A 115,343-nucleotide genomic window follows, 5' to 3' on the forward strand; every position below is an offset into this window, starting at 1 on the left:
GACCTGGTGAAGGCCGTGCGCAAGCTGACCGGCGGCGGCGCCGACTATGCCTTCGAATGCGTCGGCAAGGGCGACATCGTGGCCCAGGCCTACGGCGTGCTGGCCAAGGGCGGCAAGGCGATGGCGGTGGGCGTGGCGGCGCCGAAGGACAGCACCACGATCCGCACCGGCAGCCTGACCTTCGACGAAAAGACCCTGACCGGCAGCTACTTCGGTTCGGCCCGGCCGCGCCAGGACTTCCCGCGCCTGCTCGCCCTGTATCGCGACAAGCGGCTCAAGCTGGACGAACTGGTCACCCGCCGCTACCGCATCGAGGAGGCCCCGCAGGCCTTCGCCGACCTGGCCGAGGGACGCAATGCGCGCGGCGTGATCGTGTTCGGCGAATAGGGCCCCGGGCGCTTCAGAGAGGCGCCATCTCCACCGCGACGCCGGACAGGACCGCGTTACCCGACAGGGGGTCGCGCAGGTTCTCGTCCAGCAGCGCGTTCAGGTTGACGCCGGGCCGTTCGGCCGCCACGCCGAGGCGGACGCCGGCCAGGTCGTGGCCCCAGCCATGCGGCAGGCTGACCACGCCGGGCATCATCTCCTCGCTCACTTCCACCTGCACGTCGATGCGCCGGTCTCCGTTGCGCAGTTGCGCCATGCCGCCGTCGACCAGGCCGAGCCGGGCCGCGTCGCCCGGGTGCACCAGCGCCGTGCAGCGGTAGGCGCCCTTGGCCAGTACCGGCAGGTTGTGCATCCAGCTGTTGTTCGAGCGCAGCTGGCGCCTGCCGATGACGACCAGGTCCGGCGCCGGCGCCGCCAGGTCGGCCGCAACCCTCGCCAGGTCGTCGATCAGCATCGGCGGGGCCAGTTCGATCTTGCCCGACGGCGTGCGCAAGGCTTCGGGAATGCGCCGGCTCATCGGTCCCAGGTCGATGCCCGACGGAGCCTGCCTGATTTTCTCGAGCGTGAGCCCGCCGGGCACCCGGCCGAAGCCGTCGCCGTAAGGGCCGGTGCGCAGGCCCAGGTCGAGCAGGCGCTGCGGACCGCGCTGCGGCGCCAGCGCCGCCATCACCTGCGCGCCTGCCGCACCGAAGCCCTTCTCCAGTTCCTGTTCCAGCAAGGCGTCGTCCAGGGCCCCGATGTTGGCCCGGGCGCCCCGCCCCTGCACGATCGCGGCGATGCGCAGCAAGCTCTCCCACTCGTCCGGCTGGCCGGGCTGGCGCGGCAGCACCGGCTCGCTATAGCGCGCGTGATTCCGGTGCGAGAACTGGGTGAAGGTGACGTCGTAATGGGCGTCTTCCAGCGGCGACGGCCCGGGCAGGATCACGTCGGCGTGGCGCGAGGTTTCGTTGAGATAGATGTCGAGGCTGACCATGAACTCCAGCCCGTCCAGCGCGGCGGCCAGGCGCGGGCCGTTGGGAGCCGAGAGCACCGGGTTGCCGGCGATCGCGATCAATGCCTTGATCTGCCCCGGGCCGGGCGTATCGATCTCCTCGGCCAGGCAGGTGATCGGCAGCTCGCCCGCTACCTCCACCGCGCCCGATACGCGCGAGCGATGGCGGCCGCTGACCACGCCGCGGCCGGCGCCCGGCTTGCCGCGCGTGTTGGCGCCGAATGCCGCGGCCTTGGGGAACATGGCGCCGCCCTCCTCGTCCAGGTGGCCGGTCAGCACATTGATCACGTCGATCAGCCACGAACACAGGGTGCCGAACTGCTGGGTGCAGGTGCCGATGCGGCCATAGATGGCGGCGCGCGGCGTGGCGGCGAGGGTACGGGCCAGGCCGCGGATGGTGGCCGCATCGATGCCGCAGCGCGCGGCCACGCGTTCGGGCGCATAGTCCTGCACCGCGGCGGCGAGCTCCTCGAAGCCGTTGCAGTGCGCGGCCAGCCGGCCCGGGCGCACCAGCCCTTCCTCGAAGAGCGCCTGCACCATGCCGAGCAGGAAGAAGACGTCGGCGCCGGGACGGATGAAATGGTGGGCATCGGCCACCTCGGCGGTCTCGCTGCGGCGCGGGTCCACGACGACCATCCTGCCGCCACGCGCGCGCAATGCCTTGGCCTTGCCGCGGAAGTCCGGCACGGTCCACAGGCTGCCGTTCGATACCATCGGGTTGGCGCCGAGGACCAGCAGGAAGTCGCAGCGTTCGATATCGGGGACGGGGACGGACAGCCAGGTGCCGAACATGAGGCCGCTTGACAGCATCTTGGGCACCTGGTCCACGCTCGATGCCGAGAACATGTTGCGGGTACCCAGCGCCTTGGCCAGGCGCGGGAAGTAGAGCATCAGGCTCATCTTGTGCGAAGTCGGATTGCCCAGGACGGTCGCCACCGCGTCGGGCCCGCCTGCCGCGATGATCGGCGGCAGGCGCCGCTCGATTTCCGCGTAGGCCTCCTCCCAGCTGGCTTCGACAAATTTGCCATCGCGCTTGATAAGGGGCACGCGCAGGCGGTCGGGGTCCTCGTGCAGGTCCTTGAGGCCGACGGCCTTGGGGCACAGGAAGCCCTTCGAGAACACATCATTCTGGTCGCCGCGAATGCGGACGACGCGCCCCTCCTCCACGTCCAGTTCAAGGCCGCAACTGGCCTCGCAGAAGGGACAGATACGGTAGGCGACTGCTGTCGGACTTGTCATGGCGACCCCTGGTGAAGGAAAAGCGAACGATCGTTCGATTGTGCTCAGGGGTGGTGCGAATGTCAAGCAGCCGCTGAAGGGAGGGTCGATGCCGCCATCCAAGTCCGTGCTGCAGCCCGTCGTATGCCCAAAGGAAATATCTCACATCACTACAAAGAATTGGCGCTCGATGGTGCGCTGCACAATAATTCAGCATCCACACCGATATCGAAAGACTGATCATGAAGAAATCGATCGCACTTCTGTGCTTCGCGCTCTGCACCGGCGCCGCTTCCGCCGCCCAGGCAGCGGACAATGGCGACGCCTTCTGCACCCAACTCTCGTCCGACATCGCTGCCCGCAGCGCCCTCTTCGCGAAGGTCGCCGGCGCTGCGCCGGCGCTGGCCGACACCACGCCGTCGACCGATGCTGCCGCGCTGCAACGCATTCACGACAAGGAAGTTGCGCTGCAAAACATTGCCAATGAAATCTGGTCGCTGCGTGCGCGTATGGCCTACCACGATTGCAGCCAGGCCAGGACCTTCGCTTACTGAGCGGTGCGCTGAGACCACAGCAGCCCTGGCGGACGCTGCGGCCCACTCCTTGAATCCGTCGATTTACAGGAGTGGTGCGGATGAGCCTGCCCCACCGGCTTCACGCTGCGTCCGTTCCCTATTTCATAGGTAGGGACCGTGGCACCCCCGCTACACTCGGCCGTTTTCGGCAAGGCAGGCGCTACCGGCCATTCCTCTTGTTCTCATCCATATCTATAATGGAGATCGGCAGTTCTGCCAGATTTTCCATTGATGTCGACGACAGCATCGCTCGCCGGGGCCGTGGCGGCATAGCCATCCTACGTTCGAAAAATCAGCATGACACTGGCTACTGACCAACTCCCCGACAGCGGCTGCCTGTCCCCGACCGCGCAACAATTCGTCTCGATCCGCGACGCGGTCATGGAGCACTGGGAACGGCAGGTGCGCGAGCGCGTGGACGGCGCACGCCAGCTGTTGCGCCCGGTGCTGACGAATACCCTCCCCGCCTTTCTCGACAATATCGCGGAGGCCCTGAGCCCGGACCATCCGCGCGAACAGGGCGCGAGCGGATCGAATTCGGCAAGCGCCCACGGCGACGAACGCGCGCGCATGACCCCGTACGGGCCCGACCAGGTGATCCACGAATACCAGATCCTGCGCGAGTCCATCGCGGTGGTGGCCAAGGGGCGCGTGGACCTGGACGAAGCCGACTGGCTGATCATCGAGCGCTCGATCGACGCGGCCATGCGCGAAGCCGTTCGCTCCTTCACGCGCATCCATGAAGACCTGCGCCACAAGGTGGCCGCCGCCCTCTCCCACGACATGCGCACGCCGCTGTCGGTGGTCGCCAACGGCGCCCACGTGCTCGGCATGACCTCCGACCTGTCGAAGGTGCGCGCCGTCGCTTCCCGGATCGGCAGCAACGCGGACCGGCTCGAGAACATGATCGCGGAACTGCTCGACGCCCTCACCTACCAGGGCGCGGCGAAGATTCCCCTGCACCTGACTCGCTTCGACATCCTCGACCTGATGCAGGAAGCAGCGGTGGAGTATGTCCAGGACGGCGACCAGGACGTCGCCATCGAACTGTCGGGCGAATCCGTCGTGGGCTACTGGTGCCGCGCCTCGATGCGGCGTGCGCTGGAAAACCTGATCAACAACGCCATCAAGTACGGCGACCGCCATACCGTCAAGGTCGTGGCGCACCAGACCCGCGGCCGCCTGATGCTCAGCGTGCACAACGAGGGCAACCCGATTCCCGCCGAGCAGCACGAGCGCATCTTCGACTACCTGCGGCGCGAAGCGGGACCGCTGTCGGCGACGGGCTGGGGTATCGGCCTGCCGTTCGTGAAAGCCGTCGGCGAAAGCCATGGCGGCAGCGTCGTCGTGGACAGCTCGCCGGAGCTCGGCACCACCTTCCTCATCGACGTGCCGGTCGACTGCCGGCCCTTCGTCGGCCAGCCGGGAGAGCAGCTGGCCGCGTCGTAAGCGGCGACGGCATATGACGCCGATCATGCCGGACCGCCGGCGCCATGTCATACATGCGTACAGCGCGCGATCATCCGCGCGCCATCCTGTCACTCCTGTGCGGAGGCAAAAATGGACTACGCAAAACTGCTGTTTGCCGTCGAGGTAAGGAAACTAGCCATCAGCATGCACCAGAGCGCCCGCGCCGAATTCATCCAGTCCGGCCCGAGAAGCTTCGACGATGTCGCAACCTATGATGCCAAACATTGCCTGACGTCTTACGTCAGCAAGGCGCTGGCCGAGATCGAACTGACGGCCTATCACATGGAACACCCGACCGCATACCGAGCGGGTCACCCACTGCTGACGGTTCCCGACAAGGGCTGACGCTTCACCCAGGCCGGCGCCGGTGGAAGGTCAGCGGGCTGTACGATACGGCCGACGGCGGCGGCATGCGCAGGATGCCGGGCTTCATGGCCCCGACGACGTGCATCTCGCAAGGCTTGCAGTCGAAGCGCAGCGTGTAGGTGTCCTCGCCCGTACTCAAGGTCATCGGCTCGGCCTTCACCTGCCCCTGCACACCCTGCACGCCCTTGGCCTGTTTCGGGCACAGGTTGAACGAGAAGCGCAGGCAGTGCTTGGTGATCATCAGCGACACCTCGCCCGCTTCCTCGTGCGCCTCGTAGGCCGCGTCGATCAGGCCCACGCCGTGCTTGTGGTAGAAGGCGCGCGCCTTTTCGTTGTAGACGTTGGCGAGATACGACAGCTGGGTCGAAGGATAAACAGCAGGCGGCTCGACCGGCGCCTTGCGCTCCGGACGTTCCCACACGGCCAGGCGCGCCGCCTCGTGCGCCGCCACGGCATCGCGCCGCAGCGCATTGATGACGCCCGCGGGCACGAACCACGGCTGCGACAACTCCAGCGCGATCCCATCGGCTTCGAACATCGTGTTGCCCAGCTTGGTCAGGCTGGTGCGCAGCGACGCATCGGCCTGTTCGGCGTTGTGAGCCGGCTGCAGCGCCAGCTGCGCGGTCGTCGTCGTTTCGATGCCGTCCTCGTCGCGCAAGGTCAGCTTGAGGCCGCCCTCACGCTCCGACAGCGTCAGGTGCAGCGCCACCTTGCGGTCGGCCGAGCGTTTCGTCAGCGCCGCTTCCCACTGGTGGTCGCGATTGCGGTGGACCTGCTTGCCGGCTTTCAGGCCGGGCAGGCTGCTCACGGGCTCGTTCGGGAACACGCGCCAACGCTGGCCCTCCTCGCTCTCGCCCAGCTTCTGCACCGTGTTGGCCCCGATCCCGACGCTCTCGCGCTTGTTCATGTAGTTCAGGCCGTCGCCGTTGGCCAGCGGCGTATCGGTCATCATCTCGAAGTGGTCTGCGCCAACCTTGGTCACGGTGCCGACCTCCACGCCCAGGTACTTCGGCGAATCGAAGGCGCCGATGTCGTCCTGGCGCCCCGTGGCGAAATAGTCGGTGTGGCCACGGTTGAAATTCTTGTCGACGTCCGGCGTGAAGAATATCTGCGTGTGCCCGCTGGCGGCCCGAACGAAACCCGCGCGGCGCTCCAGGATCTCGTCGAGCAGCAGGCGATAGTGGGCCGTGATGTTCTTCACGTAGCCCATGTCCTTGTAGCGGCCCTCGATCTTGAACGAGCGGATGCCGGCGTCGATCAACGCTTCCAGGTTGCGGCTCTGATCATTGTCCTTCATCGACAGCAGGTGCTTGTCGAAAGCGACGACGCCGCCCTTGTTATCCGTCAGCGTATAAGGCAGCCGGCAGGCCTGGGAACAGTCGCCGCGGTTGGCGCTGCGGCCCGTGTCCGCATGCGAGATATAGCACTGCCCGGAAAACGCGACGCACAGGGCGCCATGGATGAAGTATTCGAGCGGCGTGTCCACCTGCGCGCGGATCTTGCGGATCTGCTCGATCGTCAGCTCGCGCGCCAGCACCAGCTGGGAGAAACCGACGTCACCCAGGAACTTCGCTTTCTCCACCGTGCGGATGTCGCACTGCGTGCTGGCGTGCAGCTGGATCGGCGGCAGGTCGAGCTCCAGCAGCCCCATGTCCTGGACGATCAGCGCATCGACGCCCGCCTCGTACAGCTGCCAGACCTGCTTGCGCGCCAGATCGAGCTCGGCGTCGTGCATGATCGTGTTCATCGTAACGAAAATGCGGGCGCGGTAGCGGTGCGCGAACTGCACCAGGCTGGCGATCTCTTCCAGGGAGTTGCTGGCATTGTGGCGGGCACCGAAGGCCGGGCCGCCGATATAGACGGCGTCGGCGCCATGTAGGATCGCCTCGCGGCCGATCTCGGCGGTTTTGGCGGGGGACAGCAGTTCGAGCTGGTGGTCTAGTAGAGACATTGGGGTGTTCCTCGTCGACGAAGGCTTGGATTATAGCGATCCGGGCAGCGCATGTCATGGTTGCGGGGCCGTAGGGAGCGTCTTCGAATGTGAGACGTCAGCACGTAGCGCGCTTCGCTGCCGAGCTGGTTTGCACTTTGGCGAATACGCTGTCGGTTACGAGCGCGTCTTCATGCCCCAGTTACGGACCAATTACTCCGACCGGCGCACAAGCTCGCGTCGGTGACAGCGATGCAAACGAGATTGCGACTAAATCTTCGGAATGAGAATTACCGAATGCGCATCGATTGTCTAACGGAAAAAGCTACGGGCGTGGCTGTATCTAAATGTCATGCCTAACACCTTGGCGGCTCAGTAATGACAAATCTTGGGATTAAACCTTATACCCAACCTGCGGTCGGCGCTCAATCTGAATGGCTAACTTAACGTCCGAAGCTAACCCCAACCCCGGAATAATGGTAACTGCAGCCCGTGTATATTAGACCTCAATTCGGTTAATGTATCAGGGCTGCTTCGCGTGCTCACAGCTTTGCATTGACAATAATCGAGGAAGTACCGCTCGGCTCACACCCAATTTCGCCCAACAGCTTCAGTCACCGACCTTCCCACCATTTACGACGCGAAGCGGGGCCTTTAGACGGCGGTGGCTTCTTCAGGAGACGAGGTTTCCACACATCGCTAATTTTCTTAGTCTTCGTAAGTTTGGTACAGCCAATGTCAACCAGTTTTATAAAATCGCGAGCGTCTGAAAAGTAGTTTTTGAATGCTAGCCGAACCTCATCCCCGGTCTCGGCCCTGACTAATACAATGTCCCATTCTGGGTGGTTGTTCTCTAACTGAAAAAGCGCGCGTAAGGCGTCAGGCGCATCTCGATAGGCCTGTGCTTCCACAGGTTCGCCGTCTTTAAAAATAAGAATCGTGTTTTTGTTTTTCGTCTCAAAGAGATCAGATGTATTTAATCCACGAAGCATTCTCAAAAGACCAATTTCCTTATCAAGCGTTAGAAACTGCTCGACCAGATCTCGATTATCCAACTCCGGAAACGGTCCAAACATTCCTTCATGCGCGCGAGCGAGTATTTCGCTGGATAGCGCCATGGCGTGCTCAATTTTCTTATCGCCTCGCCCAAACTTGGGCTCATTCTCCGTCACATGTCCGATAACCTCATTGGCCGTGCTCCACGAATGCTGAACGCGTGTCCTGTACTGTATCTCAACATACAAACCGGTCAATCGCTTCCCAACCGCAGAATTCACGTCATACTCATAGACATCATGTATGCCACGATATCCAGTGGGTTTAGGACTCGCGATATAATTATATTTGTCGACGTCATTCCTGCGTTTATGGCGAAATCTAGCGTTATGAAAACTCTCACGAAATTCGTGAAGCTCTTCGATCGTCCTAAAGATGAGCCTGCAACCTGCCACGTCATCCATTCGACTCAAATTCATTCGTTGCTGACGTGCCAGCTTGTCGAATACTGTTCGCTTCCTTTTGTGGCGTTGAGCAACAATAATATCTCTACCACGTGCACGCTTATGCAAAATCGCCTGAAAGGTATTTAGCACTGCGCGGTGCGCCGCACGCCATTCATCTATGACCCAATAATCCTCCTCGGATGCGCTGCCCATACGAACGTTCTCTCCGGCCTTATTTACTCTAGACTTAGACCCGCCTGGGAACATGACTTCTACGTTTTCTGAACGCACCATTTCTCACTTTATAGTTTTCAGTTGAAAGAAAAAGAGTCCTGCTCGGAGCTCGACTTCATCATTACGCTGCGTCGCCCAAGAAGGACCGAGGAAGGGTCACTCTGCCCTTTAGTCCGCGTCTGAAAACCAGATCTGCCCCTGGCCCGTTCCTTGGGTCGGCCTGGCGCTGAGCTTCCCGTTGATGGACGCGATGCGTAGTCTAATTGCTGGTTTCGCGCAAAAGCAAATTGATCATTGGCGCACTAAGATAAAAAATTCTCTATGTCACTTTGAAGCTTCGTTATCTGATTTCCGTTCTTCTTTACGATAAAGCCAAAAATTTCAGAACTAGCATATATCTTGTTATCTATTAGGTGCTTGTACAATCGCTTCCCGGCAAATTTAAAATCCTTCTCCGAGGCAGGGAGTCCTCGCGCCACAGTAACTTTCCGCCGCAAAAGTGGACGCTTTCTGAATATTAGTAGGAAACTAAAAAAAGCTAAAGCAAACGGATTTTTCCTTGCAACAAAGGAATTCTTTTGCAAGTAAGCCAGAAGACGCTCATGGTCCTCTATCAAGGCCTGGAATTTTTTAATATCCCAAAACTCCCCCAAGAGACATCTAGACAACAGCTCCTTCTCGATACTTTCCACCGGAATACAAAATACATTTAGATCTCTGGCGTGGCGCTTATTGCGTTGATCACCGTCTAGCACAACGATTACGTCCTGCGCCTCCTTCGAAAAGAATTTCTCTGTTGCATTGCGTTGCATGAGACTCGTTGTGTTAGTTCCGCCACCAACGAAGATCGTCTTAAACTGAAAAAATGACGGTTTGCAGAACTTGAGGATAAAGAAATCCAGAAACTCTTTTAAAACCGTGTCTTCTGTAAGGATATATTTATCCCAACCAGTGAAGCCAAACAACGTGCTTTTGATGTAAGCGTACGACCTGGGCTCAATGGTTGTGGCACCGCTACCGACTGTGGCCATGTAATACAGCTCATCGGAACTGAGCATCCTCATCATAGCTAACGAATGCGTAGTGAAAACGAAAGTTGTTTTGTACTTATAATGAAACTTCCGCAACCACTCAACCAATCTGACCTGAGCTGCCGCGTCAAGGGATATATCGATTTCGTCGATGAATATCGCCGAATAACCGGCTGTTATCCGGCGGTACAAATTTATGAGAAAGTATTCGCCCGAGCTGAAATAATCTTCGCGCAAATAGTAGCTGTCGGGGAATGCTATTACGTAATATGGAACGCTTTTTACGTTCACTTGCACGAGATCGTTGAACTTCTGAGTTTCATAAACATTCGACAGGAATTCAATTAACTCAACAGGTCGACTGAAGCGCTGCATAACAATTTGGCTTCGTATTGCCGTATCCATTTCGCGAATCTGCTCAAAGAAATTGAATCGATCGCCATGTGGAATCGGCAGTTCTACCGAGATAGCGCGGCGTAATCTGTACGGCACTACATCCCTCGATTCTAATTTCCTTTTTTCGCTATCATATTTGAATACTACATTTGTTCCGTCGACACGGTAACTAATACTGCTGCCCTCGCGAAAGATTCGGCTTGCACTAGTCTTTACAAATGTGTCCGCACTGATTAAGTTCTTGATCACCTTTACTAAGGTTGTTTTGCCAGAACCGTTTCGTCCAGCAATACAAACAATCGGTCGATCAGAAAGGTCAACGCTGTATGCAAGATTTCGTATTTGCTGCACATTGTTGATAGATATCTCTAGCTTCATTTTCTCTTGGCGAAGCCTTTATGGATTAGCGAATCAATGGTTGTAGTTCCAAATTTTTTCCTGAGCTTATCAGTGTAATCCTTATCAATGGAATCAACATAGTTCAAGTGCCCACTTAGAAAATCTTCGTAGTCATCCTCACTAAGATTAGGCTTCTTTTTTTCCATGAGCGAACGGAATCGAGCACGATCAGTAGAATAATAGTGAAGCATAACTTCGAGATCTGTTTTCCTTCTTGTGTCTGGACTGATTTTTCCGTTTGGCAATATCATCATTCCTAACAGAGAAATGCGGCCACCAACTTTGAAAAAACGTGTTTTCGCTCGATTAATGTCGAGCCTTGGGGAAACCAGCTCACGCAAATTCCGCGCAATCACATCGACGATATTGAATATCTCGTCGGGGCTTTGTGCCGATACGATGATGTCGTCAGAATATCTTGAGTAAACGAGTTCATGCTCATCGCAATATTTTTCGAGAGCGTTATCGAAATCAAATAGAACGCAATTACTCAATGGCGCCGATGCCGGGAAACCGATTGGCAACGAGTCATCAATACAAATCATTTCGATAATCCGATCAATATATTTTTCTATATCGGAAATCGGCGAATACTTTGCACCTTCGCATATTATGCGACGCGTCAACGACTGGTCTATTGAGCCGAAGAACGACACTATATCGGTCTGAAAAAAATGTCGACCTCTTTGATGTTTCTCGACGGCGTTTAGTGGGCCAACGCCTTTTCGGTACGAAAAAACAACGCGCTCATTAACTGGTAAGAATTCGATTAAAAAAAGATTCAGAAATCGATGAAATTCCTTAAACTTGTCTTTAGGTTTTAAAATTCTACGTTTCCCGTTTCCGCCTTCTGAAATCACTTCGTAGTTCTGGGCCAACGGACTTGTCAGAAACTCATCAAATACAAGCTTCCCATGGTACATCGCATCGAATAATTCCTGGAGCGGCTTTTTTGTCATTTTGCAATTTTTTTCAAGAGGAGTGAGAAGCGAGGTCATAACAACTATGTTGCATCTCCAACCGATGTATTGTAATATGGTTGCATGTCAGTGACTAGGAGCATCTCCGGTCGAAAAGCTGACCTCTACCCCGTCTGATTCTACCTTTTCGGTTGCGTGGCTTGACACTAGCCAAGCCACGCAATAGTAGATCTCATTTAGGCATCCCCTCTTCTTGCTCTCCCCTACCGGTTCGATCACATCCCGATAATCATGCTTCGGCTGGGCAGCTTGGTCTTAGTCAGCTTGCCGACTTCGATCTGGGACACTTTGACAAACTCACCGCCGATGTTGTTGAGTCTCTGCTTCGAGTCACTCGCGGTGGGCACGACACGGTGAAATTGCTTTTTCATATCAATGTATAAAACATTGATGCAAGTGCTCGTTGAGCCCCGGTTGCCAAGATCAATCAGGCTCTTCGTTTAACTTACCCCAGGACCGTGCCCCAACGTCAGTCCTAACCTCTCGCCTGACTCGCTCACCCATCTCGGCGATCAGCTACTTATGGCGGAAATATACAAACTCTCCGGACACCGTTATTCTTACCCCATAGCAAGGATTTCTGAGAACTTGAGCGCGAATGGCTTTCGTATGAAGTGATATTGGGGTACTCGAATTAGGCGCTCTTGCTGCCGGCGTACGCACTCCGTGCCCACCCTGCTGGCTACGAGTACGTCAGCCCTGCTAGCGGACGCGTGCCCAATGCCAGCCACGTAGTCAGCCAGTAGCAGTAAAGGGTCTTGCTGCTCGGTCATTAGTCGCACGTCCACAAAGTTGCGCCTAATGCCCAGCGATTCGGTCAGCAGTTGTTGTCCGTTCATGCGTTCCCAAATACTCTTGAAGACGGCAACATTGTCGACCCCATCGATCTCGTCATCGAGAACTAGAATTTCAGCCGTGGAGAGACCCCGCTGCCGAGCCGCAGAGCGCACCACGTTTCCGCTTTTGATTGCCATTGCGCACGCTAAGGTCGTCGACCTACCGAACATAAGGCACTTGATTTGGTACGGCGCTTTAATGAAGCTGATCTTACCGCGCGTCTCCGCCCGCATGTGAAATGCCTCCGCCCAAAAAGTGTCCCACGCAGGAGCAGTTTTCTCGACTGAATAGACACCCACACCAAGAGCTTCCCGAAGCACAACGTCTACAACGAGGCGCACGTCTTCGTCCGTAGCGTTTCGCCACTTCGGCAGTTCCTTAGGCACCTGTTTCCGAATATGGTCGAGCGCCCCTCCTGGTAAACAAATGGCAGCTGCGGTGATCCGATCAGCTTCTCGCGCGTCTTGGCTGATTCTGCCGGCAATGTCAACGAACGTGGTAAGTTTCATGCCCTGCCCTCTCTTAGGTTGAGTGTGCTGGCAAAAGAACGAAAGATGTGCTCAATAATTTAACCCGCATACGTATGATGTCCAACTATGTCACTTTGAACAAGTCAATTTCGCAAGTGCAAAAGTATACGTCTAGGCATAGAATATCGGTTTCGCTTTGCGAGGCTTCCTAAAGAACATCGATGACGTTCGATTCTACGGTTTTAGTGTTTTTGCTTGGCATTCCTGTTGCATTGATTTCGGCCGCATATCTTCGACCAGAGACCTATGACGACCTTATGGAACCGGTGCTTAAATTGGTAAGCAGACTCTGTTACGTGGTCGGTTTACGGTCGGCATGACCTCATTATTTTTACGCGAAGCGATCACATTCTGCATAGCAGAGGACAAAATTGCCCAGGCGGGAAACGTATTCAGCAATTATCAAACCGGAGGATGGCTGACCTTCGGGCTTGGAGCCAGTTTGGCGGGATTGGATATTGCACTGACGGTAGTAGCCGCAAAGAGCAGAGCGCACGGCAACGGAAGTTGAGCCGACCGAGATATCGCAGGAGATTCTCGTCTTGACGCGGCGTCACTACCAAGGCCTCCCGCGTTAGAAAGCGCAAAAGCCCCTGAAATCAGGGGCTTTCGATCGATCTAATGCTTGAGCTTGCTAGCTACTGCCGGGCTTATAAGCTATTCCCACTCAATCGTCGCCGGCGGCTTCCCCGAAATATCATAAACAACGCGATTAATCCCGCGCACCTCGTTGATGATCCGGTTCGACACTTTGCCCAGCAGCGAGTGCGGCAAATGCGCCCACTGCGCCGTCATGAAGTCCAGCGTCTGCACGGCGCGCAGTGCAACCACGTACTCGTAGGTACGTCCGTCGCCCATCACGCCCACCGATTTCACCGGCAGGAACACGGCGAAGGCCTGGCTGGTCGCTTCGTACCAGTTCACCGGCGCCTTGCCAGCGTCGATGCCGGCCACCGGCGGGAGTTCGAACGGGGTGTTGCGCAGTTCTTCGATGAAGATGGCGTCGGCTTCGCGCAGCAGGTCGGCGAATTCCTTCTTCACTTCACCCAGAATGCGCACGCCCAGTCCCGGGCCCGGGAACGGGTGGCGGTAGACCATGTTGTGCGGCAGGCCCAGCGCGACGCCGAGCTTGCGCACTTCGTCCTTGAACAGTTCGCGCAGCGGTTCCAGCAGTTTCAGGTTCAGGGTTTCCGGCAGGCCGCCCACGTTGTGGTGGCTCTTGATGGTTTGTCCCTTCTTGCCCTTCCCTGCCGATTCGATCACGTCCGGGTAGATCGTGCCTTGGGCCAGCCACTTCGCATTGGTCAGCTTGCCTGCTTCCACCTGGAAGACTTCGACGAATTCGCGCCCGATGATCTTGCGCTTCTGCTCCGGATCGTTCACGCCGGACAGGTGGCCGAGGAACTGCTGTTCGGCGTCGATGCGGATGACCTTGACGCCCAGGTTCTTCGAGAACATGTCCATCACCATCTTGCCCTCGTCCTTGCGCAGCAGGCCGTGGTCGACGAAGACGCAGGTCAGCTGGTCGCCGATGGCGCGGTGGATCAGGGCTGCGGCGACGCTGGAGTCGACGCCGCCCGAGAGACCCAGGATGACCTCGTCGGTGCCGACTTGCGCGCGGATCTTCTCGACGGCTTCGCCGATGTAGTCGGGCATGTTCCAGTCGGATTTGCAGCCGCAAATCTCGTGCACGAAGCGGCCGATGATGGCTTCGCCTTGCGTGGTGTGGGTGACTTCCGGGTGGAACTGCAGCGCGTAGAAGCGGCGCTCTTCGTCGGCCATGGCGGCGATCGGGCAGCTGTCGGTGGAGCCCATCAGCTTGAAGCCTTCCGGCATGTCCAGCACCTTGTCGCCGTGGCTCATCCAGACTTTCAGCATGCCGTGGCCTTCGCTTGTCACGAAGTCGTTGATACCGTTCAGCAGTTTGGTGTGGCCACGGGCGCGCACTTCGGCGTAGCCGAATTCGCGGACCTTGCCGTTTTCGACCTTGCCGCCGAGCTGGGCGGCCATGGTTTGCATGCCGTAGCAGATGCCGAGCACCGGCACGCCGAGTTCGAAGACGGCTTGCGGGGCGCGCGGGGAGTCGCCTTCCAGCGTGCTGTTGTGGCTGCCGGAGAGGATGACGCCGGAGGCGCCGTAGTTGCGGACGAATGCTTCGTCGACGTCGTAGGGGAAGACTTCGGAGAAGACGCCGGCGTCGCGGACGCGGCGGGCGATCAGTTGGGTGACCTGGGAGCCGAAGTCGAGGATGAGGATTTTGGAGTGCATTGAGGCAGTCAAAAAGTAGTAATTCTGTGGTCGCGGAAGGGTGATACGTCGCGGGCATTCATGTGGTGATACCGCGTGGACCGAGTCCGGTAAACACGTCATTGATGCCATTGGCATCAATGACCCCATACGATTCGTGGCCGATCATCATCAGCCACAAAAAGCATATGTAAAAAAGCGGCCCGCGAAGGGCCGCTTTTTGCTTATTCCGAACGGTAGTTCGGCGCTTCCTTGGTGATCTGGACGTCGTGGACGTGCGATTCGCGCATGCCCGCCGAGGTGATCTCGACGAATTCCGCCTTTTCGCGCAGTTCGTCGATCGTCGCGCAGCCGCAGTAGCCCATCGACTGGCGTACGCCGCCGACCAGCTGGTAGATGATCGCGAGGACGCTGCCCTTATAAGCAACGCGGCCTTCGATACCTTCCGGCACGAACTTCTCGGCTTTCGCCTGCGCGTCCTGGAAGTAGCGGTCGGCCGAGCCTTCGGCCATCGCGCCCAGGGAACCCATGCCGCGGTAGGATTTATAACTGCGGCCCTGGTAGAGGATGACTTCGCCCGGCGCTTCTTCGGTGCCGGCGAACATCGAGCCCATCATGACGGTCGAGGCGCCTGCTGCGAGCGCCTTGGAGATGTCGCCCGAGAAGCGGATGCCGCCGTCGGCGATGCAGGGGACGCCCGTGCCCGCCAAGGCTTCGGCCACGTTCGAGATCGCGGTGATCTGCGGCACGCCGACGCCGGCGACGATACGGGTGGTGCAGATCGAGCCAGGACCGATGCCGACCTTGACAGCATCCGCACCGGCCTCGACCAGCGCCTTGGCGGCGGCTGCCGTGGCGATGTTGCCGCCGATGACTTCCACTTGCGGGTAGGTGTCCTTGATCCATTTCACGCGGTCAAGGATGCCTTGCGAGTGGCCGTGGGCGGTGTCGACCACCAGCACGTCGACGCCGGCATTGACCAGCAGCTCGACGCGTTCCTTGTCCTTCTCGCCCACGCCGACGGCGGCGCCGACCAGCAGCTTGCCCTGCGCGTCTTTCGATGCGAACGGGTGCTCGTGCGATTTGAGGATGTCTTTCACAGTGATCAGGCCGCGCAGCTCGAAGGCGCTGTTGACGACCAGCACGCGCTCGAGGCGGTGCTTGTTCATCAGGCGCTTGGCTTCCTCGGTGTCCGCTTCCTCGTTGACGTAGACGAGTTTTTCGCGCGGGGTCATCTTGGTGCGGGTTTCGGCGTCGAGGTCTTCTTCGAAACGCAGGTCGCGGTTGGTGATAATGCCGACCACCTGGTTGCCTTCGACGACAGGGAAGCCGCTGAAGCCGTGCTGGTGCTGCAGGGCGATGACGTCGCGGATCTTCATGTTCGGCGGGACCGTGATCGGGTCGCGCAGCACGCCGGCTTCGAAACGTTTCACACGCGCCACTTCGCGCGCCTGGTCCGCAGGCTTCAGGTTCTTGTGGACGATGCCGATGCCGCCCTCCTGCGCCATCGCGATGGCCAGGCGGGCTTCGGTCACGGTGTCCATCGCGGCGGAAAGCAGCGGGATGTTGAGCGTGATGTTGCGAGTCAGCTTGGTGCGAAGGGAGGTGTCGGCCGGAAGAACATTGGAGTAGGCCGGGACGAGCAGCACATCATCGAACGTGAGTGCTTTTTGGAGTAGACGCATAGCATTTTCCTATAGGCGCAAAAGCGAATTATACAGAAAGCAGCGAAAGGCGACGCACGTTGGCTAAAAAAGACCATTTGGGCGGGTTTCATTGACAGGCCGGACGAATCGTGAGGAAATCTCAGATCGTACCCACAGGAAACTTTTTGAATATGCTTCGCTCCCGTTCATCCCGCCTTGCCGCCCTGCTCCTGTTCTGCTGCGCGGGCGCCGCGCAGGCCCAGTTCGTCTGGATCGGGCCGAACGGCACGCGCCAGTATTCCGATCAGCCGCCGCCTCCTGGTACGCCGGCTTCCAAGATCCTGAAAGCCCCGGGACGTGCGGCGCCCGCGCAGGAGTCGCCTGAAGCGACGCCGGCGGACAAGCCGAAGACGCCGACCCTGGCCGAGCGCGAGGCCGACTACCGCAAGCGCGCCAAGGAACGCGGCGAAGGCGAAGCGAAGTCGCAGGCCGAAGCGCAACGCGCCGCCGCACGTGCCGAGCAGTGCGAAGGGCTGCGCAAGAACCAGCGCGTTTATCAGTCGGGTATCCGGGTCACCGAAGTGGATGCAAAGGGAGAGAAACGCTACCTGAGCGATGCCGAGCGCGCTGCTGCGGCCGAACGCACCGCGCGTCAGCTACAGGACTGCCGTTAGTAGGGTGGGCACTCCGTAGTGAAGCCGCCGTTGAGGCCATTGGCCTCAACGGCCCCACGCGGTCGTGCCTTTGCACACCACACCGTTGAATATTGCGTTTCGATGTGCATCGGGTGTACCGCGTGGGCACGGAGTGCCCACCCTACCGCCACTCGCGGCGCTCGGGCACCGGCACCAGGCGCGGCGGCATGGGCGCGCTGACCACCCGGTTGCGCCCGTCCGCCTTGGCCACGTAGAGCGCTGCGTCGGCGCGCGCCATCAGCTCGGCCAGGGTCTCGCCGGGCGCCAGCGTGGCCACGCCGATGCTCACCGTATAGCCGACCGGCAGGGTCGAGGGCGCCAGGTGCAGCGAGCGGTCGAGCGCCGTACGCAGGCGCGCGGCGACGTCCATTGCCGTCTGGTGATTGGCGTCGGGCAGCAGTACGGCGAATTCTTCTCCCCCGAGCCGGGCGCAATAGTCGATCTTGCGGATCACTTCCTGCGCGTGGATCACGATGTCGCGCAGCACGCGGTCTCCCGTGGCGTGGCCATGGGTGTCGTTGACGCGCTTGAAATGGTCGGCGTCGAATACCAGCAGCGACAGGCTGCTGCCGATGCGCGCCGCCCGCGCGTGCTCGTGCTCGGCGAAATTGAAGAAGGCGCGGCGCGACCAGGCGCCGGTCAGGTGGTCGTGGTCGGCGGCATAGGCCGTCTCGCGGATTACGCGCGCGTTCGCCATCATCACCGCGCCCAGGGTCAGGGCCGGCAGCGCCAGCGTGCCGATGGCGAAGAAGGCCAGGTTGTAGGGAGCCGGCTCGAGGAAGCGCAGCGTCTCGCCGACCTGCAGGGCGTAGAAGATGCCGCGGCAGGCGTGCACGGTGCCGAGCACGAAGGCGGCGCGCCGGGTGAACAGGTAGGGATAGCGCAGGCGCGGCTCGGGCGAAGCGGGGATGGTGCGGCCGATCGCCACGTACACGCTGAAGTGGTATATCGACACCGCCACCGTGCGCATCGGCAGCGAGTCGACGCCGTGGTGGAAGAAGACGAGGCAGGCCATGGCCGCCGCGCCGCCCAGCAGCAGCGGCCGCGTCGGCACCCGCTGGCCGAGGTGGCGCCGGAAACCGGCCAGCATCAGCGCGACCGAGGCGATGAACAGCAGGTTCGCGCCTTCGATCGAGAGCACATCCGGCAGCACGCCGCGCGAGGCGAACAGCAGCAGCGCCAGCACGGCCATCGCGTTGCCCTGCCCCCACTCGCGCACGCCTTCGACGCCGCTGCCCTTCAGCGAGGACAGGACGAACAGCATCACGACGGACAAGGCGGTGGTTACCAGCAATAGACTCAGGGCACTCAGCATCGGCGGCGACAATCAGGATGAACGGCAGCGCGGACGCCGGCTCCCTCCGATGACGCGCACGGTCCGGACGCTTGCGTTTCGTTCGATGCGAAATGCCGGATTTGATGGGTTCAGAGGCTCGGCTGGGATAGTAGCAAACAAAAACGGGCTTGCGCCCGCTTTTTTGCTGTATTGCAACAATTATGTGAGTTGCATAGACATTTTTCCCGGCTTAGGCGGGTTCAGGCGGCCGGCCTGGCTGCCACCGCCTCTTTTTTCGCCGCGCGCTTGCGGCGCGAATCCTTCGGGTCGGCAATCAGCGGACGGTAGATTTCGATGCGGTCGTTGGCACGCAGGACCGTCTCCAGCGTCTTCTTCTTGGCAAAAATCCCGACCGGCTGGGTCACCAGGTTGATTTCCGGAAAGGCGGCCAGCACCCCGCTGGCCTCGATCGCCTGTCCGATGGTCGTGCCCGGCGCCACCTGCAGCGGCTGCAGGAATTCCTGCTGCGGCCTGGCGTAGCAGATCACGACCGGGAACAGATCATCCATAGATCGCCTCGGCGCGCTTGGAGAAGGAATCGACCATGGTGTTGGCGATCATGCCGAACACGGGACCGACCAGCTGCTCGAGGATGATGCTGGAGAACTCGTAGTGCATGTCGAAATCGATCTTGCAGGCATCCTCACGCAGGGACTTGAACGTCCAGGTCGCTTCCAGCACCTTGAAAGGGCCGTCGACGAGGTGCATCTTCATCTGCGTCGGCCGCATGTTGTGGTTCGAGGTGGTAAAGCTCTGCTTGACGCCGTGGAAATTGACGCCGAGGGTGGCGACCAGCTTGTCCTCCGTGCGTTCGAGGACTTTCACGCCGCTGCACCAGGGCAGGAACTTCGGATAATCTTCCACTTTCGCCACCAGATCGAACATCTGTTCAGCGCTGTAGCCCAAGAAAACTGATTTGTGCACTACTGCCATTGGTCAACCGTTTGTTATGATGTTGGATAAGTTGCATTTTGCGCCAAGAGGGTTAAAAACCCGGGCGCGGCAGCGCTAGTTTAACCGACCCGCGGATTTTCGCTATTTCATGAGCATCGCTGACAATAAAAAAGCATTTTTCGACTACTTCATCGAGGACCGTTACGAGGCGGGCCTGGTGCTCGAGGGCTGGGAAGTCAAGGCCATCCGCGAAGGACGCGTCAACATCAAGGAAGCCTACGTGGTCGTGCGCGGGGACGAGCTGTTCCTGTTCGGCTGCCACGTCAGCGCCCTGACGACGGCCTCCTCCTTCAGCCACCCCGAGGCGCTGCGTACCCGCAAGCTGCTGCTGCACCGCGCCGAGATCGACAAGCTGCGCGGCAAGGTGGAGCGCTCGGGCTATACGCTGGTGCCGCTCAATCTGCACTACAAGGGGGGCCGTGTGAAATGCGAAGTCGGCCTTGCCAAGGGCAAGAAGCAGCACGACAAGCGGGCGACCGAGAAGGATCGGGATGCCAAGCGCGAGGTGGCGTCGGCGATGAAGACGCACCGGCGATAATCGCACGTACGTAAACGCGTGGAGTCGGGACTCCACCCTACGATTCATTGCTATTCGTAGGGTGGAGTCCCGACTCCACGCGGTACACCGTCCAAGCAGCTACCTGCTTCAAGCCAGCTTACTGGCCCTCCACGCCCCAAAACTCAGCACCAAGCCCACTCCCACCCCGCACGCCAGTTTGAAAGCGCTATCGAACAGGATCGGCGCCACCAGCCCCGACACCAGCGCAAACGACATCATCTGGATAAACCCCAGCATCGACGAGGCCAGCCCGCGGTTATCGGGAAACAGCCCGAGCGCCGTCATCTGCACCGCCGGCATCGCGACGGCCAGACCGAAGGTATAGACGGCCAGCGGCAGCACCGCCCACGGAATCTCCGCCTTGAAGAAGGCGTTGTAGCCGATGTTCAGCACGCAGGCTGCCAGCATGGTGCCGAAACCGATCCACTTCAGGCGCCCCGCCGGCATGTGCGCGGCACGCTTGCCGCCCCAGGCCGACCCAAGCACCATGCCGCCGATCAGCGGAATGAACATCCAGGCAAAGGCCGTCTCCGGCAGGCCCAGGATCACCATCACGAAGTTCGCGGCGGACCCGATGTACAGCGACAGACCGCCGAAGGCGAGACCGACCGACAGCGACAGCAGCAGGAACTGCGGATGACGCAGCACCTTCATGTAATTGGCGGCGATCGTCCCCGGATGGAAAGGCTGGCGCTTCTCGACCGGCAGGCTCTCCGGCAGCAGGCGCAGGGTCATCACGATCAGCAGCAGGCCGAAGCCGGCCAGGAACCAGAAGGTCGAGCGCCAGCCGAAGTGCACGTGCAGCCAGCCGCCGACGATCGGCGCGATGGCCGGCGCCAGGCCGAACACCATCATGATGTTCGACATCATCTTCTGGGCCTCGTGGCCCTTCAGGCGGTCCTGCACGATGGCCTGGCCGATCACGGAACCGGCGCCGGCCGACAGGCCCTGCAGCGCGCGGCAGGCCAGCAGGAAGCCGAAGCTCGGCGCAAAGGCCGCGCCCACCGAGCCGATCGTGTACAGCACGAGCGCGACCAGGATCACGCGGCGGCGGCCGAAGGAATCGGACAGCGTGCCGTAGAACAGCATCATGAAGGCAAAGCAGAACAGGAAGACCGACAGGGTCTGCTGGACGGCCACGTTGCCGACGCCGAAGTCGCGGCCGATGGCCGGCATCGAAGGCAGATAGGTGTCGATGGCAAGGGCCCCGGCCATGCCGAGGCAGGCCAGGACGACGGTAAGAACTCTGTACATCGGGGACTTTCAGTGAAGCGGGAGAGGCGGGATTGTACAGAGATTTGCGTCAGGGCATCGGCGCCCCCTCTTCCCGGCCGGCGCCCCTCATTCCGCCTCGATCTGCCTTCGGCCGAATCGAGACAGTTTCGTGATGCTGCACTGCCGCAGCTTGTGAACACGGGGCGCCGCCCTAGACTGAATTGTCCAAGGCTTTTTCACTTTTTCATGGAGAAACCATCATGCGCCCCATGGCTTTGCTGCTTCCGGCCACGCTGCTCCTGCCCCTCTCGAGCGCGCAGGCCCAGACCACACCCTACCCGCCGGCCGACACGGCGGCTATCTCCACCGTCCAGGTGACGGCTCCGGCCAAGATCATGCGCATCCGGCCCGAACAGGCTGAGAAGATCGGCGGCAGCTATGAGATGTCGAACGGCTGGTACCTGAAGGTGCGCACCACGTCGCGCTACATCGACGCGACCATCGATGAGCAGCGGCCGATCCGCCTGGTCGCGGTCGCGCCCTACCGCTTCGCCTCGGGTGACGGCAACGTCCGCATGGACTTCAACCGCGGCGAATATGGCGACGATATGCTGATGAGTTATCTGCCCGCCCCGGGCCTGGCCTGGGTCGTCGTCGGCTCGGCGCCGATCGCGCAGCGCTGAGTAAAGCCCGCGTGGAGTCCTGACTCCACGCGTAACAGCTCAGTCGCGCAGCGACATCCCGAAGCGGTGGAAGCGCGGCGCCCAGTTGGTGAGCGTGTCGGCCGACACCAGCACGCGTTCGGCGCGGCCGATCAGGAGATTGCGCGGCACGAAGCCGATGTAGCGCGAGTCGTGGCTGTTGTCGCGGTTATCGCCCAACATCATGTACTGGCCGGGCGGCACCGTCACGGGGCCAAAGTTGCGGGCTTGCGTGTCGATCTTCGGGATGAACTGGACGCGGCGCTGGCGTCCGTCAAGGTGCTCGCTGATGCGCAGCGCCGGCACCTCGACCTGGCCGATCGGCTCCATCACCTGCTGCACGGCGTCGTACTGTGCCTGTTTGCCGTTGATGATCAACATCTCGTTGCGCAACTCGACCACGTCGCCCGGCAGCGCCACCAGGCGCTTGATCAGGCGCGTGCCGTCCGTGGGCGAACTGAAGGTGACGACGTCGCCGCGCTGCGGCTCGCCGGTGTGGGTGACGATGGTGTCGGTCAGCGGCATCTTGAGGTCAAAGGCGAGGCGGTTCACGAAGACGACGTCGCCCTCGAGCAGGTTGGGCCGCATCGACGACGAGGGAATCGGGTTCCAGTCCGCGACCGCCGTTCGGAACACGCCGAACAGCAGCAGGAAAGCGATCAGGCCTTTGTTGTCGCGGATGAGTTTTTTCACTGGCGTCTCCCGATGGGTGGTGGTTGGTATGGCCACCGTTATACGGGCGAATCCTTTGGAAAGACTTAAGCTTCAGTCAACACGAACATGACTTCAGCGCGGCTTAAGCTTCCAGCCGCGCAGGCTGTGCCAGAGCCCCAGCAGCACGGGAATGCCGAGCGCGAAAGCGGACACGATGTCCCAGATCCCGTCGCCCAGCAGCGCGCTGACCAGGCCGACGGTGGTGAGCACGCCCAGCAGGATCGGCATGCCCCAGAGTTTCATGAATGCTGCGTTCATCGTCCTTCTCCACTGCGCGCCAGTGCCGGCGCGGCCTGCTTGATTTCCGGAGTCTGCTGCGCCACAGCCTGCGCGTGCCGCTTTACGGCGCGTCCACGCTGGACCCACAGATACAGGCCGCTGCCCAGCACCACGATGGTGGCGACGTCGAGCAGCGCCCACAGGAGCTTCATCCAGCCGCCTCCGTAGTCGCCGAAGTGCAGCGGCTGCGAGATCAGCAGCGCCGTCAGGTACCAGGGCAGCTCGCGCTGGTCGGTGATCGCCCCGGTCTGGGCGTCGATCAGCACCGGCTTGTACAGGCGCGAACTGAAGGCCTCGTTGCCGCGCATGTAGACGCCGTAGTGATGCGGACTGGCGAAGGGCGTGCCGGGGAAGGCGACGAAGCCAACCTGCATGCCGGGCGAGACCCGTTCGGCCAATTTGACCGCCGCGTCCATCGAGGCCAGCGTCGCGGGCGGCGGCGCGCCTTTGTAGGGCGCGAGCATGTCGGCGATCTCGGTCGCCTGCCAGTATTTCAGCAAGACGTCGGCCCAGGTGTTGACCATGCCGGTCGCGCCGACCACCAGCGCCCACACCAGCGTGACGATGCCGAGCAGGTTGTGCAGATCGAGCCACTTCAGGCGCTCTGTGCGGCCGTGGCGCACCGTGCCGAAATCGAGCTTGCGCATGAAGGGCGCGTACAGCACCACGCCGCTGACGATCGCAACCAACAGCAGCAGCCCCATGAAACCGAGGAAGAGCTTGCCCGGCAGGCCCGCGAACAGGTCCACGTGCAGGCGGAACATGGTCGACATGAAGGCGCCGCCCTCGAAGGCCGGTTCGACGATGACTTTCGCCGTGCGCGCATCGACCGCGATCGGCTTGTAGTGTTCGTCGTTCGGCGTGTCGCCCAGGGTCACGTTCCAGATCGCCGGCTCGTCGATCTCCTGCGAGATGTACATCGTCAGCTTGTTCGGATACAGGGCGCGGGCGGCGCCGATCACCTCGTCGATGTTCGCGCGCGGCGGATTCGCAGCCAACTCCGACGACAAGGCCGGCGCCTCGACGTCGTTGCCCAGCAAATGGCCGATCTCGTGGTGATAGATCAGCGGCAGGCCGGTCAGGCACAGCAGCAGCATGAAGACGGTGCAGACCAGGCTGCTCCATTTGTGGATCCAGGACCAGCGGCGTAGGGAATGCGATGACATGGGGATGTTTGTGATGTTGAGTCCAGATAATAATGGTTCTCATTTACAGCCGCAAGCCATGCGTGCATAATAATGATAATTATTCTCATTTCAAAAAGAACAAGGCTTATGACTCAGTTTCGTTTGACTCCTCTCGCCCTCGGCGCCCTCCTCCTGTCCGCCGGTCATGCTTCCGCCCAGACCACCCAGCCAGAGACCACCGACCAGCCCATCCAGACCGTCGTCGTCACCGCCTCTGCCGACGCCTCGGCGCAAGGCCTTCCGAAAGACTACGCCGGCGGCCAGGTCGCGCGCGGCGGCCGCATCGGCCTGCTGGGCAACGTCGACATGATGGACACGCCTTTCAACACCACCAACTACACGCAAGCCCTGATCCAGGACCAGCAGGCGCGCAGCGTCGCCGACGTGGTGCAGAACGATCCGTCGGTGCGCGTCGCGCGCGGCTTCGGCAATTACCAGGAGCTGTATGTGATCCGCGGCTTTGCCGTGAATTCCGACGACCTGGCCTACAACGGCCTGTACGGCCTGCTGCCGCGCCAGTTCGTCGCCTCTGAACTGCTGGAGCGCGTGGAAGTCTTCCGCGGCGCGAACAGTTTTGTGAACGGCGCGGCGCCGGGCGGCGGCGGCATCGGCGGCATGATCAACCTGGTGCCGAAACGTGCGCCGAACAAGCCGCTGAACCAGGTGAGCGTCGGCGTCGAGAGCGGCGGCCAGCTGTACGGCGCCTTCGACCTGGCGCGCCGCTTCGGTCCCGAGGACCGCGTCGGCCTGCGCATCAACGGCGTGCGCCGCGACGGCGAGACCGCCATCGACCGCGAAGAGCGCGAACTGAGCGTATTCTCGGTCGGCGCCGACTACCGCGGCCGCGGCTTCCGCGTGTCGGCCGATGCCGGCTACCAGAACCACCGGCTGGACAATGCACGCCCGAGCGTGACGGTGGCCGCCGGCCTGCCGATCGTCGAGGCGCCGGACTCCGACAGCAACTGGGCCCAGCCCTGGACCGTGTCGAAAGAGCGCGACGTCTTCGGCACCCTGCGCGCGGAAGCGGACCTGCCCGGCGGCGCCGTCGCCTGGGCGGCGCTGGGCGCTCGCCGCGGCAACGAGTCGAACGTCCTGTCGTCGGCCACCGTCACCGGCATCGACGGCAGCGCGACCATGACCCGCTTCGACAACGTCCGCGTCGACCGCGTGCGTACCGGCGAAATCGGCGCGCGCGGAGAACTCCGCACCGGCGCCGTCAAGCACGGCCTGTCGGCCACGGCCTCGGGCTTCTACATGGAGCAGCTCAATGCCTACGCGATGAGCGACTTCAGCGGCTTTGCCACCAACATCTACCGCCCGGTCGACTCCGCGGCGCCGTCGAACGCCTTCTTCACCGGCGGCGACCTCAATAACCCGGGGCGCGTCCAGCGCAGCATCCTCTCGAGCGCCGCGATCGCCGACACGATGTCCTTCGCCGGCGACAAGGTCCTGCTCACGGTGGGCCTGCGCCACCAGCGCATTCGCGACGCCGCCTATGCCTACGGCACCGGCGCCGCCTCGCCCGAATACGATTCGACCGCCAACACCCCGGTCGCTGGCCTGGTCTACAAGCCCGTTGCCGGCGTGTCGCTGTACGCGAACTATATCGAAGCGCTGCAACGCGGCACGGTCGCCAGCAGCGGCGGCTTCGGCCCGCCGCTCGCCAACGAAGGCGCCGTGTTCGCGCCTTACGTCTCGCGCCAGAAGGAAGTGGGCGTGAAGGTCGATGCCGGCAAGTTCGGCGCCAGCGCGGCCCTGTTCACCACCGGCCAGCCGCAAGCCTATGTCGCCAATAACACCTTCGGCCTGTTCGGCGAACAGCGCAACCGCGGCCTGGAGCTGTCGGTGTTCGGCACCCCGGCGCGCGGCCTGCGCCTGCTGGGCGGCGCCACCCTGCTGGACAGCGAACAGCGCCGCACCCTGGACGGCGCCTTCGACGGCTTCGAGGCGATCGGCGTGCCGGAGATGCAGTTCAACCTCGGCGCCGACTGGGACGTCCCGGGCGTACCAGGCCTGTCGCTGAACGCGCGCACCCTGCACACCTCGACCCAGTTCGCCGACGCGGCCAACCTGCAGAAGGTGCCGTCCTGGACGCGCCTGGACCTCGGCGCCACCTGGAGCACGCGCTTCATCGACCGCAACCTGACGCTGCGCGCGCGCGTCGACAACGTCCTCGACAAGAACTACTGGGCGTCGGCGGGCGGCTATCCGGGCTTCGGCTACCTGGTGGCGGGCGCGCCGCGCACGGTCAGCGTCACTGGAACGATCGACTTCTGATCGACGGGCTTTTCCGCTTGCTGACGTAGGGGTGGTCCAGGCCAATGACCTGGACCACGGATTCACCGGGCGCCCCGTGCCCACCGAAATGATGAGCTAACGCGAGGCCGATCTTGGTGGGCACGGGGCGCCCACCCTACGCACTGCACACCACCGAATCGCATACAGACGGGCTATGCGGCCTGTGAGACGGCGTGGGCACGGAGTGCCCGGTAAAACCGTGGGCGAGACTATTAGTCTCGCCCACCCCTACGCAAGGACCACGCGCAGTACGGCGCCGGCCATGGTGGCCAGCAACATCAGCACGAAGAAGCCGGCATAGCGCAGCAGCGCCCGGGCGCGCTGTCCGCGCGGGCGGGTGCGCAGCAGGTAGATGGGCAGCACGAACGGCGTCAGCGTAACGACGCCCGTGCTCATCCAGCGCGAAGGCAGGAAGAGGCGCGCTTCGCTGTCGAGCCGGTACCAGTAGAAGGGCAGGAAGCTCGACAGGAAGCCGGAAAGCAGGATCCACCACAGCGGCGACACGGCGGCCGCCGGCTCGACCGGCTCCACCAGTCCGGTCACCAGCATCAGCGCCAGCAAGGCAATCAAGACGGTTTTGGGGCGCATCGTATTCGTTCCTGTCCACGCCACCTAGTGCGGCTTGACGTCGTCCTTCAGCGCCGCCAGCGCGATCTTCTCGACCACGCCCGGCGCCAGCAGCTTGAGGAAGCGTCCCAGCTTGCCCTTCGCCGTCATCACCACTTCGCGCTTGCGCCCGTTCATGCCCTCGATGATCAGGCGCGCGCATTCTTCGACGCTCATCGCGCCCTCTTCCTTCAGGCCGCTCACGCCCGCCGCCTCGCCTTGCGCATTGAAGCCGCGGTAGCGGATCTTCGTGTCGACCACGCCCGGATAGGCCGTCGTCACGCTGACGCCCGCGCCTTTCAACTCGGCCCGCAGCGCTTCGAAGAAACCGGTCATCGCGAACTTGGTGGCGCTGTAGGCGGTGCGTCCCGGCACGCCGACCAGGCCCGCCAGCGAAGACACGGCGACGATGCTGCCGCGCGTGCTCTTCAAATGCGGCAGCGCGGCCTGGGTGCACCAGACGCTGCCCCACAGGTTCACGCGCATCAGTTCCTCGTACCAGCCGAGGTCCTCGACTTCCTCGAACAGCGCGTGCGCCGAGCGGCCCGCGTTGTTGACGAGGACATCGATGCGGCCGAAGCGCTCCACCGCGCCGATCACGAGCCGGCGGCACTGGATCTGCACGCCGACGTCGGTCGGCACCGTCATCGTTTGCGCGCCAAGCGCGGCGCATTCGGCGGCAACCGCGTCCAGCTGGGCCGCGTTGCGCGCCGCCAGCACCAGCGCAATGCCTGCGCCCTCTTTGGTCGCCAGCTGGCGCGCCATCTCGGCGCCGATGCCGTCGGAGGCGCCGGTAATGATGACGACACGGGTCATTTCTGGGTCTTCACGATCTGCAGCGCGCTGGCGATCAAGCCGCTCATCTCGCCCAGGTTCGCCGGCACGATGATCGAGTTGTTCGTCTTGGCGAGGTTGCCGAAGGCGTCCACGTAATGCTCGGCCACGCGCAGGTTCATCGCGTCTTCGCCGCCCGGCTCGCGGATCGCGGCGCCGACCTGGCGCAGCGCCGAGGCGCTGGCTTCGGCCAGGGCGACGATGGCGCTGGCTTCGCCCTGGGCGCGGTTGATCGCGGCCTGGCGTTCGCCTTCGGAGCGTGCAATGGCCGCCTCGCGTTCGCCGCTGGCGATGTTGATCTGTTCCTGGCGCCGGCCTTCGGACGCCGCGATCAGGGCGCGCTTTTCGCGTTCGGCCGTGATCTGGCGCTGCATCGAATGCAGGATCTCGGCCGGCGGGGTCAGGTCCTTGATCTCGTAGCGCAGCACCTTCACGCCCCAGTTCGCGGCCGATTCGTCGATCGCGTTGACGATGGTGGTGTTGATGTGGTCGCGCTCCTCGAAGGTTTTATCGAGCTCCATCTTGCCGATCACCGAGCGCAGCGTCGTTTGCGCCAGCTGGGTGATGGCCTGGATGTAGTTCGAGGAACCGTAGGACGCACGCATGGCGTCGGTCACCTGGAAGTACAGGATGCCGTCGACCTGCAGCTGCGTGTTGTCCTTGGTGATGCAGACCTGGGGCGGCACATCGAGCGGGATCTCCTTCAGGCTGTGCTTGTAGGCGATGCGGTCGATGAAGGGAATTACGATGTTCAGGCCCGGCGCCAGCGTCGCGTGGTACTTGCCGAGGCGCTCGACCACCCAGGCGTGCTGCTGCGGTACGACGTTGATCGTCTTGAAGACGAACACGATGGCGATGATGAAGATGACCAGCGCAACGGTGCCAAACGAAAATTCCATGAGCATCCCTTATAGATGAGTACTAGTTATTAGTTGTTCTTATGAATTCGAGACGATCAGGCGGTTGCCCTGCACCTCGACGATGCGGTACTCACCCGCTTCCGCCAGCGCGCCGGGCCCCAGCTCCACGTCCCACAGCGCGCCGCGGTACATCACGCGCGCGCGGCCGTTCTGCCAGCTCGGGACGCTGACGCGCCCGCCGATGTCGAGGTTCACGTTCTGGTCGCGGCTGGCGCTGATCTTCGCCGGGCGGCCGAAGCGGCTGCGGTGCAGGATGCTGGTGGCGACCAGGCCGGTGGCGGCCGCGATCAGGGTCTGGATCGGCCCCGACAGTCCCAGCAGCGCGGCGATGCCGCCGCAGGCCAGGCCGATGGCGATCATCAGCAGGTAAAAGGTACCGGTAAAAAGTTCGGCGATCACCAGGATCCCCGCGCCCACCAGCCAGTTCATCCAGTCGGACATGGCCCTCTCCTCAACCGCTCTTGCGCGGCGTGAAGATCGGCGAGGCCGGCGCCTTGGCCTCGGGTGCTTTGCACGAACGCTCGCAGCGCTTGAAGGTGGTGTCGCAGGCGGCCATGCGCCCGGCCCGCCGGTTGCTCAGGGCCGTGCGCTCGGCGGCTTGCGCGGCGACCGGCGTCGGCGCCCCGGTCCGCGCGGCGGTACGCGCCATCGGGTTCTTGTCCGCTGTCGTGATCAGGTCTTCGCGGTCTTCCATGGCAAGCTGCTGGGCGTCGGCCTTGCAGGCGCGCAGCTCGCTGTCGCAGACGGAGTGGCAGAAGCTGGGGTCGGCGGCGAGAGCGGCGGCGGATGCCAGCCAGCCAGCGAGGGCAAGCGTCAGGGATGCAAGGCGCATGAAAGTCTCCAGTCGATATGAATAACCCCTGCCGCCGCAAGGTGACGAGGGTTTCCAAAAGTCTAACTTGTTCTGACAACGAGTCAAGTCATTTGTTGCCATTAGGCTATTAGCTCCAGAGGCCAACGCGCAGGCGCGTCGAAAATACTTACAAAGGCACGGCCGGAACTTCAGTCCGAGCCACCTAAGGCTTTGAAAATTATGGTTATTTTCCCCTGAAGTACTGCGGGTACGGAATTTGCATTATCCGGATGCCATGACGGCATCGGCAAAAATAAGGAGATGATCTTGCAAAATCACAAAGAAAATACGGGCTCAGTTCGATCGAAACAGGGGCACGCGACCTTGAATCGCTTTCCCCTGGTCGGCCTGGCGATGATCCTCGCTTGTGCAGCGATTGGATACGGCATCCTCTACCTTTGTTTTTCTCTCGCAAGCTCGTAACCGCGACCAAAATACTCGAATAATTCGTTGCCATTCTTAACTCAATATTGCGCTCGGCAATATGAAGGTCTTTCACTTTCGATGCATTTTTATAATCATTTTCGACATCGCAATTGAGCGCCAGTACAATCAGAATTGCTCTACCATGAGTCGCTGAAGATACGACGTTTAGCTGACTCATTCCGGTCGAACACGATCCGCGAAGGGACACTACACATCGTCCCTATGTTTGCCGTGCGCACATCGTTTCCGCGATGAGCAGCGCGGCGTCAACTCAGCGCTTCGGTGAACTACAGTTCGACTGAAAGACCAACCATGTTAATGAATGAGCTATCGAGGGCCCTTGACACTGTCAATGACGCCTCTGCAGTACCCCTGTCTCCGAGCGCACATGCTTACGTTCGAAAAAACGATCTCTTGACCAGGACTGTGTACAGGGCACAACTGATCCGCCGCTTCGCCGGCGCAAGCGCAGCGCGCACTTTCCTGACATGCATGGGCGTCGGGGCCGCCTTGACCGAACGTGTTGTCTCCGCATCCTTTTCCGACCTGAGACGTTAAACGCTCTCCGAACAAAAGAAAAACCCCGCGCCCATCAGGGCGGCGGGGTTTTTTGCCGACCAGCCTGCCGCGGCAGGCTGTCCTGTCTTACTTGGCTGCCAGCTTCTGCCAGGTATCGATCACCGAGTCGGGATTGAGCGACATCGACTCGATGCCCTGCTCCACCAGCCACTCCGCGAAATCCGGATTGTCCGAAGGACCCTGGCCGCAGATGCCGATGTACTTGCCCTGCGCGCGGCAAGCCTTGATGGCCAGCGACAGCATGGCTTTCACGGCCGGGTCGCGCTCGTCGAAGTCCTTGGCCAGCAGCTCCATGCCGGAATCGCGGTCCAGGCCCAGGGTCAGCTGGGTCAGGTCGTTCGAGCCGATCGAGAAGCCGTCGAAGTGCTGCAGGAACTGCTCGGCCAGGATCGCGTTCGACGGCACTTCGCACATCATGATGACGCGCAGGCCGTTCTCGCCGCGCTTCAGGCCATATTTCGCCAGCAGCTCGATCACCTTCTCGGCCTGGCCGAGCGTACGCACGAACGGGATCATCAGCTCGACGTTGGTCAGGCCCATCTCTTCGCGCACGCGTTTCATGGCCAGGCACTCCATCTCGAAACTTTCAGCGAAGTCCTCGGCCAGGTAGCGCGCGGCGCCGCGGAAGCCCAGCATCGGGTTTTCCTCGTCCGGCTCGTAACGCGAACCGCCGATCAGCTTCTTGTACTCGTTCGACTTGAAGTCGGACAGGCGCACGATGACCGGCTTCGGCCAGAACGCGGCAGCAATCGTCGCCACGCCTTCGGCCAGCTTGTCCACGTAGAAGGCTTTAGGGGAAGCATGGCCGCGGGCGACCGATTCGACCGCCTTCTTCAGGTCGGCGTCGATGTTCGGGTACTCGAGGATGGCCTTCGGGTGCACGCCGATGTTGTTGTTGATGATGAATTCCAGACGCGCCAGACCCACGCCGCCGTTCGGCACCGACTGGAAGTCGAAGGCCAGCTGCGGGTTGCCGACGTTGAGCATGATCTTGGTCGGGATCGGCGGCAGCTCACCGCGCGAGACTTCGGTCACTTCCGTTTCCAGCAGGCCGTCGTAGATCTTGCCTTCGTCGCCTTCGGCGCAGGAAACGGTGACAAAAGTGCCGTCCTTCAGCGTCTCGGTCGCATCGCCGCAGCCGACGACGGCCGGCACGCCCAGTTCACGCGCAATGATCGCCGCGTGGCAGGTGCGGCCGCCGCGGTTGGTGACGATTGCCGAAGCACGCTTCATGACCGGCTCCCAGTTCGGGTCGGTCATGTCGGCCACCAGCACGTCGCCCGGCTGGACGCGTTCCATTTCCGACGGGTCAGTAATCACGCGCACGGGACCGGCGCCGATCTTCTGGCCGATCGCGCGGCCGTGGGTCAGCACGGTGCCGGTGCCCTTCAGGCTGAAGCGCTGCTGGGCGTCGGTCGCCTTCTGCTGCGATTTCACAGTCTCGGGACGCGCCTGCAGGATGAAGAGCTTGCCGTCGCGGCCATCCTTGCCCCACTCGATGTCCATCGGACGGCCATAGTGGTTCTCGATGATGACGGCATACTTGGCCAGCTCGACCACTTCGGCGTCGGTCAGCGAGTAGCGGTTGCGCATCTCGATCGGCACGTCGACGGTCTTCACCGAACGGCCGGCCTTGGCTTCGTTCGTGAACTCCATCTTGATCAGTTTCGAGCCGATGTTGCGGCGGATGACGGGCGACTTGCCCTGCTCGAGCATCGGCTTGTGGACGTAGAACTCGTCCGGATTGACCGCGCCCTGCACCACCGTTTCGCCCAGGCCGTAGCTGGAGGTGATGAAGACCACGTCCTTGAAGCCCGATTCGGTATCGATCGTGAACATGACGCCGGCGGCGCCCACGTCCGAGCGCACCATGCGCTGCACGCCAGCCGACAGCGCGACTTCGGCGTGGGTGAAGCCCTTGTGCACGCGATAAGAAATGGCGCGGTCGTTGTAGAGCGAAGCGAAGACGTGCTTCATCGCTTCCAGGATGTTGTCGATGCCGACCACGTTCAGGAAGGTCTCCTGCTGGCCTGCGAAGGATGCGTCCGGCAAGTCTTCGGCGGTGGCCGAGGAGCGCACGGCGAAGGACATCTCGGCGGTGGAGTCGGCCACCAGGCGCTCGTAGTAGCTGCGGATTTCCTGTTCCAGGCGCGGCTGGAACGGGGTCTCGACGATCCACTGGCGGATCTCGGCGCCGGCCGCGGCCAGCGAACGCACGTCGTCGATGTCCAGGCCTTCGAGGCGCGTCGCGATGCGCGCGGCCAGCGATGGGCCGCCGTCGACGGAATGCTCGAGGAAGTCGCGGAAGGCTTGCGCCGTGGTGGCGAAGCCGGTCGGCACGCGCACGCCGGCGCCGGCCAGCTGGCTGATCATTTCGCCGAGCGAGGCATTCTTGCCGCCGACCGATTCGACATCGGTCATGCGCAGGTTTTCGAACGCGGCAACGTACACGCCGCTGCCCTGCTCGGGTTCTTTCAATGCTGCATTAGACAGGTTAGTCATGGTAAAGCACCTTACTTGATGATGGAAACCTTTGGGCGCGGCTGCCGGCGTGTTCTTGTTATTCTTGGAGCGGTGCAGCACAATGCAAAAATCCGTTGCCGAGCATTCTACCCCGTGCGGCCCCGATTCACATCGCACAACACTGCAAACCCGACAGCATTTATTAAAAAAATACCATGACGCTCGACGCCCGCCCTCCGCTTCCCGCCCCGACCCGCACCGTTTTCTTCGTTTCCGACGGCACCGGCATCACCGCCGAAACCTTCGGCCACGCGGTGCTGAGCCAGTTCGAGATGCGTTTCCGCCAGATCCGGATTCCCTTCATCGACACCATCGAGAAAGCCAAGGACGCTGCACGCCGCATCAACGAGGTCTATGCCGCCGACAACCAGCGCCCGATCGTGTTCTCGACCCTGGTCAAGCACGACCTGTCCGGCGTGATCCGCGCCTCGAACGGCATGCACATGGACTTGTTCCAGACCTTCGTTGCCCCGCTGGAAATGGAACTGGGCGTGAAATCGACGCACACCATCGGCCGCATCCACAACGTGGTCGACTCCGAGGAATACAAGAACCGCATCGAGGCCATCAATTTCTCGCTGGCGCACGACGACGGGCAATCGCACAAGAACCTGGCCGAGGCCGATGTGATCCTGGTCGGCGTCTCGCGCTCGGGCAAGACGCCTACTTCGCTCTATCTCGCCATGCAGTACGGCATCAAGGCGGCCAACTATCCGCTGATCCCGGACGATTTTGAACGCGGCAAGCTGCCGTCCTCGCTGCCGCCGTTCAAGCATAAGCTGTTCGGGCTGACCATCACGCCGGAGCGCCTGACGGAGATCCGCAACGAGCGCCGCGCCGGCAGTAAATACGCGTCGATTGAGAACTGCCGCTACGAGGTCAACGAGGCGGAGATGATGATGAAGCGCGAAGGGATTCGCTGGCTGTCGTCGACGACCAAGTCGATCGAGGAGATTGCGACGACGATCCTGCAGGAAATCAAACCCGACCGGCGCGAGTATTGAGCGGAGCCTTGCATGCCTGAATTCTCGTGGGAGCCCCTCGATTTTCTGGAGGCGCTGGAGGTCGTGCCGATCGAAAAAGAATATGGCATTTCGTTTCGATATCTCTTCGCGCGGGAAGCGTATTCGCTGGACCTGACGATCCATCCGATGGCGGGCGATGTGGCGCTCCTGATCACCTGTGCCGGCATGACGGAACCTCTGGTCCGCCTGGATTTGCTGGACTGTCCGGGGGCACGCGTGATCCAGGATAAGCGCGGCACTGCGATCGAGTTCTCCGCTGCGAAACTGCTGGAACGACGCTACGACCATGCCGACGCCCCGCCCTACGGCTTTCGCTTGCAGCTCAAGCCGTTTGTCCAGTTAACGACCTTCAACTACCCGCGCTAGCCTCGGCATCTCGCGCAGAACTGTAGGGTGGACTCCTGAGTCCACGCGTTTCGTACCTACGCGCACCACCAGCACAGGGTGCACTCATGCGTATCCGTGCCTGTCGAAGGTGACGGTGCTCGAACCTTGTCAACGCGTGGACTCGGGAGTCCACCCTACGAACCGCGCCATGCCGGCGCCCGGGCCGTCTCACCCGGCCGAACGTTCCCGCACCGTCCCCAGCACCTGGCCCAGCCTGTCCGTATCCATCGGCTTCACGAAGTGATGCTCGAACCCGCTCGACTTCGACAGGATGCGGTCGTGCGCCTGGCCATAGCCCGTCAGCGCGATGAACAGCGCCGAGGAGGTGACCGGGTCGGCGCGCAGGCGGCGCGCGAGTTCGTAGCCGTCCATCTCGGGCAGGCCGATGTCGAGGATGAAGACCTCGGGTGGGTCGCGGTGGGCGTTCGCGAGCGCCGGCACCGGATGCGCTTCGACCCGCACCTGGTGCCCTTGCGCTTCGAGCAGTACGGCGAGCGACTCGGCGGCGTCGACGTTGTCGTCGACGATCATGATGCGTAGCGAGGAAGGACCCGTCAGCATGCCTTCGCGCGCCGTGTCTTCGATGTGCTGCTTGAGGCGCTGGGTGATGGCCGGCAGGCGGATGGTGAAGGTGCTGCCCTTGCCGGGACCGGCGCTGTCGGCGGTGACGGTGCCGCCATGCAGGGCGACCATGGTCTTGACCAGGGCCAGGCCGATGCCCAGGCCGCCCTGGGCGCGGTCGGGCGTGCGTTCGGCCTGGGTGAACAGTTCGAAGACATGCGGCAGCAGCACGGTGTCGATGCCGATGCCGTTGTCGATGACTTCGATGTCGGCCCAGCTGTCCTGCGCGTGCACGGCCAGCGTGATCTCGCCGCCCTGGGGCGTGTACTTGGCCGCGTTGTTGAGCAGGTTGGCGATCACCTGCACCAGGCGCGTGCGGTCGCCCAGCACGGTGGCCTGGGTGGCGTCGGTGCGCACGGTCAGCGCGTGGCGGCGCGCCTCGATCAGGGGCCGCGCCTGCTCGACGGCGCTGGACACCGCGCCCTTGATGTCGACCAGTTCCTTTTCCAGTTCCACCAGGCCGCGCGTGACGCGCGAGACGTCCAGCAGATCGTCCACCAGCGCCGTCATGTGCCTGACCTGGCGGCTGATCACTTCGCTCGCCTTTTTCGTGCGCGCGTCCGCCACCGTGGTCAGGCGCAGCATCTCGGCGGCGGTGCTGATCGGCGCCAGCGGGTTGCGCAGTTCGTGCGCCAGCATGGCGAGGAATTCGTCCTTCTTGCGGTTCGCTTCGCGCAGCTCGAACTCGGCCTGGTAGCGGTCGGTCACGTCGACCGTCACGCCGCGCATGCGCGCCGGCTGTCCATCGGCATCGAACTGCACCTTGCCGCGGCTGTCGAGCCAGACCTGGCGGGCGTTGTCGGGACGGATGAAGCGCACGATTTCCTTGTAGGCGCCGGCGCCTGCAATGGCGCTGCGATGCGCATCCGCGATCTTCTGGCGGTCGTCGGGGTGGATGTGCGCGCCCACGGCGCCCATCTGCACGGGAGCGAAGCCGAAGACGTCCGACACGTTCTCCGAGTACGCCAGCTGGCCGCTGGCGAGGTCCCAGTCCCAGACCACCATCTTGGCCGCATCCATGCCGTCGCGCAGCCGCTCCTCGCTTTCGCGCTTGGCCATCTGGGCCTCGACCGATTCGGTCACGTCGTAGCCTTGCGCGAAGATGCCGATCGTCGTGCCGTACTGGTCCTTGTACGGCTGGTACATCAGATCGATATAACGCTGTACCAGCGGCCCGCCGCGGTCGTATTGGACGGAAAGCGGCATCGCGTGGGTGATCCAGGGCTCGCCCGTGCGGTAGACGCGGTCGAGATATTCCTCGAAGCCCTGGCCCGCCACCTCGGGCAGCGCATCCCACACCGCCTTGCCGACCAGTTCGCGGTGCCCGACCAGCTGGTAATAGGCCTCGTTGACCATCTCGAACACGTGCTTCGGTCCCATCAGCACGGCGACGAAACCCGGCGCCTGGTTGAACAGGCTGCGCAGGTGTTCGCGCTCGTTGTTCAGGATGCGCGAGAGCGCCTCGTGCATCTGGGCGCGGTTGAAGTTCTCGGTATTGTCGACGCTCGGCGGCGCCAGCTGCAGGCTCGCGACCTCGGACTGCTGGTCGTAGCGATACAGCTCGGTGACGTCGACCGGATTCTGGAACAGCAGGAAGGGCTTGCCCTCCGCGTCCAGCACCGGCGTATGGACGGTGCTCCAGTAGCGCTCCTCGTACTGCTTCCCTTCCGGCGTTTCGACCTCGACCGCGTAGCGCACGAAGGCCGTCGTATCCGGCTGTCCCTTGGCCAGCGCGCGCAGCATCGAGGCCTTGACCTCGGTGATGTTGGTCGCCTCGACGTTGCCTTCCTCCGCCGGGAAGGCCTCGAACACGTTGCGTCCGACGATCTCCGCTTCCGTGCGCTGCACCGAGCGCAGGTAAGCGCCGCTGGCGCCGACGATGGTGAGGTCGGGCGTCATCACGAGATAGGGGTAAGGCGTGACGCGAAACAGCGCCTGGTAATCCGAAAGGGTCATCATGCGCGCGATTGTCGCACGGATGGAACCGAAGGACTATCGGCCAGCCGTGCGGCCGCCTGCCGCGCGCCGCGCCAGGTCCGCCTCGACCGCTTTCAGCAGGGTCGCGCCGGTCCAGGCGACGTCGCGCACCTCGATCTGCGGCTTGTAGATCTCGCCGTTGGCGCGCTTGCGGTTGACGTACACCTTGTTCGGGACGATCACGGCGGCGCGGCCCGACTCCAGTTCGGCGACGCGCACGTCCATGTAGGTCGAGTCGGCCGAACTCGGCGCGCCGACCAGCACCGTGTTAGGGAAACGGGTGAAGACATCGAGCGCGTCGAGACAGGCGCTGGCGCAGTTACCGGGCACGATTACGTACACGGGGCGGGTGAAGGCGGGGCCGTCCGGCGTGGCGGCGGCATCGGGCGCCGGGTCTTCCGGCTCGACGTAGAACGGCTTGCCGGCCGCGAGCGCGTCGCGCATCCCCTGGGCGTAGACGGCGATGCGCGCGGCGACTTCAGTGCTGCCCTCGCGCGCCAGGCGCTCGGCCAGGCTGGCGACGTAGCTGGTGTTGTCCGGCGACGCGCGCCACCAGACCTCGACACCGGCATCGTAGGCGGCGCTTTCCTTCCTCACGCGTTCCTTGCCCCACAGGGCTTCGGCGAAGCCCTGGCTCCAGCTCGAGGAGCCGCCCTGGTTCTTGCGCAGGTCGACGACGACGGCGTCGAGGCTCAGCCAGCGTGCGCGCTGCGCTTCCAGTTCGGCGGTCATGGCACGGTAGGCGGCGCGCTCGGCTTCGTTCGGATGGAAGGTCGGCATCGAGACCCAGAACAGGTTCTTGCGCGGCTCGCTTACACCGACCGGACCGGCGTCGCCGCCGTTGCTGTCGTCCAGCCAGCGCTCGCCCTCGGCGTCGATTGCGCGCCAGGCCAGCACATGTTCCTGCACGCGGCCTTTGGACTCGAACCGGCAGCGCCGCGGCAGGGCGATGAAGGGATTGCCATCGTCGAGGAAGACGCGGCGCGCGCGCGACCACCACTGCCCCGCCTCGTCGACCCGGCCCTGGAAGCTGAACACGTTGTCGCGAATGAGCTGCCCGGCCGCCTTGCCGTCGCAGGAGCGCAGCCTGCTGCCGACGGCCGGCTGACCCGGCTGGGCGCTGTGCACGTAGAGGCCATCGCCGCGCCAGACGGTGACGAAGCCGGGCCAGCGCAGCTGCGCAGCCTTCGCGTCCCCCAGCCGCGCGAACATGCCGGCGTGGCCGTCCTTGATGCGCACGTTGAAGCCTTCCACCGCGGCCGTGTAGCTGCGGGCATCGGTCACCTGGCCGGCCAGCGCCAGGCCGTGGCGGCGCGCCGCTTCCAGGTTGGCCGCGAAGCCAGGATTGCGCGCGTCCAGCACGCCCGGATGGTTCTCGCGCGTGATCCTGACGGCCGCCTCGATGTCGGCATGGGCCGCATCGCGCCAGGCCGCCGGCGTCGCGGGCAAGGCCGCGGGCGCGGCAGCGGAGAGCCCGCAGGCCAGGGCGGCCAGCGCGGCGGCGCCGAACTGCAGGGAGAAACGCTTGCGCAAAGCATGGAACATCGGGCTTACCTCGTCATCGATCGGTGTTGGAAAGGGCTTGTGCATGGGCCCGGCGCTGCGCCAGGTCCCGTTCGACCGTCTCGAGCAGCGTCTCGCTCGACCAGACCAGGTCGCGCACTTCGATCGCCGCCGGATAGAACTGGCCGTTGGCGCGGCCGCGGTTCACGTACATCTTGTTCGGGACCATCACCCGCGCCAGCTTCGATGCGAGCGGGTGGCGCCGCACTTCCATGTAGGTCGAGTCGGCGGAACTGGGCGCGCCGATCAGGGTCGTGTTCGGGAAGCGGGTGAAGGCGTCGAGGGCGTCGAGGCAGGAACTGGCGCAGTCGCCCGGCACGACCACGTACACGGGCCTGGTGAACGGCGGCGTGGCATCGGGCGCCGCGGCTACGGATGCGCTTGCGTCCTTCTTCTGCACGTAGTAGGGCTCGCCCCGCGCCAGCGCGGCGCGCATGCCCGCTGCCTGCTCGCGGGCCCAGGCGGCCTGCCCCGGCTGCCCCTGCCGGGCGAGCACCTGCACGATCAAATCGACATAGTCGGTGTTGGCAGGCGAAGCGCGCCACCAGACCTCGGAGCGTGCGGAAAAATCGGCCAGCGCACGGTCGACGCGCTCGCGGCCCCACAGGGCACGCGCGAAATCGTGGCTCCAGGCCGAGTTGCCGCCGCCGTTCTTGCGCAGGTCGATCACGACCGCGTCCAGCGCCAGCCAGCGCGCGCGGTTTTCCGCGGCATCGCGGGTCATGGCACGGTAGGCACTGCGTTCGGCCTCGTTCGGGTGGAAGGTCGGCATCGCCACCCAGACCAGCTTCGGACGCGGCTCACTCATGCCGACCGGGTGCACGTCGAGGCTCTCGCTCTCCTGGCGCCAGCGCCGCGCCTCGGCATCGAACGGGCGCCAGGCCAGGGTGTGCTCGAAGGCCTTGCCCTGCCCCTCGAAACGGCAGCGCTGCGGCAATGCTACAAAAGGATTATGGGTATCGACGAACAGGCGCGGCGCTTCGGTCCACCACTGCCCCGCCTCCTCGACCCGGCCGCCGAACGCGAACACGTTCTCGCGGATCAGCTGTTCGCCCGGCCTGCCGTCGCAGCCGAGCAGCTTGCTGCCGACCGGCGGTTCGCCGGGACGGGAAGCGTACACGTACAGCGCATCGCCGCGCCAGGCGCTCACGAAACCGGGCCAGCGCGGCGGCGGCAGCGCCGCCTCGTCGATCATCACCCGCATCCCCGCATGACCGTCGCCGATACGCGCATTGAAGGCCTCGACGGCGGCAACATAGCCGGCCGCATCCTCTACCCGCGCGGCCAGCGCCAGTCCGTGGCGCCGTGCGTCCTCGATCCGCGCCAGGAAGGACGGGTTGGTGGGATCGTGCGCGCCCGGATGGTTCTCACGCGTGACCTGCACGGCCGCTTCGATGTCGCCCCGGGCAGCGGCACGCCAGGAGTCGGGCGTGGCCGGCAGGGTCGGGCCGGCGGCAAAGGCGGCGCCGGCAGCCAGGCCGGCCAGGCAGGACACGAAGCGCGGGAAGCTGGGCACGGATACTCAGTGACGAATATTGAAAGATTGCAAGAATACCATCCGGCGCCGCCCTGTAAAGTCATCAATTGTCACCGGCGCGTTCCGTCCGCGCCGCGGCGCCTCATGTAAAATCCTGCGGTGGCATTCAACGTGGGCAGCGGGTATGGGTTGGTTCGGTAAATCGAAAGGCGGGGCGGACGCCCCCAAGGCGGCAGCGGCCGTGCCGGCGCCGGTGCAGGACGCGCCCGATCCCGCCACCGCGCGCGAGCTCGACCTCGCCTGGTACCGCTGGCTGGCGGCCGCGCCGCCGCCGCGCGCGCCGGCCCTCATCGAAGGCCGCATCCTCGAGGAACTGGCCGGCCTGGCGCAGGCGCCCGTGGCCGGCGCGGCCCTGGTGCCGCGCGTGCCGGACATCATTCCGCAACTGATGCGCACCCTGCAGGCCGAGGATATGAACGCGGCCGAGCTCTCGCGCCAGCTGAGCCAGGACACCCTGCTGGTGGCCGAGGTCTACCGCGAGGCGAACCGGCCGGCCTACCTGCCGCGCTACCACTCCGGCCCGCCCATCAACAGCATCCAGTCCGCGATCATGCTGCTCGGCCAGAACGGCATGCGCATGCTGCTGGCGCGCGTGGCCTTCCGTCCCATCGTCAGCATGCAGAGCGGCGTGCTGGCGCGCCGCGTCGCGCCGGTGGTCTGGCGCCAGTCCGAAAAGGCCGCGCTGGCCGCCAGCCTGCTCGCGCCGGGCCTGCGCGCGAACGCCTTCGACGCCTATCTCGCCGGGCTGATGGAAAACGTCGGGCTGGTGGTGGCCTTCCGCCTGCTCGACCAGATCTGCGGCGACCAGGCGCTGCCCTGGTCGGAAGAATTCGTGGACGGACTGTTCCGGCATGCGCGCGCGCTGTCGGCGCGGATTGCGGCGCTGTGGGAGTTTCCGGAGGCGGTGGCCGCAGCGATCGGGGCCGCCGGCAGCCCGGATTCGGCGTCGCTGGCGCAGGCGCTGGCGCTCGGCGACCGTCTGGCCAAGCTGCGCATGCTGGTCGATGGTGCGCAGTTTGCACCGGACGATCCCTTTGTCACCGATGGCTTGAGCGAACAGGCGCTAACAGTGTTCGACAAATTACAGGACGAAGAATAACGTAGGGTGGGCACTCCGTGCCCACGCGGTGCAAGGTATGCATGTCGAAACGCAAGTTCAGTCGGCGCGGCACGCATAAGTACGACCGCGTGGGCTCGGAGAGCCCACCCTACGTTATGCCGCCGCCAAAGATCGTAACCGCTCCGGGTGGCTATACACGACGTGTCTCCCACCGCGCACAAAGCCGGCCAGCGTCAGCCCGGCCCCTTCCGCCATCTCCACTGCCAGCGCCGTCGGCGCCGAGATCGCCGCCAACAGCCCGATGCCGGCGCGCGCCGCCTTCTGCACCATCTCGAAACTGGCGCGGCTGGTGACCACCGCGAAGCCCGCATTCACGTCCGTTCCCGAACGTGCCAGCGCGCCGACCAGCTTGTCGAGCGCGTTGTGGCGGCCGACGTCTTCGCGCACGCACGCCAGGCTGCCGTCGCGCCCGGCCCAGCCGGCGGCATGCACGGCGCCGGTGGCCTGGTGCAAGGTCTGGCGCGCGGCCAGCTCGCCCATCGCCCGGTGCAGCGCGGCGGCCTCGAATGGCAACTGCGACGGCCGCGCCAGGCACGGGTCGGGCGTACACGCGTCCTGATCGAAGTACTCGAGGCTGTCCACGCCGCACAGGCCGCAGCCGGTCTTGCCCAGGCGCGCCATGCGCGTGCCCTTCAGGCGCGCCATCGCGCCGGAGGCGATGCGCAGCTCGACGGCGATGCCGCGCTCCGTGTACTCGACCTCGATGTCGTAGACGTCGCGCGCGCTGCGCACGATGCGTTCGCCCAGGGTAAAGCCGAGCGCGAAGTCTTCCAGGTCGAGCGGCGAAGCCAGCATCACCGCGTGGTTGACGCCGTTGTAGCTGAAGGCGACCGGCACTTCCTCGGCCACCAGTTCGCTGTCCTCTTCCACACCCGCCGGCGTGCAGCGGCTGGCCGGCAGGCGCCGCGTGGCCTCGGGCGCTTCGAGGAAGGGTTCGACGGCGTTCATTGCGCGCCCCCGCTCAGTTGCCCACTTCGCTCGATCCGCACGTCGATCGCCTTCGCGGCCGGCACCTTGCTGTCCTTGGCGTGGTGCCAGAGCGGGATCAGCGGATTACATTCGGGGTAGTAGCCGGCGATGGTCCCCGGCGGAATATCGTAGGGCACCAGCACCAGGCCCTCGACCCGGCGCACGACGCCGTCCTCGGCCGCGCAGCTGAGGGTCACGGCATCGCCCGGCGCCAACGCGCGCGTGGCCATGTCGGCGCGGTGCATGAACAGCACCATGCGGCTGCCGTACACGCCCCTGAAGCGGTCGTCGCGGCTGTAGATGGTGGTGTTGAACTGGCCGTCGCTGCGCACCGTGAACAGGCGCAGCGTGTTTTCCCGCGGCTGCAGGTCGGGGTCGCCGGCGAGCGCCTCGGGCACGCCGAACTGCGCCTTGCCGCTCTCGGTCTTCCAGACCCGGTGCGCGGCGCCGACGGGTTTACGGAAACCGCCCGGGGTCCACATGCGCGCATTGAAGTCGTGGAAGATGTCCGGGTAGGTCTCGGCGATCGCTTCGCGGATGCGGCCGTAGTCGGCCACCCAGGCATCCCAGTCCAGCTTCGGATTCGGGTCCAGCGTCGCCTTGGCGATGCCGGCGACGATGGCCGGTTCGGACAGCAGCGTGTGGGCAGCCGGCTCCGCCATCCCGCGCGAACCGTGGATGCAGGCCGTGCTGTCCTCGACCGTGACGGACTGCTCTCCGCCCGCCTGGCGGTCCACTTCGATCCGCCCCAGGCAAGGCAGGACGTAGGATGCCTTGCCGTGGACGATGTGGTTGCGGTTCAGTTTCGTCGCGATCTGCACGGTGAGCGGGATCTCGCGCCAGGCCGCTTCCATCAGCACGGTCTCGGGCACGGCGCGCAGGAAGTTCCCGCCAAGCCCGACAAAGGCCGGCACCTTGCGCGCCAGGATCGCCTCGCAGGCCTCGACCGTGTTCATGCCCTTTTCCCGCGGCGGCTCGAAGCCGTACTGCTCCTTCAGTTTATCCAGCGGCGCCAGCTCGGGCTTTTCGGTGATGCCGACCGTGCGCTGGCCCTGCACGTTCGAGTGCCCGCGCACCGGGCAGACGCCGGCCCCGGGCTTGCCGATGTTCCCGCGCAGGAGCAGCAGGTTGACGATCATTTCCACGTTCTGCACGCCGTTGCGGTGCTGGGTCAGGCCCATGCCGTACACGCCCAGCACGGCGCCGGCGCGCGCATACACCGCGCCCGCGCTTTCCAGCGCCGCCCGCGTGAGGCCCGACTCGCGCTCGATCGCGCTCCATTCGCAGGCGCGCACGGAAGCTTCGAATTCGGCGAAGCCGTGGGTGTGCTCCATGATGAAGACGGTATCGAGCACGCGCGGTTCTCCGGCCGCGACGGCCGCGTCGTCGAGCGCGAAGACCGTCTTGCACAGGCCCATGATGGCCGCCGTGTCGCCGCCCGGTTTCACCTGCAGGTAGTCGGTGCTGATGACGGTTTCGTGCCTGGTCAGCATCTCGACCGGGGACTGGGGGTTGGTGAAGCTGACCAGCCCGCGCTCGCGCAGCGGATTGAAGGTGACGATGGGGACGCCGCGGCGGCGCGCCTCCTGCAGCTGGTGCAGCATGCGCGGGCTGTTCACGCCGACGTTCTGGCCGAAGAAGAAGATGCAGTCGGTCTGCGCGAAGTCGTCCAGCACCACGGTACCGACGCCGTCGCCGATGCTCTTCTGCAGTCCCACCGAGGTGCTCTCGTGGCACATGTTCGAGCTGTCGGGCAGGTTGTTGTTGCCGTACATGCGCGCCAGCAGGCTGTACATGTAGGAGGTCTCGAGCGAAGCCCGGCCCGAGCTGTAGAACACGACCTGCTCGCGCTCCATGGCGCGCAGCGCCGCGCCGATCTCGGCGAAGGCCGTGTCCCAGCCGACCGGCCGGTATTTGTCGCTGGCCGCGTCCCAGCGCAGCGGCACGGTCAGCCGCCCCAGGTCTTCCAGCTCGTGGTCGCCCCAGGCTTCCAGCTCGGTCACGGTATGACGCTCGAAGAACGCGGGCTCGAGACGCTTGCTGGTGGTTTCCCATGCCGTGGCCTTGGCACCGCTTTCGCAGAATTCGAAGGGATGCGGGTTGGCCGGCTTGGCCCAGGCGCAGCTGACGCAGGCGTAGCCGTCGGGCTTGTTCTGCCTGGCCAGCAGCGGAGCGTCCTTCAGCGCCGTGCGCTGGTCGAACAGGATATGCGCCACCTCGCCCACCGAGCCCCAGCCGCCGGCCGGCATGTTCGCCGGCTTGACGCGCAGATTGTCCGAGTCCTTGCTCATATTGCCCCCTTGCTGGTCAATGCTGCACCGTAGCCCGGGCACCGCCCGGGTTCTGTGCGCTTGCGCACCCTTGCCGCGCATCGGGCGTACGCTACGGGACGGAGCCGGGTCAGGCTATACTGCCGCCATGCGCATACAGCTGTTTTCCGACCTCCACCTCGAACGCTATCCGGCCTTCCAGCCCGCGCTGGCGCCCGATGCCGACGTCATCGTCCTCGCCGGCGACATCGGTTCCTACCAGGGCGGCTCGCGCCTGACGAGCACCGACTTCGGCCTGGAGCGATTCTCCCCTGCCCTCGGGATGACCGGCGCCCGGGTGCTCTACGTGCCGGGCAACCACGAATACGACGGCCTCGACTTCGACGAGACGCACGCGCGCCTGCGCGCCACCTGCGAACGTCTCGGCATTACCTGGCTGGACCGCGAGACGGTGCTCATCGGCCATGTGCGTTTTGTGGGCAGCACCCTGTGGGCCGACTTCGACGCCCTCGCCGGCGGACACGAATTGACGCGGCAGCTGCAGCTGCGCGAGAAGGCCTTCCGCGCCGCGAATTTTTATCTCAACAAGAACACCACCCTGCGCGGCGGCGAACCGGTGCTGGCCGAGGGCTGGCGCGCCATGGCGCTCGACTGCCAGGCCTGGCTGCGGTCGGCATTGGCCGCACCCTTCGACGGCGTCACGGTCGCCGTCACCCACTTCGCGCCCAGCCTGAAAAGCGCCGACCCGCGCTACGGCGTCACGCCCGGCACCGCGGGCTTCTGCAATGCGCTCGACGCGCTGCTGCCGCTGGCCGACGTGTGGATGCACGGGCACCTGCACTGCATGAACGATTACGTGGTCTCGGGCGTGGAAGGTGGCCGATCCTGGTCCTGCCGCGTGGTGGCGAACCCGCTGGGTTACCTCAGCAAGGGCGAGCAGGAGAGCTTCCGGCCGGAGCTGGTGATCGAGCTCTGACCCCTCAAGGCGTGACGGCGGCGCGCTCCTCGCGGCTCAGGACGCGCGGGGTCCGCACCGGCGCGCCTGCGGCGTCGAAGAAGGGATTCTCGCGCCAGCCGCCGCCGATGCGCGCCCCGACCAGCATGGCGCCAAGCCTGGGCACTGCGCGCAGCACGGCGAAAGGCGTCGCCTTCACGGGCGCCCGCGCCGACTCGGTATTCGCCGTCATGCGCCCGCTGCCCAGCTGGCGGTCCAGCTCTTCGGGCGTCGCGGCCAGGCAGGTGCGCACCAGGCCGAGATAGGAGGCTTTCGGCGTGCGCGGCGTGTTCCCGACCGGCGTATTGCAGCAGGACGCATACCAGCGGTAGATCCCCTTCGGGCTGAGCGACATGCAGGCCAGGTGCTCGAGTCCTTTGGTGAAGCGCAGGCCGGACGGCAGCATCGCCTCGACCTCGGTGCCGCCGGCGCTGTCGAGGACATCGCCTTCCGCTTTCAGGAAGCGCGCAAAGGCCTGGCAATCCTTGCAATAGCAAACGGCGCGCGCTTTCACGCGCGATGCATCGACCTCTCCTTCCAGCTTGCCGCAGCGGCAGCGCAACTGAATCGTCATCGTTCCTCCGTTCCTTGTTTGAGATGCTGCTTGGAGCCGGTCTGCGGCGGCGCGCCGATCCACTCGCGGATGGCTGCTACCGCGCTCGCATTTTCCTCCAGTGTCAGCAGCACCGGCACATGACGCATGCCGGCACGCCGCAGGAAGAGGATAATTCCCCGAAAATCGTCCCCTTCATCCGAGGCCTCGGCCCGCTCGATCTCGCTCCATCCATAATGTGCAATCCTGCCGGCCGGGTCGTCGCCCTCGATATGATGGACTCCTGCGCTGTCGAGCCAGCAGCAGCGGAAACAGACGCGAACCGGAGCAGCACGCAGCAAGTATGCATACATGCAGATCCCGGCGCCGGCGCCGGCCGCGCCGACAGGCAAGGCAGCGGCGCTGCGCCAGCACAGCATCGCCAGTACGCCGCCAACCACAAGAACGAGCGCCCAGAAATACAGGCCATCTATCCGCCTGGAGGACGCTGCTTCCCTTTCGAACGCAAGCTCGGCCGGCATCGTCGGGCGCCGGTCAGAAGAAGTGGCGCCAATCCTCGAGCCAGCCCGGGAAGGCCGTGGCTTCCATCGGATTGGCGATGTGATAGCCCTGCGCATAGGTGCAGCCCAGCCCTTGCAGGAAATCCCAGTCCTGGCGCGTCTCCACGCCCACCGCGACCGACATCCGGTCCAGGCTGTGCGCGAGGCTGAGGCAGGAGCGCAGCACGGTGCCGAGCGGGCGCCGTTTCGAGGCGCCGTCGACGAAGCTGCGGTCGATCTTCAGCTCGGTGAAGGGAATGCGCGCCAGCAGCTGCAGGTTGGAGCGGCCGGTGCCGTAATCGTCGATGGCGAGGCCGAAACCCATCATGCGCAGGCGTACCAGGCGTTCGATGAAGTTCGGGTCGGTGTTCAGCACCGAGGATTCCGGCATTTCGAAGGTGATGTAGTCCGGCAGGACCGCGTGGCGGCCGAGCACGGCGCCGATCTGGCGCAGGAAGGCCGGGTGCGCGATGGTCTCGGGCGCCAGGTTGATCGAGATCGAGATTGGCGTGCCCTGGTCGTGGAACCAGCGGCAGCGTTCGACCGACAGCTCTATCATGCTCCAGTCGAGGAAGTCGATGCGGTTGTTCTGCTCGAGCGCGTCGATGAAGGCCGAGGGGCCGAGCAGGCCGTGCTCGGGATGGCGCCAGCGGGCGAAGGTTTCGAGGCCCTTCACCTGGCCGGTGGCGAGCTCGATCTTCGGCTGGAAGAAGGGTTCGAACTGGCGTTTCTGCAGGCCGGTGCCGATCTCGGCGAAGGAGAAGCGCGGCGTGCTGTCGGCTTCCGGGTGCGCGGGCGGCGGCGCGTAGTTGTCGAGCAGGGGTTTGAGTTTGGCGGCGGTGACCGGCTTGGAGATGGAGCCGAGCAGATCGATGCCGTAGACCTGGGCCAGGGTCTCGACCGAGAACAGCAGATTGGCCGGCTGGGCGCCGGTGACGATCAGGCTGATGCCCGAATCCAGGCTGGCCAGGTTGCGGATCAGTTCCAGCCCGTCCATGCCAGGCAGCGCCAGGTCGACGATGGCCACGTGCACGCGGGGCGTGAAGCCGGCCTGGAAGGTGCGCAGCGCCATGTGCCCGTCGGGCACCTCGGTGACGCGGCTGGCGCCGAGGCGGCCCAGCATCTCGACCAGCCCGGCGCGCTGGGCGCTGTCGCCTTCGGCTACCAGAAAATGCAAATGCGCGATGTCCATCTCTGCTGCTCCACGGGTTCGTTAGCCGGAGCTTACCTTACCGCCCCCACCGCCGTCTATTATCCCCGCTGGCGCAGCTGTTCGAAGAAGCAGACCGCGGCGGCGGCGGCCACGTTCAGCGACTCGACCTGGCCGGCGTGCGGGATCACCACCTGGTGCGTGGCGCGCGACATCAGCTCGTCCGCCACGCCCTGCCCTTCGTGGCCGAGCAGCCAGGCGACCGGGCCGCGCAGGTCGACCTCGTACAGCTTTTGCTCGGCATAGCCGCTCATCGCCAGCACCGGGATGCTTGACGCGTCGATCAGCGCCGCGAGGTCGGCGTTCTCGAAGATCTCGAGCACGAAATGGGCGCCCATGGCCGCGCGCAGCACCTTGGGCGACCAGCAGAAGGCGGTGCCGGGGCTGCAGAACACTTGCGTGATGCCGGCCGCGCCGGCGCTGCGCAGGATCGAGCCGACGTTGCCCGGATCCTGCACGCCGTCGAGCAGGACGGCGGACACCGTCAGGCTCGAAGGCTGGGCGGCGCCCGGGGTCTCGACCAGGAACAGCAGGTTGACGCCGTGCTCGACCTGGCTCAGGGCGCCGAACAGCGCGTCCGGCACGCTTGTGACGTGGGCGCGCAGGCCTTCGCAGCGGGCCACGATCTCCGCCACTTCGGGATTGTGCAGGGCTTCTTCCGAGACCACGCAGTGCGCAGGGGCGCCGCGCAGGTCCAGCCAGGACTGGCACAGGTGGACGCCGTCGAGCAGCGTGCGGCCGGCCTTGCGCCGCGCCTGCGAGCTCGATGCCAGCTTGACGAGGTCCTTGTAGAAGGGATTGTCGCGCGAACTGATTGTCTTCATGCGCAGGCCACCGCGTCGATGGCCTGCGCGAACAGCTCGACCTGCAGCAGGCTGCGCACCGGCGCGAAGGAGCGGCGGTGCACCGGCGACGGGCCGTGCAGGCGCAGGCGCTCCAAATGCAGCGCGGTCGAGTAGCCCTTGTGCTGGTCGAAGCAGTATTCGGGATACAGCGCGTGCAGGCGCACCAGCTCGGCGTCGCGCGCGGTCTTGGCCAGGATCGAGGCGGCCGAGATCGCGTGGCACTTGTCGTCGCCCTCGATCACGGCGTGGGCGCGGATCTCCATCGGCGGGCAGCGGTTGCCGTCGATCAGGGCGATGGTCGGCACCGTTTGCAGCGCTTCCACGGCGCGGCGCATGGCCAGCATGGTAGCGTGCAGGATGTTCAACGTGTCGATTTCCTCGCAGCTGGCCTGACAAATGGCCCAGGCCAGCGCGTTCTCGCGGATCTGCGGCGCCAGCTCGTCGCGGCGCGCTTCGGTCAGCTTCTTCGAGTCGCGCAGGCCGTCGATCGGACGCTTCGGGTCGAGGATGACGGCGGCGGCGAATACCGGGCCGGCCAGCGGGCCGCGGCCGGCCTCGTCGACGCCGCAGACGATGTCGAGGTCGGTGAAGGGGCGCAGGCGGGGCGGCAGGCCGGGGTAGAAGTTGACGCGTTTTTTGCTCATGGTGCTTGTTTGTTTGATTCGATGGTTCCGAGAAACGCGTTTCGATTGGGACGCGTTGTACCGCGTGGGCATGGAATGCCCACCCTACGTAGGGTGGGCACTCCGTGCCCACGCGGTTACGGGCGGATGATCCGCAGCACGGCCTCGGCACTCAGCGCGCCGCTGTCGCGCAGGAGGCTATGATGCATCTCCGTGAAGCGCGCCGCAAGCCGCTCGCGTCCCGGCGCGTCATTCAGTTGCTTCCACACCGCATCGGCCATCGCCTCGGGCGTGGCGGCGTGCTGCAGCAGTTCCGGCACCAGGAATTCGCGCGCCAGGATGTTCGGCAGGCCGATCCAGGGCTGGTAACCCATGTGGCGCATGATTTCCCAGGACGCGCGCATGACTTTATAGGCGATCACCATCGGCTTCTTGAACAGCGCCACTTCCAGCGTCGCCGTGCCCGAGGCCACCAGCACCGCGTCGGCGGCGGCGATCGCCGTGTGCGAGTTGTCGACCAGCCGCACGTGAATGTCCTGCAAACCCGCTTTGGCGATGATGTCGTTAAAGTAAACGCGCTGCTTCTCGCCCGCCATCGGCACCACAAACTGGAGGCCGGGATCGCGTTTTGCAAGCAGCCCGGCCGCGCGCACGAAGGGCTCGGCCAGGTATTTCAGTTCGCCCATGCGGCTGCCGGGCATCACGGTCACCACGCGCGCATCGGGCGCGAGGCCGAGCGATGCGCGGGCGGCGGCCACGTCGGGCACCAGCGGAATCGTCTCCGCCAGCGGATGGCCGATATAGGTCACCGGCACGCCGGCATCCTGGTAGATTTTTTCCTCAAAAGGGAAGATCACCAGCATGTGCGACACCGCGCGCTGGATCTTCTTGATGCGCCCGCCCCGCCAGGCCCAGATCTGCGGCCCCACGAAGTGCACGGTCGGGATGCCGGCGGCGCGCAGCTGCTCTTCCAGGCCGAGGTTGAAGCCCGGGTAGTCGGCGCCGATGAAGGCGGCCGGCCGCTCCTGCAATAAGCGATCCCGCAGGCGGTTCTGGATGCCCTTGATCTCGCGGTAGCGCGGGATGACCTCGAACAGGCCGCGCACGGTGAGCGTTTCCATAGGCACGTCGGAGACGAGGCCCTGCTCGATCATGCGCGGGCCGCCGATGCCGTGGAAGCGCGCGTTGGGGAGATGGGGCCGCAGCCCGGCCAGCAGGCGGGCGGCGAGCATGTCGCCGGACACCTCGCCGGCGACGAGTGCGAGGTTCACTTCAGCGGACGATGCCACGGGTGGCGATGCCGAGGAAGTCGCGCATCGCGCGGATGCCGTCGGCCGCTTCGGGCAGCCTTGCCTCGTCCTCGGCCAGCGCGGCCTTGGCCTCTTCCAGCGTCAGGTTTTCGCGGTAGATGTGCTTGTAGGCGGCGCGGATGCCGTCGATCTGCGGGCGGGTGAAACCGCGGCGCTTGAGGCCCTCGATGTTCACGCCGCGCGCGCCGGCCGGATTGCCCGACACGAGCACGAAGGGCGGCACGTCCTGGGTCAGACTCGTGTACATGCCGATGAAGGCATGGGCGCCGATCTTGCAGAACTGGTGCACGCCGGCGTAGCCGGACAGGATGGCGTGGTCGCCCACGTGGACGTGGCCGGCCAGCTGCGCATTGTTCGAGAAGATCGTGTGGCTGCCGACCTGGCAGTCGTGCGCCAGGTGAACGTAGGCCGAGATCCAGTTGTCGTCGCCCAGGCGGGTGACGCCCTCGTCCTGGGTGGTGCCCAGGTTGAAGGTGACGAATTCGCGGATGGTGTTGCCGTTGCCGATTTCGAGGCGGGTCGGCTCGCCCTTCCACTTCTTGTCCTGCGGCGCGGCGCCGATGGACCCGAACTGGAAGAATTTGTTGTCCTTGCCGATCGTCGTATGGCCTTCGATGACCACGTGCGGACCCACCACCGTGCCGGCGTCGATGCGCACGTTGGGGCCGATGATCGAATACGGGCCGACCTCGACCGAGCTGTCCAGCTCGGCCTTCGGATCGACGATCGCGCTAGGATGAATCTTGCTCATTTACTGCCCCGTGCTGTTTTCGTTTGCGCGGATGGTGCACATCAGTTCACCTTCCACGGCGACCTTGCCGTCCACGCTGGCGGTCGCCTTGTATTTCCAGATACCGCGCGCCACGCGCAGGATCTCGACGTCCATCACCAGCTGGTCGCCGGGACCGACCGGACGCTTGAAGCGCGCGTTGTCGATGCCGACGAAATAGACGACCGAATTCTCGTCCGGCTTCACGTCCATCGTCATGAACGAGAGGATCGCGGCGGTCTGCGCCATCGCCTCGATCATCAGCACGCCCGGCATCACCGGCTGGTGCGGGAAGTGGCCGTTGAAGAATTCTTCGTTGACGGTCACGTTCTTGATCGCAGTGATGCGCTTGCCGACCTCGACGTCGAGCACGCGGTCGACCAGCAGCAGCGGATAGCGGTGCGGCAGGTATTCCTTGATCTCGTTGATGCCGAGGGTACGCTTGGCTTGGGTATCAGTCATGTTGTTCACTAATCGTTTTAATTGTTTTCTCGAGTGCGCGGATCTTGTCGCGCATCGAATTCAGGTTGCGCACGATGGCCGCCGATTTCTCCCATTCGGCGTTCTTCGCCAGCGGATAGAAGCCCGTGTACTGGCCCGGTTCGAGCACCGAGCGCGAGACCATCGAGCCCGACGAGATGTGGACGTTGTCGGCGATCTCGAGGTGGCCCAGCACCATGGCCGCGCCGCCGAAGGTGCAGCGGCTGCCGATCTTGGCGCTGCCGGCGACGCCGACGCAGCCGGCCATGGCGGTGTGCTTGCCGATGTGGCAGTTGTGGCCGATCTGGATCTGGTTGTCCAGCTTGACGCCGTCCTCGATCACGGTGTCGGCCAGGGCGCCGCGGTCGATCGAGGTGTTCGAGCCGATGTCGACGTCGTCGCCGATCACCACGCGCCCGGTTTGCGGAATCTTGATGTACGCGCCGGCTTCCATGGCGAAGCCGAAGCCGTCGCCGCCGATCACCGCGCCCGAGTGGACGATGCCGCGCGCGCCGATGACGCACTTGCGATGGAAGGTGACGTTGGCGAAGAAGTGCGTGCCCTCCCCGACGACGGCGTCCTTGCCGATGAAGCAGCCGTGATCGATGACCGCGCCGGCTTTCACCACTGCGCCGGCTTCGATGGTGACATGCGGGCCGATATGCGCCGTCGGGTCGATCTCGGCCGACGGCTCAACCACCGCGCTCGGATGGATGCCCGGCAGCGGCGCCGCTTCTTCCAGCGACACGAAGTACTGCGCGGCGCGGGCGAAATAGGCGTAGGGATTGGTGGTGACGATGCGCGCGCCCGTGTAGGTGGCGGCGACCGAGGGGTCGTCCAGCGGCGACAGGATCAGCGCCGCGGCCTCGCTTTGCGCCGCCAGGGCGCGCAGCTTGCTGTTGCTGAGGAAGCTGATCTGGGTGGGACCTGCGCTGTCGAGCGGCGCGATCGAGGCGACCACCAGGTCGGGGTCGCCCGTCAGCTGGCCGCCGAAACGCTCGACCAGGTCGCCGAGGCGCACGCCCGGCCGGGTTTGTTGACGTTGTTCCAAAATTACTTGTCCAGCAGTTTCAGGATGCGGTCGGTGATGTCGATGCGCGGGCTCGACCACGCCGCTTCCTGCAGCACGGCGTCGAGCTTTTCCTGCTCGGCGATCTGTTCGATCAGTTTATAGGCCTTGGTGGCGATGGCGGCGCGCTCTTCGCTCTTCCTCTGCATGAGGTCTTCGGTGAACTCGCGGTTCATGCGCTGCACGTCCTTCTCCATGTCGAACAGTTCGCGCGCACGGCGGGTGCGCTCGATGTCGGTCAGGCGCGGCGCGTCGGCGTCGAACTTCTCGCTCATCTGCCGGAACTTGGCCATCAGCTCTTCGTTCGTCTTCTGGCGCTTCGAAAACTCGGCTTGGATCTTGGCGTCGGCCGCCTTGGCCATTTTCGATTCGGTCATCAGGCGCTCGGTCGTCACGAAGCCGATCCGGCTCGGCGCCGTCTGCGCCGTCGCCAGCGGAGCGGCGCACAGGGCTGCCAGCATCAGGACGGTGGGCAGCGTGGCTATCGGATTTTTCAACATAATTCTCCGCGATGAAAGGGTAAGTGCCGATGAAGGCGCGGTCAGAAGCCCGTGCCCATCTGGAACTGGAAGCGCTCGAGCTGGTCGCCCGGTTTCGCGTTCAAAGGCTTAGCATAACTCAAGCGCAGCGGGCCGACCGGCGAAATCCAGGACAGGCCGATACCGGCCGAGTAGCGCAGCTCGCCCAGGAAGATCTTCGACTTCTCCTGGTAGACCTGGCCGCCGTCGGCGAAGGTGAACCAGCGCAGGGTGCGGTCCTTGGTGTTGCCCGGGAACGGGAACTGCAGTTCGACGTTGCCGATGATGCGCTTGGAGCCGCCGATGGCGTCGCCGTAGACCGGATCGACCACGCCCAGGGTCGAGCTCTCGTAGCCGCGCACCGAACCGATGCCGCCCGCATAGAAGTTCTTGAATACCGGGTAGGAGCTGCCGCCGATGCCCTTGCCGTAATCGAGTTCGCCGCGCAGGGCCAGCGTCATCCAGGTGGTCAGCGGACGGTACCACTGGTGTTCGTAGATGACGCGGAAGTACTTGGCGTCGCCGATCGCGTCGACTTCGAGGTTGGCGCGCTGGTAGCGGCCGATGCTCGGGGTCAGCGCGCTGTCGCGGCTGTCGCGGCCCCAGGCCACGGTCAGCGGGATCGAGATGCTCTTGCCGGTACCGATGCCGTTTTCCGGGCCGCCGTTCTGGGCCACGAAGTTGCGGTACAGGGCCGGGCTGGTGGCGTCGGTTTCGAGCGAGGTGCGCTCGAGGCCCGCGCCGAAGTAGACGGTGTCGGTTTCCGAGAACGGCACGCCGAAGGTCAGGTTGCCGCCGGTCTGGCGCACCGTGTAGGAGCCGATGTTCGACAGCGGCGGACGGGTCGTGCGCAGGTAGAGCTGGAAGGCGCGCGAGATGCCGTCGTCGGTGAAGTACGGATTGCTGTTCGAGAACGCGATCGTGCGGCTGTACTTCGAAGTGTTCAGATCGATGCCGACGGTCTGGCCCGAGCCGGCGAAGTTCGCCTGCTGGATCGAGGCCGTGAAGGTGAACTTCTCGGCCTGCGAGAACGAGCCGCCGACGGTGAAGTTACCGGTCGGGCGCTCTTCGACCGACAGGTTGATGTCGACCTGGTCGCTGGTGCCCGGCGACTCCGGCGTATCGACCTTCACTTCCTTGAAGTAGCCGAGGCGGTCGACGCGGTCGCGCGAGAGCTTGACCTTGTCGGCGTCGTACCACGAGCTTTCGAACTGGCGGAATTCGCGGCGGATGACTTCGTCGCGGGTGACCGTATTGCCCGAGATGTTAATGTGGCGCACGTAGGCGCGCTTGCCCGGATCGACGACGAAGGTGAAGGCGACTTCACGCTTCTCGCGATCGAGCTGCGGGTCGGCGTTGACGTTGGCGAACGCGTAGCCGAACTGGCCGAGGCGCGCGGCGATGCGCTTGTTCGACGCTTCCTGCAGCGCGCCCGAATAGGTTTTACCGGGCTGCAGCAGGATCAGCTGGCGCAGTTCTTCCTCGCGCCCGAAGGTCTCGCCTTCCAGCTTCACGCTCGAGACGGTGTACTTCTCGCCTTCGGTGACGTTGATGGTCAGGTAGATCTGCTTCTTGTCCGGCGTGATCGCCACCACCGTCGATTCGACCTGGGCTTCGAGGTAGCCGCGGTCCAGGTAGAAGGACTTGACCGCTTCGAGGTCGCCGGTCAGCTTGGTCTTCGAATACTGGTCGGCCTTCGAATACCAGGAGAACCAGCCGGAGGTCTCCAGCTGCAGCACTTCGCGCAGCTGCTTGTCGCTGAAGGTCTTGTTGCCGACGATGTTGATGCCCTTGATGCGCGCGATCTCGCCTTCGTCGACGTTGAACATGACGTTCACGCGGTTGCGTTCGATCGGGGTGATCGTGGTCGTGATCTTCACGCCGTACAGGCCGTGCGACAGGTACTGGCGCTTGAGTTCCTGCTCGGCGCGGTCGACCGCGGCCTTGTCGTAGATCTTCGCTTCGCCGACGTTGATGTCCCTCAGTGCCTTGACCAGCATGTCCTTCTCGAATTCCTTGGTGCCGGTGAAGTCGACCGTGTTGATCGCCGGGCGTTCCTCGACCAGCACCACCAGCACGCCGTTTTCTTCCTCGAGGCGGATGTCCTTGAAGAAGCCGGTGGCGTACAGGGCCTTGATCGCGGCGATGCTCTTGGCGTCGTCGAAGGTCTCGCCCACGCGTACCGGCAGATAGCTGAACACGGTGCCGGCTTCGGTGCGCTGGATGCCTTCGATGCGGATGTCCTTGACGACGAACGGATTGACGGCAAGCGCTTGGCCGGCGCACAGCGCCAGCACGGCCGCGCCGATCAGGCTGCGGCGAATGAACGGCAGGGCAAAACGATCTGGTTGTGATTTCATTGGCTAATTAGTCATTGGACAACGTACGTACATATTCTTGTTTGCCGGCGGCGAGCGCCTGACAAAACCTCCATGGCAGCGTTGCACCGTCTCGCCGTACAGTCGTACTGTCTTCGACGGTGCGCCTTGCCCTGAAGGTTTTGTCAGACGCTCTGCGCGCTGCGCGCTAATACTGCTAGAGCCGCTGCGACAGGTCATTGAAGATGGCGAGCGCCATCAGCATGAACAGCAGGGCCACCCCTGCGCGCTGCGCGAATCCCTGGATTCGCTCGGACAGGGGACGCCCGGTCAAAACTTCCAGCGAATAATACAACAAATGCCCCCCATCCAGTACTGGGATTGGTAACAGATTCATTACACCCAGGCTCACGCTGACCACCGCGATGAAGCCCAAAAAGGTCGCCAGGCCCATGCGTGCGGTCTGTCCGGCGTAGTCGGCGATCGCGATCGGACCCGTGATGTTCTTCAGCGAAGCCTGGCCCGTGACGATCTTGCCGATCATGCGGAAGGTCAGCGCCGTCATCTCCCAGGTGCGCTGCGCACCCTTGGCGATCGCTTCCAACGGGCCCGACTGCACGGTGACGCGCTCGATCGCCGGCGCCAGCTGCACGCTCGCCAGGCCCTGCCCTTTCGCGTCCTTCTGCGGCGTGAGCGGCAGCGTGATGACCTGGCCGGCCCGGCGCACCTGCAGCTGCAGCGTGCGTCCGGGCGCGGCGCGCACGGCCTGCACGAAGTCGGCGGCATGCAGGAAGGCCTTGCCGTCCGCGCCCAGCACCACGTCGCCAGCAAGCAAGCCCGCACGCGCGCCGGCGCCGCCTTCGGCCGCCTGTTCCACCTGCGCCATGCCGATCCAGACGTCCAGGCCGAGCGCGGACATCGGATCGCTGTCGGGCCCCGGCTCCTTGAAGGACGTGGCCGGAATCGTGGCCGCGTACTGGCCGCCGTCGCGCCCGCGCATGGTGAGATGGGCGTCCTGCCTGTCCACCGCCGCATGGGTGATCTGCCAGCGCAGGTCGGACCAGCTCGTCACCGCTTCCCCATTCACGGCCACAACGCTGTCGCCGCCGCGCACGCCCGCCACATAGGCCGGGGTATTCTGCGCCATCGGACGCAGCTTGGTGGCCGGCTCTTCGATGCCGTGCATGAACAGGGCCGCGAACAGGACGATCGCCAGCAGGAAGTTGGCGGTCGGGCCGGCGGCGACGATGGCGATGCGCTTCCAGACGTTCTGGCGTACGAAGTCGCGCGCCTGCTCCGCTTCGTCCTTCGGCGTCGTGTTCGGGTCGCGGCTGTCCAGCATCTGGACGTAGCCGCCCAGCGGCAGCGCGGAAAGAGCCCACTCGGTCTGGTCGGGGCCGAAGCGGCGCGACCAGACAACCTTGCCCATGCCGACCGAGAAGCGCAGCACCTTCACGCCGCAGGCGCGCGCGACCCAGTAGTGGCCGAGTTCGTGGAAGACGATGAGCGGCCCCAGCGCCAGGATGAAGGCGACCGCGGTGTAGAGGAAGCTCATGGTTTTACCTTGAGATAGAACTGACGATACTGGAAGCGGCCTCGCGGGCACGCGCATCTTGCGCCATCACGGCCTCGATGTCATGCGCGGCGCCGTGCTCGTTTTCGTCCATCACGCGCCGCACGACGCGGTCGATGTCGCGGAAACCGATGCGCTCATTGAGAAAGGCTTCGACCGCGATCTCGTTGGCCGCGTTCAGCAGGGCCGGCGCGGTACCGCCTGCACGCAGGGCGTCGAAAGCCAATGCGAGACAGGGGAAGCGTTCGAAGTCGGGTTTATAAAACTGCAGCGCGCTCATTTGCGTCAGGTCGAGCTGGGCGACGCCCGAAGCGATGCGCTCCGGGTAGGCCAGCGCGTGCGCGATCGGGGTGCGCATGTCGGGGTTGCCGAGCTGGGCCAGCACGGAACCGTCCACATACGAGACCATCGAGTGGATCACGCTTTGCGGATGGATCACGACCTCGATCAGCTCGGCCGGCGCGCCGAACAGCCAGTGCGCCTCGATCACTTCCAGGCCCTTGTTCATCATGGTCGCCGAATCGACCGAGATCTTGCGGCCCATCGACCAGTTCGGGTGCTTGCAGGCCTCCGCCGGGGTGACGCGCTCGAGGGTCTCGACGGTGCGGTGCAGGAAGGGGCCGCCCGATGCGGTCAGCAGGATCTTCGCCACGCCCGACTCGCTAGGGGTGCGCGCGTAGTCGCCAGGCAGCGACTGGAAAATCGCGTTGTGCTCGCTGTCGATGGGCAGCAGGGTCGCCTTGTGCTCGCGCACGGCGTCCATGAACAGCTGGCCCGACATGACCAGGGCTTCCTTGTTCGCCAGCAGGATTTTTTTACCCGCGCGGGCCGCGGCCAGCGCGGGCGCCAGGCCGGCGGCGCCGACGATGGCGGCCATCACGGTGTCGGTGTCCGGGCTCGATGCGATCTCGCACAGGGCCGCTTCGCCGTGGGCGACGTCGATGTCCAGGCCGTCCAGCAGGCGCGCCAGTTCGGCGGCGGCTTCAGGCGTGCCGACGACGGCGCGCTGCGGGCGGAACTGGCGGCACTGTGCGGCCAGTTCCTCGACGCGGCTATGCGCGCTGAGGGCATAGACCTGGTACTGCTCGGGATGACGCGCGAGCACGTCGAGGGTCGAGACGCCGATCGAGCCGGTGGCGCCCAGGATGGTGATGCGTTGCATTGTAAAACTCCTTACAGCCAGGCGCCGATCAAAGCCGCCAGCGGCAGTACCGGAACCAGGGCGTCGATCCGGTCGAGCACCCCGCCGTGGCCGGGCAGCAGGTTGCTGCTGTCCTTCATGCCGGCGCGGCGCTTGAGCTGGGATTCGAAGAGGTCGCCGACGATGCTGGCGGCGACGATCAGGATCAGGATGGCGTACGTGGCGGCCCAGCCGAGGCTGGCCTGCACGCGGACCGGGAAGGTGTTCGCCAACGCGTCGCCGGCGAAGACGATTACCAGCGTCGCGATCACCAGCACGGCGATGCCGCCGCCGATCGCGCCTTCCCAGGATTTACCGGGCGAGATCGACGGCGCCAGTTTGCGCTTGCCGAAGGCCTTGCCGGAAAAGTAGGCGAAGATGTCGGCGGCCCAGACGATGGCCATGACCGACAGCAGGTAGAGCGGCGAATACGAAAACAGCGTCACGATCGCCGCGAAGCAGCCGACGAGGGCCACGGCATAGGTCAGGCTCAGGAGCGTATTGGCGGTGCTGTCGAGGGCCGGCAGGCCGACTTTCAGCGAAGGCGCGAAACGCAGCGCCCACAGCAGGATGCTGATCGCGAACCAGAAGGTCTGCGAAGCGCCATTGCCGCTGAAGAAGAAGGTCCAGGCGAAGGCGGCGGTCCAGAACAGGGCCACCACGACCGCCTTGCCCGACTTGGGGTTGAACAGGCGGAAGGTTTCCCAGATCGCGGCGCCGAAGAAGGCGGTTGCCACCACCGCGAAGGCCGTGAAGTTGTTGGAATACAGGACCGGCAGCAGGACTGCCAGCAGCACGAGCGCGGTGAGGATCCGGGTCTTGAGCATCAGTTGTTATTTGTCTTGTTGGCCACTTGTTCGCCGGTGCGGCCGAAACGGCGCTCGCGGCTCTGGTAGGACGCGATCGCCGCGTCCAGCGACTCGACCGAGAAATCCGGCCAATAAGTGTCGGTGAAGTACAGCTCCGAATAGGCCAGCTGCCAGAGCAGGAAGTTCGAGATGCGCTCTTCCCCGCCGGTGCGGATGAACAGGTCGGGTTCCGGCGCATAGGCCATCGCCAGGTGCGGCGCCAGCATGTCTTCCGTGAATTCGGTCACGCCGGGGTTGGCGGCGACCATCTTGCTTGTCGCCTGCATGATGTCCCAGCGGCCGCCGTAGTTGGCGCAAACGGTGACGGTCAGGCGGGTATTGTTGGCCGTGCGGCGCTCGGCGTTCGCGATCATCTCGCGCAGCTTGGCGTCGAAGCGCGACAGGTCGCCCACGACTTTCAGCCGGATGTTATTCGCGTGCATCTTCGAGACTTCGCGCTCGAGCGCGGTGACGAACAGGCGCATCAGCAGCGAAACTTCTTCTTCCGGGCGGCGCCAGTTTTCCGAGGAAAACGCGAACAGGGTCAGGTATTCGACCCCGCGCAGCACGCAGGCCTCAACCACGCCGCGCACCGCCTCCACGCCCTTGACGTGCCCGGCCACGCGCGGCAGCAGGCGCTTGGTCGCCCAGCGGCCATTGCCGTCCATGATGACGGCGATATGGCGCGGGACGGTCGGCACATCGGGAACTACGGTCGTCGAACTCTTAAAGATCATAAATCCATTGCCATCATGGCGAATACGGGGAAAACGGTGAAAAGCGGGGCCCAGCGGATTGTGGACCGCGGGCGCCCGCTTGCTGCTTTCAATTACTTATTGTTACCAATTGAGCCAAGAAGACCCGCCATCTTACACGGTCAGGATCTCTTTTTCCTTTTCCACGACCAGCTTGTCGATGTCGGCGACGAACTTGTCGGTCAGCTTCTGGACCTCGTCCGATGCGCGGCGCTCGTCGTCTTCCGAGGCGGTCTTGTCCTTGACCATTTTCTTCAGCTGTTCGTTGGCGTCGCGGCGGATGTTGCGCACGGCGATCTTCGCATCTTCGGCTTCCGACTTGACCAGTTTCACCATTTCCTTGCGGCGCTCTTCGGTCAGCGGCGGGGTCGGCACGCGGATCATTTCGCCGAAGGACGATGGGTTCAGGCCCAGGTCGGCATCGCGGATCGCCTTTTCGACGGTAGTCAGCATCTTCTTTTCGAAGGGCTGCACGCCGATGGTCCGGGCGTCGATCAGGGTGACGTTGGCGACGCCCGTCAGGGGCGTCGGCGAGCCGTAGTATTCGACCATCACGTGGTCGAGGATGCCGGTGTGGGCGCGGCCGGTACGGACCTTGGCCAGGTCGGCCTTCAGGGTCTCGATCGACTTGTTCATGCGCTCTTGCGCATTTTTCTTCACGTCAGCTAAGGACATGCTGCTCTCCTGTTATTTACGATTTACTAGATTTAAACGTGCACCAGGGTACCTTCGTCTTCGCCCATGATGACGCGCTTGAGCGCGCCGGGCTTGACGATCGAGAACACCTTGATCGGGAGTTTCTGGTCACGGCAGAGGGCGAACGCGGTGGCGTCCATCACCTGCAGCTGCTTCGAGATCGCCTCGTCGAAGGAGATCGACTCGTAGCGGGTGGCGCTGGCGTCCTTGGCCGGGTCGGCGGTGTAGACGCCGTCGACCTTGGTTGCCTTGAGGACGATCTGGGCGCCCACTTCGGCGCCGCGCAGGGCGGCCGCGGTGTCGGTGGTGAAGAAGGGATTGCCGGTGCCGGCGGCGAAGACGACGACCTTGCCCTCTTCCAGGTACTGCAGCGCTTTCGGGCGCACGTAGGGCTCGACCACCTGGTCGATGCCGATCGCCGACATCACGCGCGCGGTGATGCCCTTGTGGCGCATGGCGTCGGCCAGTGCCAGCGCGTTCATGACGGTGGCCAGCATGCCCATGTAGTCGGCGGTGGCGCGGTCCATGCCCTGCGCACCCGGCGCGACGCCCCGGAAGATGTTGCCGCCGCCAATCACGACCGCCAGCTCGACACCCAGCTCCGCCACTTCCGCGACGTCGGCGACCATGCGGTCGATGGTGGCGCGATTGATGCCGAACTGATCGTCGCCCATCAGCGCTTCGCCAGACAGTTTGAGGAGGACTCGTTGGTAGGCTGGTTTTGTCATGATGAAGCGCTCTCCTAAAAATGTATGGTTCGAATTCGGGTCTGGCTGCAGGCTGGGCCTGGAGCCTCATCTGCAAATGTACAGATGGCGGCGAAATCGTGTCGCCGTCGTACGGCGCGCACGCCGTACGAACCCGTCGCGTATAAAACGACGGGTTAAAAAAACGGGCCTTGCGGCCCGCTTTCACATTACTGCTTGTTGGCAGCCATCTGGGCTGCGACTTCTGCTGCGAAGTCGTCGACCTTCTTCTCGATGCCCTCGCCCACGACGTACATCGTGAACGACTTCACCGTGGTGTTGGTCGCCTTCAGCATCTGCTCGATCGACTGCTTGTCGTTCTTCACGAACGCCTGGTTCAGCAGCGACACTTCTTTCAGGTACTTCTGGACCGAACCTTCGAGGCGCTTGGCCAGGATTTCCGGCGACTGGGCCGGCTTGCCTTCGGCAGCTGCCTTGTCGGCATCTTCCTGGGCCTTCAGCTGGGCGACCGAACGCTCTTTCTCGATCAGTTCAGCAGGCACTTGCTCCGACGACAGGGCGACCGGCTTCATCGCGGCGATGTGCATCGCGACGTCCTTGCCGACTTGCTCGTCCGCGCCTTCGTATTCGACCATGACGCCAATACGGGTGCCGTGCAGGTAGGAAGCCAGCTTGCCGGTGGTGTCGAAACGCTGGAAGCGGCGCACGGTCATATTCTCACCGATTTTGCCGATCAGCGCCGAACGCAGCGCGTCGAAGGTCTGGCCGCCGGCGTCCAGTTGCGACAGGGCAGCGACGTCGGCCGGGTTCTGCTCGGCGACCAGCTTGGCTGCCAGGTTGGCCATGGCCAGGAACTCGTCGTTCTTGGCGACGAAGTCGGTTTCGCTGTTGATTTCGACCAGCGCGCCGACGTTGCCGGCGATGTAGGTCGCGACGACGCCTTCGGCGGTCACGCGCGACGATGCCTTCGATGCCTTGCCGCCCAGCTTGACGCGCAGGATCTCTTCGGCACGGCCCATGTCGCCTTCGGCTTCGGTCAGGGCCTTCTTGCATTCCATCATAGGCGCATCGGTCTTCGCGCGCAGTTCACCCACCATCGCTGCAGTAATCGCTGCCATGTTTTTCTCCCAAAATGTGTTCAGTGTCGCGTACGTCCAAATAAAACGTCCGCACGATAATTTCTTGCTAATTCGGTGTTTAAAAAAAGGGGTGCGCAGCCACGGCCCAGCACCCCTTCTTTCAGCGGACCGCAGCCCGCCTTTTCAATTACGCCTGCTCGGAGACTTCGACGAAGTCGTCGCCGCCGGCCTTGACCATCTCAACGACTTCGTTGGTGGCGTTGGCGCGGCCTTCCAGGATCGCATCGGCGACGCCGCGTGCGTACAGGGTGATGGCCTTCGACGAGTCGTCGTTGCCAGGGATCACGTGGGTGACGCCTTCTGGCGAGTGGTTGGTATCGACCACGCCGATGACCGGGATGCCCAGCTTGCCGGCTTCGGTGATGGCGCCCTTGTGGTAGCCGACGTCGACGACGAAGATCGCGTCAGGCACGCCGCCCAGTTCCTTGATACCGCCGATCGACTTCTTCAGCTTTTCCATTTCGCGCGAGAACATCAGCGCTTCTTTCTTCGACAGCTTCTCGACCGAACCGTCTTCCACTTGCGCTTCCATGTCCTTCAGGCGCTTGATCGAGGTCTTGATGGTCTTGAAGTTGGTCAGCATGCCGCCCAGCCAGCGCTGGTCGACGTAAGGAACACCAGCGCGCTGGGCTTCAGCGGCGATGATGTCGCGCGCCTGGCGCTTGGTGCCGACCATCAGGATGGTGCCGCGGTTGGCCGAGATCTGCTTGATGGTCTTCATCGCATCCTGGTACATCGCCATGGTCTTTTCCAGGTTGATGATGTGGATCTTGTTGCGATGACCGAAGATGAACGGTGCCATCTTTGGGTTCCAGAAACGGGTCTGGTGGCCGAAGTGAATACCGGCTTCCAGCATTTCGCGCATAGTAACGGACATGTAATTCTCCAGGGTTAAGTCTTGAATAACGGCCAGTTACCCGCAGTTTTCCTGGCAGGCACCCTTGTCGGCCGCATTCGCGATTTCGTTAAGATAAATAGATTACTTTGACAACATTGCTGGACCTCAGCCCAAGCAACCCGAGATTCTAGCGGGATTCGGCTCGTTTTTCAAGCGTAACAATGCATGCGGGGCGGGTGACGGGCCCAAGGCTCGGCGGGAGCCGTGGCGATCCCTTATAATGACGGCATCATGGCCTGGGCCGCGAATGTCGGACCAGCCCTCACCGAACAGATATCAATCACATATGTCCATTTCCATCAAAACTCCGGAAGAAATCGAAGGCATGCGCCTGGCCGGCCGCCTCGGCGCCGAAGTGCTCGACTACATCACGCCTTTCGTGAAACCGGGTGTCACCACCGGCGAGCTCGACCGCCTGTGTCACGAATACATGACCAACGTGCAAGGTACCGTGCCGGCGCCGCTGAACTACGCGCCGCCGGGCTACCCGCCCTTCCCGAAAGCCGTCTGCACCTCGGTCAACGACGTGATCTGCCACGGGATTCCGGGCGACAAGGTCCTGAAGAGCGGCGACGCCGTCAACATCGACGTCACCGTGATCACCAAGGATGGTTTTCATGGCGACAACAGCCGCATGTTCCTGGTCGGCGAAGCCTCGATCCTGGCGCGCCGCCTGTCGGAAGTGACCTATGAATGCATGTGGCTGGGCATCTCGAAAGTCAAACCGGGCGCCCACCTGGGCGACATCGGCCATGCGATCCAGCAGCATGCCGAAAAGAACGGCTACAGCGTGGTGCGCGAGTTCTGTGGCCACGGCATCGGCAAGGTCTTCCACGAAGAGCCGCAGGTGCTCCACTACGGCAAGCCGGGCACCCTGGAAAAGCTGGAAGCGGGCATGATCTTCACGATCGAGCCGATGATCAACGCCGGCCGCCGCGACATCAAGGAAATGCCGGATGGCTGGACCATCAAGACCAAGGACCGCAGCCTGTCGGCGCAGTGGGAACACATGATCCTCGTGACCGAGACCGGCTACGAGATCCTGACGCAGTCGGCCGGCACCCCGCCCCCGCCGGCCATCGTGGCTGCCAAAGACGCCGTCCCGGCGTAAGCGATCATGAGCGCCGCGCAGCTCGAACAGGCCCGCCCCGAACTCAAGGGCCGCCTGAAATCCGAACGGCAAGCCCTGTTCCACGCCTTCGGCCAGGACGGCAAGCCGGAAAAGCTGCTGCGCGGCCTGCGCCAGAGCGTCGACGCCATCCTCACCGAAGCCTGGCAGGCCGCGCGCCTGCCCGCCAATACGGCCCTGGTCGGCGTCGGCGGCTACGGGCGCGGCGAACTCTTCCCCTATTCCGACGTCGACCTGCTGATCCTGCTCGGCGCCCCGCCCGACGCCATCACCCAGGCCAAGCTCGAAGGCCTGGTGCAGCTGCTGTGGGACCTGGGCCTGGAGATCGGGCACAGCATCCGCACCGTGGACGAGTGCATGCAGGAATCAAGCGCCGACATTACGGTGCAGACTTCGCTGCTGGAAGCGCGCCTGGTGACCGGAGACGCCGGCCTGTTCGCGCAGCTGGAAGAGCGCTACCGCGAAGCCCTCGACCCGCAAGCCTTCTTCCAGGCCAAGACGGCGGAGATGCGCCTGCGCCACGCGAAGTACGAATACACCGCCTTTGCGCTGGAACCGAACTGCAAGGAGAGCCCCGGCGCCCTGCGCGACCTGCAGGTGATCCTGTGGGTGGCCAAGGCCGCAGGGCTCGCCAACTCCTGGGGCCAGCTCGCCACGCGCGAACTGATCACCCAGGACGAGGCGCGCCAGCTGATGGAAAAGGAACGCGCCTTCAAGGACATCCGCATCCGCCTGCACCTGCATACCAAGCGGCGCGAAGACCGCCTGCTGTTCGACGTGCAGACGGCGATCGCGGAATCCTTCGGCCTGACGGGCGATGCGCCCGGCCCCGGCGCGCGCCGGGCATCCGAATACCTGATGCAGCGCTACTACTGGGCCGCCAAGACGGTCACCCAGCTCAATACCATCCTGCTGCAGAACATCGAGGCGCGCCTGTTCCCGCAGCCGACGGTGCCGAAGCCGATCAACGCCTGCTTCAACGACGTCAACGGTTTCATCGACATCGTGCGCGACGATACCTTCGAGACGACGCCATCCTCCATCCTGTCGATTTTCGTGACCATGACCGAGCGTCCCGAGATCAAGGGGATGACGGCGCGCACCACGCGCGCGCTCTGGCACGCACGCAACCTGATCGACGAGGACTTCCGCGCCGATCCGCACAACCGCGCCAACTTCCTGCGCGTATTAAAAGCGCCGCAAGGCCTGGTGCACGCACTGCGCCGCATGAACGACTTCGGCGTGCTGGGCCGCTACCTGCCGGACTTCCGCAACATCGTCGGCCAGATGCAGCACGACCTGTTCCACGTGTACACCGTGGACCAGCACATCATGATGGTGGTGCGTAACCTGCGCCGCTTCACGATGTCCGAACACGCCCACGAATACCCCTTCTGCAGCCAGCTGGTCGCCAATTTCCGCGACCGCTGGCTGCTGTACGTGGCCGCGCTGTTCCACGACATCGCGAAAGGCCGCGGAGGCGACCACTCGGAACTGGGCAAGCATGACGCCGAGGCCTTCTGCCGCGACCACGGGCTCTCCGAGCTTGATACCGAGCTGGTAGTCTTCCTGGTCGAACAGCACCTGACCATGTCGCAGGTGGCGCAGAAGCAGGACCTGTCGGACCCGGACGTGATTCAGGCCTTTGCCGCCGTGGTAAAGGACGAGCGCCACCTGACGGCCCTCTACCTGCTGACCGTGGCCGACATCCGCGGCACCAGCCCCAAGGTGTGGAACGCCTGGAAGGCCAAGCTGCTGGAGGACTTATACCGCATCACCCTGCGCGTGCTCGGCGGCGAGCCGCATTCGGCCGATCGCGAACTGAGGATGCGCCAGCAGGAAGCGCTGGCGACCCTGCGCCTGTTCGGCCTGCCCGCGAACGCGCACGAAGCGCTGTGGGACCAGCTCGACGTGGTCTATTTCCTGCGCCACGATGCCTCCGACATCGCCTGGCAGACGCGCTGCCTGCACGACAAGATCAAGAGCACGAAACCCGTGGTCAAGGCGCGCCTGGCGCCGGCCGGCGCCGGGCTGCAGGTGGCCGTATTCGTGAAGGACCAGCCGGATTTGTTCGCGCGCATCTGCAGCTATTTCGACCGCAAGAACTTCAGCATCCTCGACGCCAAGATCCACACCACGCGCGACGGCTATGCGCTCGACAGCTTCCTCATCACCGAAGAAAACTTCGCGAAGAACTACCGCGACATCATCAGCCTGATCGAGCACGAGCTGTGCGAACTCCTGACCTCGAACGCGCCGCTGCCGCCGCCCACGCGCGGGCGCCTTTCTCGCCTGTCGCGCCACTTCCCGGTGGCGCCGAGCGTGGAACTGCGCCCCGACGAGCGCGGCCAGCACTACCTGCTGTCGATCGCCGCCAACGACCGCACCGGCCTGCTGTACGCGGTCGCCAATGTGCTGACCCGCTACCGCATCAACCTGCACACGGCGAAGATCATGACCCTGGGCGAGCGCGTCGAGGACGTGTTCCTCGTCGACGGCCCCAACCTGAACAACCCGCGCGTGCTGGTGCAGCTCGAAACCGAGCTGCTCGACGCACTGGCGATCTGAAACACACTGTCTCACTTATTAAAAGCAAAACCAATGACCGAACCGCTCCGCCTCTCCAAACGAATGTCCGAACTGGGCCTGTGCTCGCGCCGCGAAGCCGATGAATGGATCGCGCGCGGCTGGGTGCGGGTGGACGGCAAGGTCGTCTCGGAGCTGGGCAGCAAGGTACTCCCAAGCCAGCGCATCACCGTCGAGCGCCAGGCCGCGGCCGAGCAATCGAAGCGCGTCACGGTCCTGATCAACAAGCCGGTCGGCTACGTGTCGGGCCAGGCCGAGGACGGCTACACGCCGGCGGTTGCCCTGATCAAGCCGGAAAACCGCTGGGCGGACGACCCGTCGGGCGAACAGTTCCACCCGACCCAGCTGCGTTCGCTGGTGCCGGCCGGGCGCCTCGACATCGACTCGGTGGGCCTCTTGGTGCTGACCCAGGACGGCCGCATCGCCAAGCAGCTGATCGGCCAGGACACCAGCATCGACAAGGAATACCTGGTGCGCGTGGAATACACCAAGCCGGGCAAGCTGCCCGACAGCGACCTGAAAAAGCTCAACCACGGCCTGTGGATGGACGGCAAACCGCTGCTGCCGGCCAAAGTGCGCTGGCAGAACGAGGACCAGCTCAGCTTCACCCTGAAAGAGGGCAAGAAGCGGCAAATCCGCCGCATGTGCGACATGGTCGGCCTGAAGGTCGTCGGCCTGAAGCGCGTGCGTATCGGGCGCGTCAAGCTGGGCGATTTGCCGGTTGGGCAGTGGCGCTACCTGCAGCCGGACGAGCAGTTCTGACAGGGTGGCCGCACTCGCCCGCGCATGAGCATTCTGTTAAGCTTGTCGGATTGCTCATCAAGGAAGCCATCATGACCATATCCCGCCGTACCGCGCTCGGCGCACTTACCGCACTCGCCACTGCCGCGCCCGCCGGAGCGGCCGAATCCGGTCCGCCGGCAGCCGCAGGCGGCATGTACGGCGTGATCGGCAAGATGCGCGTCCAGCCGGGCCAGCGCGACGCATTGATCGCGATCCTCGCCGAGGGAACCAAGGAGATGCCCGGCTGCCTTGCCTACATGATCGCAAAGGACAAGGCGGACCCGGATGCGCTCTGGATCACGGAAACCTGGGACAGCGCCGCCAGCCACAAGGCCTCGCTGGCGCTCCCGTCGGTACGCGAGGCGATCACAAAAGGACGGCCGCTGATCGCCGGCTTCGAACGCTTCGAAACGGAGCCGGTGGCAGGCGTGAAAACGCGCTAAAACAAGTTCGCATGATGTCTTTACAACAGAGGGAAGTTGCCTTGCAGTATTAGTCGTTCCCTTCTGGTATAGTCTCGATCTTCGCGCGTCCGCGCCCGTATCCCGTTTTTCACCATCATGCGCATGTTTCGCCCAGCCGGCCTCGCCCTGCTCCTGGCCGTCCTGGCCGCCGTGGCCATTCCTGCGGTTGCTGCTACCGAGGCTCCGACCTACAATTTCTCGCCGGTCAACCAGTACAACCTGCAGGTTTCGGCCAGCTTCTGGAACCCGATCGTGCGCTACGTCTCGCAAAAAAGCGGCGTGCGCCTGAACCTGAAACTCGGCCGCACCTCGGCCGACACCACCAGCTACGTGCTCGCACGCGAAGTCGATTTCGCCTTCACCAACCATATGTTCAGCCCCGAGCGCATGAAGATGGGCTGGACCGTGTTCGGCCGGCGCGACGCGGCGCCGGTCCAGGCGCAGATCGTCGTGCCCGCCGATTCGCCCGTGCACAGCCTGGCCGAGCTGGCCGGCAGCACCGTCGTCTTTCCCGGCCCCGAAGCCCTGATCGCTTACAAGGTGCCGTATGCCCAACTGCTGCGCGACAAGGTGGCCGTCACGACCGTCTTCGCCGGTAATATGGACGCCGCCTTCACCCAGCTCTTCAGCGGACGCGCCAGGGCGGCCGGCGCCAATTCGCAGCTGGTGGAAAATTATGCCGGCCGCGAAAACAAGGCCTTCCGCGTGCTGTGGAGCTCGGCCCCCTTCAACGACCTGGCGCTGATGGCCTCCAGACGCGTGCCCCCAGGCCACCTGCGCGCCGTCGCCCAGGCCTTCCTCGGTATGGACAAGGACCCGGAGGGCCGCCGCATCCTGCAGGCCGCCGCGGAACTGGTGCACGCGCCGGAACCGGTGCGCTTCATCGCGGCGACCGACGCCGACTACGCGGCCTACCGCCAGTTCTACCAGACCGCGCCGGCGGCCTTGCGCTGATGCCGGCGCCGATATTGCGGCTCCTGCTGCGCCTCCTCCACCGGCTGCTCCCGCGTTCGCTCGTCGGCCGCGTGTTCGCCCTGTTCGCCATGAGCATGCTGGTGTTCGTCGGTGTCGGCATGGGGATGTTCTACCGCCACCAGTACCTGCAGCACATCGAGGAGACCCAGGACAGCGCCGCGACGCTGGTCGAGCTGGCGGCCCAGGCGGTCGAGGACAGCGCCCTGATCGGCGACTACGACACGGTCAAGCGCACCCTGGCGACGATGATGGAACAGTCGCCCTTCGCCAGCGCCGCCTTCATCGACGTCAACGGCGGCGCCATCCGCGTCGAGGCCGCGCACGACGCCAGCCTGGCGCCGGCGCCCGGCTGGCTGCTCGACCACGTCGGCGGCGAACTGTACGACGTCAACCGCGTGGTCGCCGCCGGCGGCAAGGACTACGGCGTGCTGCGCCTGCACTTCGACGAACGCAAGCTGGCTTCGCAATTGTGGCTGCTGCTGGTGCAGTCGACCAGCCTGGCGGCCCTGGTGCTTGCGATCAGCCTGCTGCTTGCGCGGGCCCTGCTGGCGCGCTGGCTGAAGAACCTCGACAGCCTGCGCTTCCACGGCATCGATGCCGCCATCCATCCCGACGCCCCGCTCGAGATCCAGGCCGCGATCAAGGCCATGAACCGCAGCGCCGCCAGCATGCGCGACGAATACGGCCAGCGCATCGCCGACCTGATGAATTCCCTGGTCCAGCACAAGAGCGCGCTCGACCAGGCGGCCATCGTCAGCGAAGTCGATCGCGACGGCATCGTCACCGCGGTCAACGACCAGTTCGTGCGTCAGTCGGGTTACGCGCGCGAGGAACTGGTCGGCCGGCCGCTGGCCCAGGCCGGCGGCAGCTGGGCGCCCTCGAACACGGTCTGGCGCGGCGAAGTCGCGGTGCCGGGCCGCGACGGCGAGCGCCAGTGGTACCGCACCATCGTCCCCATCCTCGATGCCGAGAACAGCATCGACAAGTACATCTGCATCGATTTCGACATCAGCGAGCGCAAGGAATTCGAGGACGCCATCGTGCGCAACGCGATGCGCCAGGGCCTGCTCGCGCGCCTGGGCCGCAAGGCGTTGGAAGCCGGCCCGCTGGTCGAGCTGTTCGAGATGGCGGCGCGCCTGGCCTGCGACGGTTTGCATGCGCGCCATGCGGCGCTGTTCGCGTTCGACGCCGATTCAGGCACCGCCTGCCTGCAGGCCTCGCGCGGCTTCCCGGCCGACACCCGCGCCGTCCCCTTCCCCTGCGGCGCAGGCCCCGAGGCCAGCGACGCCCTGGCGCGCTGGACCACCGGCCTGCTCGGCTTCGACGATGCCGGCAGCAGCATCGACGCGGTCGTGGTCTGCGCCGGCCGTCCCTTCGGCGCGCTGGCCGTGTACGGGCCCGAGACGCGCACCTTCCAGGAAGACGAAGAGGCCTTCCTCAACGGCCTCGGGAACATCCTGGCCACCGCCGTGGAGCGCGAAGAATCGCGCAAGCGCCTGACCTGGCTGGCCCAGTTCGATACCCTCACCGGCCTGCCGAACCGGCACCGCCTCGGCGTCTGCCTGGAAGCGGCGATCATCGGCGCTGCCGCCAGCCGGCGCCGCGCCGGCGTGATGTTCATCGACCTCGACCGCTTCAAGAGCGTCAACGACATGCTGGGACATGGCGCCGGCGACGAGCTGCTGGTGCAGGCCGGCGCCCGCCTGCAGGACTGCGTACGCGCCGGCGACGTGGTGGCGCGCCTGGGCGGCGACGAATTCGCGGTCGTGCTGCCGCAGCTCGGAGGGGGCAGCGTCGCCGAGGACATCGCGCGCCGCATCGTCGAGGCGCTGGCCCAGCCTTTCGTGCTGCAGGGCCAGCAGCTGTTCGTCTCGGCCAGCGTCGGCATCGCGGCGTATCCGGAGGACGGCATCGACGCCGCTACCCTGCTGAAAAGCGCCGACACGGCGATGTACAGCGCCAAGCAGAACGGCCGCAACAACTACCAGTTCTATCTCGCCGAAATGAACGCCGACGCCGCGCTGCGCCTGCAGACCGAACACCAGCTGCACCTGGCCCTCGAGCGCGGCGAGTTCGAGCTGCACTACCAGCCCAAGCTCCGGCTCGCGGCCGGCGCGCAGATGGGCAAAATCAGCGGCTTCGAGGCCCTGCTGCGCTGGCGCCATCCGGAGCGCGGCCTGGTCGCGCCTTTCGAATTCATCTCCATCCTCGAGGAAACGGGCCTGATCCTGCCGGTCGGCGAATGGGTGATCGCCGAAGTCTGCCGCCAGATCGGCGTGTGGTCCGCGCAGTACGGCAGCGTGCCGCCGGTGGCGATCAACCTGTCGGCGCGCCAGCTCGGGCACGCCGGCCTGCCGCAGGCGGTGCGCGCGATCGTCGATGCAGCCGGCGTCGACCCGGGCCTGCTCGAATTCGAACTGACCGAATCGATGCTGATGGAAGATCCGGAAGCCGCGGTGCGCATCCTCGGCGACCTCAAGTCCCAGGGCATGCGCCTGTCGGTCGACGATTTCGGCACCGGCTATTCGAGCCTGGCCTACCTGAAGCGCTTCCCGCTGGATGCGCTGAAGATCGACCGCACTTTTGTCCGCGACCTGCCGGGCGACAGCGACGATGCGGCGATTACCAAGGCGGTGATCAGCCTGGCGCACAGCCTGAACCTGAAGGTGGTGGCGGAAGGCGTGGAGACGGTCGCGCACGTGGATGCGTTGCGCGCGTATGGATGCGACGAGATCCAGGGGTATTACATCGGGAAGCCGTCGCCGGCGGCGGAGTGTTCCGCCCTACTCCAACCGGAATCGTTGGCTGCGGCATAACGTACGGCGGGCATGCCCGCCATGCGCACCTTTGACGCGATCCGGAACGCACGGGCTCCATTCCCGTGAATATTGCCTATTCCCCCGCCCTCGCGTAGCATGCAACGGCTTGCTCCTGGTCACGAGCTGGGAACGACAGTCAATATATCCAAGGAGAAAACTTGAAAACGGAAATCCTCCCGTACAGCCAGACCCGCTCGTTCGTGACCGTCTGGATGATCGAGCTGTGGGAACGCTTCGGCTACTACGGCATGCAGGCGCTGATCGTCTACTTCATGGTCCAGCGCATGGGCTTCGAAGACAGCCGCGCCAACCTGGTCTGGGGCGCCGCGGCGGCCCTGATCTACGTCGCACCGGCCATCGGCGGCTGGATCGGCGACAAGGTGCTCGGCACCAAGCGCTGCATGGTGCTGGGCGCCATGATCCTCTCGCTCGGCTACGCCCTGATGGCGGTGCCGACGACCAATACCTGGTTCCTGTTCTCGGCGCTGGGCGTGATCGTGGTCGGCAACGGCCTGTTCAAGCCGAACACCGCCAACCTGGTGCGCAAGATCTACGAAGGCGACGATTCGAAAATCGACAGCGCCTTCACCATGTACTACATGGCCGTCAACGTCGGCTCGACCTTCTCGATGCTGGCCACGCCGGCGATCAAGGATTACTTCAACGCGGCCCACGGCAGCGAAATCGGCTGGCACGTCGCCTACGGCGTCTGCAGCGTCGGCCTGATCATCGGCATCTTTACCCTCCTGATGATGCGCGCCACCATCCGCCACGTCGGCTCCCTCCCCGACGAGCGTCCCCTCGACATGGGCAAGCTGGCCATGGTGCTGGGCGGCGGCGTGGTCGCCGTCGGCGTCTCCGCCGTGATCCTGCAGTACCAGAGCATCGCCCGCGTGTTCGTGTACCTGGCCGGCGTCGTCGTGCTGGGCATCTTCGTGCACCTGATCCGCAAGAGCGAGCAGAGCGAGCGCGCCGGCCTGATCGCGGCCCTGGTGCTGACGCTGCAGACCGTGTTCTTCTTCATCTTCTACCAGCAGATGTCGACCTCGCTGTCGCTGTTCGCCCTGCGTAACGTCGACCTCGAATTCAACGTGCTGGGCGCCCACCTGTGGACCTGGTCGCCGGCCCAGTTCCAGGCCCTGAACGCGATCTGGATCATGGTCCTGAGCCCGGTCCTGGCCCTGGTCTACACCCGCGCCGGCCGCACCGGCAAGGACCTGTCGATCGCCGGCAAGTTCGCGCTCGGCTTCACGGTGGTGGCCGCCGGCTTCTTCACCTACGGCTTCGCCGGCCAGTTCGCCGTGAACGGCCTGACCTCGTCCTGGATCATGATCGCCGGCTATGGCCTGTATTCGCTGGGCGAACTGCTGGTGTCGGGCCTGGGCCTGGCCATGGTGGCGCGCTACGTGCCGGCGCGCATGGGCGGCTTCATGATGGGCGCCTATTTCGTCGCGACCGGCATCTCGCAATACCTGGGCGGCGTGGTGGCGAACCTGGCCAGCGTCCCGCAGGGCATGACCGATCCGCTGCAGACCCTGCCGATCTATACGAGCCTGTTCAACAAGCTGGGCATCGCCGCCGTGATCTGCACCCTGATCGCGCTGGCCGTGCTGCCGATGATGCGGCGCCTGACGGCGACGCACAACGCGCACCAGTAAGCGCATCACGAAGGGCCGGCGCAACGCCGGCCCTTTTTATTTGGGACTACCGATGACGATACTGACGACCGACCGCCTGCGCCTGGAGCCGATCGACGACCAGCACTTCGACGGCTTGCAGGCCATGAACCGCCTGCCGGAAGTGATGCGCTTCATTACCGGCACGCCCGAGACGCCGGAACAGACCGGCCGCATGATCGAACTGGTGAAAGGCCGCTGGGCGCAGTATGGCTTTTCGTGGTGGGCCTTCATCGAACGCGACTCGGGCCGGTTGATCGGCGCCGGCTGCATCCAGTACCTGGGCCGCGCCCCGGCCAATCCGCACGAAATCGGCTGGCGCCTGGTGCCCGACAAGTGGGGACAGGCGCTGGCGCTGGAGGCGGCACAGGCGATGGCCGGCTGGGCGTTCGAGACCTTGCGGGCGTCGCTGCTAGTCGCGGTCTGCCTGCCCGAGAATGCGAATTCGGCGCGCGTGATGCAGAAACTCGGGATGCGCTACCGCGGCGAGGAGACCTGGTACGAACGGCCGCACGCCGCCTGGGAGATCACGCGCGCGGCGTGGCTGGCGCGGCTCCCGGCAGCGGCCCAGGGCTAGCTGCGCAGCGAATCGCGCAGCGCCTTGCGGTTCATCTTGCCTACCGCGGTCTTCGGCAGGCTGCCCGCGAACAGGATGCGCCGCGGCTTCTTGTAGGAGGCGAGCGCCGCGCCGACGTGGGCAATCAGCTCCGCCTCGCTCGGCTGGTGCCCCGCCCGCAGCACCACCACCGCCGTCACGGATTCGACCCACTTCTCGTCCGGCATCCCGACCACGGCGCATTCGCGCACCGCCGGGTGGCTCAATAGCGCGTTTTCCACTTCGCTCGGATAGACGTTGTAGCCGCCGCTGATGATCATGTCCGAGGTCCGGTCCTTCAGGCGCAGGAAACCCCGTTCGTCGAACACGCCGATGTCGCGCGTGCGTACCCAGCCGCCCTCGATGAAGGTGCCGGCGTTCAGTTCCGGCGCATTGTAGTAGCCGCCGATCGCCGAGGGCGCGCGCACCGTGATCTCGCCGGGCTCTCCGGGCGCGACGTCGCGGCCCTCCTCGTCCAGCAGCCGGATCTCGACCTCGCTCGCGGGCTGGCCGCAGCTGTCGAGCAGCGCGTCGACGTGGTCCTCGGGCCGCAGCACCGTCAGGCACAGCGGCACTTCGGTCTGGCCGTAGTACTGCCAGAAGCGTTCGCGGCCCCAGGCCGCCATGGCGCGCTCGATCACGGCGCGCGGCATCGGCGAAGCGCCGTAGATGACGTACTTCAGCGAGGCGACGTCGAGAGCGGCGGCGTCCGGATGCTCGAACAGCATCTGCAGCATGGTCGGCACCAGGTTGATGGCGGTGGCGCGGTGCTGCCCGATCGCGCGCAGGAAAGCACCCGGCTCGAAGCCGGGCAGGATCACGGTGCGTCCGCCGCGCAGCCAGAAGGGCAGCACGAACACGCCGCTGGCGTGGATCAGCGAGGCCGCGTGCAGCATCACGTCGTCGGGGGTCGCATTCAGCAGGTTGTTCAGCACGTTGCGGCAGATCGCCGCGAAGGTCGACTGGGTGTGTTGGGCCGCCTTCAGCGTGCCGGTGGTGCCCGAGGTGTACAGGGTCAGCACGACGTCGTCCGGATCGATCGCGATGCGCGGCGGCTCGCTCGGGAAGGCGTCGAGGTGCCCCAGGAAATCGGGGGAATCCGCGCCGCTCGCGCCGATGCCGAAGCAGCGCAGGCCCGGCACCGCCTTGGCCAGGGCCGTGGCCTGTTCGCCCAGGCCCGGACCGAAGACCAGACAGCTGCAATCGGCTTCCTGCAGCATGCGCGTGTGCTCGGCCAGCGACAACCGGGTATTCAAGGGCACGCGGTTCATGCCCGCCTTCACGCAGGCGAAATCGACCGGCACGCTGTACAACCCGTTATTCAGCAGCAGGCCGATGCGGCTGCGCTGCGGCGTCAGCCCGAGCAGGGCGTGGGCCAGGCGGCTGCTGACGGCGTCGACCTCGGCAAACGTCATGCTCTCGTCGCCGAAGACGATCGCGGTCCGCGGCCCGTGCTGCAGCGCGCCGCGCCGGATCAGTTCGCGGTAGCTCGGGCCTTGGGCCCGGCCGGTCTGCTTCGCTTTCACTTGCATCGCTGTCTCCTCTCTATGTGGATGTCGACCCCGTCAGGCCGGGTAACTACCGTGGCGCCCCGCGCCCGCCACGAATTCGCCGGCGCCGGCCAGCCCTTCGGCAAACACGACCGGCGTGCCGCGCACGCCTTCCTGGCGCAGGGCCTCGGCAAGCGGCAAGTCCCACTGCGCATAGGCCGAGCTGCGGTCGGCCAGCATGCAGGTCTGCGGGAAGGCGGCAATGGCATGCGCCAGTTCGCAGGCGCGGTCGAGCGCCTTGCCGGGCGCGGCGAGATAGTTCACCAGGCCCATGGCGAGCGCCTCGGAGGCGCCCACCGGGCGGCCGGTGAGGATCATGTCGAGCGCGCGCCCCATGCCGACCACGCGCGGCAGGCGCACCGTGCCGCCGTCGATCAGGGGCACGCCCCAGCGCCGGCAGAACACGCCGAACACCGCCTCTTCTTCCGCCACGCGCAGGTCGGCCAGCAGCGCCAGTTCGAGGCCGCCGGCGACGGCGTAGCCGCTCACCGCCGCGATCAGGGGCTTGGACAGCGCCATGCGCGTCGGCCCCATCGGACCGCCGCCCCCGCCGCAGGGATCGAGTTCGTTGCGCAGGGCCGGATTGCCGACCGCGGCGAGATCGGCGCCGGCGCAGAAGTTGCCGCCCGCGCCGGACAGCACCGCCACGCGCAGCGCCGGGTCGCGCTCGAAGCGCTCGAAGGCGGCGCGCAGTGCGACCGCGGTGGGGCCGTCGACGGCGTTGCGGCAGTCGGGTCGGTTGATCGTGATCGCGCAGACCGCGCCATCGGTCGTGAACAGGATGTCTTTCATTGCTTTCCCATCGGTAATGGAGAGATACTATGAATTGTTTCTTTATTACGCAACTATGGACACCACCTGTAATATCGCGCACCGCCCCTTGCGGGCGCCGGAGCTGATCCTCGACCTCCTGATCGCCAACGGGACCGCCCTGTCCTCGCAGGTGCTGTGCCGCGCCGGCGCCGTCATGGACCTGAGCGAAACGGCCGTGCGGGTGGCCCTGAACCGCCTGTGCGAACAGGGCAAGCTGCGCCAGCCGGCGCGCGGGGTGTATGCGGTCAGCCCGGCATCGCGGCCGCTGTTCGGCGACGTCGACGCCTGGCGCCGCAAGGGCGCCGGCATGGTGGCGTGGAACGGCGACTGGGTGGCCGTGCACGACAGCCTGGTGCAGCGCTCGGACAAGACCGCGTGGCGCCATCACTGCCTGGCCCTGGCCCTGCGCGGCTTCGCCCAGTTCGAACCAAGTTTGCACCTGAGGCCCGACAACCTGGAAGGCGGCATCGAGGCGCTACGCGCGAACCTGCCGGGCCTGGGCCTGGCGCCGCAGGCGACGCTGTTTCGCCTGACCGGCCTGGACGCGACGCGCCAGGCGCAGGCCCGGGGATTATGGAATGTGGATGCGCTCGAACGGCAGTATGCGGCCCTGGCCGGCGCGCTCGAGGCCCACACGGCGCGGATGCGCGACAAGGGAGTGGTCGATGCCTTGCGCGAATCGCTGCTGCTGGGACGCGAAGCGATAGGCCTGCTGGTGCGCGACCCGCTGCTGCCGCCCGAGCTGATGGCCCTCGACGCGCGCCAGATCCTGATGGCGGCGGCTGCGCGCTACCAGGACGCGGCGCGCAGCCTGTGGCGCAACTGGATACAGGAAATCGGCGGTTCGGGACCGACGCCCGCTGCGAATCCGGAGATCCACTGACGTAGGGGTGGGCGAGGCCAATGGCCTCGACCACGGTTTCATCGGGCGCCCCGTGCCCACCAAAACGATGAGCAAACGGAGCACGTAATGGTGGGCACGGAGCGCCCACCCTACGCGCCTGGATACTGGAAATCGGCGGCTAGTGCCGGCCGCGAGCGTGGATCAGGCGCGCGCCGCCACCAGCGCCAGCAAGGCGTCCGGGCTGACCGGCTTGACCAGGTAGTGGTCGAAGCCGGCCGCCGCGGCGCGCGCGCGGTCTTCGAGCTGGCCATAGCCGGACAGGCCGATCGCCACCGGACGCGCGCCGCCGCTCGATGCGCGCAGGCGGCTCATGACTTCCAGCCCGTCCATGCCGGGCAGGCCGATGTCGCAGACGACCACGTCGTAGTCCTGGCCGAGCAGCGCGTCCAGGCCCGCCTGGCCGTCCTGCGCCATCGCCACCTCGTGCCCTTCCATGTCGAGGAAGGCTTTGAGCATCTCGCAGGCGTCGGGATTGTCTTCGATGATCAGCACCCGGCAGCGGCGGCCGGACAGGCTTGCCGCCGGCGGCTGCGCGGGCGCCGCGGCCGGCAAGGCGCAGCTCGGGAGGCGCAGCGTGAAGCGGCTGCCCTGCCCGACGCCCGGGCTGTCGGCCGTGATCGTGCCGCCGTGCATGCTGACCAGGTTGCGCACCACGTTCAGGCCCACGCCCAGGCCCCCTTCCGAGCGCGCCAGCGAGCGTGGGCCCTGGGTGAACAGGTCGAAGATATGCGGCAGCACCTCGGGCGCGATGCCGGTGCCGTTGTCGGCGACGACGGCGACGATGTCCTCGCCTTCCTGCCGCACGCTTAGTGCGATGCGGCCGCCGTCGCCCGTGTACTTGGAGGCGTTGCCGATCAGGTTGGTGAACACCTGGGTCAGGCGCACCCGGTCGCCGCGGGTGGCAAGTTGTTCCGGCGGGAGCTCGAGTTCGAAGTGCTGGCTGCGCTCGGCGATGCGCGGCAACACGGTTTCCAGCGCCTGGTCGATCGTCTCGGACAGCGACAGCGGCTCCAGGTGCAGGGTGATCTTGCCGCTGCTGATGCGGGCGGCGTCGAGCAGGTCGTCGAGCAGGGCCGCCATGTGGTCGACCTGGCGCCGGATGACTTTAGTGAAATTGAGCAGCTGCGGGGAGGCGTCGGCCGAGCGCTCCAGCAGCATCGAGGACATGCTGATCGGTACCAGCGGGTTGCGCAGTTCGTGCGCCAGCATGGCGAGGAATTCGTTCTGGCGCCGGTTGGCCGCTTCGGCGTCGTCGCGCAGGCCCTGGGCGCTGATCGCGGCCAGCACCAGGTGTTCGTTGGCTTCGCGCAGGCGGGCCACGCTTTTCTCGAGTTCCTCCTTGCCGACCACGGCGGCGCGCAGGCGTGCCACTTCCTGTTCCAGGCTGCCGATGTGGCGATGGAGGGCGCCGGTATAGGCGTCGGACGGGACGGTATCGTCCATGGGATCAAGGGAACGCTGCATCGAACCGGATTCGTCTTCGTTGAACATTCCCTGTGCTCCTCATGTCGATCCAGGCTTGCGCACGCAGCCGCCGGCCAGCACGCCGGCCACCTCGGTGGCATCGCTGTCGACCTCGAGCCCGGCGTCGGTGATCCGGTAGGCGCGCAGGTCGGTACTGTGCTCGCAGCCGCGTACCTTCACGACCGACATGAATTTCTGCAGCCTGCCGTCGACCTCGGCGTAGCGTAGCGCCACGACCGCATCGGTCAGGTAGGAGATGTTCGCTTCGCTGAAATGCAGGCCGGTGAAATCGTCGTCCAGGCCGATCGTGACCAGGGCCGTGACGCCGTGCTTGGCCACCACCGTCAGCAGGCGGAACACGGCCTGGCGCAGGTCGGCATGGAATTCCGGCGCCATGTAGAGCGCGAACTCGGACAGCGAATCGATCACCAGGCGGCGCGCGCCGGTGCGCTGCAAGGTGGCCTGGATCTCGTCGATCAGTTCGTCCACGGTCAGATCGAGCAGGCGGCTCTCGACCACGGTAACGTCGCCGCCCTGGACCAGTTCCGCCAGCTCGGCATTGCGCAGGCGCGGCGTGCCCTTCTCGAAGAACACGGCCACGCCCTTCTCGCCCTGGCGCACGCCTTCCTGCAGGAAGCGGGTGCCGATGATGGTTTTACCGGAGCCGGTCGGGCCCGACACCAGCATCGTGTGGCCCTGGGGCACGCCGCCGAGCAGCATGGCGTCGAGCCCCGGCACGCCGGTCGGGATGCGGTCCGGGTCGCGGTTGATCGGCGCACCCGGCTGGCGGTCGGCGGCCAGCGGCGGCAGGATGCGCGGGTAGGCGCGCAGGCCGTCGTCGGTGATGCGGAAGTTGTGCGAGCCGGCCAGGTGGGCGCGGCCGCGCATCTTGACCACGCGCATCTTGCGCACCACGGTGCTGTGCTCGTGGGCCTGGGTCAGCGACAGCATGCCGTCGGCCACCGTCATGATCGGATTCGCTTCCGGATCGTTGTTCATGTACTCGCCGATCAGGAAGGTGGTCGCCTGCCAGCTCGTCATGCGCGTGCCCAGTTCCTGGATGAAGTACTGCAGGTCGGCCACGCCCTCGTTGCCCGGCTTGGCGGTCTGGACCACGGAGCGGAAGGAATCGACGAATACCAGCGAGGGCGAAAAGGCCTCGACCTCGGCCATGATACGGTCGAGCACGCCGCTGAAGTCGCCGGTGCGCAGGGTCTCGCCGAGGTTCACGTAGCGGATCGCCGGCCCTACCTTCTTGACGTCGAAGAAGGAGAACTGCTGCTGGTAGCGCAGCATCTTGAGGGGCGGTTCGCCCAGCACGGTGAAGAACAGCGCGCGCCGCTCGGGCGTGGCCAGGGCGAACATGATCTGGTGCGCCAGCGTCGTCTTGCCGCTGCCCGGCGGACCGGCCACGAGGTTGAACGAAAACTCGGGAAGGCCGCCGCCGAGAAGCGTGTCCAGTCCTGGCACACCGGTTTGCAAGAGCCCCAAGGCTACTTTATCGCTCATTTACTTCTGCTCCTGTCCATGCTTCTGCCCGTTTGCGCTTTCTTGTGCGACGTGTATTAGCTGTTGCGTTAGCGCTTCACCGATCAAGTTACCCAGCAGCGTGGTGAAAGTGCCGAGCAGGACGCCATTCGCTTGCGCGGCGTGCCCGGGTCCGATCTCGTTCAGGGTTCTTGTCAGGGACATCAGCAGGTCGGCCACGGGCCGGGCGCTGTCGCAGCTGCCCAGGCGCTCGAAGCGCACGGCCGACAAGCGCAGAGCGCGCCCGAACAGGGCGCAAAATCCGCTTTCGCCGATCAGCGGGGTGAGCTGTTCGCTCAGGAGCAGCCAGGGCTCCACGAGGGCCGCGGTGCCGTTGCTGGTGGTCTGGCCGGCATCGCCGGGCGACCTTGGCCGCTGGCCTTCGTTGTGGTCCATGCTCGCTGTTCAGCTGTCGGTTGTTATCTGTTGCATTCGCCGTCTGGCCGGCTGAACCTGGATTATAAAGGTAATACAGGCAATTTCTATTTTTTCACATGCAGAAGGGGCAAATTCCTACGTCGGCGCCCGCTTTCCGAGAAGTTTTCTGGCGACCGTATTCCTCGTGCGACATAATGCCAATCAGAAAAACGAACACGAGGATGGGAGATGAGGAAACAGACCGTGGCCGCTGCGCTGTGCGCCGCCAGCATCCTGATGGGCGCACCGGCGCAGGCGGCCCCTGCCCGCGCCGCCGTGGCGCCGGGCGCAGCCGGCGCCGACGCGCGTTTCGCGGCGATCCACCGCGCCGAGTGGCAGTGGCGCATCAAGCAGGGCCTGGCCCACGACGAGGCCAGCCGCGACCAGGTCGAGGGCGATTATCCCCGCGTGGACGCCGCCTCGCAGGCAGCGCGCCTGGCGTACTGGCAGGACGTGCTGCGCCGGCTCGGCGGCATCGACGCCGCCGCCCTCTCCGCGTCCGAGAAAATCAACTACCAGGTGTACCGCGCGCAGATCGCCGCGTTCGTCGAGGAACTGCGTTTTCGCGAGTACGAGCAGCCGGTGAATGCCGACAGCGCCTTCTGGACCGACGTCACCTACGGCGCGCGCCAGCCGATCGCCACCGCTGCCGGCTACCGCCGCTACCTGGCGCGCCTGGCCCACCTGCCGCGCTACTTCGACGAGCAGCTGGCCAATATGCGCGCCGGTCTGGCGCGCGGCTTCACGCCGCCGCGCGTGACCCTGGCCGGGCGCGACGCGGCGCTGGCCTCGGTGGCGGAAAGCGCGCCCGAAGCCACTGTCTTCTACCAGCCCTTCAAGGACATGCCGGCCGCGATTCCCGCCGCCGACCAGGCGCTGCTGCGCGCCCAGGCCGTGGCCGCGATCCGCGAGCACGTGCAGCCCGCCTATGCGCGGGTACTCGCCTTCATGCGTGCCGATTACATGCCGCGCGCACGCGAAGCGCTGGCCGCAACGGGCCTGCCGGACGGGCAGGCCTATTACCAGTCGAAGATCCTCGAGTTCACCACGACGAACATGAGCGCCGACGCCATCCACCGCATCGGCCTGGCCGAGATGGCGAAGATCCGCGCCGAGATGATGGAGACCATCCGCCAGTCGGGCTTCAAGGGCGACCTGCCCGCCTTCCTGGCCTTCCTGCGCTCCGACCCGCAGTTCTACGCGAAGACGCCCGACGAACTGCTGATGCGCGCGGCCTGGATCGCCAAGAAGTTCGACGCCAAGGCCGGCCAGTACTTCGGCTACCTGCCGCGCCAGCGCTTCGCGATCCGCCCGGTCCCGCTAGATCAGGCGCCCTACTACACGGCCGGGCGCGGCGGCCCCGGCGTCTACCTGGTCAACACCTGGAACCTGCCGGCGCGCGCGCTCTACAGCCTGCCCGCGCTAACCCTGCACGAATCGGCGCCGGGCCACGCCTTCCAGATGCCGGTAGCGCTGGAACAGAAAGGCGTGCCGCCCTTCCGCCGGGCCTACATTTCCGCCTTCGGCGAAGGCTGGGCGCTGTACACCGAACGCCTCGGCACCGAGATGGGCATCTACGAGACGCCCTACGAAGTCTTCGGCATGCTCAGCTACCAGGCCTGGCGCGCCTCGCGCCTGGTGGTCGACACCGGCATCCACGCCAAGGGCTGGACGCGCGAGCAGGCACAGGCCTACCTGCGCGAAAACACGGCGCTGTCGGAGCACGAGGTGACGACGGAAGTGGACCGCTACATTTCGTGGCCGGGACAGGCGCTGTCGTACTACCTGGGGCAGATGGCGATCATGGAGGCGCGGGCGAAGGCGGAGAAGGCGCTGGGGCCGAAGTTCGATATTCGGGCGTTCCACGATACCGTGCTGCAGCTGGGATCGGTGCCGCTGCCCGTGCTGGCGGCGCGGATTGACCGGTTCATTGCAGAAGGTGGAAAGAGTCCATATCCGAAGGACTAGCTTTCGTAGGGTGGGCACTCCGTGCCCACGCGGATACAAAATGAGAGTAGCGGCAAAGGGCACAGCACTCGAAACGCTTGCCGATCGGGGATCTGCATCCGCGGCCACGATGCCAGCGCCGTACCGCGTGGGCACTCCGTGCCCTGCCCGGTCGGGCAGGGCGCTCCGCGGGCGGGCAGCATGCTGCCCGAATTCCCCGCTACGCCCCACCCTACGGTACGGCGGACGTTCCGGATCAGTTCTCGCGCAGCCAGGCGCTCGCCGCTTCGACATCGTCGTAGAAGACCCGGTCTTCGCCTTCGAAAAACGCGATGCGCGCCAGGTAGGCGATGCGCGTATCCGGCACCACGATCGCGCGGCGCAGCATCAGGCCGCCGAGTTCGTCGTCGAGCGCCTGCTGCATCAGCGCCATCTCGGCCGCAGGCGGGATCATGCCGCGCGCGTCGTACAGCACGCGGCGCAGGCCCGTCTCATGCGCCAGTTCCAGCACACGCAGCTGGCAGTCGCGCAGCATCGTTTCGTTCATCTCGCCTTGGGTCTCGACCAGCAGCAAGTCGCCACTGACGCGCACGTCGAGCATCTGTTCCTGCATCGCCATCAATCGTCCGCCGCCGGATCGAGCCCCGGGAACATCACCTCCGTAAAGCCGAAGCGCGTAAAGTCGCGGATCCGCATCGGATACAGGATCCCCAGCAGATGGTCGACCTCGTGCTGCACCACACGCGCATGGAAGCCTTCGGCCTCGCGCCGGATCGGCTTGCCGTACTGGTCGACGCCTTCGTAGCGCAGGCGGGTATAACGCGGCACGCTGCCGCGCAGGCCGGGGACCGAGAGGCAGCCTTCGAAGCCCTCTTCCATCTCGTCCGAGAGCGGCGTGAGGACGGGATTCAGGAGTACCGTCTCCGGCACTTCCGGCGCGTCCGGGTAGCGCAGGTTGTTCTTGAAGCCGAAGATCACCAGCTGCAAATTGACGCCGATCTGCGGCGCGGCGAGACCCGCGCCGTTGGCGGCGTGCATGGTGTCGAACATGTCGGCCACCAGGGCTTCCAGCTCCGGCGTGCCGAATGCGGTGACGGGTTCGGCCACGCGCAGCAGGCGCGGGTCGCCCATCCTGAGGATCTCACGTACTGCCATGTCCGTTCTCCTTTGCCAGCCCGGCCAGGAAGGCCTGGAAGCCGGCGGCCGTTTCCGGGTGCTTGAGCCCCATCGCCGTCATCGCCTGCAGGTAGCCCAGCTTCGAACCGCAATCATAGCGCTGTCCGGCGTAGCGGTAGGCGAGCACGCGTTCAGCGCGCATCAGCGAGGCGATGCCGTCGGTGAGCTGGATCTCGCCGCCGGCGCCAAGACCAAGGTGTTCCAGGTGGTCGAAGATCGCGCCCGACAGGACGTAGCGCCCGACCACCGCCAGGGTCGAGGGCGCCTCTTCCGGCAGCGGCTTCTCGACGATGTTCGAGACCAGCTCGAGATTGCTGCGGTAGGTGTCGGCCTTGACGATGCCGTACTGGCGCGTGTTCTCGCGCGGGACATCCTGCACCGCCAGCACGCTGCACTTTTCGTACTCGTAGACCTCGGTCATCTGCGCCAGCACCGGCTTGGTGCCGTGGTCGGTGTCCATGAAGTCGTCGGCCAGCAGCACGGCGAAGGGTTCGTTGCCGACCACCGGACGCGCGCACAATACCGCGTGGCCCAGGCCCAGCGGCGCCGACTGGCGGATGTAGATGCAGTTGACGTTCTTCGGGATCACGCCGCGCACCAGTTCGAGCAGGGCCTGCTTGTTGGCCGCCTCCAGCTCGGCCTCGAGTTCGTAGGCCTTGTCGAAGTGGTCCTCGATGGCGCGCTTGTTGCGGCCGGTGATGAAGACCATCTCGGTGATGCCGGCGGCGACCGCCTCCTCCACCGCGTACTGGATCAGCGGCTTGTCGACGATCGGCAGCATCTCCTTGGGTTGCGCCTTGGTGGCCGGAAGGAAGCGGCTGCCCAGGCCTGCGACAGGAAAGACGGCCTTGCGGATCTTGTTCATCGTTTGTTCTCTAGTTTGTTATTGTGCCTGCGCCAGCAGCGCCAGCAGGCCGGCCTCGTCGAGCACGGTCACGCCGAGCGACTCGGCCTTGGCCAGCTTGCTGCCCGCGTCCGCGCCGGCCACCACGTAGGAAGTCTTCTTCGATACCGAGCCCGACACCTTGCCGCCGGCGGCCTCGATCAGCGCGCCCGCCGCATCGCGCGACATGGTCGGCAGCGTCCCGGTCAGCACGAAAGTCTGGCCGGCCAGGCCGCCCTGCACTTCCTCGCTTTGCTCCGGCAGCTGCACCAGCAACTCGGCGCGCAGGCTCGAAAGGGCCTGCAGCGTCTCGCGCCTGCCCGGCTCGGCCATCCAGGTTTCGAGTGCCGCGACGTTCGCTTCCGGCAGGCCGAACACGCTGAACACGCGCAGGTGCGCCAGGTCCTCGAGCGTACGCCCGGCCAGCAGCTGGCGCGCGCGCGGCTCGGTCAGTTTCGGGATGCCCAGCGCGGCCAGCAGTTCCACTTCGCCGAGGCGCTCGCGCAGCGCGGCCTTGGGCGCATGCTCGCCGCTTGGCGCCACGCCGGCGTCGAGCAGCGCGTCGAGCGCGGCCTGGTTCTTCGGCTCGGCAAAGAAGTCGGCGATCGATTCGGCGACCGTACCGCCGATGTCGGGCAATACACGCAGCAGCGCGGCGGGTGCGCGCCGCACCAGCGCCAGCGATCCGAGCCAGTCGGCCAGGGTCTTCGCGGTCGACTCGCCGACGTGGCGGATGCCGAGCGCGAACAGCAGGCGTTCCAGCGGCGGATTCTTGCTGGCTGCGATCGCGTTCAGGAGATTGTCGGCCCACTTGGTCGGCACTTTCCCTTGTTTGACCGTCTCCGGCACCGTGCCTTCGCGCTCGTCGGCGAGGCGCTTCATCTTGAGCAGGTCATCCAGCGTCAGCTTGTAGAGGTCGGCCACGCCGTGAATCAGGCTGCACTCGACCAGGCTGTCGATGTAGCGGTCGCCCAGACCCTCGATGTCCATCATGCGCCGGCCCGCGAAGTGGCGGATCGCTTCCTTGCGCTGGGCGGCGCAGCTGAGGCCGCCCGAGCAGCGCGCGACCGACTCGCCCTCTTCTCGCACCACGTGCGAGCCGCATACCGGACAGGTCGTCGGCAGCGTGTAGACCATCGGTTCCGGCTGCGGACGGCGCTCCAGCACCACAGCCAGCACTTCGGGAATGACGTCGCCGGCGCGGCGCACGACGACCGTGTCGCCCACGCGCACGTCTTTCCTGCGCACTTCGTCCTCGTTGTGCAGGGTCGCATTGGTGACGGTCACGCCGCCCACCGACACCGGCACCAGGCGCGCCACCGGCGTGATGGCGCCGGTACGGCCGACCTGGACGTCGATCGCGGAGACCACCGTCAGCGCTTCCTCGGCCGGGAATTTATGGGCCAGCGCAAAACGCGGCGCGCGCGAGACGAAGCCGAGCTGGCGCTGGTCGGCGAGGCGGTCGACCTTGTAGACGACGCCGTCGATCTCGTAGGGCAGATTCGGACGCTTTTCGCCGATGCTGCGGTAGTAATCGAGCAGGCCGTCGCGGCCTTTCACGACCGCGCGTTCCTTCGACACCGGCAAGCCGAGCCGATCGAACCAGTCGAGCACCGCCGAATGCGATTCCGGCATCTCGGCGCCTTCCAGCAGGCCGATGCCGTAGGCGAAGAAGCGGAGTCTACGCTGGGCCGTGATGCGGGCGTCGAGCTGGCGCAGGCTGCCGGCAGCCGCATTCCTCGGATTGGCGAATTCCTTCTGGCCGGCGTCGCGCTGGCGCTGATTCAGTTTTGCGAAGTCGTCCTTGAACATCAGGACTTCGCCGCGCACTTCGAGGATGTCGGGGATGTCTCCCCCGTTCGGCCCCCCGTGCAGGCGCAGCGGGATCACACGCACCGTGCGGATGTTGGCGGTGACGTCCTCGCCCGTGTAGCCGTCGCCGCGCGTCGCGGCCTGTACGAACACGCCCTTCTCGTAGCGCAGGCTCATGGCCAGGCCGTCGAATTTCAGTTCGGCGGCATAGGCGACGCCGCCGGCCTTGGCGTGCAGGTCGAGGCCTTCGCGCACGCGGCGGTCGAAGTTGTCGACGTCCTCGTCCTGGAAGCCGTTGTTCAGCGAGAGCATCGGCACCGCGTGGGTGACCTGCTTGAACTCCGGGATCGGCGCCGCGCCCACGCGCGAGGTCGGCGTGTCGGGCGAGACGGCTTCCGGGTGCTCGGCTTCCAGCGCCTGCAGTTCGCGGAACATGCGGTCGTACTCGGCGTCCGGAATCGTCGGCGCGTCGAGCACGTGGTAGTTATAAATATGGCGGTTCAGTTCCTCGACCAGCGCTTTCATGCGCGCCAGGTAGTCTTCCTGTTCGCTCAGGTTCGTACTCACTGCGACCTCAGCTGAACAGGCGCAGCGCGCGGGTCGAGCCGGCCGGGATGTCGGCCGCTTCCATCTCGGTATAGAAGTCCTTCACCTGGCCGGCGATTTCTTCGAGAGTCGAGTCCAGCAGCGGCTGCTCGAAGTCGTCGACCATCGTTGCATCCAGGCGCAGCATCAGGTCCTTGGCGCATTTGACCATCGCGCCGAAGCCGTCGCGGCTCGGCGCCACGCAAGGCACGTCGAGCAGCAGGGTCAGGCGGTCGGTGGAATCGGCGCCCATGTTGACGTTGGTCGAGAGCGTGAACAGCACGCCGTTCGCGCCGTCGGGCATGGCGAAGCGGCCGTCCGGACGCACGTCGAAGCCGGCGTTTTCCAGCGCCCCGATCAGGGTCGACATCGCCCACGGCGCGCCGTTCGACTTCAGGTTCACGCCCAGCTGGGCGTCGTGGCCCGCCACGAACTTGTGCAGGGTGCGCGCTTCGCTCATCACCTCGATCATGTCCGGCACTTCCGGCTCGGCGCCGATCTCGTCGGCCACGGCGCGCAGGCGCGTCACCAGTTCCGAGTATTCCAGCTCGTTCAAGGCAGTCGTACGCGTCGCCATCTGCACGCCCGCCTGCAGCTTGGTGTAGACGCCGCCATGCACGATCGGTTCCCAGTCGCCGTTGACGGCCAGGCCGATGTAGTGGATCGGCTTGTTGCCGACGCGGCGCAGCTTTTGCAGGGCCGGCAGGATCTTGTCGCCGCGCGCCGCGCCTTCCAGCGCCAGCGGGACCATGCAGTCGATCAGCGGGTCGACCAGGTTCTCGGCTACTTCGGCGGGTGGCGTCTCGGCGCTCATGCCGGGCAGCGGCGCGGCGGGCGCCAGCGTGGCGGCGGCCTCGCTGGAGCCGGTGTCGCCGGAGACGCCGCTGGAGGCGCCGGTGCCGAAGCCCGGCTCGACCGGTCCCATCGATGGCGTGGAACCGATGTCGAGCACCGGTTCGCTGCGCTCGCTCGGGGTGCCGTCGGGACGCATCAGGACATCGTCATGGTCGGATGCGAAGGCGCGCTCGACGGTTTTACGCGCCTTGTGCTCCTGCCACTTGTTGTAGGTGATGACGCCGACGACGAATACGCCGCCCGCCGCGATCAGGCTCATTTGGAAGTCTGTCATGCTGCTTGTGCCTCTTGTGCGAAGTGGGCGGCGGACTCCATGTCCACCGCCACGATGCGCGATACGCCCTGCTCCTGCATCGTCACACCGATCAGTTGATTGGCCATCTCCATCGCAATCTTGTTGTGCGAGATGAAGAGGAATTGGGTATGGTCCGACATGCGCTTCACCATGCGGCAGAAGCGCTCGGTATTGGCGTCGTCCAGCGGCGCGTCGACCTCGTCCAGCAGGCAGAACGGCGCCGGGTTCAGGCGGAACATCGAGAACACGAGGGCCGTCGCGGTGAGCGCCTTTTCGCCGCCCGACAGCAGGTGGATGGTCGCGTTCTTCTTGCCCGGCGGCTGGGCCATGACCTGCACGCCGGCATCTAAAATCTCGTCGCCCGTCATCACCAGCCTGGCTTGCCCGCCGCCGAACAGGATCGGGAACAGTTCCGAGAAGTGCGTGTTGACGCGCTCGAAGGTGTCCTGCAACAGGTCGCGCGTTTCCTTGTCGATACGGCGGATCGCGTCTTCCAGCGTGGCGATGGCCTCGTTCAAATCCGCGTTCTGCGAATCGAGGAAGCGCTTCCTTTCGGTGGCGGTCGCCAGTTCCTCGACCGCGGCCAGGTTGACCGCGCCCAGCGCGGAGATCGCGTTGGTCAGGCGCGTCACCTCGCCCTGCAGGTACTGCGGTTTCAGGTCCGGATCGAGCTTGGTGGCCAGCGCAGCCTCGTCGGCGCCGGTGGCGCTGAGGGCCTCGGCGAACTGCTCCTGGTTCAGGCGCGCGGCCTGTTCCTTCAGCTGCATCTCGGTGATGCGGTCGCGCTGCGGCTGCAGGTTGCGCTCGGAGCCCATGCGCGATTCCTCGGCATGGCGCAGCTGCTGGGCTACCTGGTCGAGTTCATGGCGCGCATCGGACAAGGCTTTTTCCTGGCTCGTGCGGCGATCCAGCAGTTCCTGCAGGCCTTCGTGGGCGGTACCGCTTTCCAGCGCCGCGAGTTCGGCCTGGCCATCCGCCAGCGACTCGGCCACCTGCTGCGCCTGTTGCGTGGCGGTGGCGATGCTGCGCCGCAGTTCCTCGATACGGGCACGCGCCGTCTTTTCGGCGAACAGGGCTTCCTGGGCGCCGCGTTCGAGCTCGCGCAGCTTGTCGCGCGCCTCGGCCAGCGCCGCTTCGCGCTGCAGGAACAGGGTCTGGCCATCTTCGAAGCTGCCCTGCAGTTCGGCCAGTTCCATGTCGAGCTGTTCGAACTGCTGCTCGGCCTCCTGCTGCACCATGCGCTGCTCTTCTTCCTGGGCGGCGATCTCCGCGAGATCCACGTCGATCTGGCTGCTGCGCTGGTTGAAGCGCGATTCGACTTCGTTCTGGCGCACGACCTCGATCTGCAGCGCGTGCGTTTCGCGCTGCAGGGTGGCGATGCGGGCGCGCGCGTCCTGCAGGCGGCGCGTCAGTTCCGTCACGGCGGCATCGGCACGCACGGCGCGCGTGCGCGCATCGTCCGTCAGCAGGGCCTGGGCGCGCAGCTGCGTCGTCGTGTGGTCGATGTCGTGCTGGCGCTGCAGCATGCCGTCCTGCTCGGCGTCGGCCGCGTAGAAGCGCACGCTGGTGCCGGTCACGACGTGGCCCTGGCGGGTGACGAAGGAGCCGCCCTGCGGCAGGCGCGCGCGTTCCGCGAAGGCCTCGGTCACTGTTTCGGCGATGAACACCAGGTGCAGCCAGTCGTTCAGGACGCCGCGCACGCCGGGGTCGTTCAGTTTCAGGAGCGTGGCGAAGGATTTGAGGCCGACGACGTCGGGCGCCGGCGGGGCGCTCGGCGCCGGTGCGTACAGGGCCAGACGCGCGGGCGGCGCATCGCCGGCAAAGGCCTTGGCCCACTCGATGTTCGAGAGTTCGAGGGCGCCGGCGCGTTCGCGCAGCACGGCTTCCAGGGCGGTTTCCCAGCCTTCCTCGATCTGCACCTTTTGCCACAGGCGCGGCAGCGCATCGAGCTCGTGCTTTTTCAGCCAGGGCGCGACCTTGCCCTGGGTCTGCACCCGCTCCTGCATCTGCTTCAGCGCGGACAGGCGCGCTTCCAGCTGGGCGTTCTTCGCGGCCTCCGACTGCGCCGCGGCCTGGGCTTCGCGGCGCTCGGTCTCCGCAGCGTCCTGGCCGGCCGCGGCTTCTTCCTGCATGAAGGTCTGTTCTTCCAGCGCCTGCTGCTTTTCTTCGAGCTGCATGCGCAGGTTGGCGAGGTGCGCGCTGTCGGGCGGCGCCAGCGATTTTTTCTCGGCCTGCAGGCGTTCGCGCCGCGTGGCGAGGCCGCTCAGGATATTGCCGGCATTGCGGCCGTGGGCGGCGGACAGCTCGATGCGCTGGCGCACTTCGCCGATGCGGGCGCGCGCTTCGTCGCCGCGGCGCTGGGCTTCGCGCCAGGCTGCATCGAGTTCCGGCAAGCGCTCGTTCTGCGCTTCGACCGCGATCTGGGCGCCTTCGGCGCGCGCGGCCAGTTCCTCGACTTTATAGGTCGCTTCCTCGATCTGCTCTTCGTATTCCTGGGCCTGCGCCAGCCACTGGTCGCGCTGGGCGGCCAGGGTGCCGAGCTGGTTCTGCAGGCGCGTGCGCGACTCGATCACGAACTTGATCTGCGCCTCTAAACTGCCGATCTCGGAGTTGGTCTGGTACAGCGCGCCCTGCGCCGTGTGCAGGCGGTCGCCTACCGAAAAATGGTGCTGGCGCAGGTGCTCCAGTTCGAGTTCGACGTTGCGCAGCTTGGCCGTCTGCTCTTCCAGGCTGTTCTGCGCTTCCTCCATCTCCTTGAAGTAGCGCGCCTGTTCGGCCTTGGCTTCGTTCTTGCGCAGCAGCCAGAGCAGCTTCTGCTTTTCTTCCTGGTCGGCCTGCAGCTGGTGGAAACGGTTCGCCACCGCGGCCTGCGCTTCGAGCTTTTCCAGGTTGGCGTTCAGCTCGCGCAGGATGTCTTCCACGCGCAGCAGGTTTTCGCGGGTGTCCGACAGACGATTCTCGGTCTCGCGGCGGCGTTCCTTGTATTTCGAAACGCCCGCCGCTTCTTCGAGGAAGACGCGCAGTTCTTCGGGGCGCGATTCGATGATGCGCGCGATCATGCCCTGGCCGATGATGGCGTAGGCGCGCGGACCCAGGCCGGTGCCGAGGAAGATGTCCTGGATGTCGCGCCGGCGTACCGGCTGGCCGTTGATGTAATAGGTCGAGGTGCCGTCGCGCGTGAGGGTGCGCTTGACCGCGATCTCGCCGTACTGGCCCCACTGGCCTGCGGCCTTGCCGAGGCTGTTGTCGAACACGAGTTCGACCGAGGCGCGGCCGGAAGGCTTGCGGTGGGTCGAGCCGTTGAAGATCACGTCCTGCATCGACTCGCCGCGCAGCTCGGACGCTTTCGATTCGCCCAGCACCCAGCGCACGGCGTCGATGATGTTCGACTTGCCGCAGCCATTCGGACCGACCACGCCGACCAGCTGCCCGGGGACCTGGAAATTGGTGGGATCGACGAAGGACTTAAATCCCGACAATTTAATGGAGGATAGTCGCACCTTGGTTCGGCTATGAGGGAATCGATAAAGCACGCATCATACCATCTGTTGCTTGCTTTTCGGCCAAGTTTAAGGCCGGCGCGCCCGGGCACGCGGGCCATTTACGGCAAGCGGCCGGGCAAGCGCGCGCGGCGGGCCCGGCCCGGCGACGGCCTCGGAGCGAACTTCCGGTGTCGACAATATTTACAGTGCAGGACACAGCATGACAGTTTTGGAAAACTTGCAAAATTTAAATCATTGATTTCATGTGGAAATTTTCCCATTGGAAACTCCAGGCACGAAGTTTGCTATGCCCGATAGCACAACAACCTCCTGAAAGAGTCCACATGAAAAAACTTGCCCTTGCAGCTAGCCTTGCCTTCGCCTTCTGCGCCAGCGCCCAGGCCGGCGTCCTGACCACCACCTTCGCCAACAACAACGGCCAGAACGGCAACATGTTCGACGTCGTCACCAAGGGCAATGCCTTGACCGTCACGGGCTTCGACCTGAACCTGAGCTCCGGCCACCACACCCTCGCACTCTACAAGCTGGACGGCAGCTGGACCGGCGCCGCGACGGACGCCGGCGCCTGGACCCTGGTCGACACCGCCAGCCTCACCGGCAATGGCGCGGGCAACGCGACCTTCTTCGACGTCGCCGACTTCGGCCTGAATGCCGGCGCCACGACCGGCCTGTACATCACAATCACGACCGGCGGCACCATGAATTACACGGACGGCTCGGGCATCGGCAACGTGTATGCACAGGATAACTACCTGCAGATCCTGGAAGGCGCCGGCAAGGCCTACCCGTTCAGCAGCACCTACGCGCCGCGCATCTGGAACGGCAGCATTTATTACCAGGTCGCCGCCAGCGATGTGCCGGAACCGGCCTCGCTGGCCCTGTTCGGCCTCGGCATGGCAGGCCTGGGCATGCTGCGTCGTCGCAAGCAGGCTTGATGCTCAGGAAATGAAGAAGCCGGCGCCGCGAGCGCCGGTTTTTTTTGGGAGGAAGCTCAGGCGCGCAGCGGCGCCGGATCGTTGACGGCGTCCTGCAAGGCTTCGGTCAGCACGCGCCCCACCACACCCTCGAGCGCGACGACCCGGACCGCGCCACTGCGCAGGCCCTCGAGCAGCTTTTCGGCCGCCAGCGAAAACGCCTCCTGGCGCAGGCCACCCGAGAAAATGAAGAGCGTACGCAAGGGGCTGACCCAGGCCAATTTGAGCTTGCGGACGCTGCCATCGGGCTGCCTGAACTCCAGGCGCGCGCCGCGCTCCAAAGTATCGACGAGGCTGGCGGCGTCGTCCGGCTCGCTTGCCTCCTCCTCGGCAGCGGCCTGTTCCTGCGCGATGCGGCGCAGCGCGTCCTGCTGGGCGGCCTCGACCGCCAGTTCGAGCTGGCGCTCCGGCGACAGTTCCAACGGCGCGCGCACGATCGAGAGGTGGCATTTCGCCAGCTCGGCAAAGAAGTCCAGGCGCTCGGCGTCGCGCCACTTGATGGCGTCGAGCCATTTGTTGAGGGCGGTGAGCAGGCTCGGCAGCTTGGCGAGCAAGGCCTTGCGCTGTTCCTGCGTGGCTTTCGGCTTCACGGTCCAGACCAGTTCGTCCATCGTCTGGGTGGCGTTGTCGATCGCGCCCGGCCGCTCCTCCTCGATCAGGTAGGCGAAGGTCAGCACGTCGACCCAGCGCTGCTCGAGGAAGCTCGAGACCACGCCGACCAGTTCGCCGTCGAGCACGCGTACCCGCACGGCCTGGCGCGCCGACCGCGCGGCCACTGTCTGCCTTTCGATTTTTGTCGCGCGCGCGATCGGCGCGGCGATGGCCTCCTCGGCCGCGCGCTCTTCGACCGCCAGCTGGGCTTCCAGTTCCGCCACCGCTTCGGCGAACACGGCCGGCTGGGCGTCGCCTTCGCGCCCGATGCGCTCGACCCCGCGCTGCATGGCCTGCAGCACCGGATCGTCGACGCCCTTGCGCCCCTCCCAGCCCATGTTCGACAGCAGGTCGATCATGCGCCGCGCCGGGTGCGCTTCCTCGAAGAAGAAGTTCTGGTCGAGCAGCGCCGCTTTCAGCACCGGCACCTGCAGGAAGCGGATCAGCTCGCGCGTCTCGGTCGGAATGCTATCGTCCAGCAGCACGGTCTCGAAAATGCGCGACAGCAGGTCGAGGGTGTGTTCCTCGCCGCGCGGCAGCGCGCCCTGGGGCAGGCTTTGCTTGAAGCGCGGCAGGTAAAACACGTTGTGCGCGTTATGTGAACCTGCGATGGCGGCCTGGCCGGGCTGGGCGGCAGCTTGCGCCGGCAGCGGCAGTCCTGCCAGCAGTTCGAGCAGCGCGCCGGGCTGGCCGAAGGAGGCCGGCGACGGCATCACGCCGGGCTGGCCGAACGCGGTCGCGGATGGCATGGCGCCGGGTGCGCCCTCGCCTGCCGGCGCGAAGCCGGAAGCGGCGCTGGCAGTGCCGGACTGGTTTGGTGCGAAACCGGCGGCCGGACGGACACTTCCCGGCATTCCGGGAGCCTGACTTGCCGCGGCGGCCGCCGGTCCATCCTGGGAGAACCCGGCTGCCGAACTCGGCCGCCAGCCATTCCCCTGCGGCATGTTCGGCAGGTCCGGCACCAGGGGCGCGCCCTCGCCGTCGGCGCCGAGCAGGCTGCGCAGCTGCTGCGCCAGCGCCGCATCCATGCCCGGTCGGCGGCCTCGGCCCGTGTCGCTGGTCTTGCTGATATGAAAACGTTCGCGCGCCTGCTTGCTGCGCGCGCGCAGGGCCGCGTCCGCCGCTTCCAGCAGCGGCGCCAGGTCGAGGAAGAGCTCGGGGCGCAGCAGCGGCAACAGCAGCGGATGGTCGTCGGCCTCGGGCGCGAAGGCGCGCCAGGCGTCGTGGATGGCGGATACGAAGACTTCGGGGCGGAAGGGATTCTGGCCGGGACGCAGCAGCGCGCGCCCGAGCAGCATGCCGATCCGCACGCATAGGCTGGCCAGCACCTCGGAATGGGCGATCTCGAAGGGCCGGCACAGGGTGCCGAAGGCGATCCGGTTGTCGATTTCTTCCAGCGGCACTAGGCTCAGCGAGACGGCATCGGCCCGGCTTTTAGCGCCCGGCACCAGTTCGTCGACGGCTTCGCGCAGTGCGCGCTCGATCGCTTCGCCGGCCAGGTGCACGAAGGCGTAGCTGTTGTTTTTAAGAAGCGTGCCGGCCTTGGCGCGGCGGTAAGCGGCCTGCGGATCGAGGCCGCCCGTCGTCATGTCGCCCAGCGCCGCCGCCAGGCGGTTGACCATGGCGCCCAACTGCTCGTTGGCAGCCGCGCTCGCATCGCGCACGAGCTCGGCCAGCACCTCGCGCGGGAGCGCGGGCGGCTTGGCTGGAGCGTGATCGTTGGCGGCGTGGCCCATGGTCTGGTTCTTCCTGTGGCGCAGCGGCGCCGACACCGTATTGTTGCACATTATTGCCGCATGGCAATAGTAGGGCGCAAAATTATTCGCCTCGCGCCGGCGCACGCGCCCCCTCTCCCCGTTCACGGCAGCCCGGCCGGACTCTTTAGCTTGCGATGACGCAAATGCCAGGCTTTTTGTTTCCCTAACATAACAAAGTCCCCTCCACTCCATCCCCTCCGAGGAAGCTTCCATGAAACAGATTCGTCAGCTCGACACCCGGTTCAAGATCGTTGGCGCCTTCGCGCTGCTGTTCCTGCTGGGTTCCGTTTGTGTGCTGTGGCTGATGGCGCAACTGGGCCAGGCCGCCGAGCCGCTGCGCGGGGGCATCCTGCTGTGCCTCGCCGGCGGCCTGGCCGCGACCGGCCTGCTGGCCGCCTGGATCGTGCGCGAGGCGCAGCGGCCGCTGCGCGACGCCCTGGCGCTGGCCCAGCGCATGCTCGATGGCGACCTGCGCGTGCGTACCTCGAACAGCGCGGCCGGCGACGCCGGCCGGCTGATGGCGGCGTTGAGCACGATGGCCGCCAAGCTGACGGCCATGATCGGCGACGTGCGCACGGGCGCGGCCGGCATCGCGACCGGGACCACGGAAATCGCCAGCGGCAACATGGACCTCTCGAAGCGCACCGAGCAGCAGGCAGCCTCGCTCGAGGAAACGGCCTCGTCGATGGAAGAACTGACCGCCACCGTGCGCCAGAACGCCGATTCCGCGCACACGGCCAGCAAGCTGGCGCTGTGCGCCTCCGAGGTGGCCGTGAAAGGCGGCGCCGTGGTCAGCGACGTGGTCGGCACCATGGCCTCGATCAACGATTCCTCGAAGCGCATCGCCGAAATCATCGGCGTGATCGACGGCATCGCCTTCCAGACCAACATCCTGGCCCTGAACGCGGCGGTCGAAGCGGCGCGCGCTGGCGAACAGGGGCGCGGCTTCGCGGTGGTGGCCTCGGAAGTGCGCAGCCTGGCCCAGCGCTCGGCCGCTGCCGCCAAGGAAATCAAGGCCCTGATCGACGATTCGGTGGCCAAGGTCGACGCCGGCACCCAGTTGGTGGACAAGGCCGGCCGCACGATGGACGAAGTCGTCAGCAGCGTCAAGCGCGTGACCGACATCATCGGCGAGATCGCCGCCGCCAGCGCCGAGCAGACCGCCGGCATCGAACAGGTGAACGGCGCGATCACGGCGATGGACCAGGCGACGCAGCAGAACGCCGCCCTGGTCGAGCAGTCGGCCGCGGCCGCCGCCGCCGTACGCGAACAGGCTGCCAGCCTGGGTCGCGCCACCGGCGGCTTCGTGCTCGCCGGCGACGTTCCGGCAGCAGCTCCCGAGGCGCCCGCCGCCGTGCGCCAGCTGCCGGCCGCAAAGCTTGCCACGAAGCCGGCGCCGCGCAAGAGCGCGAAACCGGAGCCGGCCGCCGCGAAAACGGTCACGCCGATCCGGCGTCCGGCCAGCAAACCCAGTATGGATTGGGAGGAGTTTTAATTCGGCGCGCCTAAATAGATAACGAAAAACATTGACGTATTCAGGGCATCGTTTATTTTCAATATGTAGGAACCCATCCTACACAGGCTCAGGCGGTCATCCGATACCGGTTCAACAGTATGGCTCGCATGATTGCATCACCGAAAAAACTGCTGAACAAAAATCAGTAGTCCGGAGAGCAGGCATATTTCTCACACATTGAAAGGAAATAAACATGGCCTCGAATCAGAGAAAAGGTAAGCAGGGCGGCACCCCCGAGCAGCACGCCGAAGCCGGCCGTCAAAGCCACAAGAACGACGGCAACAAACAGTCCGGCTCGGGATCGGGTTCGCGCTCGAGCTCCGGTTCGGGCTCGCGTTCGGGCGCCCAGCGCTCGGCCCAGGAAGACAATCTCGAGCTGGGCCGCCAGGGCAACAAGCAGTCGGGCTCGGGCTCCGGCTCGCGTTCCGGCTCCGGTTCGGGCACCCGCGGCGGCACCCCGGAGCAGCACGCCGCAGCCGGCCGCCAAAGCCACAAGAACGACAAGCGCTGATGCACTTCATACCGTCGCCGAGGCGGCGGTCAAATAAAAGCCTGGACGCGAATGTGCAGCCAGGCTTTTTTATTATCTATTGCATCGCAGATTATTGCTGAATTAACTCGACAATATAATCGGGTGCGATATTGATGAATTAACCCGGCCATATCGTTCGATCCGATGCCGGTTAAATCCATGCAAATACTATTTGCATCCAGCGCTTAATCGGCTCATTTAATTTGCACCGATTTTTAGCGCGCAAATAAACAGGCCGGCACCGCGCTCTGCCGGTCGAATCCGGAAAAGACAGATGCCGGCCCCGGCCGGACTGGCGCGCTCAGATGTTGCGCAGGATCGCACCCTTCGGCGGCGCGAAGTCGACGACGTCGTTGATCATGCCGGCCGTCTTGGCGTCGCGCGAATTCAGGTGCAGGTCGGAATACTGGTGGATCGCCCACTGCTCCGGCGTCAGCTCGACATGCTTGCGCAGGATCGATTCGGTGCGGGCGTCGTCCGCGCGCAGGCCCTCGACGATGATGTTCAGCGCGTCCGGGCGCGAACCCGGGGAGGCCGTCGCATGCGACTTGTGCACCATGAAGCGCGCTGTTTCGCTGGCGTAACGGCGCGTGCCCGACAGGTACATGATGACGGCGATCGAGGCCACCGCCCCGCCGTTGTACATGACGAACTCGATCGGCGACTTCGACATGAAGTTGTACAGGCACAAGCCATCGCTGACATAGCCGCCGTTCGACTGCACCAGCACGTGGGCCGTCTCGATGCCGTCCTCGGTCATGTGGCCGACCGCTTCGAATACCCGGTGCACCATGTCGCTGTTGACGTCGCCCGACAGCGTGAACCAGGCCTCCTTGCTTTGTTTCGCTTGATCTTCGCTCATAGTCTTGTTTTGCCCCGCAAAGTGTAGGTTCCAGTGTAACAAATCGAGAAAAAAGCCCGCGCGCACGCCCTCCAACGGTGCGCGCGTGCCCACCCTGGCTGGACAGTCGATGCAGGCTGCTTATTCGCCCTGCCAAGATTGACAGGGAACCAAGGAAGACATATTCTCCACAGTCTTGACCGGGAGAGCGCAGCACAGGCTGCCGCCGAAGGGGCATCACCCAAAAACTCTCAGGCAAAAGGACCGGTCAGGGGTCGACGCGCGGCGCGCGAAGGCCACACTCTGGAGAGCGGCCAAGGTTGGCCCACCGAAGGGGCAGGCGGCGGTGTTGATACACCCGTCCGCTATCTCTCAGGTACCAAGGACAGAGGGGCGCGCAGCACACGTTCGGTCCGCCGGCGTGGCAGCTCCCCTATACACTGCCCTGAGGATTCCATGACGCTCAAAGCGACCCCGCTCAATTCCGCACACCGCGCACTCGGCGCCAAGATGGTCGATTTCGGCGGCTGGGACATGCCCGTCAACTACGGCTCGCAAATCGAAGAGCACCACTCCGTGCGCAGCGACGCCGGCATGTTCGACGTCTCGCACATGTGCGTGGTCGACCTCGAAGGCGCGAACGTGCGTGCTTTCCTGCGCGGCCTGCTGGCCAACAACGTCGACAAGCTGCAGGTACCGGGCAAGGCGCTCTACTCGGCCATGCTCAATCCTGAAGGCGGCGTGATCGACGACCTGATCGTCTACTTCTTCCGCGAAGACTGGTTCCGCCTTGTCGTCAACGCCGGCACCGCCGAGAAGGACGTGGCCTGGATGCGCCAGCAGAACGACGCCACGGGCAGCGGCCTGACCATCACTCCGCGCCGCGACGGCGACAATGCGATCGCCCTCGTCGCAGTGCAGGGCCCGAACGCGCGCGCGAAAGTCTGGGAAGTGCTGCCGACCGCGAAAGCCGCGTCACAGGACATGAAACCCTTCAACGTCGTGATCGTCCCCGACACCGCCTTCGGCGAAGCGATGGTCGCGCGTACCGGCTACACCGGCGAAGACGGCTTCGAGATCGGCGTCCCGGCCACTCAGGTCGAAGCACTGTGGAACGCCCTGGTCGCCGCCGGCGTCAAGCCTGCGGGCCTGGGCGCACGCGACACGCTGCGCCTGGAAGCGGGCATGAACCTCTACGGCCAGGACATGGACGACAACGTGAACCCGCTCGACGCCGGCCTGGCCTGGACCATCGACCTGGTCTCCGAGCGCGACTTCATCGGTAAAGCTGCCCTGCAAGCGAAGGGCCAGAACGCCCAGTTCCTGGGCCTGATCCTGCGCGAGAAAGGCGGCATCCTGCGCGCCCACCAGAAAGTGATCGCGGCCTCCGGCGCGACGGGCGAGATCACCAGCGGCACCTTCAGCCCATCGATGCAGCAGGCGATCGCCCTGGCGCGCGTGCCGATGGACGTTGCCGTCGGCGACACCGTGCACGTCGAGATCCGCGACAAGAAACTGGCCGCCACCGTCGTCAAGCTGCCCTTCGTCCGCAACGGCAAAGTTCTCGCTTCCTAAGATTTATAATACCGCCACCTATAACCTGGAGCTTCATACATGAACATCCCAACCGACCTGAAATACACCGAGTCCCACGAGTGGGTCCGCCGCGAAGCGGACGGCACCCTGACCGTCGGCATCACCGACTTCGCACAGGACGCACTGGGCGACATCGTGTTCGTCGAACTGCCGCAGGTCGGCAAGACCTTCACGGCCGGCGACGACGCCGCCGTGGTGGAATCGGTCAAGGCGGCCAGCGACATCTACGCTCCAGTGAGCGGCACCGTCACCGAAGTCAATCAGGCGACCGCCGACGCGCCGGACTCGATCAATACCGACGCGTTCGCGGCCTGGCTGTTCAAGCTCCAGCCAAGCGACGCCGGCGCCTACGACGGCCTGATGGACGCCGACGCCTACGGCAAGTCGACCGGTAACTGATCCTGAAGTAAACGCTGGCGGCGCGCAGCTTGCGCCGCTGGCCGCAGTCCCCATATTCCCTCTTTAGTCCGGCCGGCACCGCCCGCCACCGTCTCCTCTTTTTGGCCACCACCATGACCCGCACCAGCCTCACCCAACTCGAAGCCCGCGATTCCTTCATTCCGCGCCACATCGGCCCTTCGACCTCCGAAGAAACCGCGATGCTGGCGACCCTCGGCTACGAATCGCGCGCCGCGCTGATCGACGCGGTTGTTCCCGCCAACATCCGCCGCAAGGACAAGCTCGACCTGGGCCAGTTCTTCGAACCGCTGCCCGAGCAGGCCGCCCTCGCCAAGCTGAAAGCGATCGCCTCCAAGAACAAGGTCATGAAGTCGGTGATCGGCCAGGGCTACTACGGCACCCACACGCCGCCCGTCATCCTGCGCAACATCTTCGAGAACCCGGCCTGGTACACCGCCTACACGCCGTACCAGCCGGAGATCTCGCAGGGCCGCCTGGAGGCGATCCTGAACTTCCAGCAGATGATCACTGATCTCACCGGCATGGGCATCGCCAACTCGTCGATGCTGGACGAAGGCACCGCAGCCGCTGAAGCGATGACGCTGATCCAGCGCGTCGGCAAGTCGGCCTCGAAAGTGTTCTATGTAGCCGACGACGTGCTGCCGCAGACGCTGGAAGTGATCCGCACGCGCGCCGAGCCGATCGGCGTCGAAGTCCGTACCATCGCAGCAAGCGACATCGACACGCTCGACGAGACCTGCTTCGGCGTGCTGCTGCAGTACCCGGGCGTGAACGGCGAAGTGCGCGACTACCGCGCAGCTTGCGAGAAGCTGCACGCGGCCGGCGCCATGATCATCGCCGCCGCCGACCTGCTGGCCCTGACCGTGCTGACGCCGCCAGGCGAATGGGGCGCGGACGTGGTCGTCGGTAACAGCCAGCGCTTCGGCGTTCCGCTCGGTTTCGGCGGCCCGCACGCCGGCTACCTGGCCACCCGCGACGAATTCAAGCGCTCGATGGCCGGCCGCCTGGTCGGCGTCACCGTCGACGCGCAAGGCCAGTCGGCCCTGCGCCTGGCGCTGCAGACCCGCGAGCAGCACATCCGCCGCGAAAAGGCGACCTCGAATATTTGCACCGCCCAGGTGCTGCTGGCCGTGATGGCCGGCATGTACGCGGTCTACCACGGCCCGCAAGGCCTGACCCGCATCGCCCGCCGCGTGCACCGCATGACCGGCATCCTGGCCGCCGGCCTGCAGCAGATGGGCCTGGAACTGGCGAACACGACCTGGTTCGACACGCTGACGGTCAAGACCGAGCGCGCCGCCGAACTGCACGCCGCCGCCAACGAGGCAGGCGTCAACCTGCGCCGCGTCGACGAGCAGCACGTCGGCCTGTCGCTGGACGAGACCACGACCCGCGAAGACATCGCCCTGCTGTTCTCGATCTTCTCCAACGGCGGCACGACCCCTGACGTCGAAACCCTGGACAAGGATGCCGTCGAGGCCTTCCCGCAAGCCCTGGCCCGTACCAGCGCCTTCCTGACCCACCCGACCTTCAACCGCTACCACGCCGAGCACGAGATGCTGCGCTACCTGCGCGGTCTGGCCGACAAGGACCTGGCGCTCGACCGCACCATGATCCCGCTCGGTTCGTGCACGATGAAGCTGAACGCGACCTCGGAAATGATCCCGGTCACCTGGCCCGAGTTCTCGAACATCCACCCGTTCGCACCTGACGAGCAGACCGTCGGCTACCGCGAAATGATCGCCCAGCTGGAAGACATGCTGTGCGCCGTCACCGGCTACGCCGCCATCTCGCTGCAGCCGAATGCCGGCTCGCAGGGCGAATACGCGGGCCTGCTGGTGATCCAGAAGTACCACCAGTCGCGCGGCGAAGGCCACCGCAACATCTGCCTGATCCCGTCCTCGGCGCACGGCACCAATCCGGCATCGGCCAACATGGTCGGCATGCAGGTGGTCGTCACCGCCTGTGACGAGAACGGCAACGTGGACCTCGCCGACCTGAAGAAGAAGGCCGAGCAGCACAGCGCGAACCTCGCCTGCGTGATGGTGACCTACCCGTCCACGCACGGCGTGTTCGAAGAAGGCATCCAGGAACTGTGCGAGATCGTCCATGCGCACGGCGGCCAGGTCTACATCGACGGCGCCAACATGAACGCGCTGGTCGGCGTGGCGGCGCCGGGCGCTTTCGGCGGCGACGTCAGCCACCTGAACCTGCATAAAACCTTCTGCATCCCGCACGGCGGCGGCGGTCCCGGCGTCGGCCCGATCGGCGTCGGCGCCCACCTGGCCCCGTTCCTGCCGAACCAGCGTTCGACCGGTTACGTGCGCAGCGAAGACGGCATCGGCGCGGTCAGCGCGGCGGCCTACGGCTCGGCCTCGATCCTGCCGATCTCGTGGATGTACATCGCCATGATGGGCGCGGAAGGCCTGACGAATGCGACCGAGACCGCGATCCTGAACGCGAACTACATCGCGCGCCGCCTGGCTCCGCACTACCCGGTGCTGTACACGGGCCACGACGGCCTGGTCGCGCACGAGTGCATCATCGACCTGCGTCCGCTGCAGGACAAGACCGGCATCAGCAACGAAGACGTGGCCAAGCGCCTGATGGACTTCGGCTTCCACGCCCCGACCATGAGCTTCCCGGTGCCGGGCACGCTGATGATCGAGCCGACCGAGTCGGAATCGAAGGTCGAGATCGACCGCTTCATCGAGGCGATGATCACGATCCACGCCGAGATCGTCAAGGTCGAGCGCGGCGAGTACGACAAGATGGACAACCCATTGAAGGGTGCGCCGCACACCGCGGAAGTGGTGACGGCCGACGACTGGCAGCACACCTACTCGCGCGAAGTGGCGGCCTTCCCGGTGGCCTCGCTGCGCAAGAAGAAGTACTGGCCGCCGGTTGGCCGTGCGGACAACGTGTATGGCGACCGGAATCTGTTCTGCGGTTGTGCGCCGATCAGCGATTACGAGTAATCCTTTATCGGTAAAGTGAACGGCGGCGCAGAGAGCGATCTCTGCGCCGCCGTTGTCGTTTTGGGCTTGCTGTGCGGCTGCGGAACCGCTGCACCGCGTGGAGTCGGGACTCCACCCTACGATTCATTGCTATTCGTAGGGTGGAGCGGGCGGCGAACCGCTCCCGACTCCACGCGTTTCGAACCTCAATCCCTCCGCGACGCCAAGCGCAAATGCGGCCGCGACGCTTTTCTACGCTCCACCTTCGGCGCAATGCTGGCATCGCGCCGCCCATCCTTCAACACCTCGCGCATGTCCATCTCGGCCACGCTCGACGGCTGCGCCGGCTCGGGCGCCAGCATGGCCTCGTCGAGGCGGAAGGTCGCCACCGCTTTCGAGAGCGTCAATGCCTGCATCTGCAGCGTGCGCGCCGCTTCCGCCGCTTCTTCCACAAGCGAGGAATTGCGCTGCGTGACCTGGTCCATCTGCACGATCGCCTCGTTCACTTCCGACAGCCCGCTGGCCTGCTCGAGGCTGGCCGTGCTGATCTGGTTGATGATGTCGCCCACCTGCTGCACCGAGACGGCAATGGTCGCCATGCTGGTGCCGGCCTGCGCGGCAAAGGCCGTGCCGCCCTCGATCTCGGCCACCGACTGGTTGATCAATTCGCGGATCTCGCGCGCCGCCGCGCCCGTGCGCAGGGCCAGCGAGCGCACCTCGCCGGCCACCAGCGCGAACTCGCGCCCGGCGTCGCCACCGCGCGCCGCCTCCAATGCCGCGTTCAGCGCCAGCGTGCCGGTCTCCACCGCGATCGCGTCGATCTGCTGGGTGATCTCGCCCACGCGGCAGGCGCTGCCCTTGACCGATTCCATCGTCGTCACCAGGCGCTCGGCGACGGTGCCGCCCTGCTCCGCCACGCTCGATGCCGAGGCGGCCAGCAGGTTCGCCGCCTGCGCGCTGTCGGCGGTCAGGTTGACGGTGGCCGCCAGTTCCTGCATCGAGGACGCCGTGTGCTCGAGCGAGCTGGCGCGGAACACGGCGCGCGTGGTGAGGTTCAGGTTGCCCAGCGCAAGGTCGCGCGAAGCCGAGCCGATCGAGCGCGCCGATTCCAGGATGGTGCGCAGCGTGCCGTTCAGGTTGCGGATGCTGGCGTTCAGGGCGCGCGAGGTTTCCGCGATCTCGTCGTTGCCGTAGACCCGGTCCTTGACCGTCAGGTCGCCGCTGGCCAGGTCGACGGCGGCGGCGCCGATGCCGCGGATCTCGGCCAGCAGGGTGCGCCGCACGGCCACCGTGATCCCGAGCGAGACCGCGATCGCCAGCAGGATCACGCAGGGCATCAGCCAGGCCATGGCGCGGAATTCGGCTTCGGCGCTGCTGGACGCCGCCTCCGACAGCGACTGCTCCAGCTGCGCCAGCGCATTCAGGCGCTGGGCGACGTCGGCAAAAGCGGTGTCCGCCTTGCTCATCGCATTCGCGCTGATCGACTGGTCGTCGCGCGCGATCTCGATCACGTCGCGCACCGCCTGGACATAGCGCGCATAGGCCGACGCGGCGCCATCGACCAGGCCGCGCTCCTCGCCGCCCGCCGGCGTCATCCGCGCCAGGCGCTCCAGCCCGGAGGTGGCCAGCGCGTGCTGGCGGTGGATGTCGCGGATCAGGGGTTCGATCCGGCTTTTCGGGAAGCTGCCGCCGATCCAGCTCTGCAGCTGGTAGATCTCGGCGTGGCCGCGCTGGGCCGTGAACACCAGTTCGCTGGCGGCGCGCATGTGCACGGCGCGCCGGCCGACGATGTCTTCCAGCGAGGCGTTCTGGCGCACCATCGCATACCAGGCGCCGCAGGACAGCATCACCAGCAGCACCAGCACGGTGACGGGGGCGAGCAGGAGCTTGGGACCGATCTTCAGGCGGGCCAGCATCTCAGCGCCCCTTCAGGAAGAAAGTGGATGTGGCAGGAGCGTGGTGGAGCGTGTGCATGATGGCCTCGCAAGTCGACAATGCGCGATATTTCTTTAACGCATTCGACCAATCTAAGCCATCGGCCCGGCTACGCATTTGAGCGGTGTCAACACCATCCCGAAGGTGGACAATTCGAGACGGCTCGGACACACTAGCGCCATGATGATCGCCGTCCACCTGGCCCGGCACCGGCGCCTGGTAGCGCTCGGCGGGCTTTCCCTGCTGCTGCACCTGCTTGCCCTTGCCCTGATCGATGCCCTCGTCGCGCCGCCGCCCGCGCGCATCGGTGCGCCGATCGCGCTGCGCCTGGTCAACGATGCCGCGCCGTCAGGGAAAACGGCAGCCGCACCGACGGCCCCGCCACCGGATGCGCCGGCTTCGGCGCCTGCCCCGCCCTCAACGGAGACACGCGCGGAACTGCCCGCCATGCAGCCACTGCTGCCTGCCTCCGAGACGCCGCCCGGCACCCCTGCGCCCTCCTCCAGCGCCGCACCCGGCCTCGCCCCGCTCCAGATGCCCGGCCGCTACCGCGTGCACCTGCCCCCGTCTTCGCGCGTGGCCTATGCGGTCACGCGCACAGCCCCCGGACGGCCTGCGGCTGAAGGCGAGCCGGCGGAACTGGTGTGGGAGCGCAGCGGCGGCGCCTACCGCCTGCGCCTGGACGGCGTGCTCGGCGAGCTGGCCAGCGCAGGCGGCGAGGACGACGCCGGTCTCGCCCCGAACGAGGCGAGCGAAGCCGGCCCCGCCGGCGGCGCGCAGATCACCCGTTTCAACCGCGCCGAGGGCCGCATCGAACAAGGCCTCAACGCCAGCGAAGCGCTGACCCAGGGCAGCCAGGACCGCGCCTCGGTGCTGCTGCAGCTGTCCGGCATCGGCCTGGCCGACCCCGACCAGGTGCAGGACACGGTCGACATCGTGGTGGCCGGCAGCGGCGGCGCGCGCATCGCGCGCTGGCAGGTGGTCGGCAAGGAGGAGCTGAGGACGCCCGTCGGCCAGCTGGCCAGCGTGCATCTGCTGCGGCTGGCGCCGGCCGGCGAAGCGCGCGTCGAAGTATGGCTCGCGCCCGATAAAAGCTGGCTGCCGGTCCAGCTGCGCGTGACCCAGCCCGACGGCACGGTCGCCAATCAACTCGTCAGGGCGATCGAGACGGCCGCAAGCCAATAAAAAAGGCCGGCAATCAGCCGGCCCCTTTGCGATAAAACCGGCTTACGCCAGCTTCGCCGCGTGCTCGCGCGTCGCGTGGAAGGTCAGCTTCGGCCAGCGTTCCTGGGTCAGGCGCAGATTGACGCCGGAGGTGGCCAGGTAAGCCAGGTTGCCGGCCGCGTCGTAGGCGACGTTGTGGCCGAGCTGGGTCTCGAAGTCGGACAAGGCCTTCTTGTCGTCGCTCGACACCCAGCGCGCGCTGCTGATGCTCGACGATTCGAACACCGCATCGACGCCGTACTCGTTCAGCAGGCGGCTAGCCACCACCTCGAACTGCAGCACGCCGACCGCGCCCAGGATCAGGTCCGAACCCAGCACCGGCTTGAACACCTGCACCGCGCCCTCCTCGCCCAGCTGCTGCAAGCCCTTGTGCAGCTGCTTCATCTTCAGCGGATTGCGGATGCGCACCGTGCGGAACAGGTCCGGCGCGAAGTACGGGATGCCGGTGAAGGTCAGCATCTCGCCTTCCGAGAAGCTGTCGCCGATCTGCATGTTGCCGTGGTTCGGCAGGCCGATGATGTCGCCCGCGTAGGCTTCTTCCACCTGCTCGCGCGAGGAGGCCATGAAGGTCACCACCGACGACAGTTTCACCTCACGGCCCAGGCGCAGGTGCCTGACTTTCATGCCCTTGTCGAAGCGTCCCGAGCACACGCGCAGGAAAGCGATGCGGTCGCGGTGGGCCGGGTCCATGTTGGCCTGGATCTTGAACACGAAGCCCGTGAACTTCGGCTCTTCCGGCTTCACGGAACGCACGGTGGCGTCGCGCTCGCGCGGGCCCGGGGCCCAGTCGACCAGCGCCGAGAGGATCTCGCGCACGCCGAAGTTGTTGATCGCCGAGCCGAAGAAGACCGGGGTCTGGATGCCGGCCAGGAAGCGCTCGAGGTCGAAGGGGTGGCTGGCGCCGTGCACCAGCTCCACTTCCATCTTGAGCTGCTCGATCTCGAGCGGGAACATCTCGGCCAGCTTCGGGTTGTCGATGCCCTTGATGATCTCGAAGGCGCCGTCGGCTTTCTCTTCGCCGGCCTTGAACAGCATGATGGTGTCGTTCAGCAGGTGGTAGACGCCGCGGAAGTTCTTGCCCATGCCGATCGGCCAGGTCACCGGCGCGCATTCGATCTTCAGCACCGATTCGAGTTCGTCCAGCAGTTCCAGCGGGTCGCGCGTTTCGCGGTCCAGCTTGTTCATGAAGGTGACGATCGGCGTATTGCGCATGCGGCAGACGTCGAGCAGCTTGATCGTCTGCGCCTCGACGCCCTTGGCCGCGTCGATCACCATCAGGGCCGAGTCGACGGCGGTCAGCACGCGGTAGGTGTCTTCCGAGAAGTCCTGGTGGCCCGGCGTGTCGAGCAGGTTGATGACGTGGTCGCGGAACTCGAACTGCATCACCGAGGAGGCGACCGAAATGCCGCGCTGCTTCTCGATGTCCATCCAGTCGGAGGTGGCATGGCGGCCGCTCTTGCGGCCCTTGACGGTACCGGCGAGCTGGATCGCGCCCGAGAACAGCAGCAGCTTCTCGGTCAGCGTGGTTTTACCCGCGTCGGGGTGGGAAATGATGCCGAAGGTGCGGCGGCGCGCCACTTCGCGAGCGATGGCCGCAGGCGCGCGGCTCACTGCAGGAGCGCCTGCGTCGGCCGTGTCGTCTGTTGCGAGGATGTCAGGATCGTTGGACATAGTCGAGCCCCAGTGGCCCAGATGAAGAAAACCCTCGATTTTACCGATTCCCGGGCCGGCCGTGTGAATTGAATGCGGCCCGGCGGGAGCATCCCTGCTCCGGCCGGGCCGCGCGGCGGTGGATCGCGATCGCTTACTCGCGCACGCGGCGCCAGCCCGCGCGCATCGCGGCCGGCGACTCGGCAGTGGGCACGCTTCCGTACTGCTTCTTGCCGGTGGCATCGACGAAGATCGCACCGCCATTGCCGTTCGAGGTGGTAATCACGGTCGCACCGACCACCACCGCCGAGTTGGACAGGGTCATGCCGGCAGCCATTGCAGTCGTGCTGTCGCCGGTGCTGCTGTCGACCGTGACCGAGATCAGCGGTTCGCCGGTGCAGACGTTGAGCTGGTAGATGTTACTGGTGCCGCCCACCTTGCAGCTCGACGAGGAACTCGGCAGGTTGGTCACCATGTTCAGCGTGCCGAAGAAGAGCTGGGGATCGAGGTTGACGCGCTCGCCGCCGTTCTGGTTGAAGTCGAGGTACCAGCCCTGCTGCGTGTTCAGGTCGATCTTCACGCCGTTGATCGAATAGGCCGTGCTGGTGCCCGCGATCTTCGCCAGGCTCTGGCGCGCCATCGTGGACGAGCGCCACTGGGCGGCGCTGATCGCCGTGCCCGAATCCTTGAGCACGTAGGCGCTCTGGACGTCGACGTTGCCGATGTCGGTCAGGTCGAGCAGGCGGCCGGTGCCGAAGGCGACGACGCGGTGCACGGTGTTGGTTTCGGTGCCGTCGGCGGCCACGCCGCTCTGGCGGCACATCGTCACTTCCGGACGGGTCGTGATCGGCTGCTTGACGCCGGCGTCGCCCATCTTCAGCACCTTGGCGGCGCTCTTGTCGGTGAAGTCGAAGCGCCACATCTGGCCGAGGTTGTCGCCGCCGTAGACATAGGTCACCAGCGGGTCGGTCTGCGGGTTCTCGGAAATGGCCGAGATGCGCGCCAGACCCGAAGGCGTCGTGGCGTCGCCCGAACCGGTGCCGACCTTCGCGAGCACGCGTCCGGTGGCGATGTCGACCACATAGATATATCCCTTGCCGTTGCCGCCATTGACGCCGTCGGTGCCGGGGATGTTGTTATAACCCGAGGACAGGAAGGCCACCCAGTGGGTGACGTCGGCGCTGTCCTTCCAGGTGCCGATCTGCGCGGCGCCGAAGCTCAGGCCGATGTCGGCGTCGTAGTTGATGCCGCTGCAGACGGCCGGGTCGGCGCACAGTTCCCACAGCGCCTGCGGGTCGTTCGGGTCGGTGATGTCCAGCGCGAAGTAGCCGCGCCCGCCGGCATTCAGGCCGCTGACCAGCACCGAACGCCATTTGTCGCCGATCTTCACGTCCGCGACTTCAGGCGAGCCGTCGACCGTGTACTGGTGGCTGGTCGAATACGTGGTGCTGGCCTGGGCATACAGCTTCTTCATCGTGATGCGCGGCGCGTAGGCCCACAGTTCCTCGCCGGTCGTGGCGTCGAAGGCGTGCAGCATGCCGTCGTTGGCGCCCACGAACACGGCCGCCTGGCGGTCCTGGTTCTCTTCCTGGAAATCGAAGTAGCTGCTGTCGGTATAGGCCTTGCGCGACTCGCGCTGGTAGGCCGGCTTGGACGAGGCGATATCGCCCAGCACGATCGGCAGCGGCGCCGTCAGGCCCGCCGGGATGTTCGACGTCTTGGTATAGGCACGCAGCACGCTGTCGTTGGCATACTGCTGCTGGCCGCGCAGCCAGTTGACGATGGTGGCGCCGTCGTCGACGGTCTTGCGCTCGGCCGTGCTCAGGGTCGGGCACTGCGCCAGCAGGCTGCACTTGTTGCGGAACCAGTCCTGCTCGGCCGCTGTCATGTCGCTGAAGACGAAATTCTTCAGGCCGCCGTTCTCGACGTCGAGCATCAGGATGCGGCGCGTGTCGCTGGACGCGCTCACCTTGCGTCCGACGATGTCGGACGAATTCCAGGTCACGCCGGGCAGGACCGCGCCGCTGAGGATGTCGATCTTCTGGTCCTGCAGCTCGCCATACCAGCGCACCGTGGTGAAGGTGGCGGCAAAGATGTCGTTGTCGGACTGCGATACGTTCGGGGTCGAGGTCGCGGCCGCGGCGGCGGCGCCGATCTTGACTTCGATGTTGGACAGGGCCGAGCGCAGGCCGTCGATCACCTGCAGCGGATCGGAGGCGCTGAAGTACTTGCCGTGGCCGTTGATGGCCGCGTGCCACAGGTCGTCGACGCGCGACTGGTAGGCGGCGCTGCCGGATTCCTCGCCGGTGATCGGGTTCGGCCAGACGTAGGCGCCGCCGCCGTTCCACGGGCATCCGGTCGCGACGCCCGTGATCAGCTTGTGGAAGTCGCCGCCCGGGATCGGCGCGGTATCGTATTTCGGCTCGTAGTTCATGATGCCGTCCACGCCCAGGCCGAGCGCGTAGGTGTTCATGTGCAGGCGCGTGTTCTCGCCGGCGGCTGCCGCCACCAGGCCGTCGCGTTCGTTCCAGTTCTCGAGCGAACTGCGCAGCGAGGCCAGCTTGTCGTTCGAGCCGCCGTTGTACCAGTAGAGGGCGACGTCGGCCAGCGAGTTCAGGGATTGCGCGCTCGGATCGACGCAGCCCTTGGCGCGCGAGCAGAAGCGCGACGCGCTCTCGACGTTGTCGTTGTTGACGACGTCGGCGGCGGCGGCGCCGTTCCAGTAGCCGTCGGTGGTGACGAAGGTGAAGTTCTGCTGGCAGGGGAACTGGATCACCTCGTTGCCGGCGCTGTAGTTGTAGGGCGAACGGTTGGCGTACATCTTGCCGATCGCGTGCAGGGCCTGGCGGATCGGGGTCGAGCCGCTGGTCGACATGCCGTACAGGGAGCTGTACCAGCTGCTGCGGGCCGAGCCCTCGAAGGGCTTGGGCGCCTTCATCGCGCCCTCGGCGGCCGCGACCGACAGCGACACGATGCCGACGTTGTAGTTGTTGCCGATCGGCTGGAAGGCCTGGCCGACCGCCGTCTTCATCATCTGGTTGCGGGTCTTGTAGTAGGCGTACCAGTTGGCGAAGTTGGTCATCTCCTCGTCGTAGGTGCAGGTCGAGCCGGCGCAGTCGCTGCGCGCCGGCACCTTCGGATAGCTGGTGCGGGTCGAGACGATGTCGGTGCGGACGAACACCGAGGCGCCCAGCGGCGTGACGTCGGTCGGCACGCCGTCGGCGGCGGCCGCGCTGGCGCCGAAGCTCAGGTAGGTGGTCTTGCTGGCGGTGTTGTTCGAGAGCGAACCGAGGGCGATGTTGTCCCCTTCCGCGTCGAGCGCGGTGGTGACCAGGCAGACGGTGTTGCTGCCCGCCGCTTCGCACAGGGGCGTGGTGTTGCTGGTGCCGCCGATGTAGGCCTTGATGCTGCCGTTGGTGCCGATCTTGTTCTTGATCGCGGTCGCCACGGCGCTGGCGTTGACGCCGCGCGAGAAGCTCAGGCTGCTGGAAAAGAGCTGGGTGCCGCCCAGGGTCAGGCCGCCCAGTACCTGGGTCTTGTTCGGATTGGTGCTGCCGCCGATGCTCAGCAGCGCGGTGACCGAGCTGCCAGAGGCGACGATCAGGTCGCGCCCGGCGCGGCTGCCGTCGTTGGCCAGGGTGCAGGGACCGACCGCCTTGCTGGTGGTATTGGCCGGGCAGTTGATCGGCACCACCGCCACCACGCTGTTGCTCTCGAGGGTGATGCCGAAGCTCGAGCAGGCCGGCACGCCGGTCACGCTCGGCGTTTTCACGCAGGCGGTGTACTGGGCGGCGAGTCCGGTCCTGGCGATGATCGATGCGGCCAGGCTGTTCGCCAGCGCCGCCTGCCTGGCCGCCGTGCCGGTGCCGTTGCTGGCGGTGACGGCCGTGTTGGTCAGCACGAAGGTGCCGTTCGGCTCGACCACCGAGACGCTGTCGATCTTCATCGAGGTGCTCGTGCTCGATGCGCCGATGCTGATGGTGCCGAACCAGTCGGGATTGCGGTTCGGGTCGGAGAAGCGCGGATACTTGAAGTTGCCGACGTACTTGGCCTGGCAGTTGGTGAGCGCGCGGCTGTCGCACCAGCGCACGCGCGCAGGTATCGGGTAGCCGGCCGGCGCCGGGGCGTTGACGGCGGTGACGCGGCAGTTGGTCAGCGTGCTGTCGGTGCAGTATTCGGCGACGTTGATGGTGTAGTAGTAGGGGTTCGCGGTGAAGCTCTGCGCCGTATAGCGCACGTCGTTCGGATAGGCGTAGCCGCTGGTGTTGGCGCTGCAGTTGCCGCTGCCGTCGCACCAGCGCAGGTCCGGAAAGCCCGTGGCCAGGTTGGTCTTGTCGACGTTATTGCCGAGCAGGTCGGTGTTGTTGATGTTGAAGCCGTCGGTCGTGACCGAGGTCCAGGTGCTCGTGTTCGCGCGCGTCATCGAGTCGAAGGACAGGCCGGCGCTGGTCACCGGCGGCAGGTAGCGCACCTTCGGGTTGTAGTACTGCTTGTTGAAGTCGGCGCTGGCGAACGGCGGGTCGCCGATGCGGCAGGCCTTGGTACCGCCGCTCATCGTCGCGCGCGAACGGCAGGTGCTGGTGTCGTCGACGTAGTCGGGCGTGAAGGTGCTCGTCATCGAGCCCGAGTTATCGTACAGGAGCATCAGGTTCGGCTTGACCGTGCCGGTACCGGTGATGTTCAGCAGCGGCAGCTGGGCGATGGCGGTCGGCGCGGCCTGCGCGCCAGGGGCCAGCAGCGCAAACACGAGCAGCGAGAAGAAGCGGTTCATAAGGCGATCCATGCGTAATTCCATTCTATCGGCCGCCAGGGCCCTGGGTTCGGTGCGCGGCGCGGTCAGCCGCCGATCAGCACCATCATCTGGTTGACCACGTTGCCGCCGCGCGCGCCATCCATGCGCGCCGTGACCTGGTAGTGAACGCGCGGGACCCCGTTGTAGTTCGGGGTCGTGACCACCATGCTCGACCCCGGCGCCAGCGTGGCGCCCGTGGCGAACGGGTTGGCGCTGGTCTGGACGCACACGTTGTCGTCGTTGTACGCGCGCTGCTGCAGGCACATGCGGTGGATCACGTACTGGATGCGCTGGCCGCCCACGGTCACGACCGCGGAGCCGTTCCAGAAATCGGGATTGCGCACGCCTTCGGCCGGGACATAGGTGGCGACGTAGCCGGCGCCCGGCTGGTTCGTGTTCAGGCGCGACCGACTGGCGGGCGAGGACGAGGTCGCGGCCAGCCACTTGAAGGCCTCGTTCAGGCCGTGGTCGACCGCATGGCTCTGGGCCGCGTCGTAGGCCAGGTTCGAGGCCGTGAGCGTGGTCGTGTTGCTCGACTTGAGCAGGTAGATGCTGGAGATGAGCATCACCAGCAGGATCACCAGCATCACCGGCAAGGCGATGCCGGCCTGGCGCGTGGAAGGCTTGGTCATGGCAGGCTTCATCATGGATTCCAACCCGCGTTGCGCAGCGGGACGACGGTTTCGAATACGCGGTAGCTGTAGCAGCGCCAGTCCACGGTCTCCCCCGCCACCGCCACGTCGACCGTCATCGGGACCGGGGTCACGCCTTCCGGCTCCTTGCTGGCGAAGACGACCGGCTTGTTGACGGTCGTGCTGCAGGCGGCGCCGTTGACAGGACGTTCGCGCGTCTTGCTGCGCGCGACGACGGCGATGCGCAGCGCCGACACGTGTTCGTAATCGCCCGCGTCGCCGGTCTCGCCCTCGCCGTCGGCGTTGATCATCTGGGTCGACCAGCGCATGATGCCCAGGCCCTTGCGGTTCTCGAACGCCGAGCCGGTGCGGGTATCGAAGCCGTACTGCGCCTTGATCGAGACGATGTTGTCGGCCACCGTGGCCGGGGTCGCGCTTGAGCCGGCCATGTCGGTCGAGCGCAGGCGCAGGAAGCCGTTGGCGACCGACCAGGTGTGCAGCGACAGGGTCTTGGCCGGCCCGAGGTTGAAGATGCGTGTCTTGCCGCCCTTGAAATTGAGGCCCAGTTCGCCCGAGTTGAAGCGGAAGCTGGTGCCGCCGACCGTGACCGAGGCCGCGGCGCCCGGCTGCGCCGAGAGCTGGGCCAGCGCGCAGTCGCCGCCGCGCTTTTCCGGGGCCACGACGACGACGTCGCCCATGGCGAAGCCGTAGGACGGCAGCCGGTCGACGTTCAGGCGGGTGCCGCCGAAGTAATCGGTCACCAGGCGCAGCGTGCCGGTACCGGTCGGCGAGCTGCCGGCATACAGGCTGATGACGTCGGGCGCGCTGCCGTTCGATTCGATGACGGCCGGCGCCAGCGGGTGCACGGTGGCGGCGCCGCGCGTCGCGCCGGCCAGCTCGTAGCCCTCCCTGTCGCTGAAGCGGGTATTGCAGCCGATGATGATCGGGTCATTCAGGCCGAAGCCGGCCTGCTGGGCGTCGTTACTGATCGAGAACATCGCCAGCATCCCGTTCTGCATCGAGTCCGAGCTGCCCAGCGCCGACTGCTTGCTCTGTTCGGAACCGGTGATCAGGCGCGTGGCGAAGACCAGCGCCAGCAGGCCGATGGCCACGCTGACCAGCAGTTCGACCACCGAAAAGCCCCGCGAGCGGTTGCTGGACAATCGCATGGCCGCTCCTAGATGTAGCCGCGCACGGTGTGCGTGTTGGCCGGCTCGCCGGTCTTGCGCTGCCAGCTGATCGCGACCGTCACGGCGG

At 65.2% G+C, this 115,343-nt stretch carries 93 protein-coding genes and 2 riboswitches (2 of these 95 only partly in view); of the genes, 29 read left to right on the forward strand and 64 right to left on the reverse strand.

Going from position 1 to position 115,343, the window contains the following annotated elements; all coding sequences use genetic code 11:
• Window positions 1-387: the 3' end of a zinc-binding dehydrogenase gene (locus tag ACFPQ5_RS11470; RefSeq protein WP_379755197.1), read on the forward strand. It extends 735 nt beyond the left edge of the window; only the last 387 of its 1,122 coding nucleotides appear in the window; the start codon falls outside the window, past its left edge; its stop codon occupies window positions 385-387.
• Window positions 388-400: 13 nt separating this feature from the next.
• Here ACFPQ5_RS11470 and ACFPQ5_RS11475 read toward each other — a convergent pair whose 3' ends face one another.
• On the reverse strand, window positions 401-2,617 hold the full coding sequence (locus tag ACFPQ5_RS11475; protein ID WP_379755200.1) for a molybdopterin-dependent oxidoreductase: 2,217 nt from the start codon (window positions 2,615-2,617) through the stop codon (window positions 401-403).
• 221 nt (window positions 2,618-2,838) lie between these two features.
• Between ACFPQ5_RS11475 and ACFPQ5_RS11480 the strand changes: the two genes are divergently transcribed.
• From ACFPQ5_RS11480 to ACFPQ5_RS11490, 3 genes are all read left to right on the forward strand, one after another.
• On the forward strand, window positions 2,839-3,150 hold the full coding sequence (locus tag ACFPQ5_RS11480) for a hypothetical protein (protein ID WP_379755203.1): 312 nt from the start codon (window positions 2,839-2,841) through the stop codon (window positions 3,148-3,150).
• 318 nt (window positions 3,151-3,468) lie between these two features.
• The gene (locus ACFPQ5_RS11485) at window positions 3,469-4,620 is read left to right on the forward strand and encodes a sensor histidine kinase (protein WP_379755206.1); all 1,152 of its coding nucleotides are present in this window, start codon (window positions 3,469-3,471) and stop codon (window positions 4,618-4,620) included.
• A 111-nt stretch (window positions 4,621-4,731) separates the two neighbouring features.
• On the forward strand, window positions 4,732-4,986 hold the full coding sequence (locus ACFPQ5_RS11490; protein ID WP_379755209.1) for a hypothetical protein: 255 nt from the start codon (window positions 4,732-4,734) through the stop codon (window positions 4,984-4,986).
• Between the two features lie 4 nt (window positions 4,987-4,990).
• Here the strand turns inward: ACFPQ5_RS11490 and ACFPQ5_RS11495 are convergent, their stop codons facing one another.
• The 7 genes from ACFPQ5_RS11495 to guaB form a co-directional block, all read right to left on the reverse strand.
• Window positions 4,991-6,958, reverse strand: coding sequence for a peptidase U32 family protein (locus ACFPQ5_RS11495; protein ID WP_379755212.1), 1,968 nt, complete (start codon window positions 6,956-6,958; stop codon window positions 4,991-4,993).
• Window positions 6,959-7,551: 593 nt separating this feature from the next.
• The gene (locus ACFPQ5_RS11500; protein WP_379755215.1) at window positions 7,552-8,592 is read right to left on the reverse strand and encodes a RelA/SpoT domain-containing protein; all 1,041 of its coding nucleotides are present in this window, start codon (window positions 8,590-8,592) and stop codon (window positions 7,552-7,554) included.
• 323 nt (window positions 8,593-8,915) lie between these two features.
• Window positions 8,916-10,418, reverse strand: a complete 1,503-nt coding sequence (locus ACFPQ5_RS11505; protein WP_379755218.1) for an AAA family ATPase — start codon at window positions 10,416-10,418, stop codon at window positions 8,916-8,918.
• Entirely contained in the window at window positions 10,415-11,437 is a 1,023-nt protein-coding gene (locus tag ACFPQ5_RS11510) for a reverse transcriptase domain-containing protein (RefSeq protein WP_379755221.1), read from the reverse strand. Before ACFPQ5_RS11510 ends, ACFPQ5_RS11505 begins: the two co-directional genes overlap by 4 nt.
• 542 nt (window positions 11,438-11,979) lie before the next feature.
• The gene (locus tag ACFPQ5_RS11515; RefSeq protein ID WP_379755225.1) at window positions 11,980-12,765 is read right to left on the reverse strand and encodes a hypothetical protein; all 786 of its coding nucleotides are present in this window, start codon (window positions 12,763-12,765) and stop codon (window positions 11,980-11,982) included.
• Window positions 12,766-13,443: 678 nt separating this feature from the next.
• Window positions 13,444-15,054 (reverse strand): glutamine-hydrolyzing GMP synthase, encoded by a 1,611-nt coding sequence (gene guaA, locus ACFPQ5_RS11520; RefSeq protein WP_379755228.1) that lies wholly within the window; start codon window positions 15,052-15,054, stop codon window positions 13,444-13,446.
• 203 nt (window positions 15,055-15,257) lie between these two features.
• Entirely contained in the window at window positions 15,258-16,718 is a 1,461-nt protein-coding gene (gene guaB / locus ACFPQ5_RS11525) for an IMP dehydrogenase (protein ID WP_379755231.1), read from the reverse strand.
• A 152-nt stretch (window positions 16,719-16,870) separates the two neighbouring features.
• On the opposite strand from guaB, the gene ACFPQ5_RS11530 reads away from it, so the two are divergent.
• Window positions 16,871-17,353, forward strand: coding sequence for a DUF4124 domain-containing protein (locus tag ACFPQ5_RS11530; RefSeq protein ID WP_379760085.1), 483 nt, complete (start codon window positions 16,871-16,873; stop codon window positions 17,351-17,353).
• A gap of 142 nt (window positions 17,354-17,495) precedes the next feature.
• Here ACFPQ5_RS11530 and ACFPQ5_RS11535 read toward each other — a convergent pair whose 3' ends face one another.
• The 3 genes from ACFPQ5_RS11535 to ACFPQ5_RS11545 form a co-directional block, all read right to left on the reverse strand.
• Window positions 17,496-18,668 carry a GGDEF domain-containing protein gene (locus ACFPQ5_RS11535; RefSeq protein WP_379755234.1) on the reverse strand — a complete coding sequence of 391 codons (1,173 nt, stop codon included), beginning with the start codon at window positions 18,666-18,668 and terminating at the stop codon, window positions 17,496-17,498.
• 242 nt (window positions 18,669-18,910) lie between these two features.
• A complete protein-coding gene (locus ACFPQ5_RS11540; RefSeq protein ID WP_379755237.1) occupies window positions 18,911-19,219 on the reverse strand; it encodes an RnfH family protein in 309 nt (102 codons plus the stop codon).
• On the reverse strand, window positions 19,212-19,643 hold the full coding sequence (locus ACFPQ5_RS11545; protein WP_379755240.1) for a type II toxin-antitoxin system RatA family toxin: 432 nt from the start codon (window positions 19,641-19,643) through the stop codon (window positions 19,212-19,214). Before ACFPQ5_RS11545 ends, ACFPQ5_RS11540 begins: the two co-directional genes overlap by 8 nt.
• 109 nt (window positions 19,644-19,752) lie before the next feature.
• On the opposite strand from ACFPQ5_RS11545, the gene smpB reads away from it, so the two are divergent.
• The gene (smpB, locus tag ACFPQ5_RS11550; protein ID WP_136221348.1) at window positions 19,753-20,202 is read left to right on the forward strand and encodes an SsrA-binding protein SmpB; all 450 of its coding nucleotides are present in this window, start codon (window positions 19,753-19,755) and stop codon (window positions 20,200-20,202) included.
• 108 nt (window positions 20,203-20,310) lie between these two features.
• Here the strand turns inward: smpB and ACFPQ5_RS11555 are convergent, their stop codons facing one another.
• Entirely contained in the window at window positions 20,311-21,477 is a 1,167-nt protein-coding gene (locus ACFPQ5_RS11555) for a multidrug effflux MFS transporter (protein WP_379755243.1), read from the reverse strand.
• A gap of 230 nt (window positions 21,478-21,707) precedes the next feature.
• On the opposite strand from ACFPQ5_RS11555, the gene ACFPQ5_RS11560 reads away from it, so the two are divergent.
• On the forward strand, window positions 21,708-22,121 hold the full coding sequence (locus tag ACFPQ5_RS11560; RefSeq protein ID WP_379755246.1) for a hypothetical protein: 414 nt from the start codon (window positions 21,708-21,710) through the stop codon (window positions 22,119-22,121).
• 39 nt (window positions 22,122-22,160) lie between these two features.
• On the opposite strand, the gene lepB is transcribed toward ACFPQ5_RS11560, so the two are convergent.
• The 3 genes from lepB to ACFPQ5_RS11575 form a co-directional block, all read right to left on the reverse strand.
• A complete protein-coding gene (gene lepB, locus ACFPQ5_RS11565; protein ID WP_379755249.1) occupies window positions 22,161-22,832 on the reverse strand; it encodes a signal peptidase I in 672 nt (223 codons plus the stop codon).
• 93 nt (window positions 22,833-22,925) lie between these two features.
• Complete coding sequence (locus ACFPQ5_RS11570) at window positions 22,926-23,111, reverse strand: hypothetical protein (RefSeq protein ID WP_379755252.1); 186 nt, start codon at window positions 23,109-23,111, stop codon at window positions 22,926-22,928.
• The gene (locus ACFPQ5_RS11575; RefSeq protein ID WP_379755255.1) at window positions 23,108-24,298 is read right to left on the reverse strand and encodes a PepSY-associated TM helix domain-containing protein; all 1,191 of its coding nucleotides are present in this window, start codon (window positions 24,296-24,298) and stop codon (window positions 23,108-23,110) included. The genes ACFPQ5_RS11570 and ACFPQ5_RS11575 overlap by 4 nt, the downstream gene beginning before the upstream one ends.
• Window positions 24,299-24,406: 108 nt before the next feature.
• On the opposite strand from ACFPQ5_RS11575, the gene ACFPQ5_RS11580 reads away from it, so the two are divergent.
• Complete coding sequence (locus tag ACFPQ5_RS11580) at window positions 24,407-26,596, forward strand: TonB-dependent receptor (RefSeq protein ID WP_379755258.1); 2,190 nt, start codon at window positions 24,407-24,409, stop codon at window positions 26,594-26,596.
• 249 nt (window positions 26,597-26,845) lie between these two features.
• Here the strand turns inward: ACFPQ5_RS11580 and ACFPQ5_RS11585 are convergent, their stop codons facing one another.
• From ACFPQ5_RS11585 to ppsA, 6 genes are all read right to left on the reverse strand, one after another.
• Window positions 26,846-27,205, reverse strand: coding sequence for a hypothetical protein (locus ACFPQ5_RS11585; protein WP_379755261.1), 360 nt, complete (start codon window positions 27,203-27,205; stop codon window positions 26,846-26,848).
• A 24-nt stretch (window positions 27,206-27,229) separates the two neighbouring features.
• Window positions 27,230-28,039, reverse strand: a complete 810-nt coding sequence (locus ACFPQ5_RS11590) for an SDR family oxidoreductase (RefSeq protein WP_379755264.1) — start codon at window positions 28,037-28,039, stop codon at window positions 27,230-27,232.
• A complete protein-coding gene (locus tag ACFPQ5_RS11595; protein WP_379755267.1) occupies window positions 28,036-28,956 on the reverse strand; it encodes an SPFH domain-containing protein in 921 nt (306 codons plus the stop codon). Before ACFPQ5_RS11595 ends, ACFPQ5_RS11590 begins: the two co-directional genes overlap by 4 nt.
• Window positions 28,957-28,995: 39 nt before the next feature.
• Entirely contained in the window at window positions 28,996-29,418 is a 423-nt protein-coding gene (locus ACFPQ5_RS11600) for an NfeD family protein (RefSeq protein ID WP_379755270.1), read from the reverse strand.
• Window positions 29,419-29,428: 10 nt separating this feature from the next.
• A complete protein-coding gene (locus ACFPQ5_RS11605) occupies window positions 29,429-29,809 on the reverse strand; it encodes a hypothetical protein (protein WP_379755273.1) in 381 nt (126 codons plus the stop codon).
• 1,092 nt (window positions 29,810-30,901) lie between these two features.
• Window positions 30,902-33,337, reverse strand: coding sequence for a phosphoenolpyruvate synthase (ppsA, locus tag ACFPQ5_RS11610; protein ID WP_379755276.1), 2,436 nt, complete (start codon window positions 33,335-33,337; stop codon window positions 30,902-30,904).
• A 176-nt stretch (window positions 33,338-33,513) separates the two neighbouring features.
• Between ppsA and ppsR the strand changes: the two genes are divergently transcribed.
• Window positions 33,514-34,362 carry a posphoenolpyruvate synthetase regulatory kinase/phosphorylase PpsR gene (ppsR, locus tag ACFPQ5_RS11615; RefSeq protein ID WP_379755279.1) on the forward strand — a complete coding sequence of 283 codons (849 nt, stop codon included), beginning with the start codon at window positions 33,514-33,516 and terminating at the stop codon, window positions 34,360-34,362.
• 12 nt (window positions 34,363-34,374) lie between these two features.
• Window positions 34,375-34,749, forward strand: coding sequence for a hypothetical protein (locus ACFPQ5_RS11620; RefSeq protein ID WP_379755282.1), 375 nt, complete (start codon window positions 34,375-34,377; stop codon window positions 34,747-34,749).
• 189 nt (window positions 34,750-34,938) lie between these two features.
• Here the strand turns inward: ACFPQ5_RS11620 and ACFPQ5_RS11625 are convergent, their stop codons facing one another.
• From ACFPQ5_RS11625 to ACFPQ5_RS11635, 3 genes are read right to left on the reverse strand one after another with little or no spacing between them, the layout of a single operon-like run.
• Window positions 34,939-37,350 carry a hybrid sensor histidine kinase/response regulator gene (locus tag ACFPQ5_RS11625; RefSeq protein WP_379755285.1) on the reverse strand — a complete coding sequence of 804 codons (2,412 nt, stop codon included), beginning with the start codon at window positions 37,348-37,350 and terminating at the stop codon, window positions 34,939-34,941.
• A 33-nt stretch (window positions 37,351-37,383) separates the two neighbouring features.
• A complete protein-coding gene (locus tag ACFPQ5_RS11630) occupies window positions 37,384-38,913 on the reverse strand; it encodes a S41 family peptidase (RefSeq protein ID WP_379755288.1) in 1,530 nt (509 codons plus the stop codon).
• Between the two features lie 13 nt (window positions 38,914-38,926).
• A complete protein-coding gene (locus tag ACFPQ5_RS11635; RefSeq protein WP_379755291.1) occupies window positions 38,927-40,447 on the reverse strand; it encodes a S41 family peptidase in 1,521 nt (506 codons plus the stop codon).
• A 145-nt stretch (window positions 40,448-40,592) separates the two neighbouring features.
• Between ACFPQ5_RS11635 and ACFPQ5_RS11640 the strand changes: the two genes are divergently transcribed.
• Complete coding sequence (locus ACFPQ5_RS11640; RefSeq protein ID WP_379755294.1) at window positions 40,593-41,567, forward strand: HDOD domain-containing protein; 975 nt, start codon at window positions 40,593-40,595, stop codon at window positions 41,565-41,567.
• Window positions 41,568-41,681: 114 nt separating this feature from the next.
• Here ACFPQ5_RS11640 and fdhD read toward each other — a convergent pair whose 3' ends face one another.
• Window positions 41,682-42,536, reverse strand: a complete 855-nt coding sequence (fdhD, locus tag ACFPQ5_RS11645; protein WP_379755297.1) for a formate dehydrogenase accessory sulfurtransferase FdhD — start codon at window positions 42,534-42,536, stop codon at window positions 41,682-41,684.
• Window positions 42,533-44,848, reverse strand: coding sequence for an FdhF/YdeP family oxidoreductase (locus ACFPQ5_RS11650; protein ID WP_379755300.1), 2,316 nt, complete (start codon window positions 44,846-44,848; stop codon window positions 42,533-42,535). Before ACFPQ5_RS11650 ends, fdhD begins: the two co-directional genes overlap by 4 nt.
• Before the next feature lie 127 nt (window positions 44,849-44,975).
• Here ACFPQ5_RS11650 and ACFPQ5_RS11655 point away from each other — a divergent pair, with 127 nt between their 5' ends.
• Entirely contained in the window at window positions 44,976-45,803 is an 828-nt protein-coding gene (locus ACFPQ5_RS11655; protein ID WP_379755303.1) for a metallophosphoesterase, read from the forward strand.
• Between the two features lie 4 nt (window positions 45,804-45,807).
• Here the strand turns inward: ACFPQ5_RS11655 and ACFPQ5_RS11660 are convergent, their stop codons facing one another.
• From ACFPQ5_RS11660 to rpsB, 19 genes are all read right to left on the reverse strand, one after another.
• Entirely contained in the window at window positions 45,808-46,395 is a 588-nt protein-coding gene (locus ACFPQ5_RS11660; RefSeq protein WP_379755306.1) for a DUF6151 family protein, read from the reverse strand.
• A complete protein-coding gene (locus ACFPQ5_RS11665; protein ID WP_379755309.1) occupies window positions 46,392-46,895 on the reverse strand; it encodes a hypothetical protein in 504 nt (167 codons plus the stop codon). The genes ACFPQ5_RS11660 and ACFPQ5_RS11665 overlap by 4 nt, the downstream gene beginning before the upstream one ends.
• 13 nt (window positions 46,896-46,908) lie before the next feature.
• Window positions 46,909-48,105, reverse strand: a complete 1,197-nt coding sequence (locus tag ACFPQ5_RS11670) for an EAL domain-containing response regulator (RefSeq protein WP_379755312.1) — start codon at window positions 48,103-48,105, stop codon at window positions 46,909-46,911.
• Window positions 48,106-48,164: 59 nt separating this feature from the next.
• On the reverse strand, window positions 48,165-48,947 hold the full coding sequence (locus ACFPQ5_RS11675; RefSeq protein ID WP_379755315.1) for a TrmH family RNA methyltransferase: 783 nt from the start codon (window positions 48,945-48,947) through the stop codon (window positions 48,165-48,167).
• Window positions 48,944-49,612: a ribonuclease HII gene (gene rnhB / locus ACFPQ5_RS11680; protein ID WP_379755318.1), complete on the reverse strand. Its 669-nt coding sequence runs from the start codon at window positions 49,610-49,612 to the stop codon at window positions 48,944-48,946. The genes ACFPQ5_RS11675 and rnhB overlap by 4 nt, the downstream gene beginning before the upstream one ends.
• A 116-nt stretch (window positions 49,613-49,728) precedes the next feature.
• Window positions 49,729-50,862, reverse strand: coding sequence for a lipid-A-disaccharide synthase (gene lpxB, locus ACFPQ5_RS11685; RefSeq protein ID WP_379755321.1), 1,134 nt, complete (start codon window positions 50,860-50,862; stop codon window positions 49,729-49,731).
• Between the two features lies 1 nt (window position 50,863).
• Window positions 50,864-51,652: an acyl-ACP--UDP-N-acetylglucosamine O-acyltransferase gene (lpxA, locus tag ACFPQ5_RS11690; RefSeq protein ID WP_379755324.1), complete on the reverse strand. Its 789-nt coding sequence runs from the start codon at window positions 51,650-51,652 to the stop codon at window positions 50,864-50,866.
• Window positions 51,653-52,132 (reverse strand): 3-hydroxyacyl-ACP dehydratase FabZ, encoded by a 480-nt coding sequence (fabZ, locus tag ACFPQ5_RS11695; protein WP_379755327.1) that lies wholly within the window; start codon window positions 52,130-52,132, stop codon window positions 51,653-51,655. It lies immediately after the preceding gene.
• A complete protein-coding gene (lpxD, locus tag ACFPQ5_RS11700; protein WP_379755330.1) occupies window positions 52,125-53,201 on the reverse strand; it encodes a UDP-3-O-(3-hydroxymyristoyl)glucosamine N-acyltransferase in 1,077 nt (358 codons plus the stop codon). Before lpxD ends, fabZ begins: the two co-directional genes overlap by 8 nt.
• Window positions 53,202-53,203: 2 nt before the next feature.
• Window positions 53,204-53,719, reverse strand: coding sequence for an OmpH/Skp family outer membrane protein (locus tag ACFPQ5_RS11705; protein WP_379755333.1), 516 nt, complete (start codon window positions 53,717-53,719; stop codon window positions 53,204-53,206).
• A 41-nt stretch (window positions 53,720-53,760) separates the two neighbouring features.
• Window positions 53,761-56,097 carry an outer membrane protein assembly factor BamA gene (gene bamA, locus ACFPQ5_RS11710; protein ID WP_379755336.1) on the reverse strand — a complete coding sequence of 779 codons (2,337 nt, stop codon included), beginning with the start codon at window positions 56,095-56,097 and terminating at the stop codon, window positions 53,761-53,763.
• 175 nt (window positions 56,098-56,272) lie between these two features.
• Entirely contained in the window at window positions 56,273-57,610 is a 1,338-nt protein-coding gene (gene rseP, locus ACFPQ5_RS11715) for an RIP metalloprotease RseP (RefSeq protein WP_379755339.1), read from the reverse strand.
• Between the two features lie 4 nt (window positions 57,611-57,614).
• Complete coding sequence (gene ispC / locus ACFPQ5_RS11720) at window positions 57,615-58,790, reverse strand: 1-deoxy-D-xylulose-5-phosphate reductoisomerase (RefSeq protein WP_379755342.1); 1,176 nt, start codon at window positions 58,788-58,790, stop codon at window positions 57,615-57,617.
• 11 nt (window positions 58,791-58,801) lie between these two features.
• A complete protein-coding gene (locus ACFPQ5_RS11725; protein WP_379755345.1) occupies window positions 58,802-59,635 on the reverse strand; it encodes a phosphatidate cytidylyltransferase in 834 nt (277 codons plus the stop codon).
• Complete coding sequence (gene uppS, locus ACFPQ5_RS11730; protein WP_136221390.1) at window positions 59,635-60,393, reverse strand: polyprenyl diphosphate synthase; 759 nt, start codon at window positions 60,391-60,393, stop codon at window positions 59,635-59,637. The genes ACFPQ5_RS11725 and uppS overlap by 1 nt, the downstream gene beginning before the upstream one ends.
• A gap of 132 nt (window positions 60,394-60,525) precedes the next feature.
• On the reverse strand, window positions 60,526-61,086 hold the full coding sequence (frr, locus tag ACFPQ5_RS11735) for a ribosome recycling factor (protein ID WP_379755348.1): 561 nt from the start codon (window positions 61,084-61,086) through the stop codon (window positions 60,526-60,528).
• Between the two features lie 32 nt (window positions 61,087-61,118).
• Window positions 61,119-61,835, reverse strand: a complete 717-nt coding sequence (gene pyrH, locus ACFPQ5_RS11740) for a UMP kinase (protein ID WP_379755351.1) — start codon at window positions 61,833-61,835, stop codon at window positions 61,119-61,121.
• A gap of 188 nt (window positions 61,836-62,023) precedes the next feature.
• Window positions 62,024-62,932 (reverse strand): translation elongation factor Ts, encoded by a 909-nt coding sequence (gene tsf, locus ACFPQ5_RS11745; protein WP_379755354.1) that lies wholly within the window; start codon window positions 62,930-62,932, stop codon window positions 62,024-62,026.
• Window positions 62,933-63,080: 148 nt separating this feature from the next.
• Complete coding sequence (gene rpsB, locus ACFPQ5_RS11750; RefSeq protein WP_136221394.1) at window positions 63,081-63,830, reverse strand: 30S ribosomal protein S2; 750 nt, start codon at window positions 63,828-63,830, stop codon at window positions 63,081-63,083.
• 145 nt (window positions 63,831-63,975) lie between these two features.
• Between rpsB and map the strand changes: the two genes are divergently transcribed.
• The 8 genes from map to ACFPQ5_RS11790 all read left to right on the forward strand — a co-directional run bounded on the left by map (window position 63,976) and on the right by ACFPQ5_RS11790 (window position 74,860).
• Window positions 63,976-64,962, forward strand: coding sequence for a type I methionyl aminopeptidase (gene map, locus ACFPQ5_RS11755; RefSeq protein WP_379760087.1), 987 nt, complete (start codon window positions 63,976-63,978; stop codon window positions 64,960-64,962).
• 6 nt (window positions 64,963-64,968) lie between these two features.
• Window positions 64,969-67,548: a [protein-PII] uridylyltransferase gene (locus ACFPQ5_RS11760; protein ID WP_379755357.1), complete on the forward strand. Its 2,580-nt coding sequence runs from the start codon at window positions 64,969-64,971 to the stop codon at window positions 67,546-67,548.
• Between the two features lie 33 nt (window positions 67,549-67,581).
• Window positions 67,582-68,328 carry a pseudouridine synthase gene (locus ACFPQ5_RS11765; protein WP_379755360.1) on the forward strand — a complete coding sequence of 249 codons (747 nt, stop codon included), beginning with the start codon at window positions 67,582-67,584 and terminating at the stop codon, window positions 68,326-68,328.
• Window positions 68,329-68,399: 71 nt separating this feature from the next.
• On the forward strand, window positions 68,400-68,792 hold the full coding sequence (locus ACFPQ5_RS11770) for a putative quinol monooxygenase (protein ID WP_379755363.1): 393 nt from the start codon (window positions 68,400-68,402) through the stop codon (window positions 68,790-68,792).
• Between the two features lie 123 nt (window positions 68,793-68,915).
• Window positions 68,916-69,767 (forward strand): phosphate/phosphite/phosphonate ABC transporter substrate-binding protein, encoded by an 852-nt coding sequence (locus tag ACFPQ5_RS11775; protein WP_379755366.1) that lies wholly within the window; start codon window positions 68,916-68,918, stop codon window positions 69,765-69,767.
• A 14-nt stretch (window positions 69,768-69,781) separates the two neighbouring features.
• A complete protein-coding gene (locus ACFPQ5_RS11780; protein ID WP_379755369.1) occupies window positions 69,782-72,604 on the forward strand; it encodes a putative bifunctional diguanylate cyclase/phosphodiesterase in 2,823 nt (940 codons plus the stop codon).
• Between the two features lie 161 nt (window positions 72,605-72,765).
• The gene (locus ACFPQ5_RS11785) at window positions 72,766-74,265 is read left to right on the forward strand and encodes a peptide MFS transporter (protein ID WP_379755372.1); all 1,500 of its coding nucleotides are present in this window, start codon (window positions 72,766-72,768) and stop codon (window positions 74,263-74,265) included.
• A gap of 52 nt (window positions 74,266-74,317) precedes the next feature.
• On the forward strand, window positions 74,318-74,860 hold the full coding sequence (locus ACFPQ5_RS11790) for a GNAT family N-acetyltransferase (RefSeq protein ID WP_379755375.1): 543 nt from the start codon (window positions 74,318-74,320) through the stop codon (window positions 74,858-74,860).
• On the opposite strand, the gene ACFPQ5_RS11795 is transcribed toward ACFPQ5_RS11790, so the two are convergent.
• Window positions 74,857-76,410: a class I adenylate-forming enzyme family protein gene (locus ACFPQ5_RS11795; protein ID WP_379755378.1), complete on the reverse strand. Its 1,554-nt coding sequence runs from the start codon at window positions 76,408-76,410 to the stop codon at window positions 74,857-74,859. The genes ACFPQ5_RS11790 and ACFPQ5_RS11795 overlap by 4 nt on opposite strands.
• Before the next feature lie 33 nt (window positions 76,411-76,443).
• On the reverse strand, window positions 76,444-77,220 hold the full coding sequence (locus tag ACFPQ5_RS11800; protein WP_379755381.1) for a crotonase/enoyl-CoA hydratase family protein: 777 nt from the start codon (window positions 77,218-77,220) through the stop codon (window positions 76,444-76,446).
• Window positions 77,221-77,275: 55 nt separating this feature from the next.
• Between ACFPQ5_RS11800 and ACFPQ5_RS11805 the strand changes: the two genes are divergently transcribed.
• Window positions 77,276-78,124, forward strand: coding sequence for a PaaX family transcriptional regulator (locus ACFPQ5_RS11805; protein WP_379755384.1), 849 nt, complete (start codon window positions 77,276-77,278; stop codon window positions 78,122-78,124).
• Window positions 78,125-78,286: 162 nt separating this feature from the next.
• Here the strand turns inward: ACFPQ5_RS11805 and ACFPQ5_RS11810 are convergent, their stop codons facing one another.
• From ACFPQ5_RS11810 to ACFPQ5_RS11820, 3 genes are read right to left on the reverse strand one after another with little or no spacing between them, the layout of a single operon-like run.
• Entirely contained in the window at window positions 78,287-79,636 is a 1,350-nt protein-coding gene (locus ACFPQ5_RS11810) for a hybrid sensor histidine kinase/response regulator (protein ID WP_379755387.1), read from the reverse strand.
• Between the two features lie 12 nt (window positions 79,637-79,648).
• Window positions 79,649-81,118, reverse strand: coding sequence for an RAD55 family ATPase (locus tag ACFPQ5_RS11815; RefSeq protein ID WP_379755390.1), 1,470 nt, complete (start codon window positions 81,116-81,118; stop codon window positions 79,649-79,651).
• Window positions 81,119-81,532 carry a hypothetical protein gene (locus ACFPQ5_RS11820; protein ID WP_379755393.1) on the reverse strand — a complete coding sequence of 138 codons (414 nt, stop codon included), beginning with the start codon at window positions 81,530-81,532 and terminating at the stop codon, window positions 81,119-81,121. It lies immediately after the preceding gene.
• Between the two features lie 210 nt (window positions 81,533-81,742).
• Between ACFPQ5_RS11820 and ACFPQ5_RS11825 the strand changes: the two genes are divergently transcribed.
• Entirely contained in the window at window positions 81,743-83,521 is a 1,779-nt protein-coding gene (locus ACFPQ5_RS11825) for a DUF885 domain-containing protein (RefSeq protein WP_379755396.1), read from the forward strand.
• Between the two features lie 235 nt (window positions 83,522-83,756).
• On the opposite strand, the gene ACFPQ5_RS11830 is transcribed toward ACFPQ5_RS11825, so the two are convergent.
• From ACFPQ5_RS11830 to smc, 6 genes are read right to left on the reverse strand one after another with little or no spacing between them, the layout of a single operon-like run.
• Complete coding sequence (locus tag ACFPQ5_RS11830) at window positions 83,757-84,119, reverse strand: hypothetical protein (RefSeq protein ID WP_379755399.1); 363 nt, start codon at window positions 84,117-84,119, stop codon at window positions 83,757-83,759.
• Window positions 84,119-84,655, reverse strand: coding sequence for a peptide deformylase (gene def, locus ACFPQ5_RS11835; protein WP_379755402.1), 537 nt, complete (start codon window positions 84,653-84,655; stop codon window positions 84,119-84,121). The genes ACFPQ5_RS11830 and def overlap by 1 nt, the downstream gene beginning before the upstream one ends.
• Window positions 84,642-85,541, reverse strand: a complete 900-nt coding sequence (gene galU, locus ACFPQ5_RS11840) for a UTP--glucose-1-phosphate uridylyltransferase GalU (RefSeq protein ID WP_379755406.1) — start codon at window positions 85,539-85,541, stop codon at window positions 84,642-84,644. The genes def and galU overlap by 14 nt, the downstream gene beginning before the upstream one ends.
• An 18-nt stretch (window positions 85,542-85,559) precedes the next feature.
• Window positions 85,560-87,896, reverse strand: a complete 2,337-nt coding sequence (gene ligA / locus ACFPQ5_RS11845) for an NAD-dependent DNA ligase LigA (protein WP_379760089.1) — start codon at window positions 87,894-87,896, stop codon at window positions 85,560-85,562.
• Between the two features lie 49 nt (window positions 87,897-87,945).
• Entirely contained in the window at window positions 87,946-89,085 is a 1,140-nt protein-coding gene (locus ACFPQ5_RS11850; protein ID WP_379755409.1) for a cell division protein ZipA C-terminal FtsZ-binding domain-containing protein, read from the reverse strand.
• Complete coding sequence (gene smc / locus ACFPQ5_RS11855; RefSeq protein WP_379755412.1) at window positions 89,082-92,606, reverse strand: chromosome segregation protein SMC; 3,525 nt, start codon at window positions 92,604-92,606, stop codon at window positions 89,082-89,084. The genes ACFPQ5_RS11850 and smc overlap by 4 nt, the downstream gene beginning before the upstream one ends.
• 326 nt (window positions 92,607-92,932) lie before the next feature.
• On the opposite strand from smc, the gene ACFPQ5_RS11860 reads away from it, so the two are divergent.
• Window positions 92,933-93,544 (forward strand): PEP-CTERM sorting domain-containing protein, encoded by a 612-nt coding sequence (locus ACFPQ5_RS11860; protein ID WP_379755415.1) that lies wholly within the window; start codon window positions 92,933-92,935, stop codon window positions 93,542-93,544.
• Between the two features lie 56 nt (window positions 93,545-93,600).
• Here ACFPQ5_RS11860 and ACFPQ5_RS11865 read toward each other — a convergent pair whose 3' ends face one another.
• Window positions 93,601-96,021 (reverse strand): DUF1631 family protein, encoded by a 2,421-nt coding sequence (locus ACFPQ5_RS11865; RefSeq protein ID WP_379755418.1) that lies wholly within the window; start codon window positions 96,019-96,021, stop codon window positions 93,601-93,603.
• A 181-nt stretch (window positions 96,022-96,202) separates the two neighbouring features.
• Between ACFPQ5_RS11865 and ACFPQ5_RS11870 the strand changes: the two genes are divergently transcribed.
• Both ACFPQ5_RS11870 and ACFPQ5_RS11875 read left to right on the forward strand, forming a co-directional pair.
• Window positions 96,203-97,486 carry a methyl-accepting chemotaxis protein gene (locus ACFPQ5_RS11870; protein ID WP_379755421.1) on the forward strand — a complete coding sequence of 428 codons (1,284 nt, stop codon included), beginning with the start codon at window positions 96,203-96,205 and terminating at the stop codon, window positions 97,484-97,486.
• 214 nt (window positions 97,487-97,700) lie between these two features.
• Entirely contained in the window at window positions 97,701-98,018 is a 318-nt protein-coding gene (locus ACFPQ5_RS11875; protein WP_379755424.1) for a hypothetical protein, read from the forward strand.
• 322 nt (window positions 98,019-98,340) lie between these two features.
• Here ACFPQ5_RS11875 and ACFPQ5_RS11880 read toward each other — a convergent pair whose 3' ends face one another.
• A complete protein-coding gene (locus ACFPQ5_RS11880; RefSeq protein WP_379755427.1) occupies window positions 98,341-98,901 on the reverse strand; it encodes an ATP-dependent Clp protease proteolytic subunit in 561 nt (186 codons plus the stop codon).
• A 170-nt stretch (window positions 98,902-99,071) separates the two neighbouring features.
• A riboswitch (glycine riboswitch) is annotated at window positions 99,072-99,157 on the forward strand.
• Window positions 99,158-99,173: 16 nt separating this feature from the next.
• Window positions 99,174-99,279, forward strand: a riboswitch (glycine riboswitch).
• Window positions 99,280-99,336: 57 nt separating this feature from the next.
• On the opposite strand from ACFPQ5_RS11880, the gene gcvT reads away from it, so the two are divergent.
• From gcvT to gcvP, 3 genes are all read left to right on the forward strand, one after another.
• On the forward strand, window positions 99,337-100,455 hold the full coding sequence (gcvT, locus tag ACFPQ5_RS11885) for a glycine cleavage system aminomethyltransferase GcvT (protein WP_379755430.1): 1,119 nt from the start codon (window positions 99,337-99,339) through the stop codon (window positions 100,453-100,455).
• Window positions 100,456-100,494: 39 nt separating this feature from the next.
• Window positions 100,495-100,875 (forward strand): glycine cleavage system protein GcvH, encoded by a 381-nt coding sequence (gene gcvH / locus ACFPQ5_RS11890; RefSeq protein ID WP_379755433.1) that lies wholly within the window; start codon window positions 100,495-100,497, stop codon window positions 100,873-100,875.
• Window positions 100,876-100,988: 113 nt separating this feature from the next.
• Window positions 100,989-103,874, forward strand: coding sequence for an aminomethyl-transferring glycine dehydrogenase (gene gcvP / locus ACFPQ5_RS11895; RefSeq protein ID WP_379755436.1), 2,886 nt, complete (start codon window positions 100,989-100,991; stop codon window positions 103,872-103,874).
• Between the two features lie 185 nt (window positions 103,875-104,059).
• Here the strand turns inward: gcvP and ACFPQ5_RS11900 are convergent, their stop codons facing one another.
• A complete protein-coding gene (locus tag ACFPQ5_RS11900) occupies window positions 104,060-105,769 on the reverse strand; it encodes a methyl-accepting chemotaxis protein (RefSeq protein ID WP_379755439.1) in 1,710 nt (569 codons plus the stop codon).
• A gap of 199 nt (window positions 105,770-105,968) precedes the next feature.
• Here ACFPQ5_RS11900 and ACFPQ5_RS11905 point away from each other — a divergent pair, with 199 nt between their 5' ends.
• Entirely contained in the window at window positions 105,969-106,973 is a 1,005-nt protein-coding gene (locus tag ACFPQ5_RS11905; RefSeq protein WP_379755442.1) for a DUF3108 domain-containing protein, read from the forward strand.
• 42 nt (window positions 106,974-107,015) lie between these two features.
• Here the strand turns inward: ACFPQ5_RS11905 and ACFPQ5_RS11910 are convergent, their stop codons facing one another.
• From ACFPQ5_RS11910 to ACFPQ5_RS11930, 5 genes are all read right to left on the reverse strand, one after another.
• Window positions 107,016-108,683 carry a peptide chain release factor 3 gene (locus ACFPQ5_RS11910; RefSeq protein ID WP_379755445.1) on the reverse strand — a complete coding sequence of 556 codons (1,668 nt, stop codon included), beginning with the start codon at window positions 108,681-108,683 and terminating at the stop codon, window positions 107,016-107,018.
• A gap of 133 nt (window positions 108,684-108,816) precedes the next feature.
• Window positions 108,817-113,445: a pilus assembly protein gene (locus ACFPQ5_RS11915; RefSeq protein ID WP_379755448.1), complete on the reverse strand. Its 4,629-nt coding sequence runs from the start codon at window positions 113,443-113,445 to the stop codon at window positions 108,817-108,819.
• Between the two features lie 53 nt (window positions 113,446-113,498).
• Window positions 113,499-114,086: a pilus assembly PilX family protein gene (locus ACFPQ5_RS11920; protein WP_379755450.1), complete on the reverse strand. Its 588-nt coding sequence runs from the start codon at window positions 114,084-114,086 to the stop codon at window positions 113,499-113,501.
• Between the two features lie 11 nt (window positions 114,087-114,097).
• Entirely contained in the window at window positions 114,098-115,255 is a 1,158-nt protein-coding gene (locus tag ACFPQ5_RS11925) for a PilW family protein (RefSeq protein WP_379755453.1), read from the reverse strand.
• A gap of 8 nt (window positions 115,256-115,263) precedes the next feature.
• Window positions 115,264-115,343, reverse strand: the end of a protein-coding gene (locus ACFPQ5_RS11930; RefSeq protein ID WP_379755456.1) for a hypothetical protein. 340 nt of this gene lie beyond the right edge of the window; 80 of the gene's 420 nt are visible here — the last part of the coding sequence; its start codon lies off the right edge, out of view — the gene reads right to left on this strand; the stop codon is at window positions 115,264-115,266.

It is taken from the genome of Massilia suwonensis, assembly GCF_042655665.1.
Taxonomy (GTDB): Bacteria; Pseudomonadota; Gammaproteobacteria; order Burkholderiales; family Burkholderiaceae_D; genus Telluria; species Telluria suwonensis.

Bases quoted from the DNA above. Each gene is read 5' to 3' on its own strand.
- ACFPQ5_RS11475 (WP_379755200.1), bottom strand. From the start codon at position 2,617: ATGACAAGTCCGACAGCAGTCGCCTACCGTATCTGTCCCTTCTGCGAG.
- ACFPQ5_RS11480 (WP_379755203.1), top strand. From the start codon at position 2,839: ATGAAGAAATCGATCGCACTTCTGTGCTTCGCGCTCTGCACCGGCGCC.
- ACFPQ5_RS11485 (WP_379755206.1), top strand. From the start codon at position 3,469: ATGACACTGGCTACTGACCAACTCCCCGACAGCGGCTGCCTGTCCCCG.
- ACFPQ5_RS11490 (WP_379755209.1), top strand. From the start codon at position 4,732: ATGGACTACGCAAAACTGCTGTTTGCCGTCGAGGTAAGGAAACTAGCC.
- ACFPQ5_RS11495 (WP_379755212.1), bottom strand. From the start codon at position 6,958: ATGTCTCTACTAGACCACCAGCTCGAACTGCTGTCCCCCGCCAAAACC.
- ACFPQ5_RS11500 (WP_379755215.1), bottom strand. From the start codon at position 8,592: ATGGGCAGCGCATCCGAGGAGGATTATTGGGTCATAGATGAATGGCGT.
- ACFPQ5_RS11505 (WP_379755218.1), bottom strand. From the start codon at position 10,418: ATGAAGCTAGAGATATCTATCAACAATGTGCAGCAAATACGAAATCTT.
- ACFPQ5_RS11510 (WP_379755221.1), bottom strand. From the start codon at position 11,437: ATGACCTCGCTTCTCACTCCTCTTGAAAAAAATTGCAAAATGACAAAA.
- ACFPQ5_RS11515 (WP_379755225.1), bottom strand. From the start codon at position 12,765: ATGAAACTTACCACGTTCGTTGACATTGCCGGCAGAATCAGCCAAGAC.
- guaA (WP_379755228.1), bottom strand. From the start codon at position 15,054: ATGCACTCCAAAATCCTCATCCTCGACTTCGGCTCCCAGGTCACCCAA.
- guaB (WP_379755231.1), bottom strand. From the start codon at position 16,718: ATGCGTCTACTCCAAAAAGCACTCACGTTCGATGATGTGCTGCTCGTC.
- ACFPQ5_RS11530 (WP_379760085.1), top strand. From the start codon at position 16,871: ATGCTTCGCTCCCGTTCATCCCGCCTTGCCGCCCTGCTCCTGTTCTGC.
- ACFPQ5_RS11540 (WP_379755237.1), bottom strand. From the start codon at position 19,219: ATGGATGATCTGTTCCCGGTCGTGATCTGCTACGCCAGGCCGCAGCAG.
- ACFPQ5_RS11545 (WP_379755240.1), bottom strand. From the start codon at position 19,643: ATGGCAGTAGTGCACAAATCAGTTTTCTTGGGCTACAGCGCTGAACAG.
- smpB (WP_136221348.1), top strand. From the start codon at position 19,753: ATGAGCATCGCTGACAATAAAAAAGCATTTTTCGACTACTTCATCGAG.
- ACFPQ5_RS11555 (WP_379755243.1), bottom strand. From the start codon at position 21,477: ATGTACAGAGTTCTTACCGTCGTCCTGGCCTGCCTCGGCATGGCCGGG.
- ACFPQ5_RS11560 (WP_379755246.1), top strand. From the start codon at position 21,708: ATGGCTTTGCTGCTTCCGGCCACGCTGCTCCTGCCCCTCTCGAGCGCG.
- ACFPQ5_RS11570 (WP_379755252.1), bottom strand. From the start codon at position 23,111: ATGAACGCAGCATTCATGAAACTCTGGGGCATGCCGATCCTGCTGGGC.
- ACFPQ5_RS11575 (WP_379755255.1), bottom strand. From the start codon at position 24,298: ATGTCATCGCATTCCCTACGCCGCTGGTCCTGGATCCACAAATGGAGC.
- ACFPQ5_RS11580 (WP_379755258.1), top strand. From the start codon at position 24,407: ATGACTCAGTTTCGTTTGACTCCTCTCGCCCTCGGCGCCCTCCTCCTG.
- ACFPQ5_RS11585 (WP_379755261.1), bottom strand. From the start codon at position 27,205: ATGCGCCCCAAAACCGTCTTGATTGCCTTGCTGGCGCTGATGCTGGTG.
- ACFPQ5_RS11590 (WP_379755264.1), bottom strand. From the start codon at position 28,039: ATGACCCGTGTCGTCATCATTACCGGCGCCTCCGACGGCATCGGCGCC.
- ACFPQ5_RS11595 (WP_379755267.1), bottom strand. From the start codon at position 28,956: ATGGAATTTTCGTTTGGCACCGTTGCGCTGGTCATCTTCATCATCGCC.
- ACFPQ5_RS11600 (WP_379755270.1), bottom strand. From the start codon at position 29,418: ATGTCCGACTGGATGAACTGGCTGGTGGGCGCGGGGATCCTGGTGATC.
- ACFPQ5_RS11605 (WP_379755273.1), bottom strand. From the start codon at position 29,809: ATGCGCCTTGCATCCCTGACGCTTGCCCTCGCTGGCTGGCTGGCATCC.
- ppsA (WP_379755276.1), bottom strand. From the start codon at position 33,337: ATGACTAACCTGTCTAATGCAGCATTGAAAGAACCCGAGCAGGGCAGC.
- ppsR (WP_379755279.1), top strand. From the start codon at position 33,514: ATGACGCTCGACGCCCGCCCTCCGCTTCCCGCCCCGACCCGCACCGTT.
- ACFPQ5_RS11620 (WP_379755282.1), top strand. From the start codon at position 34,375: ATGCCTGAATTCTCGTGGGAGCCCCTCGATTTTCTGGAGGCGCTGGAG.
- ACFPQ5_RS11625 (WP_379755285.1), bottom strand. From the start codon at position 37,350: ATGATGACCCTTTCGGATTACCAGGCGCTGTTTCGCGTCACGCCTTAC.
- ACFPQ5_RS11630 (WP_379755288.1), bottom strand. From the start codon at position 38,913: ATGTTCCATGCTTTGCGCAAGCGTTTCTCCCTGCAGTTCGGCGCCGCC.
- ACFPQ5_RS11640 (WP_379755294.1), top strand. From the start codon at position 40,593: ATGGGTTGGTTCGGTAAATCGAAAGGCGGGGCGGACGCCCCCAAGGCG.
- fdhD (WP_379755297.1), bottom strand. From the start codon at position 42,536: ATGAACGCCGTCGAACCCTTCCTCGAAGCGCCCGAGGCCACGCGGCGC.
- ACFPQ5_RS11650 (WP_379755300.1), bottom strand. From the start codon at position 44,848: ATGAGCAAGGACTCGGACAATCTGCGCGTCAAGCCGGCGAACATGCCG.
- ACFPQ5_RS11655 (WP_379755303.1), top strand. From the start codon at position 44,976: ATGCGCATACAGCTGTTTTCCGACCTCCACCTCGAACGCTATCCGGCC.
- ACFPQ5_RS11660 (WP_379755306.1), bottom strand. From the start codon at position 46,395: ATGACGATTCAGTTGCGCTGCCGCTGCGGCAAGCTGGAAGGAGAGGTC.
- ACFPQ5_RS11665 (WP_379755309.1), bottom strand. From the start codon at position 46,895: ATGCCGGCCGAGCTTGCGTTCGAAAGGGAAGCAGCGTCCTCCAGGCGG.
- ACFPQ5_RS11670 (WP_379755312.1), bottom strand. From the start codon at position 48,105: ATGGACATCGCGCATTTGCATTTTCTGGTAGCCGAAGGCGACAGCGCC.
- ACFPQ5_RS11675 (WP_379755315.1), bottom strand. From the start codon at position 48,947: ATGAAGACAATCAGTTCGCGCGACAATCCCTTCTACAAGGACCTCGTC.
- rnhB (WP_379755318.1), bottom strand. From the start codon at position 49,612: ATGAGCAAAAAACGCGTCAACTTCTACCCCGGCCTGCCGCCCCGCCTG.
- lpxA (WP_379755324.1), bottom strand. From the start codon at position 51,652: ATGAGCAAGATTCATCCTAGCGCGATCGTCGATCCGAAGGCCGAGCTG.
- fabZ (WP_379755327.1), bottom strand. From the start codon at position 52,132: ATGACTGATACCCAAGCCAAGCGTACCCTCGGCATCAACGAGATCAAG.
- ACFPQ5_RS11705 (WP_379755333.1), bottom strand. From the start codon at position 53,719: ATGTTGAAAAATCCGATAGCCACGCTGCCCACCGTCCTGATGCTGGCA.
- bamA (WP_379755336.1), bottom strand. From the start codon at position 56,097: ATGAAATCACAACCAGATCGTTTTGCCCTGCCGTTCATTCGCCGCAGC.
- rseP (WP_379755339.1), bottom strand. From the start codon at position 57,610: ATGAGCTTCCTCTACACCGCGGTCGCCTTCATCCTGGCGCTGGGGCCG.
- ispC (WP_379755342.1), bottom strand. From the start codon at position 58,790: ATGCAACGCATCACCATCCTGGGCGCCACCGGCTCGATCGGCGTCTCG.
- ACFPQ5_RS11725 (WP_379755345.1), bottom strand. From the start codon at position 59,635: ATGCTCAAGACCCGGATCCTCACCGCGCTCGTGCTGCTGGCAGTCCTG.
- uppS (WP_136221390.1), bottom strand. From the start codon at position 60,393: ATGATCTTTAAGAGTTCGACGACCGTAGTTCCCGATGTGCCGACCGTC.
- frr (WP_379755348.1), bottom strand. From the start codon at position 61,086: ATGTCCTTAGCTGACGTGAAGAAAAATGCGCAAGAGCGCATGAACAAG.
- pyrH (WP_379755351.1), bottom strand. From the start codon at position 61,835: ATGACAAAACCAGCCTACCAACGAGTCCTCCTCAAACTGTCTGGCGAA.
- tsf (WP_379755354.1), bottom strand. From the start codon at position 62,932: ATGGCAGCGATTACTGCAGCGATGGTGGGTGAACTGCGCGCGAAGACC.
- rpsB (WP_136221394.1), bottom strand. From the start codon at position 63,830: ATGTCCGTTACTATGCGCGAAATGCTGGAAGCCGGTATTCACTTCGGC.
- ACFPQ5_RS11760 (WP_379755357.1), top strand. From the start codon at position 64,969: ATGAGCGCCGCGCAGCTCGAACAGGCCCGCCCCGAACTCAAGGGCCGC.
- ACFPQ5_RS11765 (WP_379755360.1), top strand. From the start codon at position 67,582: ATGACCGAACCGCTCCGCCTCTCCAAACGAATGTCCGAACTGGGCCTG.
- ACFPQ5_RS11770 (WP_379755363.1), top strand. From the start codon at position 68,400: ATGACCATATCCCGCCGTACCGCGCTCGGCGCACTTACCGCACTCGCC.
- ACFPQ5_RS11775 (WP_379755366.1), top strand. From the start codon at position 68,916: ATGTTTCGCCCAGCCGGCCTCGCCCTGCTCCTGGCCGTCCTGGCCGCC.
- ACFPQ5_RS11790 (WP_379755375.1), top strand. From the start codon at position 74,318: ATGACGATACTGACGACCGACCGCCTGCGCCTGGAGCCGATCGACGAC.
- ACFPQ5_RS11795 (WP_379755378.1), bottom strand. From the start codon at position 76,410: ATGCAAGTGAAAGCGAAGCAGACCGGCCGGGCCCAAGGCCCGAGCTAC.
- ACFPQ5_RS11800 (WP_379755381.1), bottom strand. From the start codon at position 77,220: ATGAAAGACATCCTGTTCACGACCGATGGCGCGGTCTGCGCGATCACG.
- ACFPQ5_RS11805 (WP_379755384.1), top strand. From the start codon at position 77,276: ATGGACACCACCTGTAATATCGCGCACCGCCCCTTGCGGGCGCCGGAG.
- ACFPQ5_RS11810 (WP_379755387.1), bottom strand. From the start codon at position 79,636: ATGTTCAACGAAGACGAATCCGGTTCGATGCAGCGTTCCCTTGATCCC.
- ACFPQ5_RS11815 (WP_379755390.1), bottom strand. From the start codon at position 81,118: ATGAGCGATAAAGTAGCCTTGGGGCTCTTGCAAACCGGTGTGCCAGGA.
- ACFPQ5_RS11820 (WP_379755393.1), bottom strand. From the start codon at position 81,532: ATGGACCACAACGAAGGCCAGCGGCCAAGGTCGCCCGGCGATGCCGGC.
- ACFPQ5_RS11825 (WP_379755396.1), top strand. From the start codon at position 81,743: ATGAGGAAACAGACCGTGGCCGCTGCGCTGTGCGCCGCCAGCATCCTG.
- ACFPQ5_RS11830 (WP_379755399.1), bottom strand. From the start codon at position 84,119: ATGGCGATGCAGGAACAGATGCTCGACGTGCGCGTCAGTGGCGACTTG.
- def (WP_379755402.1), bottom strand. From the start codon at position 84,655: ATGGCAGTACGTGAGATCCTCAGGATGGGCGACCCGCGCCTGCTGCGC.
- galU (WP_379755406.1), bottom strand. From the start codon at position 85,541: ATGAACAAGATCCGCAAGGCCGTCTTTCCTGTCGCAGGCCTGGGCAGC.
- ligA (WP_379760089.1), bottom strand. From the start codon at position 87,896: ATGAAAGCGCTGGTCGAGGAACTGAACCGCCATATTTATAACTACCAC.
- ACFPQ5_RS11850 (WP_379755409.1), bottom strand. From the start codon at position 89,085: ATGACAGACTTCCAAATGAGCCTGATCGCGGCGGGCGGCGTATTCGTC.
- ACFPQ5_RS11860 (WP_379755415.1), top strand. From the start codon at position 92,933: ATGAAAAAACTTGCCCTTGCAGCTAGCCTTGCCTTCGCCTTCTGCGCC.
- ACFPQ5_RS11865 (WP_379755418.1), bottom strand. From the start codon at position 96,021: ATGTGCAACAATACGGTGTCGGCGCCGCTGCGCCACAGGAAGAACCAG.
- ACFPQ5_RS11870 (WP_379755421.1), top strand. From the start codon at position 96,203: ATGAAACAGATTCGTCAGCTCGACACCCGGTTCAAGATCGTTGGCGCC.
- ACFPQ5_RS11875 (WP_379755424.1), top strand. From the start codon at position 97,701: ATGGCCTCGAATCAGAGAAAAGGTAAGCAGGGCGGCACCCCCGAGCAG.
- ACFPQ5_RS11880 (WP_379755427.1), bottom strand. From the start codon at position 98,901: ATGAGCGAAGATCAAGCGAAACAAAGCAAGGAGGCCTGGTTCACGCTG.
- gcvT (WP_379755430.1), top strand. From the start codon at position 99,337: ATGACGCTCAAAGCGACCCCGCTCAATTCCGCACACCGCGCACTCGGC.
- gcvH (WP_379755433.1), top strand. From the start codon at position 100,495: ATGAACATCCCAACCGACCTGAAATACACCGAGTCCCACGAGTGGGTC.
- gcvP (WP_379755436.1), top strand. From the start codon at position 100,989: ATGACCCGCACCAGCCTCACCCAACTCGAAGCCCGCGATTCCTTCATT.
- ACFPQ5_RS11900 (WP_379755439.1), bottom strand. From the start codon at position 105,769: ATGCTGGCCCGCCTGAAGATCGGTCCCAAGCTCCTGCTCGCCCCCGTC.
- ACFPQ5_RS11905 (WP_379755442.1), top strand. From the start codon at position 105,969: ATGATGATCGCCGTCCACCTGGCCCGGCACCGGCGCCTGGTAGCGCTC.
- ACFPQ5_RS11910 (WP_379755445.1), bottom strand. From the start codon at position 108,683: ATGTCCAACGATCCTGACATCCTCGCAACAGACGACACGGCCGACGCA.
- ACFPQ5_RS11915 (WP_379755448.1), bottom strand. From the start codon at position 113,445: ATGGATCGCCTTATGAACCGCTTCTTCTCGCTGCTCGTGTTTGCGCTG.
- ACFPQ5_RS11920 (WP_379755450.1), bottom strand. From the start codon at position 114,086: ATGACCAAGCCTTCCACGCGCCAGGCCGGCATCGCCTTGCCGGTGATG.
- ACFPQ5_RS11925 (WP_379755453.1), bottom strand. From the start codon at position 115,255: ATGCGATTGTCCAGCAACCGCTCGCGGGGCTTTTCGGTGGTCGAACTG.